This window comes from Microbacterium sp. 18062 (assembly GCF_902706225.1).
Classification (GTDB): domain Bacteria; phylum Actinomycetota; class Actinomycetes; order Actinomycetales; family Microbacteriaceae; genus Microbacterium.
This window is the reverse complement of sequence record NZ_CACSKB010000003.1, coordinates 1-113,581: the sequence shown is the minus strand read 5'-3', so window position 1 is coordinate 113,581 and position 113,581 is coordinate 1. Positions and strand designations below refer to the sequence as shown.

Sequence of the window (113,581 nt, the reverse complement as noted above, 5' to 3'; positions counted from 1 at the left end):
GGCACCGTGCCGAGGCCTTCGTCGACCGGGTACGCGGCGAGCAGGGGGAGTGAGCATGGGTGAGACCGGACGGGTGGTCGTCATCGGCGATGCCCTCATCGATGAGCTGCGGGACGACACCGGGGTGCGCGAGTTCGTCGGCGGGGCGGCGCTGAACGTCGCGGTGGGGCTCGCGAGGCTCGGGTTTCCGACGACCCTGATCGCGATGGTGGGCGACGACGAGGCGGGTGAGCACATCCGCTCCTACCTCGACGACTTCGGGGTGCACCTGGTCGAGACGGAGTCTGCGCTCGGATCGTCGCGCGCGGTGAGCACCCGCGACGCCGGCGGCGAGCCGGTCTACGTGTTCAACGAGGCGGCCAGGGCGCGCCGCATCCGCTTCGGCGCCGAGGAGCGGGAGGCCATCGTCGGCGCGGCGATCACGGTCGTGAGCTGCTTCCCATTCGACGACGAGGCCCAGACGGCGGAGCTCGTCGACGCCCTCGCGGATGCGGCGGGGCTCGTCGCGATCGACCCGAACCCCCGGGAGGGGACGATGCACGACCGAGAGCGGTTCGTGCGCGGGTTCGAACGCCTGGCGTCCCGCGCCGATCTCGTGAAGGTCGGCGAGGACGACGCCGAGCTCTTGTACGGCGGTTCGCTCGACGGGCTCCGCGATCGGCTGCTCGCCGACGGCGCGGCCGCCGTGCTCCACACCCGCGGCGCGGGCGGCGCGGGCATCTCCACCGCGGACGTCGCCCTGACGCGCCCGATCGCGGTGGCGCCCGCACCGATCGTCGACACGATGGGGGCGGGGGATGCGGTGCTGTCGTCGGCGGTGTCGACGTTGCTCGTGGAGCATCCGGCGACGGAGGCGGCCTGGGCGACGCTGCTCGAGCGGGCGATGGAGGTGGCGGCGGCGACCTGCCGGTTCGAGGGCGCGCTGCTGCGGCTGCCGTCCGCGCTGACCGGTCTGAAGGTTGATCCCGCGGGCTCCTGATCCCGCCGCGACCCGTGCGGTGGCACGGATTTCGACGCGCGGCCCGGAGCGGGTAACATCGTAGATCGCGCCCTTGGTCGACTGGAAAAGCCGGGCGGGTGCGCACCTGGCAGGTTACCCAAGCGGCCAAAGGGATCTGACTGTAAATCAGCCGGCTTAGCCTTCGGGGGTTCGAATCCCTCACCTGCCACCGAACGATCGAGGGCCCTCGCGCAGCGGGGGCCCTCGATCGTTCACCGAGCGGAGCGGGATTCGGACAGCGCCGCGTCGTTCGATGGGCCCCGCGGCGTCGGCGGGTGCGCCGCGTCCCTTCGTCGCTTCGCTCCTCGTCCAGGGACCGGAAGCGGGAGGCTTCCGTGTCACGTGAGGTGAATCGCGGCTGAGACGAGGACTCGCCGGGGCCGATCGCCCTCCTCTCGGCCGATTCCCCTCCTCTCGGCGCGACCGGCCTGCGCGGGACGTGCGACCTATCTCCTCTCGGCGCGACATCCCTCTCGGCGCGACCTCGACGAGGGCTTCGGTCTCGTGCTCCTCGCCCCGACCCGAGGTGTCTGCAGGCGTGGGCGTCGGCGCCGTCAGGCGCTCTCCGAGTCGCCCCGATCGATGAGGGGATCGACGCCCTCGAACGAGAGTCCGAGATCGACGAGCACGATGTCGCCGGCGAGCTCGGCGGCGGGAGGGAGCAGCAGCCCTGCTTTGAGCGCGCCGAACGTCACCGTCACGTCTGCCGGCAGCACGGTCGGGTCGGACACGCCGCCGTCGTCGGGCGCGATGCCGCTGGGCAGGTCGACGGCGACCACGAGCGGTCGCGGACGTCGTCCGAGCGCCGGCAGGATTGCGGCGACCACGGATCGCGCGGTGCCGCGCAGCGCCGGGTCGGATGAGGTGCCGGTGCCCAGGATGCCGTCGACGATCACGTCGGCGCGCACTGCCTCCGTGTTCGCGTCGACAGCCGGCACCGGGCGCGCGCCGGCCGCCACAGCGGCCGCCCAACCGGCCTCGTGCCGTCGGCTGCCGACCTGCAGCAGCCGTACGTCCGCGCCGTCGCGTGCGAGCTCCGCTCCGGCGTAGAGCGCGTCGCCGCCGTTGTCGCCGGCACCGATCAGCAGCAGCACACGTGCGGGACGCCCCGCGTCGTCGCTGAGGGATTCGAGACGTCGGCGCAGCTCGGTCGCCAGTGCCGCAGAGGCCTGCCGCATGAGGGGGACGCCTGCATCCAGCAGCGGCTTCTCGGCTGCGCGCACCTGAGCGGCGGAGTAGGCCCGGATGCGGGGTGTCATGGGATCAGTGTCTCAGCCCGTCCACGCAGGTGGAGGGACAAGCCGCGGCGCCGGGATTCTCCCCGCCGTGCGGAGCGCCGTCGAGCCACCGGCGGGAACGCGCGGCCGAGGTTCTTTCGCGCGGCGTGCTCGACACTCGGCCCACGGGCGCTATGCTCACGAAACCAGCGTTCTTTCCTGGATCACCGTGGACATAGGAGTCCTCATGATTCGTTCCCCCCGTGGCGTCGTCGTCGTGGTCGTCCTGTCCGTGGCGGCTCTTCTGCTTGCGGCGAGCGTCGCCTTCGCTCTTCACGCGACCGTCGTGGATCTGCGCCTCGCGCGAGTCGCGCTCTTCGCCAGCGTCACCGCGTTGGCGGTCACCGCCATCGTCGGGCTGGCCCGAACGCTCGCGCGCGGCGAGAATCGTCGACGGATGCGGATGCACTGAGGCCTCCGGGAAGAGCCGTGGGGTGAATCGGCCGACTGAGCAGTCCGTCGTCGCGGCCCTTCTCGAGGTGCCGCTGGAGCCGAGCAGCATCCAGGTGAGACAGGACCACGGCGGCGTTCTGTTCGGCATCTTCGTCACGAGCCCGGACGCCATGCCGTCCGGAGGCTGCATCTGCGGAGCCGTGAGCGAGACGGCCGTGTCGGTCGACCTCGGCGGCATCATCATGGACGGTGGCTGGCGCGTCGCGGAGGGGAACTGAGGCGAAAGGCCCCGAAAGTCCCCGAGGGGGATCCTCAGGTTCTCGCGAAGCCGGCCTGACACTCTCGGCGGCTCACCTGTCGCATCCTGCCGGTCTCGGCGACCGGATGCGACAGGTGAGCCGGACTTCTCCTCGCCCGGAGTGCCTGACGGGGCACGGAGAACATGGCGAAGCCCCCCGAGATCGCCCGCCTTCGGATACCGAGCTTCGCTCCTCGTTCAGGGACCGGAGAGGGAGACTTTCGGGTCAGCTGCATCCGTCGCGTGTCTCACTTGTGCATCCGGATCACGCCGAAGCCCTGCTCAAGTGAGACACCGACCCCCGGAACGGCCCGCGCCCTCGACTCGATGTCTCACTTGTGCAGCGGAAGACCCCGACCGACCTGCACAAGCGAGACACGGATGCGGGGCGGTCGCGGTTGTGAGACCTTCGGGTCAGCGGCCGGAACCCCGTGCAGAGCAGTCCGTCGGGCGGGGCCCCTATGTCGTTCGTCGCGTGCGGCTCGGTGACCCTCAAGCCTGATCGAGCGTCTCGTAGGTCCCGCGGAGCCGGGCGAGGGCGCGGGAGTAGCGGGTTCTTGCTGTTCCCGGGCGGATGCCGAGGGATCGCGCTGCGGCGGCGACGGAGAGCTGTTCCCAGATGACGAGACGGATGAGCTCCTGGTCGCGGGAGGAGAGGAGCTTGAGGGCCTCCGCGGCCGTGAACGCCTCGTCGGGGATCGGCGCGATCGGGATCGCAGCGGCCGCGCGAAGAGCATCGTCGGCGGCAGCACGGCGTGCGCGCCCCCGGCGGTGATTGGCCAGGACTCTGCGCGCGATGCCGTAGGCCCACGCGCGGCGCTCGTCGTCGGAGTGCGGAAGTCGTGATCGGTGGCGCCACAGTGCGAGGAGCGTCTCGGAGGTGCAGTCCGCCGCGTCGTCGCTGGGTGTCACTCTGCGAGCGAAGTAGCGCAGGAGGAGCGGAACGAGGGGAGCGACCGCGGCCTCGAAAGCGCGGTCGGCGTCGCCTTCTGTGTGCGCGTCCCGAGCGGCGGCGATGCTGGCGGCCGGTGCGGAGACGCCGTCGGTGACGGCGTTCCCGAGGCTCACTCCTGTGCTCCCAGAGCCTCGCGGAGGATCTCGGTCGCCAACTCGGATCGGTCGATGCCGTCCCACCCCGGCGCGTTCTCGATCTGCGCGAGGGCTTGGGCGGCGTCGGCGTCTCCCGTGGCGATTCGCCGCGCGAAGGCGCGTATGCCGTCGGCGACGCCACCCCCGTCCGTGTCGACCGTCGCGGGCCAGTCCGCCGCGTCATCGAGGACCGTCGCGGCCGTCGCCTGTCCGGTCGCATCGCCGTTGTCGTGGGCGGTGATCCATGCGCCGATCCAGTCGCGGTAGGCCTCGAGCTCGTAGGTCTTGCGGACGAGGGTCTCCTGAGCGAGTCCATCCGTCTGCGCCATCACGTCGGTGACGCGCGTGGTGAGCGTGTCGCGGGTGACGCCCGGTGCCAGGGGCAGCCATTCGGGGTAGAGCGAGGCGACGACCTCCGGCAGATCGTCGGCGCCGAGATCCAGCCACTCCGTGTCGTCCGACTCGGTGCTGACAGAGCTCCCTCGGTCGTCCCCGGGGTTCGGAGACCCGAACCAGCCTGTGCGGGCGGCGAATCCGGTGGCGACGGCAGCGACCGGCACCCCCACGACGACGACCGCGGTGAGCGCGGTCGCCCAGATCCCCCAACGGCGTCGCGGCAGACGGGACGGGCGGGCGCGTCGGGTCGCCGCGGCCGCGTCGGCGGCGGTCAGCGCGATCGTCCCCGCGGGATCCGCGGTGCGCAGCGCGTCGAGAAGATCGGCATCGGACATGGTCTTCATGGGTGCTCCATCCTGGGCTGAACACCTGGTTCATGTCCAAGGCGCCCCGAAGCGTTACACCTCCGTCCCGGCGATTCAGACCATCCGCACGGGAACCGGGGTGCCGTCGGTGCGCGTGGCGGTCACCGCAGCCGAGGAGGTGTCCGTCGTCACGGTGATGAGCTCGGAGGAGCCGTCCGGCCCGGTCAGGCGGAGGACGTCGTCGCGCACGCGACCCGGATAGACGTGGAGCTCGACCTCGGCCCGGAAGTCGTAGTCCGCCCGGTCGGCGCGCGTGCCCCGCGGGATCACGGCACCGGGCCGCACATAGAGCGGCAGGCTGTCGAACCCGTGCGTCTCGGTGACCCACCGTCCCCCCTGCACCCGCTCGTCGCTGAGCAACGACGTCCAGGTCCCCTCGGGGAGGTAGAAGGTCACTTCTCCCGACTCGGTGAAGACGGGCGCCACCAGGATGTCTTCTCCGAGCATGAACTGACGGTCGAGGTAGGCGACCGCCGGGTCGCCGGGGAAGGCGAGGAACATCGGCCGCATCATCGGCACGCCCCGATCGGACGTCCGGGCGGCGGTCGCATAGAGATAGGGCATGAGCGACAGCTTCAGCTCGGTGAAACGGCGAGTGACGTCGACCGCCTCGTCGTCGAACTCCCAGGGCACTCGGTAGGAGGTCGATCCGTGCAGTCTCGAATGGGACGACAGCAGCCCGAAGGCCACCCACCGCTTGAACACCGCCGGGTCCGGAGTCCCCTCGAAGCCCCCGATGTCGTGACTCCAATAGCCGAAGCCCGACGCTGCGAGCGAGAGGCCGCCGCGCAGGCTCTCGGCCATCGAGCGGAACGAGGCGTAGTTGTCGCCACCCCAGTGCACGGGCATCGCCTGACCGCCGGCGGTCGCCGAGCGCGCGAACAGCACGGCCTCGCCCTCCCCGCGCTCCTCACGAAGCACCTCGAACACCGCCTCGTTGTAGAGCTGGGCGTAGAGGTTGTGCATCGTCTCGGGCGCGGAGCCGTCGTGCCACACCACGTCGAGGGGGATGCGCTCGCCGAAGTCCGTCTTGATAGCGTCGACGCCCTGCCGCAGCAGGCGACGGACGAGGTCTTGAAACCAGCGTCGTGCGTCCGGGTTCGTGAAGTCGACCAGCGCCATGCCTGCCTGCCACCAGTCCCACTGCCACACCGATCCGTCGGCGCGCGCGACCAGGAAGCCCTGCCTCCTTGCCTCGTCGAACAGCGCCCCGCGCTGGGCGATGTACGGGTTCAGCCAGACGGAGACGCGAAGGCCCTTGTCGTGCAGACGCGCGAGCATCTGCTCGGGCTGGGGAAAGACCCGGTCATCCCAGATGCCGTCGGTCCAATTGAACTCGCGCATCCAGAAGCAGTCGAAATGGAACACCGAGAGCGGGATGCCGCGCTCGGCCATGCCGTCAACGAACGTCGTGAGGGTGGCCTCGTCATAGTCGGTGGTGAACGACGTCGACAGCCACAGGCCGAACGACCACGCCGGCACCCTGGGTGGGCGCCCGGTCAGCGCCGTGTAGCGCTCGAGCACGTCCTGCGGCGTCGGCCCGTCGATCACGAAGTACTCGAGCGCCTCGCCGGCGGTCGAGAACTGCACGCGCTCGACCGCCTCCGACCCGATCTCGAACGAGACGTGCTCGGGATGGTTGACGAACACCCCGTAGCCACGGCTCGAGAGGTAGAACGGGATGTTCTTGTACGACAGCTCGGAGCTCGTCCCGCCATCCGCGTTCCAGATGTCGACGGACTGCCCGTTCTTCACGAGTGGGCCGAAGCGCTCGCCCAGGCCGTAGATCGTCTCTCCCACCTCGAGGTCGAGCTGTTCGTGCACGTAGTGCGTCGCGGGGGCGAGTCCTGTGCCCGTATAGCCGGCGACACCGGCGGGCTCTGCGCTGACCGACGCGCCGCCGGCCAGCGTGATGTAGCCCACGGACTTGTGGCCGGAGCCGGTGAGGCGGCGGCCATCGTGTTCGAAGTCGAGACGCCACGGCGCGCCGGCGACGATACGGGCGGTGAGGGACCCGGTGGTGAGGGTAGCGCCGCCGGGCGTCGCGGCGGCGTCGGCGAAGGCGATCGTGCCCACGCCGTCGCGAGCACCGGGGAGGCGGAACCCGGACGACGGACGGCCGCCGGTGTGGTGCTCGATCCGCACCCGGACCACGCCTTCGAGCGGAGAGCCGAGCGTCACGGTGAGCAGCGGCTGGTTGAGCGTGTCGCCGCGGCCCCGGATCCGGGCGGTGGGCGCCGTGATGACGAGCGCGTCGCCGCGCTGATCGATGTCGTAGGCCTCTTGCGCGTAGCCGGCCACGACGCCCGGCCGCATGACCCAGAATCCGTCGGTGAACTTCACACCCATCCCCTTCGGCGCGGACCGTACGTCGAAGCGCTTCGATTGATGGTAGGGCGCGGATGGTGCGGGGGCAAGTCAGGCCGCCGGACTCAGGCCGGGCGAGGTGCGGCCGTGGTGCCGCGGTCGGTGAGGGCGGGCCCGAGAAGTCGCACCTCCGACGACTTGCCCCCGTCGTCGAGCTGGGCGATCACCATCTCCACCGCGATGCGGCCGATGCGCTCGGCCGGCAGGTCGATGCTGGTGAGCGGTCGAGGGAGCGACAAGGCGACGTTCTCCGGTCCGACCGCAATGACCGAGACGTCGTCGGGGATGCTGCGCCCGGCCGCCGTGAGACCCGCCACGATGTGGGGGAGGGCGATCTCGTTGTGCACCAGAACGCCCGTCACGCCGGCCGCGGGACCGAGCAGCTCGGCCACGGCCGTCTGGGCGCCGGTCACCGAGCTCGGCACCGAGAGCTCTCGATAGCCGACATCCGCGGCCGCGGCCACCTGTGCGAAGGCCGAGTTCATGCGTTCGGCGTAGGAGGTGTGGCGCTCGAGGACCTCGGGGGGAGCTCCCAGCAATGCGATGTCGCGGTGACCGAGATCGATGAGGTGCTGGGCGCCGAGGGTCCCCGCGCGCCCGAAATCGAAGTCGACGCACGAGAGTCCCTCGGTGTCGCCGGGCAGGCCGATGAGCACGACGGGCTGCTTCAGGCGGCGCAGCTGCCTGAGGCGGGGGTCGTCGGCCTCCACGTCCATGACCACCAGCGCATCCACCATGGATCCCGAGGTCACCCGGGCGACATCCGACTCGTCGCCGTGGGTGACGAGGAGCACGTCGTACTCATAGGAGTGGGCCGCGGCGGCGATGCCCGAGACGAACTGCATGACGACGTTGAGATCGACGCCGGTGCGCAGGGGTGCCATGAGTCCGATGGTGCGCGTCTGTGCAGAGGCGAGCGCCCGCGCACCCGCGTGCGGGCGGTAGTCGAGCTCGGCGATGGCGCCCTGGATGCGTCGACGCGTCTCGGGCGAGATCGGTCGCTTGCCCGAGAGTGCGTAGCTCACCGTGGACAGCGAGACGCCCGCGACCCGTGCTACATCGGCGATCGTTGCCACGAGTGCTCCGTTCTTCGCTGCCGTGATGGGGATGGGCGCGGCGACGCCGAGGTCGCCTAGGGGGCAGAGATCAGTGTGCCAGGTGAGGTGGACAATCACGCAGCCCGCATGTACAGTTGCCCACGTTGCGTCGAAGCGCTTCGATGATGCGAGGAAGGATCAAGGATGGTGCGCGATCTCCGCTCGCTCGGTCGGGAGCTCGGCATCGCCTATGGCGGCGACTACAACCCCGAGCAGTGGAGCCCCGACGTCTGGCGGGACGACGTGCGGCTCATGACCGAGGCGGGCGTCTCCCTCGTGACGGTGGGCGTCTTCAGCTGGAGCAGACTCGAACCGCGACCCGGCCGATTCGACTTCGCCTGGCTCGACGAGGTTCTGGGTCTCCTGGCCGATGCCGGCATCGCCGTCGACCTCGCGACGCCGGTCGCGTCGCCGCCACCGTGGCTCGGCCACCGCCATCCTGCGACCCTCCCCGTCACCGCGGAGGGGGTGACGCTCGGATACGGAGCCCGCAGCCACTTCTGCCCCTCCGCGCCGGAGTACCGCGACGCCGCACGAACGATCGCCGAGCGGCTCGCGGAGCGCTATGCGACGCATCCGGCCGTGCGCCTCTGGCACGCGGGCAACGAGTACGGCGAGCGGTGCTACTGCGACCGCTCGGCCGAGGCGTTCCGCGACTGGCTCCGAACCGCCTACGGCTCGCTCGATGCCGTCAACTCGGCCTGGGGCACGGACGTCTGGGGTCAGCGCTACGGCGAGTGGAGCGAGATCCTCCCGCCGCGAGCGATGCCCTACCATCGCAATCCGGCGCACGACCTCGACTTCCGGAGATTCGGCTCCGACGCCCTGCTCGATCTCTACCGCGAGCAGCGGGACGCCATCCGACGGTACGACGCCGTTCGTCCGGTCACCACGAACCTCATGGGCTTCTTCGCGGGCGTCGACTATGCGAGCTGGGTCGACGACCTCGACGTCATCGCCGACGACGCCTACCCCGACCCCGCCGACCCTCACGCGCCGAGCGACGCCGCACTCACCAATCACCTCATGCGCGGCTTGGCGAACGGGGGCTCATGGATGCGGATGGAGCAGGCCACGAGCGCGGTGAGCTGGCGTCCCCACAACGTCACGAAGTCGCCCGCGCGACTTCGCACCGAGGCGCTGCAGGCGGTGGCGCACGGCTGCGACGCCGCCTGCTTCTTCCAGTGGCGCCAGGCGCGCACCGGGCCGGAGCGATTCCACTCGGCGATGCTCCCGGCAGCCGGACCCGACACGGCGGTGCACCGGGGTGTCAAGGCGCTCGGGAGTGAGTTGCGCCGGCTGCGCGAGGTGGCGGGAACGCCCGTCGAGCGTTCAGGGGTGGCCCTGCTGTGGAACTGGACGTCGTGGTGGGCCGGTACCCAGCAGGCCATGCCGACCGACCGGCTCGACCCGTTCGACACCCTGCGGACCTGGCATCGCGCGCTGTGGAGCCTCGGTGTCACGGTCGACCTGATCTTCGATCAACGCGACCTCGAACGCTATCGGGCCGTCGTCGTGCCGAGCGCACACGCGCTCGACGAGAACCAGGCGATCGCGATCGAAGACTTCGTGGCCGCCGGCGGCGCGCTCGTGTGGGGCCCGTTCTGCGGGGTCGTGGACCGGCTCGGCGCACTCTGGCAGGGCCGCGCTCCCGTGCTGCTGCGTCACGTGCTCGGAGTGTCGGCGGAGGAATGGGTGCCGCTGCCGGACGAGGGCGCGCCCGTGCGCTTCGCCGTCGACCTGTGCGCCGCTCCGGACGGCCCGGGCGACGTCGCCTCGCCACGCGCGACGATCGCGCGTGGCACCGTTCTCGGCGAGCGCACGCGCGGCGACGGCGCCGAGACGCTCGCCACCTATGCGTCGGGTCCGCTCGTGGGATGCGTCGCGGTCGCGCGTCACCGGTACGGAGCCGGCCAGGCCTGGTACGTCGGCACCGTGCTCGATGCCGATGCCGGAGCTCGTCTCGACGCCGACGCCTCCGGCGACGCGAATCCGCTCACGGACGTGCTCGCAGCCGCACTGAGGGCGGCCGGGGTGGCGACCACGTCCCTGCCGGCCGGCGTCGAGGTCGTGGCTCGGGGCGACGCCGTCTTCGTGATCAACCACACCGAGGCGGCCGTCGCCGTCGATCTCGCCGCATCCGAGCCTCCTGCGCTGGCCCGGTTGCTCGCCCGACAAGTCGCGGGCGACGATCCGGCTCGTGCCGGCCTCGCGAGAGATCTGCTCACCGGCCGCCCCCTCGTTCTCGACGCCGACCGCGTGCTGCAGCTCGACCCGCTCGCCGCGATGGTGCTCGCACCGGCATCCGGCGGCCCCGCCGAACCCACCGACCTCGCATCAGCTGGAGACCGATGACATCCGCCACCCGATTTCCCTACCAGGACCGCACGATCGCGATCGACAGACGCGTCGACGACCTGCTCGGCCGGCTCTCGCTCGCCGAGAAGGCCGGCCAGCTCTTCCACCCCATGGGCACCCTCGAGCCGATCGATGTCGGCAACATCGAGTTCGGGCTGCCGCCGCTGCGCAGCACACTGCTCGACCAGCACATCACCCACTACGGGTTGCTCGGCAGCACGGCGACCCCGCGGGAGTTCGTCGAGTGGCACAACGCGGTGCAGCGGGTCGCGCTCGAACGCCCCCTGGGCATCCCGGTCACCTTCTCGACCGACACCCGCCATCCGGTCGCCACCGACCCGCGGAACGCCCTCACCGGCAACCCGGAGAGCGAGTCGCCCGCCGGTTTCTTCTCGCAGTGGCCCGAGACCCTGGGGCTCGCCGCCATCGGCGACGAGGCCCTCGTGGAGCATTTCGCCGACGTCGTCCGTCAGGAGTACCGGGCGGTCGGCCTCACAGTCGCGCTGCACCCGCAGCTCGATCTGGCGACCGAGTACCGATGGCCGCGCATCTTCACCACTTTCGGCGAGGACGTCGACCTCGTCAGCCGATTCGCCCGGGCGTACGTGCGGGGGCTGCAGGGCGACCGTCTCGGTGACGACTCGGTCGCGGCCATGATCAAGCACTTCCCCGGTGGAGGGCCGCAGCTCGACGGACAGGACCCGCACTTCCCGTACGGCCGCGAGCAGGTATACCCGGGCGGCGCCTTCGAGACGCACCTGAAGCCCTTCGTCGCCGCGCTCGAAGCCGGAGCCTCCCAGGTGATGCCCTACTACGGGATGCCCGTCGGCACCGACTACGAGGAGGTCGGCTTCGGCTTCAACCGCTCGGTGATCACCGGCATCCTGCGTGAGCGCCTCGGTTTCGAGGGCATCGTCTGCACCGACTGGAGCCTCATCACCGACCACCTCGCCGTGGGCGACGAGACCTCTGCGCGTGCGTGGGGCGTCGAGCACCTCACCGAGGAGGAGCGGGTGCTCAAGGTGCTGGACGCCGGCGCCGACCAGTTCGGCGGTGAGTACCGCACCGACCTCGTCCTCGATCTGGTCGCGCAGGGACGGGTCAGCGAGGCCCGCATCGACCTGTCGGTGCGTCGCATCCTGCGGGAGAAGTTCGTGCTGGGCCTGTTCGATCGCCCCTACCTCGACCCGGCGCACGCCGACCGCGTGGTGGGCTCGCCGGAGTTCGTCGAGGCCGGGCTCGACGCCCAGCGCCGCTCGCTCACCCTGCTGAAGAACGAGGCCCCGGATGCGCGTGCCGACACGCACGCATCGGCCAGGACGCACGCTCCGGGCCCGGGCGTCCCGGTGCTGCCGCTCGCATCGGGCATCGCCGTCTACGCGGAGGGGCTCCCCGCGGAGGCCCTCGACGGTTGCGCCACCGTGGTCGCCTCGCCCGAGGACGCCGATGTCGCCGTGCTGCGTCTGCAGACCCCCTTCGACGTTCGCGACGGTCTCGCCGCCGGATTCCACACCGGTTCGCTGGAGTTCCCGACCGACACCGTCGAGAGGGTGCGGGCGCTCGCCGACCGCCTTCCGGTCGTGCTGGTGGTCTACATGGATCGTCCGCCCGTGCTCGGCCCGCTCGCCGAGGTCGCATCCGCCGTTCTCGCCGACTTCGGCGTCTCCCACGCGGCGCTCGTGCCGGTGCTGTTCGGCGAGGCGGCCCCCGAAGGCCGGCTGCCCTTCGACCTGCCGGGCTCGATGGCCGCGATCGTCGAGAGCCGCACCGATGTGCCGTTCGACACGGTCTCGCCGCTCTTCCGGTGCGGATACGGGCTGCGCTATGCCGGAGCCGGCGCTGCCGCACCGGAGACCCCGGGCCTCCCCTGACCGATCCCCCGTGACCCCGACCCACCGATGAAAGAGGAACCCATGAAGACACCCGGGAAGCGCCGCACCGTCGCGGTGCGCCGAAGGACGCTCGTCGCCGCCGCGAGCCTTGCCGCATCCGCCCTGCTGGTGAGCGGATGCTCGGCAGACGGATCCGACTCCTCCGGTTCCGGCCCGGTGAGCCTGAGCTACTGGACCTGGATGACGAACATCGAGGCGGTGGTCGACGTCTGGAACGAGGAGAACCCCGACATCCAGGTCACCGTCGACCGGCTCGCGGAGGGCGACGACCTCGTCACACGCATCGTCACCGCAGCCAAGGCGGACAACCTGCCCGACATGATGCAGGTGGAGTACCAATCACTGCCCATCCTCATCTCCAACGAGATCGTGGCCGACATCAGCGACGCCACGGCACCGCTCGTCGACGATATGGCCGAGAGCGCGTGGGACCAGGTGAGCTTCGGCGGCAGCGCCTACGCCATCCCCGGCGACATCGGGCCGCTGATGATGTATGTCCGCGCCGACCGTTTCGAAGAGCTCGGCCTCGACGTGCCCGCCACCTGGGAGCAGTTCGCCGTCGCCGCTGAGCAGATCCACGACGCCGACGCCTCCAGCTACGTCTCGTCGTTCGATGCGACCTACCCCGGCTGGTTCGCCGGTCTGTCGCAGCAGGCCGGCGCCGAGTGGTGGACGACCGAGAACGACTCCTGGGTCGTCGGCATTGACGACGCCCCGACCGAGAAGGTCGCCGGATACTGGGGAGATCTGCTCTCCGAGGGACTCCTCAGCACCTCGCCCACCTACTCCGCCGAGTGGAACTCGGCGATGGCGGCCGGTGACATCCTCGCCTGGATCGCACCGGTGTGGGGTGCCGGCGTCATCGAGGGCATCGCCCCCGACACGGCGGGCGACTGGCGCGCCGTGCCGCTTCCCCAGTGGGACGAGGGCGACGAGGTCACGGGATACTGGGGCGGTTCGTCATCGGCGGTCGCCGCATCCTCGACCCACAGCGCCGAGGCCGAGCAGTTCCTCACCTGGCTCTACACCGATCCCGAGGGGCTGAAGGCGCTCGTCGACGTCGCGGGCCTCTACCCCGCGGCCACCGCCGGCCAGGAGTACGCCGCCACCACCACCTCGCCGGCCATCCTCGAGGGCCAGACCGACTTCTGGCAGCTGGCGGGAGAGGCGGCCGCCAACGCCCGGGGCTTCCAATGGTCGCCGAATGTGAACTTCACGTTCTCGACCATGCAGGACGCCTTCTCCGCCGCGATCGAACAGGGCACGAGTCTCGCCGACACCCTCCCCGGTATCCAGGACTCCAGCCGTCGTGATCTCGAGGGACAGGGCTACCCGGTCGCCGGATGATGTCCACACGGATGAAGGGGAATCGGGGCGGGCGCACGGCGTATGTGCTGCTCGCCCCGGCCCTGGTGCTGCTCGCAGCCTTCATGCTTATTCCGATCGGCTACTCCGTCTGGCTCAGCTTCCGGGCCAACACGGCTTCGGGCGGAGGACTCCTCGGGGCCCGCATGGAACGGTTCGTCGGCGTCGACAACTACGTCACCGCGCTCACCGATCCGGTGTTCTGGGAGGGCATGGGCCGCATGCTCCTCTACGGCGTCGTCGTCGTGGGCGTGATGTTCGTGCTCGCCGTGCTCTTCGCACTGCTGCTCGACTATGCCAAGACCCGTCTGCGCTCGGTCTGGCGCGTCCTGATCTTCCTGCCCTACGCGGTGCCGGGCATCATCGCCTCGCTGATGTGGGGGTTCATCTACCTGCCCGACGTGAGCCCCATCCATCAGGCGTTCGAGGCCCTCGGACTGCCGGGGCCCGACTTCCTCGGGTCGGGCGCGGTGCTGTTCTCGACGGCGAACATCGCCGTCTGGGGCGGCACCGGCTTCAACATGATCATCTTGTACACCGCGTTGCGCTCCATCCCCACCGAGATCTATGAGGCCGCACGCATCGACGGGGCGTCGGAGCTTCGGATCGCCCTCCGCATCAAGCTCCCGTTGATCTCCCCGGCCCTCGTGCTGACGATGATCTTCGCGCTCATCGCGACGATCCAGGTCTACAACGAGCCCACGGCGCTCAGCTCGATCTCCCACGCGATCACCAACTCCTGGATGCCCATGATGAAGATCTACACCGACGCCTTCGTGCTCAACAACACCTATCTGGCGGCCGCCGAATCGGTGCTCATCGCACTGCTGACCTTCGGGGTGTCGATGGGTGTGATGCGCGTCACGCGCCGCTTGCAGGGCGGGGAGGAATGATGGCTCTGCTCACCCGCACCCTCCCGCCTGCCGGAGAGCCGCCGCGGACCAAGCGCTCACGGTTCGGGGGCCGGGCGGGAATCGTTCCGACCATCGTGCTGGTGCTCGGTGCGCTCTACTGCGTGCTGCCGGTGTCGTGGATCGCCATCGCGTCCACGAAGACGCCGGGCGAGCTGTTCAGCACCTTCTCGTTCAGCCCCAGTTTCAGCGGCGGTCTCGTGGGCAACCTCGAGGCGCTGTTCGCCTACAACGACGGGGTGTTCGCGCGCTGGGTGCTCAACACCGTCCTGTTCGCCGGGGTGGGTGCGCTGGTGTCGGTGTTCGTCTCGGCGGCGGCCGGCTATGCCCTGGCGAAGTATCGCTTTCGGGGTCGGGAGAGCATCTTCAAGGTCATCCTCGCCGGTGTGCTCATCCCGCAGATCGCGCTGGCCATCCCGCAGTACCTGCTGCTGTCGAACCTGAACATGACCGGCACCTACTGGTCGGTCCTGCTGCCCTCGCTCATCAACCCGTTCTCCATCTACCTGTGCCGCATCTTCGCTGCCGGGTCGGTGCCGGACGAGATACTCGAGGCCGGGCGCATCGACGGCGCGGGCGAGTACCGGCTGTTCTGGAGCGTGGGGCTGAGGCTGATGCTGCCCGGGCTCATCACGGTGTTCCTGCTGCAGTTCGTCGCGATCTGGAACAACTTCATGCTGCCCTACATCATGCTCTCGAACGAGGGGATGTTCCCGCTGACGGTGGGCCTGTTCTCCTTGCTGAACCGCGGGGCGGGCGCAGCGTCGCTCTACACGCTCGTGATCACCGGTTCACTCGTGTCGATCGTGCCGCTCATCGTCCTCTTCCTCATCCTGCAGCGCTACTGGCGGCTCGACGTGCTGAGCGGCGGCCTGAAGGGCTGAGTCCCTGCCGGGCGCGATCCCGCCGTTGTGCGTCACCGTTCCGGACGGAGAGCGGCCCGAAGGCCCTCGAAGCGGTGGCGAGGAGCGCCGCGGTCCGGGCGCGACCGGGGTGGAGTCGATGGTCCGACGTCGCTTTCGAGGTGTCTCATGCTGTCGGCGGATGACGGCGCGCAACTCCTCCGATCCGGCGGCGGAGGGGCCCGGTGGCCCGATCTTGTGTCGTACCGGGAGGATATCCGCCTCCGGGCGCCGCAGGGTGGCACCGCTGATCGCGATCGCCTCGCCCGAAACGTACACGCTCCTCTCGGCAACCGGATGCAGCCGTTCCTGCCAGCGCTTCCCGCCCGGAGGCCGCGGGGCGGAGCACGGCGGCGACGCCTGCCGCGCAGAGGGCGAAGCCCAGGGCGGTGCCGATCCCGAAGGGCTCGCCGAAGAGCAGGGCGCCGCCGAGGGCGGTGACCGGCGCGACGAGGAAGAGCAGGGCGCCCAGCGCCGTGATCCCTATCCGGGCCAGCAGCGACCAGTACAGGAGGTAGGCGGCGAGGGTGGGTGCGGCGGCGAGGAAGAGCGCCGCCGCCCAGAAGCCTGCGGATGCCGGCGGCGCGGCCGTGTCGGTGGCGAGAGCGAGTGCCCCGAAGGCGACCGCGGCGACGGAGACGTGCACGGTGAGGGCGAGCAGGGGCGGCATCGGTGCGCGACCTCGCTGCTGCAGGAAGGTGCCCGCCACGAGGCTCGCCATCGCGACGGCCGGGAGAGCGTAGGCCCAGGCGGGAGCCGTGGCCGACACCGCCTGGGAGCCGACGACGAGCGCGACTCCCGCCGAGCCGGCCAGCAGGCCCGCCCACTGGGCCCCGCGGACGCGCTGACCCAGGAGCGGGCCGACGAGCGCGGCCATCACGAGCGGCTGCACGGCGTCGATGAGCGCGGTGGTGCCTGAGGCGATGCCGAGGTCGATGGCGGCATAGATCGGCAGGATGTACCCGACCTGGGAGAACACGCCGATCGCGGCCTGCCGGGAGAGGGCGCGGATGCCGGGTCCACGGCTGGTGCTGTCGTCGCGCCGGCGCTCACGGGCGGCGAGGACGACCACGAGAAGCACCAGGGCGACCGCGAGGGGCAGGAAGCGCCACAGCAGCACGGTGGGGACGGCGGCGTCCACGGTGACCGCTTTCGCGGCGAGGAAGCCCGAGCTCCAGCTCAGCACGAACGCGGCCGCGGTGAGCAGCAGACCCAGGCGCGAAAGTAAACCGATCGGTATAGTCATTGCCCCGAGTATACAGATCGGTATAATCAAGTCATGTCCTCCGCTTCTCGCGATGCATCCGCCCCGGCCGTCGCTCCGCTCACACCGGGCGCGCGCCGGGTGCTCGCCGCGGCGGGGGAGCTCTTCTACGACCGGGGCATCCACGCAGTCGGCGTCGACGCCATCGCGGAGGCCGCCGGTGTCACGAAGAAGACGCTCTACGACCGCTTCGGCTCCAAGGACGCCCTCGTCCTGGCCTACCTGCAGGACCGGGACACCCGCTGGCGCGCGCATCTGGAGACGACGCTCGCGGGCGTGCCCGAGCGGGGCCCCGAGCGGATCCTCGCGGTGTTCGACGCGGCGATCTCCTGGTCCGATGCGAACAGTCCCAAGGGATGCAGCGCCATCAACGCGCGTGCCGAGAGCCCTCGTGTCGACGGGGACGTGCTCGCGGAGACGACCCGTCAGAAGCGCTGGCTGCTCGACGTGTTCGTGACGCTCTGCCGGGAGGCCGGCGTCGACCTCCCGGAGCAGACGGCCCGCTCGATGATGCTCCTCTACGAGGGCGCGATCGTGACCGTCGGCATGGAGACCTTCCCACAGCCGTTCCAGGTCGCGCGTGGGCTGGCGCGGACCATCCTCTCGGCCGGCCACGACCCCCGCGACCGGGCAGCACCCGGGTCAGGCCCCCGGTGAGATCCGGCTGCATGTGAGGCGACGGGGCGCCGCACCCGTCGCCTCGCCCCGGTGTCGCCGCATCCGCCGCGCGGCGCTCACTCCCGCTCGAGCACGGTGAGGCAGGTGATCGCCGCGGCCGCAGACCACGCCTGGGGGCGGCACGCGGCGGGGTACGGCACAGGCGTGGCCGTCTCGGAGCGGGGATCGCCCGAGTGCAGCTCCGGCATGCGGCCGCCGAACCCCTCCGCGGCCGCGAGCAGGCCCTCCGCGACGCGCGTGGCCTGTTCCCCGAGCCCCGCGCGCGCCATGCCGCGTGCGACGATCGCGGTGTCGTGCGCCCAGACGCTCCCGCCGTGGTAGGCGAGCGGCCAGTAGCCGGCGGCATCCGTCGACATGGTGCGGATGCCGTATCCGCTCGACATGGACGGGCCCAGCAGCAGCTCCGCGATGCGCGACTCGTCGTCCGCGTCGAGGATGCCCGTGCCGATCAGATGCCCGATGTTGCTCGTGAGCGTGTCGACCGGCCGCTTGTCGCGATCGAGCGCGATGGCGGGATAGCGGCCCTCGGGCGTCTCGATCCAGTACGCGTCGGCGAACCGGGTCCTGAGCGCGCGGGCCCACGACCGCAGCCGCGAGGGAGCGTCGGCGTCGCCGAGATGCTCGAGCAGATCCGCCGCGCCCGTCGTCGCCTCGTACGCGTAGCCCTGTACCTCGCACAGGGCGATGGGGCCGGTGGCGAGCGTGCCGTCGCGCCACTGGACCGAGTCCCCGGAGTCCTTCCACCCCTGGTTCGCGAGGCCCGTCCCGGTGCGGTCGATGTAGTCGATGAACCCGTCGCCGTCCGCGTCGCCCTCCTCCACGAGCCACGACAGCGCCTTTCGCAGCGCCGGCACGAGCGCCCGCACCTCCGGCTCCGGCATGCCGCCGCGCCAGGCGTCCACGAGCAGGCACACCCACAGTGCGGTGGAGTCGACGCTGCCGAAGTAGAGAGGCGGAAGCGTGACCCCCTCGCTCGGCAGCTGGAGGGCCGACGCCCGCAATTCGTGCAGGATCTTGCCGGGCTGCTGCGCCGTCGCGTCGTCGTCGACGGTGCCCTGCAGCCTCGCCAGCACGCGCAGGGTGGATGCGGCGAGGCCCGCGTCGAGGGGCAGCGCGAGCCTCGCCGCCCAGAGCGAGTCGCGACCGAACAGCGTGAAGAACCACGGCGCCCCGGCCGCGTAGAACTCGTCGGCGGGCTGCTGCGGCAGGGCGAGGCGGAGCGCATCGAGGTCGCCGAGCGCCCGGTCCAGCCACCGCCCGAGCGCCGGGGCGACGGATGCTCCGCGCCGGGCGGTCGCGGAGCGGTCCCAGGGCGCGGCCTGCCGCGCGCCCGTGACCACGAGGGTCTCGTCGGCGAGCTCCAGGGTCCACTCCACCTGTGCGCGTCCGTGCGGAGGCACATGCAGCGTCCACACCGCACGCACGACGTCGCGCCCGGATGAGCTCTCGGCCCCGGATGCGGCGTCTCCGGATGCGCCGTCGGGCCCGAGCGCGTCGACCGCGCCGCCCGGGGCGGTGAGCACGAGCGCGCGTGGACCGGATGCGGCTGTCGCCTGCTCTCCCGAGACGCGGAGGGTGAACGGTCGGGCCCGGGCGGTTCCCGCCTTGACGTCGTGCAGTGAGGCGAACTCCGGCACGACCGAGAGGGAGAGGGTGGTGTCGATCTCGTGGTCGACGCGCGAGATCAGCGTCCACCGCTCCCGCACGATGCCGTCGCCGACGATGCGCTCCCGCACGAGCCGCACGCGTGGGTCGGGGCCGTGCGTGTCGAGTCCGCGCAGCAGCCCGCCGAAGGTGACGCGCGAGGCCTCGTCCGACGAGACCGAGATCCACTCCACCTCGGATCCTCCGCACTGGAGCGTGAGCGCGCCCACGTGGCGGGTGTCGCCGTGATAGACGCCGTCGATCGCCGCCTCGCCGATGTCGCCCGCCCGCCCTGACCAGACCTGGGTGGGGGCGTGCAGGGCGATCACCGCGTCGTTGAGCAGTGGTTGGCGGGCGGGTGGCGTGTGCGGGGTCATTCCTTGACGGCTCCTTCGCTGGCGTTCATGATGTGGCGCTGGAAGATGAAGAACACCACGGCGACGGGGATCGTCATGATCGCTGCCGCCGCGAGCTTGAGGGGGTACTGCGTGCCCTGGCTGAGCTGCCCGCTGGCGAGCGAGGCGACACCCTTCGTCAGGGTCGTCAGCGCCGGATCCTGGGTCGAGACGATGAAGTGGCTCAGCTCATTCCACGATCCCTGGAAGGACAGGATGACGATGGTGATGAGTGCGGGCCGGGCCATGGGCAGCGCGATCGACCAGAAGATCCGGAATGTGCCGGCTCCGTCGATGCGTGCCTGTTCCTCGACGGACGCGGGCAGCGACTCGAAGAAGTTCTTCATGATGAACACGCCCGCCGCGTCGACGAGCAGGGGCAGGATCATGCCCGCGTACGAGTCGTAGATGCCGAGCTGGTTGATCACGAGGAACTTCGGGATCAGCAGGACGACCTGCGGCACGGCCATGACCGCGACGAGCCCGGCGAAGATGATCGAGCGGCCGCGAAAACGCAGGCGTGCGAGCGCGTAGCCGGCGAGCGACGCGAAGAACACGCGGCCGAGCGTCACGAACACCGTGACGACGGCGGAGTTGGCGAACCAGGTCGGGAAGTCCGAGCGCAGGAACAGGCGTTCGTAGGCGGCGAGGGTCCAGGGCACCGGCACGAGCGAGATCGGGTCGGCGGCCGCGTTCGCATCGGTCTTGAACGAGGCGCTCACCTGCACCAGGAACGGGTAGATGTAGATCAGCGCGAGCACGATCAGCGCCCCGTACAGCGCGAGCTGCCAGGCGACGGTGCGGGGTGGGAGGTGTCGCTTCGCCGGGGAGAGGTCGGTCGCGGTCATCGCGCATCCTCCTTCGGCGCGGCGTCCGCCGTCGGGGACGGCAGCGCGTACTGCCGCGCTCGGCGCCGCGAGACGGGGCGGTCGCGCAGCACCCACCGCTGCAGGATCGTGAAGAAGACGATGATCGCGAAGAGGATGAAGGCGATCGCGGCTCCTCGTCCCCACTCCTGTGAGATGAACGCCGACTGATAGCTGAGATAGGCCGGGGTCATGGTCGTCTTGCCCGGAGCGCCCTGGGTGCCGGTGTAGATCTGGTCGAAGACCTGCCAGCATCCGATCAGTCCGAGCGTGAGCACGGTGAACAGCGTCGGCTTCAGCTGCGGCAGGGTCACGCGCCAGAAGCGCTGCCAGGGGCCTGCGCCGTCCATGACGGCGGCCTCCAGCGTCTCGCCGCCGATGTTCTGCAGGCCCGCGAGGAAAAGCAGCATGAAGGTGCCGGATGTCGTGAACACGGCCATCAGCACGAAGGCGCTCATCGCGACCGACGGGCCGGCGAGCCAGTCCCACCAGCTCAGCCCGAGAAAGCCGCTCTGCGTGAGGGCGGCGGGTCCGGCCTCGATGCCGACGGCCCCGAGCAGGTCGTGCACGACGCCGTTCGGGTCGTTGAACCAGTTCGGCCCGTCGATCCCGAGCCACGACAGGGCCTCGTTGATGACCCCCGACGTCGAGAACAGGAACAGCCAGAGCACCGTGATGGCGACCGAGCTCGTGACCGAGGGAAAGTAGAAGGCCGTGCGGAACAGACCGCGGCCGCGGAGGACGGCGCGGTTGACCAGGAGTGCGAGCGTGAGGGCGAGCGCCGTCTGCAGGGGCACGACGAGCAGCACGTACCAGGCGTTGTTGCGCAGTGCGATGCCGAAGTCGCGCTCGGCGAGCCCGCCGTCGGTGGAGACGGCGGCGTAGTTGTCGAGCCCGACGAATCCCACGTTCGGCGACAGCGGGCTGCCGCGTCCGCTCCAGTCCGAGAAGCTCACCCACAGGGCCATGAGCACGGGTGCGAGCAGGAACAGGCCGAGGACGATGAGCGCGGGTGAGACGAAGACCCAGCCCGCGAGGCCCTCGCCCCGGCGGATGCGACGCGTGGGAGAGCCGTTGCGCCTCATCCGCCCGGGTGCGGTCGTGGAGGTGGACACGACGTCAGCCGAGGATCGCCTCGAGGTTGGACTGCACCGTCTCGAGCATCGTCGCGGGGTCGCTCGTCGCGAGCGACTCGAGCTGGGCGTTGAAGTCCGCGATCACGTCGACGGCGCCCGCCTGGTTGGGCGGGAACTGTGCGTACTCGGCCCCGTCGAGGAACGCGCCGAGGTCGGGGTTCGCGTCGGTCCACGCGTCGGCCGCGGAGACGATCGAGGGCATCGGGCCGAATGCTGTGGAGAACGCGAGCTGCTGCTCGGTGCTCGTGAGGTGCTCGACGAGATCGAGCGCGCCCTGCTGGTTGGGGCTGTCGGCGGCCATTCCCCAGCAGTTCGTGAACTGCAGCGTTCCGGGACCGCCGGGTCCCGCGGGCAGCTCGGCCACGGTGTACGACACGTCGGGGTAGTCGGCCGACAGCGCACCGGTGATCCAGTTGCCCTCGATCACCATGGCGGCGAGACCGCTGCCGAGCGCTTCGCCGCCCCAGCCGGCGCCGATGTCGGCCGCGTAGCCGAAGGTGCCGTCGACGAGGTGCGACTGCACGTACTCGAGCGCCTCGACGTTCTCCGCGCTGTCCGCCTGCGCCACGCCGTCGACGACGAGACCGCCGCCGGCCTGGGCGATGAAGGCGCCCACACGCGCGTACTCCGCGCCGAATGCGAGACCGACGTGCTCGTCGGTCGTGAGGGTCGCGGTGACCTCGCTCAGCTCGTCCCAGGTCGTCGGCATGTCAGCGTCGGTGAGTCCCGCGGCCTCCCACAGGTCGGTGTTGACCACGAGCGCGAGCGTCGAGAAGTCCTTGGGCGCGCAGTAGAACTCGTCGTCGATCGTGAAGTTCTCGATGAGCGACGGGTAGAAGTCGTCCTTGTTGGTCAGCAGGTCGCCGTACGGCTGGAGGGCGCCGTTGCCGGCGTATCCCGCGATCGCGTCGGTGGACAGATAGAACAGGTCGGGTGGCGAGCCGGCCGCGAATCCCTGTGAGAGCTGCTGGGCGAGGTCGTTCGCGACCTCGACCGTGGCGTCCACCCCCGACTGGTCGGACCAGGCAGCGACGGCCGACTGCACGGCCTCCGTCTCCGCGTCGCCGGATGATCCGATGAGGACGGTGAGCGCGTCGTCCGACGAGGTCAGCTCGCCCGAGGGTGCCGACGTGTCGTCGTCGAAGCCGGATCCGCATCCCGTGAGAGCGAGGGCCGCGGTGGTCAGCAGGGCGGCGGCGGTGAGCGTCGTGCGCAGGGTGTGCGTGGTCATGGTCTCTTCCCCTTCGATGAGCCAGGGCGATGGTGCGACTTTGAACGATCAAATTTTCACGTGAGTTCACGATACGTTCGCTGTGGGAGCCGTGTCAACGGAGTCTCGCGGGATATCCGCGTGATGCGCCGACGTGACCGGACCGTGTTGCGCATAGGGTGCAAAGGCACGTACTCCGACTCGGGTGGGAAGGGAACGATCGTGGCGAAGCCGCCGACCGTCGACGATGTCGCACGGCTGGCCGGCGTCTCGCGGCAGACGGTGTCGAACGCCCTCAACACGCCGGACATCGTGCGGCCGGCCACGCGCGAGCGCGTCGAACGGGCGATCGCAGAGCTCGGGTACCGCCCCCACGCCGCCGCGCGCCAGTTGCGCACGCGGCGCAGCTCGACGATCGGCATCCGTCTCGATCCGTACGCGGGCGGCATCTCGGGCGTCGTGCTCGACCGGTTCGTGCACGCGCTGACCGAGAGCGCGGGGGAGCGGAGGATGCGCGTGCTCCTGTACGCGGCGCGGTCCGCCGACGAGGAGATCGAGCGGATGCGGGAGCTCGTCGACAGCGGCGAGATCGATGCGCTCGTCATCACGGGCACCTACCACGGCGACCCGCGCACGCGGTGGCTGCTGTCGCGAGAGGTGCCGTTCGTCGCGTTCGGACGGCCGTGGGGCCTGGACGACATCGATGCGCCCGCGCATCTGTGGGTCGACGTCGACGGTGCGGCGGGCACGCGCGCCGCGGCGCGGCATGCGCGGGACGTCGCGGGAGAGCACGTGGCGTTCCTCGGCTGGCCCTCGGGCTCGGGGACCGGCGACGAGCGCGAACGCGGCTGGCGGGAGGAGACGGGGGGTGCGGGGCCGCGCCTCGTGTCGACGGATGACGTGGCGGGCGCGCGCGCGATCGTAGAGAGCGCGCTCGACGGCTCCGACCCGATCGACGCGATCGTGTGCGCGAGCGATTCGCTGGCGATCGGCGCTCACCTGGCATGCACGAGCCACGGGCGCTCCGAGGTGCTCGTGATCGGCTTCGACAACACGCCCACGGCCGAGGCGCTGGGCCTGAGCAGCATCGAGCAGCTCCCCGAGCGCGTCGCCGCCGGGGCGCTCGAGCTGCTGATGGGCGAGACCGGCGACGTGATCGCGCCCCGCCGTGCCGAGTCGGGTGTCGCGCACGTGCTCGTGGAGCCCCGGCTCATCGTGCGGTGAACGAAAGCCCCCGCTCCTCGGCACGCTCGTTACCCGCCCGAAACGCTTCCTTCACGGCTCCGCAATTCAGATATCAGATCCTATAAGCGGGGCGCTCCTCGATCCGACGCCGCGCCCGTCCCGCAGGAGGGCGAGCAGCGGATGCGCATGATCGACGACGAGCGTGACCCGTTCCGGTCGGGTCCCCTCCGCCGGCGCTCGTCCGGGCGCGCTCCCTCTCGCGTACCGGCGCACCCCGCCGCAGCGGCGCCCGCGCCGCGCATCCACGCCACCGGCCCGGGTGCCCCGAGACCCCCGCAGGAAACCTATCGAAAGGCAGCGCAGATGACCCGCACCGTTCTCAAGGGGGGCGCCGTCCTCACGATGGATCCCGCCCTCCCCTTCCTCGCCGACGGCAGCGTCGTCGTCGAGCACGACCGCATCGCCTGGGTCGGCGAGACGAAGGACCTCGTCACGCGCGACGGCGACGAGATCGTGGACGCGTCGCGCCACATCGTGACCCCCGGCCTCGTCAACGCCCACTATCACGTCGACCTCGGCAAGGGCGCGGGCGAGTCCTCCAACGAGACCAAGCCCATGTGGGACCTGCTCTTCGACGACTGGTACCCCTTTCTCGGGCAGCTGACGGACGAGGAGGCCTACTGGGCGACGATGGCGAGCTACGCCGAGTCGCTGCGCAACGGCACGACCACCGTCAACGACATGTATGTCCGCACCGCCGCCCGCGCCCGTGCGGCGAACGACATCGGCCTGAGGGCCGTCCTCTCGAACGAGATCGCCACGCCCGAGACCGGCATCGACACGGTCGCGTCCAACATCGAGGCCTTCCACGCCGCGAACGGTGACGGGCTGGCCCGCGTGTGGCTCGGCGTGGAGTGGCTGCCCTGCGCGACCCCCGAGCTGCTGCGGGAGGTGCGCGAGGCCGCGACCGAGCTGGGCACCGGCATCCACATCCACCTGAACGAGTCGATGTCGGAGGTGGAGGACGCACTGTCACGGTTCGGCAAGCGCCCCACGGAGCTCGCCTACGAGCTGGGATTCCTGGGCCCCGACGTGCTCGCGGCGCACTGCGTGCACCTCTCGGACGACGAGATCCGGATGATGGCGGAGACCGGCACGCACATCTCGCACAACCCCGGATCGAACGCCTACCTGGGCAACGGCATCGCACGGATGAACGACTTCCGCGCCGCCGGCATCAACGTCGGCCTCGGCACCGACGCGGGCTTCTGCTCCGATCTGTTCGAGATCATGCGCTGGGCCACCTACCTGCACCGCGCGACGACGCGGGACGTCTCGGCGCGCAAGAGCTCGGAAGCGTTGCGGATGGCGACGGCGGCCGGCTCCGCGGCCCTCGGGCAGGACTCGGGCGTGCTCGCCGAGGGCCGTCTCGCCGACCTCATCCTCATCGACGTCGACAACGTGAAGTTCGGGATGCTGGACCGCACGGACCCGGGGCTGGTGGAGGAGTTCGTCGTCAACCACGCGAACGGATCGGATGTCGCCACGACGATCGTGAACGGCGAGATCGTCATGCGCGACCGGGTGCTCACCAGAGTGGACGAGGCCGAGATCACCGAGGGCGTCGCCCGGGCGATCCACGACGCGAACAAGCGCTACTTCGGCGGTCACTGAGGCACACGACGGAGGGGCCGGACCGGGCGGTCCGGCCCCTCCGTCGTCCGGTCAGCGCCGGGGCGCCACCACGAGCTCGTTCGTCGGCGCGAGCACGCGCTCCACGGCCTCGGCGAAGGCCAGCACCGTGTCGTCGGCCGAGAACGCGCCGACCACCTGCAGCCCCACGGGCAGCCGGCCATCGCCGAGGTCGAAGGGCACCGTCAGGGCGGGCTGCCCGCTGACGTTGAAGGGGTACGTGTACGGCGTCCAGGTGATCCAGGGCAGTTTCGCCTCAGCCTCGCCGCCGCGCGGCACCTCCTGGTCGGCCTCGAAGGCCACGAGCGGCATCGTGGGCATGAGCAGCAGGTCGACCCGGTCGAACACGGCGAACAGCTCGGAGTTGAAGGCGCGCCGCGCTTGCACGACGCGGAGGAAGTCGGGCAGCGCGTACTCCTCGGCCAGTGGCAGCAGCCGCACGAGCCCCGGGTCCATGGCGTCCCCCTGCGCGCGGATGAGGTCGGCGAAGCCGTGGCCGCGACCGGTCACCCACAGCCCTTCGAAGATGTCGCGCGGGATGGCCGTGTCCAGATCGAGCTCCTCGAACCGCGCGATCCCGCTCCTCTCCAGCAGCGCGAGCGCGACGTCGGTGCGTGCGGCCACCTCGTCGGAGGGGGTGATGCCGAACGGACGACGCACGACGCCGACGCGGAGGGGACGGCCGGTCACGGCGGGATCCGCCCGCACGAACGCCGACTGCGGGTCACGCGCATCCGGCCCCCGGGCGATGTCGAGCACCGCGCGGCAGTCGGCCACGGTGCGGGTGAGCGGACCGGCGTGCGACAGGTTCTCGTTCACGGTCCCGGGCCACACCGGGATGGCGCTCAGAGTCGGCTTCAGCCCCACCGTGCCGCAGAACGCCGCGGGGATCCGCACGGACCCGCCGGCGTCCGAGCCGGTCGCGATCGGGACGGCGCCCGAGCCCACCGTCGCGCCGGAGCCCGCGCTGGAGCCGCCGCTGTTGCGCGTGGGGTCCCACGGGTTGCGGGTCACGCCCGTCAGCGGCGAGATTCCCGTGCCCTTCCAGCCGAACTCGGGCGTCGTGGTGCGGCCGATGACGACGGTCCCCGCGTCGACGAGGCGCTGCACGAAGGGCGAGGAGACCCGGGCGGGGGCCTCGTCGGTCGTGCGCGAGCCCTTCCGCGCGGGCTCGCCGGCGAGATACATGTTGTCCTTCGAGGCGATCGGCACCCCGTGCAGCGGGCTGCGCAGCCGACCGTCGCGTGCCTCCTTCTCGAGGACGGCGGCCTCGGCGAGCGCGGCCTCCTCGCGGAGGCCGACGTAGGCGTTGACGGTCGGCTCGGCCTCTCTGGCGAGGGTCAACGCGAGCTCGGCGAGCTGCCGGGGGGAGTAGGCGCCGCGCGCGACGCCGCGCGCGAGCTCCACACCGCTCATCGTGCGATAGGCGTCGGCGTCGAGCTCGATGTAGCGCGAGAGATCGCTCATGCCGGCACCCCCGTCCTCTCCGCGAGGGAGGCCCAGGACGCGGCGAACCGCTCGACCCACTCCGGCGGGACGGAGGTCGACACCTTCACGAACCGCTCGCCGAAGCCGGGCGACTGGTAGGTGCCCGGCCGGATGAAGATGTCGTCGGCCAGCAGGGCGTCGCAAACCGCCTCGGAGTGCAGCCCGGTCGCCGCGATGTCGACGGCGAGGAAGTTGCCGTGCGAGGGGGAGACGACCACGTCGCCGAAGCCCGTCTCGGCGACGACCCGCTCGACGCGCTCGATGTTGGCGCGGTTCACGCCGCGCAACTGCTCCAGCCAGGGCCCGCGCACCCGGAGCCCCGCGATCGCCGCGCGCTGCCCGACGATCCCCGCCCCCAGCGGATTGGCGGGCACGACGGTGAGCGCTTCGAGCACCTCGGGCTTCGCGATCACGGCGCCCAGCCGCAGGCCCGCCAGTCCCAGCCACTTCGAGAAGCTGTAGGTCGTGAACGTGCCCTCCGGGTACAGCTCTGCGACGAGGCTGTGCCCGGTGGCGAAGTGCCGGTAGGTGCAGTCGTGCACGATGAGCGAGCCCGTCTCCCTCGCCAGCTTCACGATCGCCTCGAGCTCGGCGCGCGTGTAGCGGCTGCCGAGCGGGTTGAGCGGGTCGATGAGGTAGAGCAGCGACCCCGGCTCGATGACGCTCGCGACCTGCGCGGCGGTGAGCGTGCGAGACGGGTTCTCGTACACGCCCGGCGCGTGCACGGGGATGCCCGTGCGTCCGAGGAAGCGGCCCGGCCAGGGCCAGCCCGGATCGGTCGTGATGACGCGCGAGATGCGGGGGGCGAGCGTCATGCACAGGTGGTACAGGCCCGCGACGGCGCCATCCGTCATCCAGACCTCCGACCCCGGCAGCCCGATGTCGTCGGCGACGAGACGGCGCAGCTCCTCGAAGCCGGCCGGCGGGGCGTAGACCTGGAACTCGCGATCCCGCACGGAGCGCTCGATCGCCTCGACCACCTCCTGAGGCGGGTCGAGGTGCGTCGTGTTCTGGCCCATCCAGGCCAGGCCCTCGCGGGCGAGCAGCTCTTCGAACGAGGCGGCCATGATTCCCTCCGGTGTCTCAGTCCCCGTAGACCGTGCCCTCGACGATGCGGGGCACGCCGTCGAGGTAGACCGTCGCGTCGCGCATGACGCAGTCCAGGTGCGCCACGGCGTCCACCGTGCCGCCGTAGGCGATCGAGTTGCCGAAGGCCACGTGCGCGCTGCCGAGCGTCGACTCGGTCTCCATCGGCACGCCGCACACCGAGCCCTGCGGGTTGAGCCCGACCGAGACCTCGGCGAGGTTGGTCATGCGCGGGTCCGCGCAGCGGGCGATCATCTCCGTCAGCCGCTCGGCCTCCTGGCCGTCCGTCGAGACGAGCAGGCCGTCGCGGATGTGGAGGGCGGCGGCGCTGCGCACCGGCCCGGGGCCCATGAAGAGGAAGTCGGCGTCGATGACGATCGTGCCGTTGGTCGTGCCCTCCACGGGCGCGGTCCCCGACTCGATGTCCGGCGGCGCCATGTAGTCGCCGCGCTCGCGCGCGACGCCCGTGAGCGCGCGTCCCCTGCGGCCGGCCACCGAGCCCGAGACGTCGGTGCCGGCGGGGGTGACGATGCGGTAGACGGATGCCTTCTCCCAGGCGCGCGCGAGGACCTGCGTGGTGCGCGCGAGGGCGTCGAAGTCCACGTCGAACGGGCCCCCGAGCCGGAACGTGTCGGCCGTGACCGCGGGCATGCAGAGGTACCGGGTGCCGCTCCGCGACGCGTTCTGCCGGGCGCGGCTGGAGCCGATGAAGGTGCTCGTCAGCTCGATGCCGCAGTCGGCGGCCGCGAGCTCCTCGGCGACGTCGGGCGGCGGCTCGCTGCCCGGGAGGGCATAGGTCGGCAGCTGCCGCACGACCGGCTCCGCGCGGCGCTCCTGGATGCCGAGCACGAGCCCGGCCACGACGGCCGGATCGGTGAGCGCGTCGGTGAGCAGGACCACCCTCTCGCCGGCGCGCAGCCCCAGACAGGTGTCCAGCGCACGCGAGACCGTGCGGCCCGGGAGCCGGGGCGCGTTCATCGCGTGGGCGCCGGCTGCGCGTCGGCGAAGCAGGAGGCGAACCGCTCGATCGTCGTCATTCGGTAGTCCGCGTCGCCGCCGAGCGGGAACACGGTGAAGCTGTCGATGCCGAGCGCCTCGATGTTCGCGATGTGCGCCGTCACGGTCGCGCGGTCGCCCGAGAGCGACATGCGGTGCACGAAGTCGTCGGGCAGCAGCTCGGCGGCCTTGGCGGCCTCCTGGAACTCGCCGCCCTGGTACATCCCGCGGACCTTCTCGATGAGCGCCGGGTCGAGGCCGGCCAGCTCGCAGTACATGGGCGCGGTCTGCGGGAACCAGGCCGCGATCGTGCGTGCCGCGGCCATCGCGCGGTCCCGGTCGTCGTCGACGGCGCCGTATCCGAACACCGAGATCTTCGGGCGTTGCTCGCGCCCTGCCTGCGCCGCGCCGCGATCGATGTGCTCGAGCGCGTACCGGAGGCCGTCGGGGTGCAGGCCCGCGAGCAGGATCACGCCGTCGGCGATCCGCCCCGCCAGCTCGAGTGTCTTCGGCCCGGATGCGGAGATGTACACCGGGATCCGCGTGGGGACGTCGAACCGCATGTGCGCGTCGTCGAGCGAGAAGCCGCGGTACTCGCGGGTCACGGTGTCGCCCGTCCAGAGCTCGCGCGCTGCGGCGATCGCGTCCTCGAGGAGGGCGAGCCGGGCGGGCTTCAGCCCGAGAGCGAGCAGCGGCCGGTCGCCCGCGCCGATGCCGTAGATCGCGCGCCCGCCGGAGATCTCGTCGAGCGTCGCGGCCGCCACGGCGCCGAGCGCGGGATGGCGCGTGACGGGGTTCGTCACGGCGTTGCCGAGCGTCATGCGTTCGGAGCGGACCGCGGCCAGCGCGAGGTACATGGGGCTGTACCGGGAGTGGAGCGAGGAGTCCGTGAGCCAGAGCTCGTCGAAGCCCAGCCGTTCGATCCTCTCCACCATGTCGCCGAACAGCGCCGACGGGTACACGGGCTGCAGAGCCACGCCTGTCTTCATCTTCTCGTTCCTTCTCGGATCGCTCGCGCGCGGGCTCAGGCCTCGACGCCGTCCATGAGCGCCATGGCGCAGAACATCGCGTACACGCGGGTCGCCTCGACGATGTCGTCGACCGAGAGGTGCTCGTCGGGGCAGTACACCGGCTCGCCCCCCGGGCCGAAGATGATCGTCGGGACGTCCTGGCCGAAGCTCGCGGTGTCGCCGAGCCAGCCGGCGACCTCGAAGACGGGCTGCTCGCCGCGCACCGCCGCGACGGAGCGGCGCATCAGCTCGCTCACCGAGTCCTCGGGCGAGGCCATGTAGCCGCTCTTGACGTCGGCCAGCACGACCTCCGCCTCGAACCGGGGCTCGGCCTGCTTGGCGCGGGCGAGGCAGGCGTCGATCTCGGCGCGCACCTCCTCGATCGTGACGCCGGGCTGGGGGCGGCAGTCGACGCGGATCACGCACTCGTCGGGGATCATCGACGGCCCTCCCGGCGGCAGGCCGCCGTAGACGCGCCCGGGGGCCATGAACGTCTCGGGTCCGAAGAGGTCGACGACCCAGTCCTCGAGCTTCGGGGTGAGCGCCGAGCGGTCGAGCTCGATGATCGCGTGCGCCGCGAGCATGTTGGCGTTGACCGCGAGCGGCTTGTGGCAGGTGTGGGCGGAGACACCGCGCACATGGATGTCGAAGTAGTAGCGACCGCGATGGCCGAGGAAGATCTCGTTGTCCGAGAGCTCGCCGAGCACGCAGTAGTCGGCGGTGTGCTCCTTGAAGTACTCGATCGAGCCGAGCTGATCGCCCATGTGGTCCGAGACCGCCGCCATCGCGACCCGCCCGTTGACCGGCAGGCCCGAGGCGCGGAGGGCCTCGATCGCGACGATCTGGCAGACGAGCGCCGCCTTCATGTCCATGATGCCGTGACCGTAGATCGCGCCGTCGATGAGGTCGCCCGAGAACGGCTCGCTCACCGTCCAGCCGTGCGACACCGGCTTCGTGTCGAGGTGGCCCGTCAGCACGACCGTCCTGCCCTCCGCGGCCGCGTCGCCGAAGTCGACGTGGCCGATCGCGTTGGGCCTCTCCGGCAGCACGGGCTGCAGCTCGACGCCGGCGAAGCCCGACTCCGCCATGGTGCTCGCCAGGTACTCGGCCAGGGGCCCTTCCTCTCCCAGGATGCTGGGGATCCGGCTCACCTCCTGGACCAGGCGGACGAGCCGCTCCTCGTCGATGTGTGCCGACACCTTCTCATAGACCGAGGTGTCAGTCAGTACGCTCATCGTGCCCTCCGTTGCCATTCTCAGATATCAGATCTTATATTGCGAACCTGTCGGTGAACGCCTCGGGGCGCCGTCCCCGGTAAACAACTCGTTACAAGAAGCGGCGGTGAGGCAGCGGTGACGCGTCCGCGGCGCGGCGGCCCCACGGCTCGTGCGGATCAGTCCCCGCCCGGTGCGAGAGCGGCGACCTGGACCTCGCACACCTCCCGCAGGTGTCCGCGCAGCGCCTCCTGTGCGGCGGGGACGTCGCCTGCGCGCAGTGCCGACAGGATGGCGCGGTGCTGGCCCAGCGAGTCGGCGAACCTCATCTGCCCGGCGCCCAGCTTGCCGAGTCTGCGCAGGTGCAGCGAGAGCCGCTCGATGACCCCCTCGAGCAGCGCGTTGTCCAGGAGGTCGAAGAAGATGTCGTCGAAGGCGTCGAGCAGTGCCGCCGCCTCGTCGAGGTCCCCTGCATCCAGCGCCGACGCCGTCGCGTCGAGGTTCGTCTCGATCCGGTCGAGCACGTCGGCGTGCCCGGCGGCGAGCCGCACGCACTCGCACTGGAGCAGCTCGCGCGCCTCGTGGAGCTCACGGGCGTCGGCCGCGGAGTACACCCGGGCGCGCGCTCCGCGGTACGGCGCGATCTCGACGAGCCCGTCGTGCTCGAGCCGCACGAGCGCCTCTCTGATCGGAGTCTTGCTGACGCCGAGGCGCATCGAGAGCGCTGCCTCCCGCATCGACTCGCCCGGCACGAACTCGTGCGCGATCAGTGCGTCCCGCAGCTTCCGGTAGACGAGGTCCTTGACCTGTACCGGTGCGACGGCATCCTCGGTCGCTGACACGCGGCAGCCCCCTCCCGACGTGGTCCGCCCCTTCGCAGGGGACGTATTTGAGACGTGAAATATGATATCTAACTCTGCACCCCATCGAGGCCGCGCGCCCTCCGCGCCGGTTACGAGGTGTAAATTCCGTGTAACGACTCACCCGCGCGCAGGTGCGACGCAGGGTTCGGCTCTAGATTTAGATCGCATATCAGATCTCATTTGTCGCCGGTCCGTCGCCGGCGCTCTGGACGGAGTCCTCATGTCGAGAACAGCCACGGCGTCACTGCTCCCCGAGGTCGAGGCCTTCCTCGATCGGGAGCACGGGCTCATCGTCGGCGCAGGCCGCCCCGCGGCGTCCGACGGCGGTCTCATCGACGTGCACAACCCCGCCACCGGCCGGCGCATCTCGCGTGTCGCGGCGGGCACCGCGGCGGATGTGGACGCCGCGGTGGCGGCCGCCCGCGGCGCGCTGCCGGTGTGGAACGGGCTCGCCCCGGCTGAGCGCGCGAACCTGCTGTGGCGTCTCGGCGAGGAGATCGAGCGGCGCGCCGTCGAGCTCGGACAGCTGGACACGCTCGACAACGGCAAGCCGACGAGCGAGTCCGCGACGCTCGACGTGCCGCTGTGCGCATCTCTTTTCAAGTACTACGCAGGCTGGGCCACCAAGATCGAGGGCGAGACCATCACCCCTTCCGGCGGCGGCGCGTTCCACGTGTACACCCGGCGTGAGCCCGTGGGCGTCGTGGGGGCGATCATCCCCTGGAACTTCCCGCTGCTCATGGTCGGCTACAAGCTCGGTCCCGCCCTCGCCGCCGGCAACACCGTGGTCCTGAAACCGGCGGAGCAGACCCCGCTCTCGGCACTCCGACTCGTCGAGCTGGCGCTCGAGATCGGTTTCCCGCCGGGTGTGGTGAACGTCGTCACCGGCGACGGCGAGGGGGCCGGCGCCCCGCTGTCGGGGCACCTGGACGTCGACAAGATCACCTTCACCGGTGAGAACGCCACCGGCCAGAAGATCCTCGAGGCCTCCAAGGGGAACATGAAGCGCCTCTCGCTCGAGCTCGGCGGCAAGTCGCCGAGCCTCGTCTTCGAGGATGCGGACCTGCAGGCCGCCATAGACGGCACCTTCGGCGCCGTCTACTTCAACCAGGGCCAGTGCTGCATCGCCGGCGCGCGCGTGTTCGTCCATCGGTCGGTCTACGAGCCCTTCCTCGCGGGCCTGGCCGAGAAGGTGCGGGGCATCCGGCTCGGAGACGGGCTCGACCCCCGCACGACGATGGGCCCGCTCGTGAGCCGTGAGCAGCAGGAGCGCGTGAGCGGGATGATCGCCGCCGGCGTCGGGGAGGGCGCGACCGCCGTGGTCGGCGGCGGCACCGTGCAGCTGCCCGGGCTCGCGGACGGATACTTCGTGCAGCCGACGCTCTTCACGGATGTCGAGCGCGACATGACGATCATGCGGCGCGAGATCTTCGGCCCCGTCGGCATGGTCGGAGCCTTCGACACCGAGGAGGAGGCGGTCACGCTCGCGAACGACACGCAGTTCGGCCTCGCCTCCGGGATCTGGACGCGGGACGTGAAGCGCACCCACCGCGTCGCCGCGCAGATCAAGGCGGGCGTGGTGTGGTCCAACACCTACGGGATGTTCGACGTCGCCGTGCCCTACGGCGGGTTCAAGGCCAGCGGCTACGGCAAGGAGCTGGGCCGCGAGGCACTGGATCCCTACCTGCAGACGAAGACGGTGTGGATCGACCTCTCCTGACGCCCGAGCGGAGGGGGCGCCGCATCCCGTCGTCTCGGAGCTGTGCTCCTCGCTCAGGGGGCGAGGGCGGGTCTTCGGGTCCCTGCGTTTCCGCTCGTCCACGATTCGCGGCCTCGTGGCGGGGCGCGCGTGGCACCATGGATCGAGCAACGGCACCATTCCACCGGGACCGAGGGGACCATACCGTGACGGCAACGGGCGAGAAGCAGCTCAACCCGCTTCAGATCAAGGATCTGGTGTACGAGAAGCTCCGCCAGGCCATCATCGACCAGACCTTCGAAGCCGGCGCGCCGCTGCGGGAGGCGGCGCTCACCGAGAGGTTCGGAGTCAGCAAGACCCCGATCCGCGAGGCGCTGGTCCGCCTCGAGCAGGACGGCCTCGTGGAGATCGCCCCGTACCGGGGAGCGCGAGCCAAGCGCTACACGCGCGCGGACCTCCACGAGATCTACGCCGCGCGCGAGATCCTCGAGGCGGAGTGCGTGCGCCGCGCGGCCTCGGCACGCGACCGCGAGCTCGTCGAGAGCCTGCGCAAGAACATCGCCAAGACCGAGAAGGCCATCGCGAGAGGCCGTCTCTCGACGGCGGCCGAGGCGCTCGACGAGTTCGACGAGATCCTCTTCTCCCAGCTGCACAACTCGTTGCTCGACGACATCCGCGTCCGGCTCTCCGCGCACCTGCAGCGACTCGGTCAGGTCGGACGCAGCCGCGAGCGCTTCCAGGCGTCGGTCGAGCAGCACACGCTCGTCGTGGACGCGATCGCCGACGGCGACCCCGTCAGGGCGGACTCCCTGCTGCGGGCGCATCTCCACAACGTGCTGGAGTCCCAGCTGCCGCTGCTCGACGACGAGCGGTGACGCGCGGCGCGGGCTCAGCCCAGCGCCTTCTGCGCCTCGAACGCCTTGCGCGACTCCTCGTGCAGAACCTCGATGAGCATCTCCTCGATGTGCGCGAACTCCGCCGAGGTGGTCATCGCGAGCTCGCGCGGACGGGGGAGGGCGACCTCGACGTTCAGGCGCACGGACGCCGGGCGTGCGCTGAGCACGATCACGCGGTCGGAGAGATACACGGCCTCGCGGATGTCGTGCGTGATGAGCACCGCGGTCCAGGAGTGCTCGGCCCACACCTCCTGCAGCCAGTTCTGCATCTCGATGCGGGTGAGGGAGTCGAGGGCGCCGAAGGGCTCGTCGAGCAGGAGGATCTCACGCCCCTGCACGACCGTGCGGAGCAGGGCGGCGCGCTGACGCATGCCGCCGGAGAGCTCGAACGGATAGGAGTCCTCGAACCCCTTGAGGCCGAACTGCGCGAACAGCTCACGGGCGGTCGCCCTCGCCTTCTTCTTCACCATCCCCTGCACCTCCAGGCCCAGCGCGGCGTTCTGCACGATGGTGCGCCAGGGGAAGAGCAGGTCCTTCTGCGGCATGTACGCGGTGTGGTGGCGCTCGCCGATGGCGTTCGTGCCGTCGATCGCGACCTCTCCGGAGGTCGGCGTCTCGAGCCCCGCGATGATGTTGAACATCGTGCTCTTGCCGCATCCCGAGGGGCCGATGACCGAGACGAACTCGCCCGGCCGCACCGAGAACGAGATGTCGTCGACCACGCGGCGGACCTCGCCGCCGCCGAGGGCGAACTCCTTGTGCAGGTTCGTCAGCTGGATGCGCGGGGGGACCGCGCCGGCGTCACCGGGCATTGCGCACCTTCCTCTCCTTGAAGCTCCACGGGATGACCACGCGCTCGATGGCGAAGGTCACGAGGTACAGGCTGATGCTGAGCACGGCGGTGACGAGCACGGCCGCCAGCACGAGGTCGGTGCGGAAGGCGTTCTTCTGCACGCTCATGTAGATGCCGAGCCCCATCTGGGCGCCGACGTACTCGGCGAAGATCGCGCCGGTCACCGCGTAGGTGATGGCGATCCGCAGCGACGTGAAGAACGAGGGGAGGGCGGAGGGCAGCCGCACGAAGAGGAACTCCTTGATGCGGCCGCCGCCCATGCTGCGCAGCAGGTTGGTGACCTCCCGGTCGGTCTTGTTGAAGCCCTCGATGAGCCCGACGACGACGGGGAAGAACGTCACGAGCGCGACGACGAGCATCTTGGGCAGGAGGCCGAAGCCGAACCAGATGATCATGAGGGGTGCGATCGCGATGATGGGGATCGTCTGCGACGCGACGAGCAACGGCATGATGCCGCGACGCAGCACGGGTGAGAAGTCGATCACGATCGCGATGGTCCAGGCCACGGCGAGCGACACCGCGAAGCCGGTGAGGGTGACCTGCAGGGTGGCCGACGCGTGGTCGAGGATCGTGATGCGCTGGGCCCATCCCTGCTCGAGCACGCGGGAGGGGGCGGGCAGCACCTGAGGGCGCGTCTCGAGGACGCGCACGGCGATCTCCCACGCGGCGACGAGGATCGCCATGATCGCCACCGACGGCAGGACGTTCTCCCAGAAGCCCCTCGCCCGCCTCATCCTGCGGCGCCTGGGCTGGATCGCCTGCGCGATCGGGTCGGTCGGCGGCGCCTCGGACGCCACCGGCGCCGGTTGCACATCGGTCATGCTGTCTTTCCGTCCCGTCGTCAGCTCTGGGGCCGTTGGTTCCAGAACGCCCGCTCGAGGTCGAGCGCACGTTCGGTCAGCTCGATCGCACGCTCCGGTGCGAGGTCGAGGTCGTCGAGGAGGGAGAGATGCCGCGCCATCGCCTCCTCGTACTCGGGTCCGCTGTAGATCCGCAGCCAGCGGGCGTACTCGCCGTCGCCGGTCGCCCGCTCCCGCAGCTGTGAGAGCGCGATCCCGTAGCCGTAGATGCACGGTGTCATCCCCACGAGCGTCTCGGCGGCGTCGCCCGCGATCTCGTCGAAGAAGGCGAGGTACTCCACGAGCTCGGGCGACGGCGTGGTCGCCTCGAAGTCGCAGCCGAAGGGGGCGGCCGCCCGGCGATGGTGGTCGAGCTCGGTCGAGAAGATCGCGTGCGCGAGCCGAACGAAGTGCTCGATCAGCTCGTCGCTGTCGGAGACGGCGGCCAGACGTACGTAGATCCGCGCGTAGTACGCGATGTAGAGGTAGTCCTGCTCGAGATAGTGGCGAAAGATCGCGGGGTCGAGCGTGCCGTCGGCGATTCCCCGGAGGACCGGGAGCTCGATCCAGGCGGGTGCGACCTCCTCGATGCGTGCGCGGACCAGGCCGGCGGCGGCGCCGTGTGCGGCGGGGTCCCGGCGAGCGGTGGCGGTGTCGGTCATGGTGCGTTCCTCGGCTCGGGACCGGGGGCGGCGCCTGGCGGGCCGCCCCCGGTCGCAGGTCTGTCAGCCTTCGAGATACTCGTTGCTGAAGTACTCCGACCAGTCCGGCTCCTCGGCGAGCGGGTCACCGTCGGCGTCGACCAGCAGGCCGGCGTCGAACAGGAAGGTTCCCAGCTCGCTCCACTGCTCCTCGGTCTGATAGCCGAACTCGCCGTTCTCATCGAGCATGTAGTTCTCCGAGAGCATCTCCTGGCTCTCGATGAGGAAGTCGAGGTCGGTGAGGACGTCGGCGTTCTCCTCCTGCAGGATCGCCGCCGTGCCGGCGGGATCCTCGATGGCGTCCTCGTAGCCGCGCGCGAGCGCCTGCACGAACGCCGTCGTGATCTCCGGGTTGTCCGCCATCCACGTGCCGTTGCCGACGACGATGACCTGATAGTTGTCGGGGAAGCCGTAGTCGGTGTAGGAGAAGTTCTTCAGCTCGACGCCGCGATGCTCGGCCTCGATGCCCTCCCACGCCACGAACGGGACGGTGAAGTCGACGTCGCCCGAGTACAGCGCCTCGTATGCGGTGGTGCCGAGGATGACGCTCTCGAACTCGCCCGTTCCGCCGGCTCCCTGGATGACGGCGCCGACCGTCGCCTCTTCGGATGGCGTGCCGAATCCGCCGTAGACGAGGCCGTCGAGGTCGGCGGGGCTCTGGATGTCGTCGCGGTCGGCGAGGACGCTGATCGCCGTGGTCCAGCTCTGCTCGACGGCGAGCACCGACTGCACGTCGGCTCCGGCGGCCATCACGACCGAGCTGGCGTTCTGGAAGCCGATGCCGAACTCGGCCTGGCCCGCGTCGATCAGCACCTCGGGGCTGCTGTTGTTGTACGGCAGCACCTCGACCTCGATGCCCGCATCCTCGAAGTAGCCCTTGTTGATGGCGACGTAGAGACCCGTGTGGTTCGTGTTCGGCGTCCAGTCCAGGGCGAAGCGGACGGTGGTCAGGTCGTCCGACGAGGCGCTCTCGTCGGACGACGCGTCACCGCCGGAACAGGCCGCGAGGGCGCCAACGAGCGCGAGCGCCGTCGCGGCCCCGGCCGCGGTGCGAAGCTTCTTCATGTCAGTTCTCTTTCGGGTTGGGTGAAGGGGGCAGGTGGAGCGGGGCGGCCGACGCGATACTCCCGGCCCGGCGCCGGATCAGTGTTCCCGGCGCACGACGTCCATGCGTGCGACGGTGCGGCGGAAGGCCGCGTTCGTCTCGCGCACGATGAGGTCCTCATCGACCGTCCGCAGCTGACGGCCGCGCATGAGCACCTTCCCGTCGACGATCGTGGTGTCGACGGCGGAGCCGTTGGCGGCGAAGACCAGGTGACTCGAGAGGTGCACGGGGGTATCGCGCAGCAGCGGTGTGAACTCGACCGAGTTGGTCTCGACGAGGATCACATCGGCCTTGGCTCCGACGACCAGCCGGCCGGTCTCGTGGCCGAGGGCGTCGGCGCCGTTGCGGGTGGCCATCCGCAGCACGAGGTCCGCGGGCATCAGGGCGGAGTCCTGGCGCTGGGCGCGATGCATCAGCGAGGCGAACTTCATGACCTCGAACATGTCGGCGCTGTTGTTGCACTCGACCGCGTCGTGTCCGATGCCGACGTTGATGCCGGCGGCGAGCATCTCGGGCACGCGGGCGATGCCGTTGCCGAGCTTGGCGTTGGAGCTGGGGTTGTGCGAGATCGAGGTGCCCGTCTCGGCCATCATGCGGATCTCGTCGTCCGACAGATGCACGCAGTGGGCGGCGACGACGTCGGGGCCGAGGAACCCGACCTCGTAGGCGAGCTCGGTCGGCCGCCGCCCGAAGCGCTGAAGGCTGTTCTCGACCTCCGACATCGACTCGTTGAGATGGATGTGGATGCCGATGCCCAGGTCTGTGGCCGCCCGGCGGACGTCGCGCAGCAGCTCGGGCGAGGCCAGCGGGAGCCATTCGATGCCCATCCGCACCTGGATGCGGCCGTTCGCGGCGCCGTGGCTGCGATGGAACGCGTCGACGTTGTCCTGCAGGGTGTCGAGGTCGTGCTCCTCGAGCGCGATGTCGTTGGACAGAACGGCGCGGATGCCGACCTCCTCGGCCGCGACGGCGAGCGCGTCGAGGCGGCGGTACATGTCGTTGACCGTCGTGACGCCGGCCTTGATCGACTCCGTGTAGCTGGCCATCGCCGCCCAGTAGGCCGCGTCGTGGTCGAGCGCGCGGATGAGCGGGTACCAGCACTCGTCGAGGTACTCCCACAACGGCAGGTGGTCGTTGTAGCCCTTTCCGAGGGCGGTGTGGAAGTGCAGGTCGACCAGGCCCGGCATGACGATCTTGTCGGTGGCGTCGATGATCTCGGCGTCGCCGGCCGTCGGCGGCTCGTCCTCGGCGGCGCCGATCCAGGAGATGCGGTCGCCGTCGACGACCACCGTGCCGCGTTCGAGATAGGTGCCGGCGTCGTCGAGCGTGAGCACCATACCGCCGCGGAGGACGAGTTGCGACATGTGTTCCCCTTCCGTCCCTGCCGTCCGAGATCCTGCTCTCACATATGAGATCTTAGATTTCATCTGCCACGGTAACCGGCGGGGCGTGAGCATCCCAGCAGATTCGAACGATGTTTACGACACGTAATTGCGCCGAAACAGAGCGCCCGGCGCACGCGGAGACGATGCCGGCGCGGGCTCGGGCTCAGAGGCCCAGGTCCTCGAGGACGATGCCGCCCGCCTTCCAGCCGATGGCCATCGTCACGAGGTTGGGGCCGCCGTCGGGGATCTTCGGCATGATCGAGGCGTCGACGATCTTGAGGCTCGTCGTGCCGCGCACGTCGAGGCGGCGGTCGACGGTGCGGTCGATGCCGCAGGAGGCGACGGGGTGGTTGTAGGTCGCCACGTGCCGGCGCAGGCCGTGTCGGAGATCACCGGTCTTCCACCAGGCGTCGGACGGAATGCGCACGATGCCGCGCGCCGCCATGTCGTCGATGATCGACGCCGTCTTCTCCACGGCGACGGCCATCCTCTCCAGGTCGGACTCCTCGGCGAGATGGCCGAGACGGATCCGCGCCCGATCGTCGTCGCCGCGCGTGATGCTCCCGCGACTGATCGGCTGCATGAGCGCGACCGACACGCTGTAGCCGTCGCGCGGCGCGTCCCGGTCGTACAGCCACTCCGAGAACGGGAACACCTGGAACTCGTCGGCGGGATCGTCGTGCACGGGCGCACGCAGGAGGGAGCCCGAGACGGGACGGGCGAAGATGTCGGCCTCGTGTCGGGCCTGGACGTTCATCATGACCCACGGATGGTCCTGCAGCCCGACGCCGATCTCGGGGGCCTCGACCCCCGACCGCCACAGCAGCTCCGGCGTCCCGTACGTGCCCGCCGAGACGACGATGAGGTCGCCCCGGAGCGTCTCGAGCCCGCCCGGGCCCTGCACCTCCACGCCCGTGGCGCGGTCGCCGTGCATGACGATGCGGCGTGCGAAGGTCTGCGGCCGTAGGCCGATGCGATGACGCACGAGCGGGGCCACCGCGGCGAGCGCGCCCCAGCGGCCGCCGTCCACCCGGTTGGTGGGCCAGGGGCCGTAGCCTCGCGTGCCGGGGGCGTTGTGGTCTTCGCAGTGCGCGTGGCCTCCCGAGGCGCAGGCCTCGAAGAAGGCCTCATCGAGCGGTCCCGGGGACAGGCGCGTCACGCGGATGGGGCCGGAGTCGCCGTGGAAGGGACGATCGCCGAACTGCTCGTCCGTCTCGATGGCGCGCATCGCCGGCAGGAGGTCGTCCCACTGCCAGCCCGGACCCCATCCCTCGAAGCCGCTGGGCTGACCGCGCGAGCCCGCCGCCGCGTTGACGGTGGAGCCGCCGCCGAGCACCCGACCGCGCACCAGGTGCGATCCGCTGTCGAGGTTCGTGTAGTCCCAGTCGTGGTCGGGGTAGGCGTGCTCGTGCAGGAACCGCGCGGGCACCGGGTCGCCCGGGTCGATGCCGGCCTCCAGAAGGGTGACGTCGGCGTGATCGGCGATGCGGTGCGCGGTGAGCAGACCGCCGTTGCCGCCGCCGACAATGATCACTCGGGGCCTCATCGGTCCCCCTCCTCGACTCCGACGACGGCGGCGAAGTTGTCGCCCATGATGCCGTCGAGCTTGGCCTGCGGGATCGGCGGCATCCCCAGCCTCTCCGCCTCCTCGTTCACCGTGAGCAGCTTCTCGCGCAGGGCGACGGGGTCGTAGAGGAAGCCGGGGAAGTCGGTTCCGAACATGATCTTCTCGAGCGGCACGAACATCTGCTCGGCGCGCGAGAGGTACAGGAACAGATCACGACGCGACACCGTGGCGATGTGGTAGCTGATCTCCGTGTAGAAGTGGGGATGCTTGGTGAGCATGAACATCGCCTCGTCCACCCACGGGGTGCCGCAGTGGGCGATGATCACCCGCAGATCGCGGAACTCGCGGCCGATGTCGTCGAGCAGTGCAGGGCGGGCGTACTCCATCTTCGCGTCGATGCGCGTGGACCCGGCCTGATGGATCATCACGGGGATGCCGAGGTCTTGGGCCGCCGCATAGATCGGGAAGGCGAGCTCCCGGTCGGCCGGTGACCAGTGCTGGTACATCGGGTACAGCTTCACACCCGTCAGGGCGTCCTCCTCCACCATACGGCCGAGCTCCGCGACGGCGGCCTTCACGCCCCGGTAGCGCGGGTTCACCGAGCCGAAGCCGATGATCCGGTCGGGCCGACGGCGCACGCAGCCGGCGATGTACTCGTTGCAGCGCTCCGGATGCGGGTCTCCGGTGACGTCGGTCTGTCCGAACACGTCGACCGTGCCGATGAGGCGGCCGTCCAGCCACTGCGGGCTCACGGCGAGGGCCACCATCCGGTCGAAGCCGGGATGCGCGGCCACGGTCTCGTCGGGACCGACGACCCCGAAGCCGTCCTTGCCGTCCTCGGCCTCGACGGTCTCCCACTCGTGCTCGGTGGGGCAGCGGTGCGAGGGCAGGCGCCCTTCTGAGCGGTAGATGCAGAGCGAGCCTTCGCGGCCGTACTGCCGGGTGAAGTCGGCGTCGCTCGCGAGCGACAGGATGTGGGTGTGCGCGTCGATCTGCACGATGCTCCTTCAACCGGGGGATCTTCGGAATGCATGCCCCGGCGCGTCGGTGGTGGTCCGGCTCAGCTCCGTTGGTCGGGCCAGAGGGTGGCGTTCAGGCCTTGGTCCCAGAACTGCCGTTCGAGCCGGCAGCCGGTCACGAAGATCTCCGTGAGGCGGGCCCGCTCTCGCTCGGAGAGCTCGGCGAGCTCCCGGTCGAACGCGGTTCGCAGCCCGTTCACGACGGCGGCGTACTCGTCGGAGGCGAAGAACGCGATCCAGTCCGTGTAGACGGGGTGCTCGGCCACGTCGGGGAGAAGGCGGAGCGCGATGTCGCCGTAGCTCCAGGCGCAGGGAAGCAGCGCGGCCGAGATGTCGGCGGTGTTGCCCGAGCCTGCGATCGCGAGGAGCCACGACGTGTACGCCACCGTGGCGGGCGCCTTCGTCGTGTCGGCTTCGGGCACGGGGCCGGCGAGGGCGACGATGGCCTCGCGCAGCCGCTCGTTCTGCGGGATCTCGACGTCGACGATGTTCACGACCGCGCGGGTGAACTCGGCCAGCGTCTGGTCGTCGTGCGTGCGTGCGGCGCCGGCGGCCAGCATCCGTGCGTAGTCGGGCAGGTAGAGCAGGTTCTGCGTGACGTAGAAGCGGAATCGCTCGGGCGGCAGCACGCCGGAGGCCAGCTGACGCGGGAACTCGTGATGCACGAGCGCGTCGTAGAGGGGCCGCGCGTGCTCGCGCAGTTCCGCTGTGGTGCGAGGGGCGGTCATGCGACGAGCTCCGGGGCCGTGGTCTGGGCGAAGTGGCCGCGCAGCGTGCTCGCCGTGTACTCGGTGCGGTAGAGCCCGCGGTCCTGCAGCTCGGGCACGACCCGGTCGACGAACTCGTCGATGCCCTCGGGCAGCAGCGAGGCGTTCACGTTGAAGCCGTCGGCCGCGCGGCCCTCGAACCAGGTCGCCATCTCGTCGGCGATCATGCTCGGCGTCCCGATGCTGGTGAGGTGTCCGCCGCCCGCCGAGATGCGCGAGAGCATCTCGCCCACCGTGACGAGCCGGCCGTGGTCGTCGTGCGAGAGCGTCTGCATCATGACGTAACGGCCCTTGGGCCCGGCGAACTCCTGCAGAGGCGGGAGCTCGGGCATGGGGTCGTCGAGCTCCCAGCCCGAGCAGTCCATGCCGATGTAGCCGCTCAGCGTGTCGAGCTGCCTGGGCACGGACTTCAGGGAGTCCAGCCAGCGCTTCTTCTCCTGCGCCTCCTCGAGCGTGTCGCCGATGATCGTGACGATGCCGGGCAGCACGGTGATGGCGCTCTCGGGTCGGCCGAACCCGATCGCGCGGCGCTTGATGTCCTCGTAGTAGGCCCGGCCGTCCTCGATCGTCGAGCCGATGCCGTAGATGGCCTCGGCGTATCGGGCGGCGAGGTCGCGCCCCTGTGCGGAGGCGCCCGCCTGCACCAGGACGGGCCGCCCGGCGGCCGTCTGCGGGATGTTGAGGCCGCCGCGGATGCGGAACTCCGCGCCGTCGTGATCGAGGCGGGTCAGGCGTGAGGCGTCGAGGAACACCTCGTCGGCCTTGTCCATGAGCACGGCGTCGGCGGGGTAGGAGTCCCACAGGGCGAAGAGGAGCTCGGCGAACTCCTGGGCGCGGGAGTAGCGTCTGCCGTGCTCGGGCAGCGCGTCCATGCCGTGCAGACGCGCCTCGTCGTCGCTCTGAGACGTGACGAGGTTCACTCCCGCCCGCCCGCCGCTGATCAGATGCAGCGAGGCGATGGAGCGCGCGGCGTTGACGGGGTGGTGGAGCGTGCTCGACACGGTGGCGATGAGCCCGATCCGCTCGGTCCTGGCCGCGATGTACGACAGCAGCGTGAGCGGTTCGAACATCGAGGCCGTGCTCACGTCCTCGCGCTGATAGACCGCCTGCTGGCTGTCGGCGAGGAAGACGGCGTCGAAGAGGCCGCGCTCGCACGTCTGGGCGAGGCCCGCGAACCAGTCGGGCGCGAAGGCGTCTGTGCGCGACGCGGCGTCGCGCTGCCACGCGGACGGGTGGTGCCCGTACAGTCGCATGAACAGGTTGAGATGGATCAGGCGACCGCCGTCGGATCGACTCCGCTCTTCGTCAGACACTGTCGCCCTCCTCCGCGCCGCCTCGACTCCGCGATGCAGTTTTAGGATCTAATATCTGAGTGTCCTGACGATGTCGGGGTCATTTCGGTCTGGTTTCGCTCGGTGATGTCGGCTGCTTCCGAACCGAGATCGGAGGATCATGCCGAGCCCGGCCAGCGCCGCACGCCTACAGCGCGATGGATTCCTCGAGGTGGGGCTCCAGCAGGATCGTGTGTCTCTCCTGCGGGAGTCCGCCGGAGTCGATGAGGGTGCGCGCGGCGACCTCGCCGATGCGCCGCGGGTCCTGGTTGACGGTCGACACCGGTACGGCGCGGGTCCATTCCTGGCTGTTGAGGTCGTAGCCGACCACGTAGACGTCTTCGGGCACACGCAACGCGCGCAGGTCGATCTCGCGCAGCGCGCCGATCGTCATGAGGTTGTTCGTGACGAAGACGGCCTCGAGATCGGGATGGGTGTCGAGCAGCCTCCCCATGGCAGTGCCGCCGCCGCCGACGCGGTTGTCCCCGCGCTCGGTCGCGACGATCGATTCCGGGGAGATGCTCGACTGCAGCCCCTCCAGTCGCGTGTTCCATTCGGGGCTGTGTTGTGGGCCGGCGATGACGCCGATGCGTTCGTAGCCGCGGTCGCGCAGATGCTGTCCGGCCATCCGCCCGCCCTCGTAGTGGTCGGTCATCACGGTCGTCAGAGAACGGCTGGTCAGGGTCTGATCGACGGTGACGATCGGTATCTGGGAGGCGAGCACGTCGGACACGTCGTCGGTCGGCGAGGAGGGTGCCAGGATGATGCCGGCGACCTGCTCTGCCAGCGCCGTCGAAAGGTACCTCTTCAGTCGGTCGGGGTCGTAGTCGGTGTTGCCGATGAAGACGGTGATGTCGTACTCGTTCGCGACCTCCTCGACTCCGCGGGCGACCGAGGTGAAGAAGCGGTTCTCGACGTCGGGGACGATCAGTGCCCACATCTCACGCCCCGGCCGTCGAAGACGTCGCGCGACCCGGTTGGGGCGGTAGTCGAGGTCGGTCACCGCTTTCCACACCCGCTCGGTGAGTGCCTCCGACACGTTGTCGACACCGCTCAGCACCCGTGAGACGGTGGCGGTCGAGACACCGGCCTGCGCGGCGACGTCCTGGATGCGTGCAGTCACTCCGTGTCCGATCATCGCTGGCCCTCGGCGGGGGAGGGGCACCTGTCCGGGCTCATGTTAGCGCCCAGGCAGGTGCCCCTCGTCTCAGCTAGATCTCACGCGCCGCCCACTTCACCATGCGCTCCCACATCAGCCCGTAGTCGGGCCATTCGTGCAGGTTGCCGCAGAGGTGGTAGACCGGATCGGTCGCGTAGGCGATCGATCGCCCCTTGCCGGCTTCGCCGACGACGAGGAACGGGTCCTCCCGACTGGTCGCGAGCGTCTGTGACTCGGCTCGGGGGTGCAACAGGTTGTACCCGAGGATGATGCGGTCGTCGGGGATGGCGATGCCGTCGAGGATCGGATGACTCGGGTCCGTGATCCGGATCGTCGCGCCGTCGGGGTGGTCGATGACGTCGTCGATGCCGCGCTCGATCGTCACGGGCAGCACCTCTTCGATCGGCGATCCGCCCCACATCCCCTTGCCGTTGAGCCCGGAGAAGGTGAGCCATCCACCCGCCATGATGAGTCCGCCTCCATCGAGCACCCACTGCTTGAACGGTGTGACGAGGTTCGGGCCCATGGGCACGAGCCGGTCGCGGTTGCCGTGGGGGAGCTTGAAGTTCTGGTAGCCGACGTCGGAGAGGATGATGACGTCGTATTCCGACAGTGCGGTGAGCGAGTTGGGGAACCGAGTGCGGATGTCGGACGCCGGCAGGTGCGTGAGCTCGATTCCGGGGCGGGGGCCGAGAGCATCGCGCAGCACCTTCGCGGAGTCGCGATAGTACGTGTGCGTGAACGTGTCGATGCCTTTCGCGGCGATGAGGGTCTCCACTTGTGTGTCGCCGACATAGAGGACGCGAGCCATGGGTGGCTTCCTTTCTTGTTTCATGGGTGCGCCCGCCGGCGGGAGGCCGCCGGCGGGCGCGGGGGGAGCTCAGGAGGGCTGGTTGAAGCGGAGGCCGTCGTTGACGGTGATCTCGTCGATCATGTTGGAGGTGAGGCCCCACTCGAGGTGGATGTCCTGGTAGACGCCGTCCTCCTGGAGCGCGATGAGGGCCTGCTGCACGAGATCGCGCAGCTCGGAGCTGTCCTTGTTGAAGGCGATCGCGTTGTAGCCCTTGCCGTACTCTTCGCTGTCGACGACCTCGAGGCCCGCCGATGCCTCATCGGTCTTGATGAGGTAGAGGGCGACGCCGGTCTGGTACATCGTGGCGTCGGCTCGACCGGTCTGCACCTGTAGGAGGGCATTGGCGTTGTCCTGGAAGATCGTGATGTTCATCTTCTCGGCGCACGACTCGTTCTGCTCCTCGAGCAGCCCCAGGTAGACGGAGCCTTCGACGGATGACACGTTGAGCCCGCACAGCGTCTCGATGCCGTCGATCTCGTGCGGGTTGCCCGACGTGGTGACGATCGAGTTCGAGTCGGTGGAGTAGTCGACGAAGTCGACGATCTCCTGTCGGGTGGGCGTGTCGCCCATGCCGGCTATCGAGAAGTCGTAGCGTCCTGCCTCGATGGCGGGGAGGATGCCGGCGAACTCCATGGACGTGAAGTTCGCGTCGAGTCCGAGCTTTGCGGCGATCGCGTATCCGAGGTCGATATCGGATCCGCGCAGGGTGCCCGTGCCGTCCTCGAAGAACTCGTAGGGCGGTGCGGCCGCCTTCGTCGCGATCTCGAGCGCGCCGTCGGGGATGAGCTCGGCCGCGGTCGCGGCGAGCTCTTCGTCGACGGTGACCTCGAACACCGTGGATCCGTCAGGGCCGCCGGCCACGTTCGTGACGCCCGCGGTGGAGGACGCCGTCGCGCTGCCGTCCGATGCTGAGTCGGGGGAGCAGGCCGACAGGAGGAGGGCGCCGGCCGCCATGAGGCCGATCGTCGGCAGAAGGCGGTGCTTTCGGGTGATCATGCTGTGCCTTTCGTGGGTTTCGTCATTCGGTGGAGGTGCTGCGGATGGTGGTGGAACGTCGGAAGGGCAGTTCGGTGCCGGCCAGCTCGCCGGGAGCGAGTCCGGCGTGCGCGGCGACGAGGTCGGTGAGCAGCTGGCCGACGGAGGGCGAGTACTTGAAGCCATGGCCGGCGAAGCCGACCGCGCCGAGGACGCGATCGGTCCCGTCGGCGTAATCGATTACAGGAAGATCAGTCTCCGCGAATCCGTCGAGGAAGACGCCTGTTCGGGCGGGGCGGTCGATCAGGCCGTGCAACAGCTCTCGCGCGACGCGTCGCGTGTAGGCGATGTCTCGAGGGCGGATGTCGCGGTCCGTCGTCTCGGCCACCGTCTCGGTGTCGGGGAACACCGGGGGCATCACCTTCACGCTCCATCCGTCAACCGACGGGAATCCCGAGTAGTCGAGATCGCCGGCCGAGCGGAGGCACACCGGAAAGCGCGCCGGCGAGAAGCTCGCCGGATCGGCTGCCGGATACCACGTGCCCGGCAGGCGGCGAGCGGTGATGCCGAACCCGAGGTCGCGCTGAAAGGCCGACGTCCAGGCGCCGCTCGTGATCACCGCGTAGTCGTGCCGGTCGCGAGTGCCGTCCTCGAGCACGATCTCCACGGCGCCGCCCAGGGGGACGACATCGCGAACCGGCGAGTAGTCGCGCAGCACGGCGCCGGCTTTGACCGCCTGCTGCGCGGCGGCGAGCACGGCCTGCTCGGGGCGGAGCGTGCCGCCCAGCAGATCGAGGATCGCGCGCTCACCGCCGTAGAGGCGGTGCTGCGGGTACCGTGCCGCGAGATCGGCGTCGGTCAGCTCGACGATGGGGATGTCATGGGCCTGCGCCGAGGCGATGGTCTCGTCGAGCCAGGGCCGTTGCATGTCGCTGATGTAGAGGCATCCGTTCTGGATGAACAGCGAACGGTCGGCGAGACCGTTGAGCTCGTGCCAGAGGCGATAGGAGTGCTTGAGCAGCGGGATGTACACCTCGCCCTCGCGGTACGCCATCCGGTAGATGCGGGTCTCGGCGCCGTGCGCGCCGCGATCGTGGGGCACGCCGAACTGTTCATAGCCGGTGACGGCGAAGCCTGCCTCGGCGAGTCGCCACATCGTCATCGCGCCCATGGCGCCGACGCCGACGACGGCCACGGACGGCAGGCAGGGGGTGTTCACGGTCATGGTCATCGCACTTTCGCTAGGAAGGCCTGGGTTCGGGGGTTCGCGGGACTGTCGAGCACGGCGCGGGCGTCGCCCTCCTCGACGATCGCGCCGTCGTCCATGAACAGCACGCGCGATGCGACGTGGCGGGCGAAGCCGATCTCGTGCGTGACGACCACCATGGTCATGCCTTCCCGCGCCAGGTCGGCCATGACGTCGAGCACCTCGTGGACCAGCTCGGGATCGAGCGCCGAGGTGGGTTCGTCGAACAGGATCGCCTCGGGTTCCATCGCGATGGCGCGTGCGATCGCGACGCGTTGCTGTTGCCCGCCCGACAGCTGCGGCGGGCGCTTCTGCGCGTGCTCGGCGAGACCGACCCGAGTGAGGATGGCCTCGCCGCGCTGCCGGGCATCGCTCGGGGACATGCCGCGCACGATCCGCAGGGGCGCCGTGACGTTGTCGAGGGCGCTCATGTGCCCGAACAGGTTGAACCGCTGAAAGACCATTCCCATGCGGGCGCGCTGCGCGGCCAGCTGGACCGGCGTCGACTCGTAGAGCGTTCCCTGTTTCTCGAGCACGCCGATGCGTTCGTCGCCCAGGGTCACCGAGCCGGAGTCGGGCGTCTCGAGGAAGTTCAGGCAGCGCAGCAGCGTGCTTTTGCCCGAGCCTGAGGGCCCGAGCACGGCGACCACTTCGCCACGCTCGACGGCGAGGTCGACGCCCTTGAGCACGACGTGGTCGCCGAAGCTCTTCCAGATCCTGCTCGCCTGCAGCATCGCGGTCATGAGAGGTCCTTGCCGAACGGGATCGTCGGCAGCTCGACGCGCGAGCGTCGCCAACGCCGCGTGCCTACGGCGGCCCGCTGCCCGCTTGTGAAGCTGCGCTCGAGCCGGGACTGCCCGATCGTGGCGATCGTCGTGAGCAGCAGGTACCAGATGCACGCCACGATCAGCAGGTCGATGATCTGGTAGTTGGTGGCGTAGATGCGCTGCACGCTCGTGAGAAGGTCCTGCGCTGCGATGACCGAGACGAGCGAGGTGGTCTTCAGCATCCCGATCGCCTGGTTGCCGGTCGGGGGCGTGATGACCATGAGCGCCTGGGGTAGCACGATCCTTCGCATCACCTGGGCCGGCGTCATTCCGCTCGCCAGGCCCGCCTCGGTCTGTCCGCGGTCGACCGAGTCGATGCCGGCGCGGAAGATCTCGCTCATATAGGCGCCCTCGTTGATGCCGAGTCCGAGGAGCGCGGCGATGAAGGGGGTGATCAGGGCGTTCGTCGAGATCGCGCCGTCGCCCCATCCGATTGTCGGCAGGATGAGCGACAGGTTGAACCAGAAGATCAGCTGCACAAGCACGGGGGTGCCGCGGAAGAACCAGATGTAGGCTCGCGCGAGCCAGGCCACGGCGGGTGTGCGCGAGCGCAGCATGAGCGCCGAGGCGATGCCGAGTGCCACGCCGAGCACCATCGCGAGGACGGTCAGCTGGATCGTCACCCACAGGCCCGAGAGCACCGGGGGCGCGAACAGGTAGCGCCACACGGTCGGCCAGCTGATGGCCCCGGAGAAGAGCACGCCCCCGACGGCGACGGTGACGACCACGACGATGGCCACGGAGAGTGCCGCGCGCCGTATGCCTCCCTGCTGCTTGAGAACGAGTCGGGGCGGCACGGCCGTGGTGCGCGGCTCCGTGATAGCGTCTGGCATGGGACTCCTTGTAAACGATTACAGACAGTATGAGAGATCCCCCGTGGTCGTGTGTTACAGATGTGTAAAGGTTGGCGAACGTTGAGCAGCGCGGTTCGGAAGGCGCCTACGGCGCTGCTCGGGGTGATCGCCGGAGTGACGCCGTTCACCGTCGACAGCTACCTGCCGGCCATGCCGGTGCTGGCCGCTCACCTCGGGGTCGGCGACGACGCCGTTCAGCTGACGCTCGCCGCGACCATGGCTGGATTCGCCGTCGGGTATCTGTGCGTCGGGCCGCTGAGCGACCGGCTCGGGCGCCGGCTGCCGTTGTTGGCGGGCATGGCGCTTCTGTTCGCCGCGTCGGTCGCGTGTGCTCTGGCGGCCGACATCTCGGTGTTCTTCGTCGCGCGGTTCGTGCAGGGCGTGGGCGCGTCGGCGGCTACGGTGACCGCGCTGGCGATCGCTCGGGATGTGCATGAGGGGCGGGCACTGGTGCGCATGCTCGGCCTGATCGCCCTGATGTCGAGCGTCGCCCCGTTGATCGCGCCGGTGGTCGGTGCGGCGTTGTTGGCGATGTGGGGATGGCAGTCGATCTTCGTCGTGCTCGGCATCGTCGCGCTCGTCCTGTTCGGAGCATGCGCATCGTCGATCCCGGAGACCCGTCAGCCGGATGGGGCCGACGACTCGACCTGGACGCGATACGCACGTCTTCTGTCGGACGGCGTGTTCTTGAGACTGCTCGTGCTCGCGGGCCTGAGGTTCACCGCTCTGTACACGTTCCTGCAGTGGGCACCGTACATCTTCCAGGTGCGGTTGGGGGTGTCGGTGCCGCAGTTCGGCGTGATGTTCGCGGTCATGACGCTCGGCATGATGGTCGGTTTGCAGGCGTCGCCACGCCTGGCGGTGCGCGGGGTGAGACCGGTCCTGCTGTTGTGGCTGTCACTCGCGATCATGTGTACCGCCGCGTGCGGTCTCGCGGCGGTCACTCTTGCCGGTCTCGGTGCGTGGTGGACGGTGTCGTGCCTGCTCGTGTTCATGATCGGATGCGGCGTGAGCCTGCCGATGATCCAGACGCTGGCGCTCATCGCCCATGCGCGTGAGGCCGGAACGGCCGCGGGTCTGATCGGCGCGACCGGGTTCGGCTCGGCGGCACTGCTCGCGCCTCTCGGGCAGTTTCTGCCGGCATCCGGAGTCTCAGAGCCGTATGCGCTCGCGATCGTGATCGCGGTCACCGCCGCGCTCGGCGGCGCGATCGTGTGGGGTCTGCGGGCGCGTCTCGCGGCGCCGCTTGCACGGTGATCGGGCGGCCTCCGTCACGGGCGCGCACATCAGGGTCGATCGCGCTCGAATCAGCCGTCGTTCGGCCGATCGCCCGTCGCCGGCCCACCTGCCAGTCGAGCACGATCTCCGCCGCTGTGCACGCCATTCGGAAGTCAGCTGGCCGATGGTGGGACCCCTCGCGGATGCGATTGCAAGCCCGTCGGCCCGAGGACGGCGCGGCGTATGCTGATCTGCACCTCGAGGCGAAGAGATGAGGCGGCGCATGTCCGACGACCCCACCGTGCCGCCGGACGCCGACCCCACGACGTCGACCGCATCCGCACCCGAGACGATCGCACAGAGTCGTCGGAGGTTCCTCAAGGTCGCGGGTCTCGGGGCCGCAGGCGTCGCGGCGGCGGCGGGAGCGGCATTCGGGATAGGCCGTGTGCTCCAGCCGGGCAACGACCCCACTCCCGAGTCCACCGCCGCCCCGACGCCGACCACGAGCGTCCCCCCGCGCGCCGCCGGGCCCGGCTTCGACCATCTCGTCGTGCTCATGTTCGAGAACCGTTCCCTCGACAACCTCCTCGGCTGGCTCTACGCCGACAGCCCGCCATCCGGTGGTCAGACGTTCGACGGGCTCACCGCGAGCAGGTCCAACACGACGCGCGACGGCCACGAGGTGGCGGCGCACCGCTACTCGGGGCCCACCGACGAGGTCATGTCGAGCCCGCGTCCCGATCCGGGCGAGGAGTACCCGCACGTCAACACCCAGCTGTTCGGCACCGTCTCGCCGGAGTCGAACCGCTTCCGCAGGATCGACGGGATGGAGGCGCCGTTCAACGCGCCGGCGGATGGTGCGACGCCCGCCATGTCGGGATTCCTGCAGGACTACATCGACACATACACCGCGGATCACGACGACACCGAGCCCACCGCCGACGAGTACTCGGTGATCATGGGCGGCTTCGACCCGCAGATGCTGCCGGTCGTCTCGACGCTCGCTCGCAACTTCGCCGTCTACGACTCCTGGCACTGCGCGGTGCCGTCGCAGACGTTCTGCAACAGATCGTTCTTCCACGCCTCGACGTCGCACGGGTACGTCACCAACGGGTACGACGGCGGCTACGGGAAATGGCTCCGCAAGGAGAACGCCGCCCCGACGATCTTCGATCGGCTCAGCGACGCGGACCTCGACTGGGTCGTCTACTTCGACGACGTCACGCTCGTCTCCCTCACCGGTCTGATCCACGCCCCGGTGCTCGAGAAGTACTTCCGCACCGATCACTTCCGCACGATGTCCCGGTTCTGGGAGGATGTCGCCGCGGGCCATCTGCCGGTGTACTCGTTCATCGAGCCGCGGCTGCTCTATGACCACAACGACATGCACCCGCCGGTGGGTCCGCTCACCGAGACCGACTCGGACGGCAACATCATCTCCGGCGCGGCGATCTCGGATGTGCGCGCGGGTGAGGCGCTGCTGCACAAGGTGTACTCGGCCGTCCGGTCGAGCTCGGCGGCCGACGGCTCCAACGCCATGAACACGATGCTGCTCGTCACGTTCGACGAGCACGGCGGCACGTACGACCACGTGCCGCCTCCCGCGGCGACGGTGCCCGAGGGGCTTCCCGCCAGGACCGAGATGGACTTCGCGTTCGATCGGCTCGGCGTGCGCGTTCCGGCGATCGCGATCTCGGCGTACACGGCACAGGGGCAGGTCATCAACGATCCCATGCACCACGGATCGGTCATCAGCACCCTCACGCACAAGTACGACCTCCCGCCGCTCACCGCCCGGGACGCGGATGCGCCGACCATCGACAACGCGATCACGCTCTCCACGCCGCGCGACCCGCGGGACTGGCCGACGACACAGCCGGCGTATGTGCCGCCGAACCCGGAGAGCACCCTCCCGTTCGACGCCGGTGCCGACGAGCGTCCCCTCAGCCCTCCCGGGGTCGGCCTCGCCGGACTTCTCGTCGCCAAGTACGGGCACGCGGACGACAAGGTGCCGAAGACCTACCGCGAGGCGTACGAGCTGTTCGAGAGACGCGGGAAGGGCCTGTTCGGCGCGCCGCGCACGGCATCCCCCTCGCCGTCCCGCTCTTCGTCGTCCTAGACCCGGGCGAGTCGTTACACGCCGGAAACGGGGACCACACCTCGGGGACACACCGACGCGCTGTAATCTCTTTACTTAGTAAATGAATGGAGCGTGGCGCGTGTTCGATGTCTTCGTGCAGCAGCTCACGTGGGAATCCGACGACGTGCTCGGCGTCGTCCTCGAACGGGTGGACGGGATGCCGCTGCCCGCCTGGGCCCCCGGCGCCCACATCGGGATCCACCTTCCCGTCGGCGTCCGGCACTACTCGCTGTGCGGCGACCCCGCGGACTCCCGACGGTATCGGGTGCTCATCCTCCGGGAGGAGGACGGCCGGGGCGGATCGAGCTTCGTGCACGGCGACCTCCGCCCGGGGCACGTGCTGCAGATCACCGAGCCGGCCAATCATTTCCCGCTCGAGCCGGCCGACGGCTACCGCTTCGTCGCCGGCGGCATCGGCATCACCCCGATCTCGGCGATGATGACGGCGGTGCGGGCGACGGGCTCGTCGAGGGCATCGCTGCTCTACGTCGGCAGGAGCCGCTTCACCATGGCGATGCTCGACGAGATCGCCGACGACGCCGGCGTCACCGTCGTCCCGCGAGACGAGCTGGCACGGCCCGACCTCGCCGCGTACCTCGCCGACCCGACCCGGGCCGAGCGGGTCTACGTCTGCGGGCCGCCGGCGATGGTCGACGCGACGCGTTCCGCCGCGATCGCCGCCGGCTGGGACGAGACGGCCATACACGCCGAGCGGTTCGTGCCGGTCGAGCTCGACCGCGACGGCGAGGTGCCGTTCGGCATCGAGCTGGCCCGGACGGGCATCACCGCGAGCGTGGCGCGTGGCCGCTCGGTCGTCGAGGTGCTCGAGGACGCCGGGATCGAGCTCGACAGCGCATGCCGGGAGGGCATCTGCGGCACCTGCCGCGTGCCGGTGCTCAGCGGCGAGATCGTGCATCGTGACGCCATCTTGAGCGACGCGGAACGCGCGTGCGGCGACGCCATGATGGCGTGCGTCTCGCGCGGCCGCGGCATCGTCGTGCTCGATCTCTGAGTCGACGTCACACAGCCAGAGGAACGGACCAGCCCCATGAGCACCACAGCCAACGACGCACCCCGCACGGGCGCCAGCGAGGACTTCGCCGGACAGGACTGGGGCTCGTGGCCCACCTACGAGGCCGCGACCCTCGGCTTCCGCGACTTCTGGTACCCGATCGCCTGGGCGCACCAGATCACCTCCAAGCCGAAGCCTCTGACGGTCGCGGGGGAGGAGGTCGTGCTCATCCGCGACGGCGACGAGATCCGCGCGCTGCACGACCGCTGCCCCCACCGCGGCGTGCCCCTCTCGCTCGGGCGGCACGAGTTTCCCGGCACGATCAGCTGCCCGTATCACGGCTGGACCTACGACCTGACCGACGGCAAGCTCGTCGCGGTCGTCACCGACGGGCCGGACTCGCCGATCTGCGGCAAGCTGAGCGTGCGCACCTACCCCGTCGAGGTGCGACTGGGCCTCGTGTGGGTCTACGTCGGCGACACCGACGACGGCGTCCCGCCGGTGGAGCGCGAGATCCCGCGCGAGCTGCTCGAGAACGACTTCTCCATGGGCGGCCGCAGCGACATCCGCGAGGGCAACTGGCGCTTCGCGGCCGAGAACGGCTTCGACGAGGGGCATGCGAAGTACCTCCACAACACCGCGCTGTGGCGCATGTTCAAGGTCATGCCCGCGTGGAACAAGACCCGTCTCGTCGAGCGCGACGAATGGCTCATCCGCGTGCAGGACGAAGTGCACTGGGAGACGAAGGTCCCCGGTCTCGGAACGTGGACGAACAAGCGCTGGTGGCGCAAGATGCCGCTCCCGGACGCCCCCGGCAAGGCCGCCGACGTCAACCCGGTCATCAAGGGCCTCGACCTTCCCGGCTTCGTGTCGATCCGTCTGCCCGGTCTTCTCCGGGTCGCGTACCCGCACTTCATCCACTACGAGTGGTACGTGCCGGTCGACGCCGAGAACGTGCGTTACGTGCAGATCATGGTGCGCTTCGAGACCGGCCGGAAGGCGGCCGCGTTCGCGTTCACGTATCTGTCCGCCATCCGCTGGCTCTTCCACGGTCAGTTCACGGCGCAGGACGCCTGGATGGTCGACGTGATGGATGCGCCGCCCGAGCGCCTGTACCGACCCGACATCTCCATCACGGGCTGGCGACGCATGTGCGAGGCGAGGGGGCTGGTCGTGCAGAAGATGGCGACGCGCCCGGACGGCAATCCCGGGATGGCCGTCTCCAACACGCCGGCGATCCGTCCGCCCGTGCTCACCACGGTGCGACGCACGGGCAAGGGCTTCCGGGCCGACCGGACGGAAGGCGCCGACGGTGCCGTCTGACCTCCATGTCGCACGCAGCGGCGACGGCCCGCCCATCGTCCTTCTCCACGGCGGCGGACCGGGGTGCTCCTGCGAGACGGACTTCGCCGAGGTCGTCCCCGTGCTCGCCGTGTTCGGCACGGTCGTCGGGATAGATCTGGACAACTTCGGGGCCTCGGGGGACGTCGTCATCGACGGCCCGGCCGTGCGCCATCATGCCGACCGGGTCGCCGGGGCGCTCGACGAGGCCGGCGTACGTCACGCGGTGTTCGTGTGCCAGTCCCTGGGCGGGACGGTCGCGCTGGCCCTCGCCGCCGAGCGACCGGATCTCGTCGCGCGCCTCGTGCTCACCGGCAGCCAGCCGGTGCCGGCGGACATCGCCGACAGCGACGAAGGGCTCGGGTCGCGTCTGCGGCAGGACCTGTTCGCCGGCGGTCCTGACGAGACCGGGATGCGACGCCTCATGGCGGCGGCCGAGTGGCACGATGCGTCCCGCATCCCGGATCGGCTGGTGCGCGCGCGCCTCTCGAACGCCGCGGCCCATCACGCCGTCATCCCGGGCGATCACCCGACCGGACGCGGCGCGCCGACGGTCCTCACGGACGTCCTCGGCACGGTCGCCCAGCACGTGCTCCTCGTCTGGGGCGAGCACGACCCGTTCGCTTCCCCGGACTACGCGCGCGAGGTCGCCCGCCGCCTGCCCCGCGCGGATCTGCGCGTCATCGCCGCCGCAGCCCATCACCCGCAGAGCGAGCGGCCGGAGGAATACCTTCGTGCCGTGCTGCCGTTCGTCGTCGACGCGCGCGTCGACGACCTTCCCGCCGAGGAGACCATCGATGCCTAAGCCCCTGCTCATCGCCGTCGTCACGATGTCGGCCGCCGTCGCGGTGCGGTTCGGGCCGGCGCTGCTTCGCCGCATCCATGCGCTGAGCGCCACGACCTTCCTCGTCGTGCGCGCCCGATGACCGTCGACCTGCGTGCCCCCGCCGCCGACCTGATCCCGCGGCCGGACGCCGAGCAGCGGGCGTGGATCGACCGCGCCCGGCGCGGGGTGGACGCGGAGCTGATCCGCACCCTCGTCGTCGACATGGTGTCGACGCCGTCGCCGACGGGGGACGAGCGGGCGCTGGCCGAGGTGCTCGCGTCCCGTCTCGACGCCATCGGCCTGGACGGACGGGTGCAGCCCATCGACGACCGTCAGGCGAACGCCACCGGCCGGCTCCGCGGGCGGGGCGACGGCGAGGATCTGCTGCTGTACGCGCCGATCGACACCCTCACCACGGGCGACCCGGCGGAGGATCTCGAGCTTCTCGGCGGAAGCGGCCTCCGCCACGATCTGCGCGCCGAGGCGACCGTCGCGGGGGACGTCGTGATGGGGCTCGGCGCGAGCAACCCGAAGGGCCACGCGGCGGCGATCGTCGCGGCCGTCGACGCGGTCCGCCGGGCGGGGATCCCGCTGCGCGGCGACGTGCTGATCGGGCTCTGCGCCGGCGGGATGCCGACCGAGAACCGTCCCCTCTCCGGCTCGTCCCGGCGCAACGCGGGTCAGGGCGCCGGCTGCGCGTTCTTCCTCGACCGCGGCGGCATCGCCGACCACGCCATCATCTGCAAGCCGGGCTGGGCCGTGCACTGGGAGGAGGTCGGGCTGGCCTGGTTCGAGTGGCGGGTGGAGGGCACCTACCACTATGTCGGCAGCCGCCACCGGATGCCGTACCGCAACCCCATCGTGATCGGCGCCGAGGTCATCCGCGAGCTGGAGTCGTGGTTCGTTGCGTACAGCGAGCGCTGGACCGACGGCCTCGTCGCCCCACAGGGGAACATCGGCGCGTTCGCCGCCGGCTGGCCGCACCTGCTCGCCGTCTCCCCGGGCGTGGCCACGTTGCGGTTCGACCTGCGCACCAGCCCCCGCGCGACGCTCGCCGGGATCCGCCGCGACGTCGCGCGTGCCGCGGCCGAGATCGGGATGCGTCACGATGTGCGGATCTCCTCCGAGATGGTGCTATCCGTTCCGGGCTCGTGGACCGATCCGGACGAATGGATCGTGCGCGCCGCCGTCTCGGCGTGGGAGGATGCGGAGGGCCGCGCGCACGAGCCCATCCTCGGCAACAGCGGCGCCACCGACGCCAACATCCTCCGTCGTCACGGCGTGCCGACGGCCCGGATCGGCATGACGCGGGTCGGCGACTACGCTCCGCTCCCGCCGGACTTCTCGCGGGGCATGAACGCCGTCGACCTGCGCGACGTCGCGGCTCTTGCCCGCACCCTCATCCAATCGATCGTGCTCACCTGCACCCGAGCCCCCGGGAGCCCTCGCCCATGACCCTCCGACACGCGTTCGCCGACACCCGTCACGGCCAGATCCACTACGTGGCCGGGGGCGAGGCCCATGCGCCGCGCGTCGTCCTCCTGCACCAGTCCCCGCGCTCGTGGGACGAGTACCGCGACGTGCTGCCGCTGCTCGCCCCCGCCCATCACGCCGTGGCCGTCGACTCGCTCGGCTTCGGCGGCTCCGTCCGCCGTGACGAGCACCTCACGATCGAGGCGATGGCCGAGGCCATCATCGACGTGCTCGATCAGCTCGGTGGGCCGGCTCACGTGGTGGGGCACCACACCGGCGGCGTGGTCGGGATCGAGGTCGCGGCATCCCGTCCCGACCTCGTCCGGTCGCTCGTGCTGTCAGGGGTGCCGTACGTCGACGCCGCCCGTCGCGCGAGCGTCGCCGCGGACCGTCCGCCCATCGACGGCGTCGAGCCGACGGACGACGGCAGCTTCCTCCTCGAGATGTGGCGCCGTCGCGCGTCGTACTACCCGGCCGACCGCCCCGACCTGCTGCGCCGGCTCGTGACGGACGCACTGCGTGTCTTCCCCCGCATGGAGGAGGGGCATGTCGCCGTCAACTCGTACCGGATGGAGGACCGACTGCCGCTGGTGTCGGCCCCGGTCCTCGCGGTGTGCGGCGAGCACGACTCGTTCTCGCTCCCGGACGTCCCGCGTCTGCTCGAGGCGGCCCCGAAACCCATGGGCTTCGTGCAGCTGGACGGCGTCGGCGTCCCCTCGGTCGACCACGACCCGGCGCAGTTCGCCGAGACGGTCGCCGCCTTCGTCGCACGGATCGAAGCCGGGAGCCCGCGGGACAGCGCCCGCACGGATGCCTGATCGTCGCCGCTCGGCCGCCCGAGTGGTGACGGCTGCGACGCTCACCATGCTCGTGGCCGCGTGGCCGCCCTTCCTCGTCGCCGTGCTGGCGCCGTCGATGTCGGCCATCGGCGTCGACGTGGCGCTCGTCGCCGGGGGAGTCGCGGTGTTCTTCGCCCTCGCCGCGGTGCTCTCGCCCCTCGGCGGACGGATGGTCGGTCGGGTGGGGCCGCAGTGCGCGCTGCGGCTCGTCGCCGGCGGGTCGGCCGCGATCTGCGGGTGCCTCGCGTTCGCGGGGGACGGGACCGCCGTCCTCGTCGCGCTGGGCGCCGTCGGAGCGCTGAACTGCATCGTGCAGCCGGCGACCAACGCGCTGATCCGCGCCGGTGTGCCCGTGCGATCGCAGGGACTCGGATTCGGAATCGTGCAGGCCGCGATCCCGTTCACCGTCGTGGCGGCCGGGGCGCTGGTTCCGCTCGTGCGATCGACCGGAACGTGGCGGGCGGCGTTCGTCGTGGCCGCCGGCGTGGGCGTGGTCGCGCTCATCGCCGTCCCCCGCTCCGCCGGGAGCGCGTCCCGTCCCCGGGACGCCGTTCGACGCGTCGCGACGCGCAGCTGGGGGTCGCCGCAGCTGGCCGTGCTCGCACTCGCGGCCGCGTGCGCGGCGGCGTCGGCGACGGCGCTCGCCGCCCTCGCCGCGTCGGGCGGGGCGGGCATGGGCCTCCCGGCGGACGCCATCGCGGTCGCCATCGCGGCCATGGGGCTCGCGTGCGCCGCGCTGCGTGCGCTCGCCGGGCGGCTGGCGGGCTGGCGGCCCGACTCGAAGGCGCCGACCGGTCTGCTCGTCATGATCGTGCTGTTCCTCATCGGCGCCGGCGGCTTCGCGCTCCTGGCCACGGGGGACCGTGACCTCTTCTCGGTGGGCGTCATCCTCGCCTACGGCTTCGGGTGGGCCTGGACGGGCGTGCTCAACCTCGTCGTCAGCTCGCGCAGCGACGACGTCGCCCGCGCGACCGGGCGCACCCAGATGGGCGTCTTCGCCGGTGCGGCGCTGGGGCCCGCCGTCTTCGCGTTCCTCGCCGGCGGCGATCCCGCGCTGCGGTTCAGCTGGACGGTCGGCGTGGCGCTCCTGCTGGTCGCCGTCGTCTGCGTCGCCGCGGTGTGGTTCCGGGACCAGCGTGGATCCGTGACCGGTGCGGATCCGTGATCAGGTGAGCCTTCGTTAAGCTGAGGCCGTGCCCGCCGCCGCCAAACCGTCTCGAGGCCGTCGATCCTCTCTCGACGTGGCGGTCATCGTGGCGACCGCGACGGCCATCGCCGACCGCGAGGAGCTCTCGGCGTTGACGATGCGGCGTCTCAGCCAGGAGCTGGGCGTGTCGACGATGACTGTCTACGGCTACTTCGCCAACAAGGACGCCATCCTCGACGCCGTCATGGACTCCATCATGGGGGACTTCGTGGTGCCTCGGCTCCAGGCGCAGTCCACCCCTCGAAGCATCTTCATCGACACGGCGCACTCGGTGTACGCGCTTCTGCATGAGCACCCGAGCGTCGCCCGGCTGCTCACCATGCGCGTCAACCGAAGCCGCAGTGCGGTCCACGCCGCCTTCGAGAACGTGCTCGCGCGATTCGTCGAGGCCGGGATGACCGAGACCGCCGCGGTGCAGGCGTACGGCGCGATGATGCAGTACACGATCGGCTTCGTGCTGTACCAGATCCCCCGGGGGCACGGACGGTTCGCCGCAGAGACCGGTCGCGACGTGGTGGGCAGCGAGTACTACCAGGCGCTCGGCGCGGACGAGTTCCCCGTGATGACGGCGATGGCCGACATCCTCCCGTCGCTTCCGGAGCGCGCCCTCTACGACGCGGTGATCACCGCGCTCGCAGACGGCCTCGGTCTCGGCTTCGCCGCCGATGCGGCCCAGCGCGCATCCTGAGTCCTCGCCCCGCCCGCACCCACGACGCTTCGCTTCGCTTTGCATCGCCTCTCCGCCATCGACCGCACCCGCGACGCTTCGCTTCGCTTTGCATCGCTTCGCATAGCGAACGCACGTCGCAATCTTCACTGGTGCGAAACGCGCTCGAAACGCTGCCCTCAGAAGATAAACGTACAAAGTACGAAATCGCGAATGAGGTGTCATGGCAACGACGGTCGCCACTCCGGGCGCGGCTCCGCCGGGAGTCGCAGCGCTGCGCCGATTCAAGATCCCGCCGGCGGTCGCGTACATCCTGCTGCGCGTCCTGCGCGGGGTCGGCGTGCTGGTCGTGCTCTCGGTCCTGGCCTTCGCGATGGTCCGCTCCCTCCCCGGTGATCCCGTCGAGAACCTCGCGGGCCCGTACAGCACCGCTGAGCAGCGCGCGCTCCTCGCCGAGTCGCTCGGGCTGAACCAGTCCGTCTTCACGCAGTACTTCCTGTGGGTCGGCCGCGTCTTCACGGGCGACTGGGGAACGTCTCTGTACACCGGGCTTCCCGCGACGCAGCTCATCGCGGAGCGCCTGCCCAACACCGTGGAGCTGGCCGTGCTCGCCACCGTCATCTCGATCGCGTGGGGTGTTCCCGCCGGGGCCCTCGCGGCCCGGTATCAGGGGCGGCTCGTCGACGGGATTGTGCGGACCCTGACCTTCCTCGGCATGGCGGTGCCGGTCTTCGCCTTCGGCGTGATGGTCGTGCTGCTGTTCACGACCTTCTTCCGCGACTGGCCCACGCTCGCGTTCGTGCCGTTCGCGCAGGACCCGTTGCGCAATCTCATGACGATCCTGCTTCCAGCGCTCACGCTGGGCCTGCCGATGGGCTCGACCCTCTGCCGCTTCACGCGGGCGTCGATGATCGACATCTACGAGCAGGACTACATCCGCACCGCTCTCGCGGGCGGGTCGAGCCTCATGGGCGCGACGATCCGGCACGGGCTGCGGAACGCGTCGGCGCCGGTGGCGACGATCGCCGGCCTGCAGCTGGCGGGCCTCATCGGCAACTCGATCCTGATCGAGAACGTCTTCGCCATCCCGGGGCTCGGTCAGCTCACCGTGACGGCGATCACGCAGCGGGACTACGCCGTGGCGCAGGCGACCATCATCCTGCTCGGCGCCGTCTACATCGCGATGAACCTCGTCATCGATCTGCTCTACCCGATCCTCGACCCGCGCATCGGAGGCAAGCGATGACCGCCGCAGCGACGACCATGCAGGCGCGGCCCCTCGGCGCGACGGCCCGCACGTGGGTCTCGGCGGCGCTGCGCCGACCCGCCCTGCTCGGCGGCGCAGGGCTGCTGCTCGCGCTGGTGGTCTTCTGCTTCATCGGGCCGCTCCTGCGACCCTTCGGCCCCAACGAGATCTCCGGGCTCCCCCTCGCCGCGCCGGATGCCGTGCACTGGCTGGGGACGGACGACCTCGGACGCGACGTGTTCGTGCGGCTCGCCGTCGGAGGGCACTCGTCGCTGGCGATCTCGTTCTTCGCCGCCACGCTCGCGGCTCTCGTGGGCACGGCGATCGGGCTTGCCGCGGGACTCTGGGGCCGGTGGCTCGACGCGGGGCTCATGGTGTGCGTCGAGCTGGTGCTCGCGGTGCCGGCCATCCTGCTCGCGCTGTGCGCCGTCACCATCTTCGGCGGCTCGATCCCCGCGGTCATCGGCGTCCTCGCCATCGCCGCCGTCCCCGAGTTCGCGCGACTCGTGCGAGCCAAGTGCCTCGAGCTGCGCGAGCTCGACTTCGTCCTGTCGGCGAGGGTGTCCGGGGTCGGCGCCTCGCGGATCGCGCTGCGCCACCTGCTTCCGAACACGTTCTCGGTCATCGTCGTGCAGTTCGCCAACACCGCGGCGATCAGCATCCTTCTCGAGGCGTCGCTGAGCTACCTGGGCCTCAGCGTCCAGCCGCCCACTCCCAGCTGGGGGCGCATGATCTTCGACGCCCAGACCTACATGACCATCGCTCCGTGGCTGGCCGTCGCGCCGCTTCTGGCGATCCTTGCCCTCTCGAGCGGATGGGGCCTGGTGGGCGAGAGCCTCGCCAACCGCCGCCGAAGGGTCGACTGAACCCGCTCGCACCACCCGACCCGTCTCTTTCGCACCACCCGAACCCTCACGAGGAGCATCCGATGAAGATCTTCCGCACCACCGTGGCCCTTGCCGCCGTGGCGGCCCTGACGGCGACGCTGGGCGCGTGCAGCGCCGGCGACGCCGCCCCCGCCGCCACCGATGCGGCGGCCGGCGAGCCGGTCGCCGGGGGAACGCTGATCGTCGCCGACAACGCCCAGCCGACGAGCGGGTTCGACCCCGTCCTGGCGCAGGCGTTCAACGCGAAGCGATTGGCGTCCCAGTTCTACGAGAGCCTGCTGAGCCTCAGCGCGGACGGCACGGAGGTGGGACCCGGGCTCGCGACCGAGTGGGAAGAGGTGTCGCCCACCGAGTACCTGTTCACCCTGCGCGAAGGCGTCACCTTCCATGACGGCAGCCCGCTGACGGTCGACGACGTCGTCTTCAGCCTGGAGCGGATCATCGACCCCGACACGTTCTCGCCGTACGCGTCGCTGTACAGCATCGCGGACGTCGAGGCGGTCGGCGACGAGCAGGTGCGCGTCACGCTGGCGCAGCCGCAGGCGTCGTTCATCCGTCTCATGGCGCAGCCCTGGAGCGGCGGGATCGTGAACGAGGCGTGGGTGGAGTCGCGCACCGCCGACGAGATCAAGACGCAGGAGAACGGGACCGGTCCGTTCACCCTCGCCTCCTTCCAGGAGGGCGCCGTCATCGAGACGGTCGCGTTCGAGGACTACTGGGACGAGGGACTGCCGTATCTCGACGGGGTGAACTACCGTCTGATCGCCGACGAGACGACGATCGTCCAGGCGCTCACCTCCGGCCAGGTCCAGATGGGTCAGGTTCAGATCCCGACGAACCGCAGCGCCGTCGAGGCCGCCGGTCTCTCCATCGGCGACTCGCCGTCCACGGGCACGCAGTGGATGGCGATGAACACGCTCGACGGTCCGTTGGCCGACATCGACGTGCGCCGCGCGTTCAGCCTCGCTCTCGATCGCGAGCAGATCATCGAGACCGTGACCTTCGGGACCGGCTCGCTCGCGTCCGTCGTGCCGCCGGGCGACCCGCTCGGGTGCGTCATGACCGACGAGTCGCCCTACTACGAGCGCGACGTCGAGGCCGCCAAGGATCTGCTCGCGCAGGCCGGGTCGCCGACGCCGACCGTGACGATCCAGCTCGGCGACAGCGCCAAGACCGGCATCCAGGCCGCACAGCTGATGAAGGAGCAGGTCGCCGAGGCCGGCATCGATCTCGAGATCAAGACGGTTCCCTTCAACGAGCAGGTGTCGAGCGTGCTGTCGGCGGACTGGGGCAGCGACATGGTCCACCTGACATCCGTGCTCAACGCCGACCCGAGCCAGTACGTGTCGCTTTGGTTCGAGCAGGGCTCGCCGACCACTCACGTCGACGATGCCGAGCTGTGGTCGATGATGGATGCGGCCAAGGCCGACATCGACGGGATCGAGGCGCGGGCCGCCGACTACCAGGAGATCTGCGACTACATCGCAGACAACGTCTACATGGTCGTGCCGTACGCGGCGCCGGTCGCGTGGGACGTCTGGAGCAGCGACCTGCACGGCTTCACCGCCGACGTGACCAACACCCGTCTGTACCTCAAGGAGGCCTGGCTGTCATGATCGACCGGAACCGGGTCGTCCTCGACATCGAGAAGCTCACGATCGCCTACGGCGACAACACCGTCGTGCGCGACGTCGACCTGACCGTCCGCGCCGGGGAGATCTACGGTCTCATCGGCGAGAGCGGGAGCGGGAAGAGCTCGATCGCGATGGCATGCCTGCGACTGCTGGACTCGTCCGCCGCCGTGTCGGCGGAGCGTCTGGCGGTCGACGGCGACGACGTGCGCTCCTTCGGCGCGCGGGAGATGACCCGGCTCCGGGGCAGACGGATGGCCATGGTGTTCCAGGACGCCATGGGGGCGCTCGATCCGACGATGCGTGTCGGGCGCCAGATCGAGGAGGTCGTGCGCCGCCACCGCGGACTCTCGCGACGAGACTCCCGGCAGGAGGCGATCGCGCTGCTCGGCCGCGTCGGCGTGCCGAACGCGCCGGAACGCGTGGACCAGTTCCCGCACCAGCTCTCGGGCGGGCTCCGGCAGCGCGCCGCGATCGCGCTGGCTCTCGCGGGCGAGCCCGACCTGATCTTCGCGGACGAGCCGACGACCGCGCTCGACGTGACGGTGCAGGCGGGCATCCTGGAGCTCTTCCGGAGGATCCGAGACGAGCTCGGCGTGGCGATCGTCCTCATCTCGCACGACATGGGCGTCATCGCTCAGACGGCGGATCGGGTCGGGGTGATGCTGCGCGGCGAGCTCGTCGAGCACGGCTCTGCGGCCGAGGTGCTCCTGCGTCCGCAGCACGAGTACACGCGGCGGCTGCTGGCGGCGGCGCCGACGGTCGACGGCGACGTCGTGCCCACGACGACCGACTCGCCGGTGAAGCTGCGCGTCCGCGATGTGTCCCGGGTCTACAAGTCCGGGGGCCGCCCGGTCACGGCGCTCAGGGGAGTCAGCCTCGACGTGCACGAGGGAGAGGTCCTGGGGATCGTCGGGGAGTCGGGGTCGGGCAAGAGCACGCTCGCCAAGCTGCTGGTGCAGCTCGAGTCCCCGACGACCGGGACGATCGCGCTCGACGGCGAGGACTACTCCCGCATGCGCGGTGCCGCGCTGCGGCGTTTCCGGCGGCGGGTCCAGATGGTGTTCCAGCATCCGGCGGGCTCGTTGAATCCGCGCCTGCGGGTCGGACGCGCCGTGGCGGAGCCGCTCGCGGTCGCGGATGTGCCCGCCGACCGGCTGCGCGAGCGCGTCGCCGCCGCGTTCCGCGAGGTCGGCATGGCCGGCTTCGAGAGACGGTTGCCGTTCGAGCTGTCGGGCGGGCAGAAGCAGCGGGTCGGAGTGGCTCGGTCGATCGCGGGCTCGCCCGAGATCATCCTCCTCGATGAGCCGACCTCTGCTCTCGACCTCTCGGTGCAGGCCCAGATCCTGTCGCTGCTGACCCAGCTGCGCGCCGCCCACGGTCTGACGATGATCATGATCTCGCACAACCTCGCCGTGGTGCGGGCGATGAGCGACCGGGTGGCGGTGATGCGTGCGGGAGAGGTCGTCGAGATCGGCACGGCGCACCAGATCTTCACGCACCCGCAGCATCCCTACACGCGGGAGCTGCTCGACGCCGTGCCGTCGCCCAACCCGGCGGTCCGCTCGTCTCGCGAGGTCATGGAGCACGCGGCATGACGGACGAGGGCGTGCTGGGCCTCGACGGTGTGGCCCAGGCCGCGCTCGTGCGCGGGGGAGAGGTGTCGCCGACCGAGCTCGCCGACCTCGCGATCGCGCGCATCGAGAGGATCGATCCGGTCGTCGGGGCCGTCGTCCATCGTCGTTACGACGCAGCGCGCCGCGAGGCGGCACAGGTCGACTCCGAGGCGCCGCTCGCCGGCGTGCCCACTCTGATCAAGTGCACGACCGCCATCGCCGGCGAGCCCCACGACCTCGGGTCGTGGGCGCTGTCGAGACGAGGGCGGCGGGCCGCGGCGGACGCCCCCATGGTGGCCGCCTACCGTGAGGCGGGTCTCGTGCTGCTCGGCCAGTCCGCGGCGCCCGAGTTCGCGCTCGTCTCGACGTCGGAATCGCGTGCCCACGGCGTCACCCGCAACCCGTGGGCGCTCTCCCGCACGTCCGGAGGGTCGTCCGGAGGCGCCTCGGCGGCGGTCGCCGCGGGGTACGTGCCGATCGCGATGGGGGGAGACGGCGGAGGCTCCACGCGAATGCCCGCGTCGTTCTGCCACCTCGTGGGGCTGAAGCCCAGCCGGCGTCTGATCGGCACGGCTCCGGGCGGTGACCGGTGGGGCCACAGCGTGCCGGGAGTGCTGACCCGCTCCGTCCGTGACACCGCGGTGATGATGGACATCCTCCGAGACGCCATGCCGGGAGACCTCGGACGCCGATTCGACCGAGGAGCCTTCACGAAGGCGCTGGACAGCGATCCTGCGCGGCTGCGCATCGGGGTCGTCACCAACGCGTCGTCGTCGGCGGCGCCGGTCGATCCGGAGGTGGATGCGGCCGTCGTGCGGGCCGCGGCGGTCTTCGCCGACCTCGGGCATCACGTCGAAGAGGCCTATCCTGCCGCGCTCATGTCGGAGGAGAACACCAGGTACTTCTTCGACGCGCTGAGCGTGACCGCGACCGCTTCGATCGATGCCCTCGGCGAGGAGCTCGGCGCGCCCATCCCGGAGGAGGAGCTCGATCCCGTCGTGCTGCACTGGCACCGGCGCGGCATGTCGATCTCGGGAATCGAGCTCGCGCGGGCGTTCGTCGGCATCGAGAAGCTGACGGCCGACCTCGCGCAGTGGTGGGACTCCGGCTTCGACCTGCTCCTCGCTCCGGTGTTCCCGGAGCCGCCCCGCCTGCTGGGCTGGCCGTGGGCGGATCCGAACGGCATCCAGGACTCCGTGGACGTGCTTCGTTTCACGGCGCCGTTCAACTCCTCGGGGCAGCCGGCGCTGGCGCTGCCGGTCGGGTTCGCGTCGTCGGGGGCGCCGGTGGGCGTGCAGATCGTCGGGGCGGTGGGCAGCGACGATCTGCTCCTCGCCGTCGGGCGCCAGTTCGAACGCGCGCGTCTCTGGGAGAACGAGCGGCCCGTGCTCGACGACGCCGTGCTCGCCCCGTACCGCGGTCCCGAACAAGTCGTGCGGCCGCGCGCAAGCTGAGCGCGACAACAGGCTGAGCGCGCCAGAAGGCGGTGCGTGAGAAGGCGGTGCGTTAGAAGGGCGGCGGATCGCCGCCGGGATCGGCGCTCGGGTCTGGCGGTGGGTCGCCGGGATCGGGGCCGTCGTGGGGCACGAAGTGCACGGTGGGGACCGGCGGCTCATCGATGTAGACGTGCCCGAGGGGTGACGTCCATTCGAGAACGCCGCCGCCCCGTTGTCGGACGGCCCAGGGCGTGAACTGCTTCATCGAGTGATGCCGTTGGCAGAGGCACTCGAGGTTGTGGATGCACGTGGGTCCGCCCTCGCAGTGGTCGATCGTGTGGTCGGCTTCGCATCTGATGGCGGGAACGCGGCAGCCGGGCCAACGGCAGTGACGATCGCGGGCGCGAAGGAACAGGCGTTGGGCAGGGGTGGCCAACCGCGTGTCTGCGTGCAGCACGGTGCCTGCGATCGGGGCGGTGACGACTCTGACCCAGTGGCGTCCCGCGGCGCCGGTCGCGTCGGCGAGCTTCCGGGTGGTGTCGGCGTCGATGGGGGAGCGTCCGACCAGGTCGGCGGGACGTTCATCGGCGCCCAGCAGTGTGAGCGCGGGGACCACGACCTGCACCGTGGCGCGGATCGCGCCCAACGTGCCCGGCCCGTCGTCGGAGCGGGTGGGATCGGCGCCGGGCTGGGCGGTCAGCAGCATGTCGGTGATGATGTCGGCGCGCACCTGATCGATCGTGCGGTCGTCGGACGCGACGAGTGCATCCTGGTCGTGATCTTCCGCTCGCCGGAACGCCGTGCCCGCGGCGCCCGCACCGGTGGCGTGGCCGGCGGTCGCCGCATCCGCCGCGGCCCGGGCCCTGAGGCGCTCCTTCGCCTGCGTTCGGGCGTCGATGATGGTGCGGCCCTGCTGGGTGACCCGATCGTGGATGCCTTCGATCAGCAGGGTCGGTCCGGTGAGGATGAGCCCGGACATGCCGTCGCCGACGGCGAAGGTGCGGACGCCGCGTTGCTCGCGGGCCTCTTGGTGCCGTTCGGTGAGAGTGCGGGGGTGCACGCTCTCGGCGAGGATGGCGAGCTCGTCGCGTAGCCGGCCCGCGCTCTTGTCGGGAGGGAGCGGTGTGCCCAGCTCGGTGATGAGGTGGACGTGGGCCTTGGTGATGTCGCCGGACTCGTATGCGGCGAGCGTCGCCGGGTAGTCCCGCACACGCGTCGCGGCGTCGCCGATCTGCCGTTGCAGGGAGCGGTCGGATGCCTTCGTCGCGGCGGCGATCTCGGCGGCGAGCCCGCGGAGCGCCATGTCGCGGCCCTTGCTGCTCGAGGCCTGCTTCTGCGCGAGATCGAAGGCCCGGGTGAGCGTGCGCCACCGCTGGGCGTCGACCGCCGCCGCTTGGCGGTTCAGCGATGCGACCTCGTGCACGATCTCGGACAGCGCCGCGGCATCGGCGTCGCTGAGCCCCTGGAACGTCTTGTCGTGCATCGTGCCCTCGATCTGTCGTAGGCAGCACGGCTGTGCTGCCTGACGCCGGGGCACTCGGCGGTTCGGCGGCCGGCGCGATTCCCGGAGAAGCTCGTTTCCGACCTGAGACGACTCTCTCACGGACCTCCGACATCGGACCGGCGTCGGCCGGTCTCATACGCCGAACGCGCGTTCGGGTGGAGCTGGCGTCTTCCGGATGCTGCCGTGCCGGCGCGGGACGGCAGCTCCTGAGCTCGCGCCTGTGACGCGGCGTCCGAGGCACGGTTCCCTCCTCTGGAACGAGGCCGAGACGCGTCCGGACGAGGGCGCCGTCGACGACGAAGATCGTGTGGACGTGCTCGCCCGGTCGCATGGCGTCGGCGGGGTCTTCGAGGCGGGCGCCGACGTCGACGGGACTGAAGCCGACACGCAGACGGCTCCGTGCGTCACCGGTCGGTCACCAGCACCCTCACGCTCTGCGACGCCGGCTCGAAGAGGAGCCGGAACGCCATCGGCGAGACATATGGCACAGCAGCAACCTGCGGTCGGCTGGTATCCGGCGCCGCACGCGCGACGGCGATCCTCACCTGGACGAGTTCGCGTTCGACGCCGCTGATGCGGGCGCCGAGCTCGGCCTCGGCCTGATCACACGCGTCGCGTCGGCCGAGCGACGCTTTGATGGCGACCTCCCAGATGCTGGCCGCGCTGAACATGAGCGTGAGCCGGGACGAGCCGATCGATCACCCGCAGCGGTTCGTCACGACACGCTCGCGGCGGTCCTCCCGAGGATCGTGTCGAGCACGCCGGCGTGGCCCGGAGCGTCGCCGATCCAGGCGACGTGCGCATCGGGGCGGAGGATCAGTGCGGCGCCCCGTGAGGGGCGCCCGAGCAGACCGTCGATCGTCTCGGTCTCGAGGGCGACCAGGCTCGTCGCCACTCCGGCTGAGCTCCCGGCGTCGACGAACCAGGCGGGATCGTGCTGGGGCCCGTGCAGCAGCGCGAGCCCGCCGCCCGGAGCGTCGACGAGTGCGCGTCCGTCGGGCAGGGACCGGTGCGGCACCTGCTTGCCGATCTCGGCGAACGGTGACGTGGAGAACCTCTCGGCCGCACCCGTGGCAGGCAGCACGGGGGAGTCCCGGTAGACGTAGCCGTGGGCGGCGATGCCGAGCGAGAGACGGGCGAGGTCGCGGCGGGAGATGTCCTCGAGGATGGCCGCGTCGCGGTCCGCGCCCTCGTAGCGCGCATACTCGGCCAGGCGGTGGGGGCCGCGCACGTCGACCTCTTCGACCAGCGCTCGGCTGATGCTCCAGCGCTCGGCCTCGAACGAGTCGAGCAGCGCCTCGCCGCCCCACCCCTGCAGGCGTGCCGCGAGCTTCCACCCGAGGTCGGCGCCGTCGGCGATGCCCTGCTGAAGACCCAGCGCGCCCGGGGGCGTCGCGTGGGCGGCGTCGCCCGCGAGGAACACGCGGCCCTCGCGCTGGCGTTCGGCGTAGAAGGCGTTGGCGCGCCACCGGCGCACGCCGGCCCACTCGATCTGCACGTCGCCGCGCACCGCGAGCCGCACCAGGGCGGCGGCATCGGTCAGGAGCGGCTCGACGTGAGGCGCCGCCTCCTCTATCTGGAGTGTCCAGCGACGCCCCGCATCCTGATGCAGCACATAGCCGAGGAGATCCTCGTTGATGACCCAGTACTGGTTGTGGTCGCCGAGGCCGTGCAGCTCGCCGAGCCCCGGCGCGATGAACTCCACGGTGTGGCGGGTCGCGAAGTGGCGATGCCCCTCGATGCCTATCCCGACGGCGGTGCGGGTGGGACTGTTCGCCCCCTCCGCGCCGACGGCGTACTGCGCGTGGACGGTCGAGGGGATGCCGGCCCCGTCGCGGACGACGACGCTCACGCCGCCCGCATCCTGGATCAGCTCGCCGTCGAAGGAGCACCCGTACAGGGTGGTGACGCTCGGCTCCTCGGCGATGGCCTCCCGCAGCACCGTCTCGAGCACGGAGGACGGCACGTTCTGCATGGTCGCCGGCGCCTGTGCCGCGTCGTCGCCACGGCCGCGCGGCCCGCGCACGTCGAGCACGCGATCGCACAGTCCGGTCGTGATCACGCTGGTGCGCGGCCATCCGGGCGGGACCGGCGCGCGGTCGCGGATCTCCTGCTCCACCCCGAGCGTTCGCATGATCGTCATGACGAGCGACGATGCTCCGCCGGCGCGCACGCCCGGGAGCGGCTCGTGGCCCTTGTCCACGAGCACGGTACGGATGCCGCGCCGTCCCAGAGCGAGCGCGAGGGTGGCGCCGGTGGGGCCGCCGCCGAGGATGACGACGTCGGTGTGCAGAGCGTCACTCACCGTAGATCTCCTCCAGGATCGAGGTGTCGAACAGCGACTCGTCTGCGGCGATGCCGCGCTTGTCGAGCGTCGCGAGAGTACGTTGGATGCCGTCCTCGGAGAGCCAGAAGATCCCCGGCGCGTCGCCGTCGGTCTCGAAGAGGGACACCTGCGCGGTGGCCTGCGCGAGCTGCTGATCCGGATCCAGCCCGTTGTCCTTTCCGTAGACGTTCACGGCGAGGCCGGCGGCCGCCTCGGGGTCGGCCAGCGCGTCGTTCCATCCCGCGATCTCCGCGCGCATGAACCGCACGATCGCGGCGCGCCTGACCGGGTCGGCGAGGGCGCTCTCGGTGACGATGTAGGTGAGGTCGAGCTCGTCGAAGTTGTTGTCGGCCATCGAGATCAGCACCGGCTCGATGCCCTGCGCCTCGAGCACGAGCGGCTGGCTGGTGGCGATGGTCATCATCGCGTCGACCTGCCCCGACAGCAGCGGCGCGGCATCCCCCTGGATCGAGACCAGTTCGACGGCATCGGGGTCGACGTCGTTCGCCTCCAGGAAGGCCTGCGCGACGGCGAAGTTGCTCGAGATGGCGCCGAGCTTCCTGCCCTCGAGATCTGCGACCGTCTCGATCGGATCGTCGGGAAGCGACATGATGACGGATGCGGAGTGCTGATAGCCGGCACCGATGATCTTCAGCTCGGCCCCTTCGGCGCGCGCCATGGCGTCGTTCGACGCGGACGAGATGCCGATGTCGGCGGTGCCCTGCGCCACGAGCGGGTCGATGGCGATGCCGACGCCGCCGGGGGTCATCGTGACGGTGAGGTTCTCGTCCTCGTAGTAGCCGTTCTCCTGCGCCATGTAGCTGCCGGCGAACTGCGCGTTCGCGATGAAACGCAGTTGCAGGCCGAGGTCGGCGTGGGCGGCGGAGGTCTCGGCGGCGGGCTCGGACGGCGTCGAGACGCAGGCGGTCAGGGCGAGCGCGGCGGCGATCGAGACCGCGGCGGTGCGGATCGCGCGCGAGGCGTTGCGGGGCATGGGTTCTCCTTGGATGGGGACGGGGATGCGGATGCGGGCAGGCGGATGGGGCCGGGGCCCTGGCGTCGCGGTGCGGCGAGGGCGGCCGGATGAGGCGGGCGGGTGTCAGAGGATGCGGCGTCGCGCGGCGGACTCGAGGGCGACGACGAGCGAGTAGATGCCCATCGAGACGATCGTGACGACGACCACTGCCGACCAGAGCGCGACGTACTTCGACTGGGAGGCTGACATGAGCACGAAGTAGCCGATCCCGCCGGGGCTGGCGAGCCACTCGGCGACCACGGCGCCCAGCAGCGCGCCGGTCGCGGTGATCCTCAGCGACTGGAACACGGCCGGCACGGCGTACACGGCCTTGATGCGGAGGGTGACGTCGGCGCGGCTGGCGTTGTAGGCCCGCGCGAGATCGGAGAGGTCGCGCGGTATCGCGTCGAGCGCGTTCATGACCGTCACCAGCGTCGGGAAGAACGAGAGCAGGGCGGTGAGGGCGACGACGGTCAGCAGCCCCGACCCGAAGGCCAGTGCGATCGCGGGGATCATGGCGAGCAGGGGGATGCTGCGTGCCAGCAGCACGGTCGGCATCGCCGCCTCGCGCAGGGCCGGCAGGGCGGAGAAGGCCGCCGCGGCGATCACGGCCGCGACGGTGCCGGCGCCCAGCCCCAGGGCGGCGTTTCCCAGCGTGGTCCAGAGGTATCCGAGCAGCTCGGCGGTGTGCGCGGCGGCGTCCGGCCCGAGCACCAGATAGTCGAGGACATCGAGCGGCGTCTTGCCGAGGTACGCGGAGATCCCGAAGACCCGCAGGCTTCCCCACCACAGTGCGCAGGCGACCACGAGGAACGCGAGCGAGCCGACGACCGCATCCCGCGCCGCGTGGGTCGACGACGTACGCGGCCCCTGCGCCGCGTACGAGACGGATGCCTCGGTCTGCCAGGGCAGCACGGCGCGCTGCAGCGCGGCCACGAGCGCGAACACGACCGCGGAGACGAGCGCGCAGGTGAGGCACAGAGCCCAGACCCGCGCGGCGTCGAGCTGTTCCTGCGCGGCGGTGATCGCGCCGCCCATGCCGCGGCCGACCATGAGGTACTCGCTCATCAGAGCGCCCACCATCGCGGCGGGGACGCCGAGGAGCAGGCCCGAGAACATCCCCGGCAGCCCGTAGGGGAGCTTCACGGCGAGCAGCTCGGTCAGTCGGCGCCCGCCGAACGCGTGATGCGCCTCGGTGACGCGGCCGTCGGGGTAGCGCATGCCGGTGAGCATGCCCACGAGAGTGGCGAAGAACACCCCGAGCGCGGCGAGGATCACGCCGGACAGGCTGCCCGGCGCGATGACGAGCAGGATCGGTGCGAGCGCGATCGTCGGGATGCAGTGCGCGACGACGGCCAGCCTCGAGACGAGGTCCTCCGCCGGGCGCCAGAGGCCCGCGCCGATGGCGAGCGCGATCGCGACGGCGTTTCCGGCGACGTAGCCGAGGGCCGCGGTCTGCAGCGTGATCGGCAGGTTGACCGCGATGACGCCGACGGCGTCGAGCCAGGCGGCGACGATCTGCGAGGGCGTGGGCAGCACGTAGGACGGAACGAGGCCGGCGGCGCCGGCCAGCTGCCACACGCCCAGCACGGCAGCGGTGCCGACCGCGCCCCAGACCGCGCGGCGGTCGACGCGGGCCTTCGCCGGCGGCCGGATGAGCGGCTGCGCGAGCGAGACGCTCATGCCACGCCCTCGAGGGCCGCGCGCTGGCTCGTGAAGAGCGTGCGCGAGACGCGGTCGACGATGTGGTGGAAGTCGTCGGTGGTCATCATCTCGGTGGTTCGGGGGCGAGGCAGGTCGACATCGATGATCTCGGCGACCCGCCCGGGCCGTGCGGACATGACGACGACCTGGTCGGCGAGGAAGACGGCCTCGGTGATCGAGTGGGTGACCAGCAGCGTGGTCACCCGCCGGGCGGCCCAGATGCGCTGCAGCTCCAGGTTCATCTTCTGCCTGGTGAACTCGTCGAGGGCGCCGAACGGCTCGTCGAGCAGCAGCACGTCCGGATGCACCGACAGCGCGCGGGCGATGGCGACGCGCTGGCGCATCCCACCGGACAGCTGGCCGGGCCGCGATCGCTCGAAGCCGGTCAGGCCGACGAGGTCGATGAGCGCGGTGAGGTCGCCGCGGTCGATGCTCGTGCGACCGCCGAGCTCGGACGGGAAGCGGATGTTGCCGAGCACCGAGCGCCACGGAAGCAGCGCCGGTTCCTGGAACGCGATGCCGAGCCGGCTGCTGGTGCGGATCTGCGACGGTGTCTGGCCGCCGACCGAGATCTCGCCGGTTGTCGGGGTCTCGATGTCGGCGATCATGCGCAGCACGGTGGACTTGCCGCATCCCGAGGGTCCGATGAGCGACGTGAAGGAGCCGGCCGGGATCGTCAGCGAGAAGTCGGAGACGGCGTCGGTGTAGGCGCCGCGCGCGGCGTCGTAGCGTTTGCCGAGGCCGCTGATCTCGATCTCGAGACCGGCGGGAGCCTCTGTGGATCGGTCGTGCATGGGCGTTCTCCCTCTGTCGTATCTCGACCGTAGGAGAGCGGTGGAATCATTTGCAACATGCTGTCACTTATTTAACCGGGGGGAAACGAGAGCGCAACGGCGGACGTCGTTTCGCGCCGGGTATCGGGTGGATCGGTGCACGTGATCCCGTCGTCGGGCAGCGCGGAATCGCGCTGTCAGCGGTCGAAGCCGCGGATGATGCGATCGAGCTTGGCGTCGAAGTTGCTGCGCGCCTCGGCGACGGTGAACGCGATGAGTGCATCCCGCACCCGGGGGTCGGCGCCGCGCGTGACGTCGTCGAGACGGCCGCGCATCTCCTGCCGCACCTCGTCCTCGCTGAGGGGGGAGCCGTCCTCGGCGCGACGGAAGTCGTACGCCTGGCGCGTGAGCTGCATGACGAGGTCGCTCAGCAGGATGGTCTCGTCGGGGGGGAGCCCGTGGTCGAGCAGCGCCGAGCGGAAGGAGTTGAGCGCTCGCAGGATGCCGTCGGGGCTGCGTCGCAGGCGTCCGGCCTCGGCGGCCATGCCGGGGTTGTCCCGGTAGAGGTCCATGACGGTGGCGGCGTAGTCGCGCACATGCTGTCGCCAGTCGCCGCCGGGCGCCGGCCATTCGGTGGCGTCGAAGACGCGGTCGATCGCGTCCGTGACGATGTCGTCCCGCCCGCCGACGTGTCGGTAAAGGGTCGAGTGCCGTACGCCCAGCGTCTCGGCGAGCGCTGTCATCGTGAGGTTCGACAGTCCCAGCGCGATGGCCGCGTCGACGACGGCGTCGCGGTCGACGAGGCGGGGACGGCCTCGCTCGCGGCGTTCGGTCGGGGCTGTCACTCGTCGTCCTCTCGTGTGCGCTGCGGAAGCGGCGCGCGTCCCAGGCTAACGCGTGCCCGCTCGGCTGCGGTCGGTCCCGCGAACGCGGGCGAGCGGGCCGAGCTGCACGACCTGGGCGTGCCGACCTACCTCACCGAGTTCGACTGCACCTACCACGAGGCCGTGGAAGGCGGGGCGACCTTCGCGATGCTCTTCGATGAGATCGAGGCGATCGTCGAGACCTCCCCGCACAGCGCAGCCCCCGTCGCGACGTATCTCCGCGTCAGCGACTCCGCGGACTCGTAGCGGCGAGCGGCGCCGGTCGGTCATCAGCGTCCTCGGCAGCGCATCGCTCGCGACGCCGAACCGGTGTGCGCTACGCTCTGCGAGACCGGCTCGAAGAGGAGCCGGAACGCCATCGGGGGGACATATGGCACAGCAGCACCCTGCGGCCGGCTGGTATCCGGCACCGCATGCGGGGGACGAGCTTCGTTACTGGGATGGGGAGCGTTGGCTCGACGACTCCCCGCCCGTCTCTGATGCGGCGGCGTCGGCCCCAGCGTCGGCGAAGGGGTCGTTCCTCCGGCGGACGATGTCGCTCAAGACGGCGACGATCATCGCGGCCTCGGCGTTCGTGGTCGGCATGCTGATCAGCGGATGGGGAGGCGCGTCCGGGACCGCCGCCTTGGAGGATCGCATCGACGCGTTGGAGTCGGAGGCGTTGGAGAACGCCGCTCTGGCCGGCGATGTCGAGGAGCTGGGAAAGGAACTGGAAGAGGTCGACGAGGCGAGGGATGCTGCGGCAGCGCGGGTCTCCGAGCTCGAGTCGGAGCTGGCCGCGGTGCGCACCGAGAGCGACGCGCGGCAGGCGCGGATCGTCGAGCTGGAGGCGGCTGCCGTCGTGGTGCCGGTGGTCGAGGAGCCGGCGGCTCCAGAAGCGCCCGCCGCGCCTCCGGCGGCGACGTACTACGAGAACTGCACCGCTGCGCGCGCCGCGGGCGCGGCGCCGGTGCGTCTCGGCGATCCCGGATACGCGCGCCATCTCGACCGTGACGGTGACGGCGTCGGCTGCGAGTAGCCGGGCCGCGCTGCCCGGGGGTCGCGCTGCCGGGGGTCGCGTCGCGTGATCGCACTGCCGGGCCGGATGCGGGGCTGGCCACGGTGCGTCTGCACGGGCCGTTCTTCCGTAGCCTGCTGTCTTCTCGTCGCGGGCCCGACGTCGCGGGGCACGCAGCCCGATGTTGCGCCGCGGCCCAGCTCCGCGGTATGGGCAGCCGAACTGTACGAGATGGGGAATTGTGCCCATCCTGCGGTCGGGTCGGGTCGGGTCGGGTCGGGTCCGCTCCGATGTGGACGATCTCGTGCACAACGGCGGGGATTCTCGGCGACATGCCGTGACCCCGACGGAAATCACGGCGCGTCGGGCAGCATCTCCGCCGTTGTGCACCGCAGGTGGTCGGGCGGAACGGATGTCGCGCCCCTTCGTCTCGTCGCTGTGCTCCTCGCTCAGGGACCGATGCGGGGGTTCCTCGCGCAGGGACCGGCGGGAAGACTCTCGGGTCAGCGTGCGGAGAGCAGATGCCGGGGCGGTCCTTCGATGCGGGCGACGGCGATCTTCACCTCGACGAGTTCGCGTTCGACACCGTCGATGCGGGCGCCGAGCTTGGTCTCAACCTCGCCGATGCGGGCGACGAGCTTGGCTTCGACGGTGTCGATGCGGCCGCCGAGTCTGTCGTGTTGCGCGTCGCTGCGTCGGATCATCCATCCGAACGCGCCGAAGAAGCCGAGCAGCATCGTGGCGGTGCTGATCACGATCGCGATGGTGTCGACGGACATGTACACCCTTCCATTCTGAGTCGGATGCAGCGATGCTGCCAGAGCCTCGGCCGAGGAGATCCCCGAGACCGCGGACGGTGGGCAGGACAGGCCGAGCGGTCTCTGTGGAGGAGCGGGCGCCGGAGGAGGGAGCGTCCGCCCGGGGGAGGAGTCGCCCCCTGGGGAGGAGCATCTGCGAGACATAGCACCGGCGGATCTCCGGGAGAAGTGGTTTCTCTCCCGCGCGATCGCGCCTACAGTGGGACGACCCCGGCGGCGATCCACCAGATGTGCCGGGCGGTGGAGCGGCGAGGAGATGTCGTGGACAACGCCCCGCAGCAGCGCGTCGACCTCCTCCCGCCCGGCGTCGAGCTGACGCTCGGGGCGGAGGAGGAGCTCCACCTCATAGATGTCGAGACGCGTCGGCTGTCGGCGCGGGCACCGGAGATCCTCGCGAAGCTGCCCGCCGATCAGTTCACCGCCGAGATCCAGCGCACGACCGTCGAGTTCATGACCGACCCCGTGTCGACGCTCGGCGGGCTGCGCGCGCAGCTGCTCGACCGTCGGCGCGTCCTGATCGAGGTCGCGGAGGCGGAAGGCCTCGCGCCCGCGGCGGTGGGAACCGCCCCCATGGCGGACGTCGACGACTTCGAGCTCACGTCGACCGGCCGCTACGCGCGGATGCAGGAGAACTACCGCCTCCTCGTCGATCAGCAGCTCATCTGCGGGACGCAGATCCACGTCGGCGTCTCCGACCGGGATCTCGCCGTGCAGATCATGCAGCGCGTCTCGAGGGACCTGCCGGTGCTGTGCGCGATGGCCGCGAGCTCGCCCTATCTCTCCGGCTCGGACACCGGATACTCCAGCATCCGCTCGATCATCTGGCAGCGCTGGCCGAGCGCAGGCTCGACCGGACGCCTCGAGAGCGCGGCCGCCTACGACGAGCTGCTCGCCGACCTCATCCGCAGCGGCGTCATCGCCGACGAGGCGATGGCGTATTTCGACGTGCGCCCCTCCTCGCACGCCCCGACGCTCGAGCTGCGCGTGCTCGACGCGTGCCCGATCGTCGACGACGCGGTGCTCATCGCGGGCCTGTTCCGCGCCGCGGTCCGCGAGGCGGCGCGCGAGATCGCGCAGGGCGTCACCTGGGCGCCTCTGCGCGAGCCCATCCACCGCGCCGCGATGTGGCAGGCCGCGCGGTCGGGTCTCACCGGCGACCTGCTCGATGACAGCGACCGGCCCCATCCCATCCCCGCCGCCGAGGCCGTGCGCGCCCTCGTCGAGCGGTTGACACCGGATCTCAAGGCGCTCGGCGACGTCGAAGAGGTGCGCCACCTCGCCGAATCCCTGCTGACGCGCGGCAACTCGGCCGACCGTCAGCGCGCCGCGTTCGCAGAGCACGGCAGTCTCGAGGACGTCGTCGACCAGGTGATCGCCGACACACGCGGCCCCGCTTCGGGTCCTGTCGTCGACGCGCCCGCGCTCCGTGGCTACGGGGTGCGCGCGGGCGACGAGGCCGTGGGGCCCGCGACGCGGTCGCGGCCTGCGTACGCGAAGCTGTTCGATCATCACCGGTCGCTGCGGGCGGGCGGGCGCGCCGAGCGCCTGGCGGCGGCCGCGAACTGGACGCGTGAGGCCGAGCTGACCTTCCGCCTCGAGGTCGGCGGCGACGTCGACGGAGAAGGCGAGGCGTTCGCCGTCGACCTCATGCCGCGCATCATCGCGCACCACGAGTGGACCGCGATCGAGAGGGGGCTCGTCCAGCGCGCCCGCGCGATCGAGTCCTTCCTCCGCGACGTCTACTCCGGGCAGCGCATCGCCCACAGCGGCATCATCACCCAGGACGCCATCGCGCGGACGGGCGCGTGGCGCGACGAGGCCAGGATGCTGCCGCCCGACGCGGTGCGGGCGCCGATCATGGGGTTCGACCTCGTCCGCGACGAGTTCCGCGGCTGGCGAGTGCTCGAGGACAACGTCCGTTCGCCGAGCGGTATCGCCTATGCGATCGCCGCGCGACGGCTGATGGACGCCGTCATGCCCGACGCCCCGCGACCAGAGGGACTCCTCGATCCCGAGAGCGCGATCGGGATGCTCGGCGACACCCTGCGGCTCGGCGATCCGGACGGACGCGTCGGCCTGCTGTCGGCGGGCGAGTCGAGCGGCGCATGGTTCGAGCATCGCCTGCTCGCTGAGGAGGCGGGCTTCCCGCTTCTCCTTCCCGCGGACGTGCGCGTGGTCGACGGACGCGTGACCGACGCCGCCGGGCTGCCGTTCGACGTGCTGTATCTGCGACTCGACGGTGAGCTCGCGGATCTCGTGACGGACGACGGCGTCGCGATCGGCCGCGAGATCCTCGAGGTCGCCGAGGCCGGCGGCATCCGCATCGCCAACGCGCCGGGCACCGGCGTCGCCGACGACAAGGCGATGTACTGCTACGTGCCGGAGTTCATCGGGTTCTATCTCGACGAGCGTCCCCTGCTCGACGCCGTGCCGACGTACCGGATCGCAGACGCCGCCGAGCGCCGCATCGTGCTCGAGAGGCTCGGCGAGCTCGTCACGAAGCCCGTCTACGGGCAGGGCGGTCGAGGCGTGCTCATCGGCCCGCATGCGACGGCCGCGGAGGTCGCGGAGCGCCGCGCCGCGATCGTGTCCGCGCCGACCGACTGGATCGCGCAGGAGCTGGTGCGCCTCTCGCGGCACCCCACGTGGGCGTCGGCGGGCGGCCTCGAGCCGCGCCGCGTCGACCTGCGCGTGTTCGCGTTCGTGACGGGGACGGGACCCGGCGACGTGCGGCTCGCCCCGCTCGGGCTCACGCGCTTCGCGCGGGCGTCGAGCATGATCGTCAACTCGTCGGCGGGCGGCGGCGCCAAGGACACCTGGATCATCGGCGAGCGGGCCGGCAGGAGAGGATGACGCATGTGCGGACTGGCGGGTGAGGTGCGCCTCGACGGGCGCAGCGCCGACATCGGCGCGGTGGCGGCGATGACGGGGTGCCTCGTGCACCGGGGGCCCGACGGCGACGGGCTGTGGGCGCGCGGCGGGGTCGCGCTCGGCCATCGCCGCCTGTCGATCATCGACCTGTCCGCGGCGGGCGGTCAGCCGCTCGTCGACAGTGCGCTGGGCCTCACGGTCGCGTTCAACGGCTGCATCTACAACTACAAGGAGCTGCGCGCCGAGCTCGCGGCATCCGGCCACGCGTTCTTCTCCACGTCCGACACGGAGGTCATCGGCAAGGCGTATGCCGAGTGGGGGACGGACTTCGTCGACCATCTGCTGGGCATGTTCGCGATCGTCATCGCCGAGCACGCGAGCGGCCGTGTCGTGATGGTGCGAGACCGCCTCGGCATCAAGCCGCTGTACGTGTCCGAGACGCGCGACCGCGTGCGGTTCGCCTCCACGCTCCCCGCACTCGTCGCGGCGGGCGACGTCGACACGTCGATCGACCGGGCGGCGCTCGCGTGCTACATGTCGTTCCACTCGATCGTGCCCGCGCCGCGCACGATCCTGAACGGTGTGAAGAAGCTGCCGCCCGCGACGATGCGCGTCATCGAGCCCGACGGCACGAGCGCCGAGCACGTGTACTGGCGGGCCGACTTCGTGCGCGATCCCGACCGCGCTGGCTGGAGCGGGCGCGACTGGGAGGAGGCGCTGCTCGCGAGCCTGCGCACCGCGGTCGACCGCCGGATGGTCGCCGACGTCCCGGTCGGCGTGCTGTTGTCGGGCGGCATCGACTCGAGCATCGTCGTCGCGCTCCTGGCCGAGGCCGGCCAGCGCGACCTGGCGACCTACAGCATCGGGTTCGAGGCGGCGGGCGGCGAGTCGGGCGACGAGTTCGAGTACTCGACGATCGTCGCCGAGCGGTTCGCGACCGACCACCACCGCATCCCGATCGGCGACGACCGACTGCTTCCCGCGATCGACGGCACGATCCGCGCGATGAGCGAGCCGATGGTCAGTCACGACTGCGTCGCGTTCTATCTCCTGAGCGAAGAGGTCTCGCGCTCGATCAAGGTCGTGCAGTCGGGTCAGGGCGCCGACGAGGTGCTCGGCGGCTACGACTGGTATCCGCCGCTTCGGGACGTGCCGCGCGGCGACGCCGTCGATGCGTATGCGTCGGTGTTCTTCGACCGGCGATGGGACGACATGCCGAACCTGCTCTCGCCGGAATGGATGCCGGATGAGGACGTGCCGACGCGGTTCGTGACCGAGCGGTTCGCGGAGCCGGGGGCGGAGACGACGGTGGATGCGGCGCTGCGCAACGACACGATGGTCAACCTCGTCGACGATCCGGTCAAGCGCGTCGACAACATGACGATGGCGTGGGGGCTCGAGGCACGCGTGCCGTTCCTGGATCACGAGTTCGTGGAGCTCGTCGCGACGATCCCTCCGGCGCTCAAGCTCGCCGACGGAGGCAAGGGCGTGCTCAAGCGGGCCGCGCGCGGTGTCGTGCCGGACGAGGTGATCGACCGGACGAAGGGATACTTCCCGGTGCCGGCGATCCGCCAGCTCGACGGCCCGTACCTCGAGAAGGTGCGGGGCGCCCTGACCGACCCGGCGGCGCGGCGGCGCGGGCTGTTCGTGCCGTCGACGGTCGACAGGCTCCTCGCCGACCCCAACACGACGCGGACGCGGCTCGGCTCGAACGCGCTGTGGCAGCTCGCCCTGCTCGAGCTGTGGCTGCAGGAGCACGGGGTCGGATGAGCACGCGGTACGCGTCCCGCGCGTGTCAGCGCGCTGATCGGCCGAAGGGGGCGATCGGATGAGCACGACCGAGGATCGCACGATCCCCCCGACGCTCGCGGAGCATGCCGACCGCCTCGTCGAGGCATGGAGCAGCTGGGGTCCCACGATGACCCCCGAGGCCGATCGTGTCGCGTTCATCAGCGATCGCGGCGGTCAGCCGTCGGTGTGGGTGCAGGTCGTTCCGGAGGAGGACGAGCTGCCGGAGGCCGTCGAGATCGCCTTCACGGACGACCCGGTGGTCGCCGTGTCGTGGTCCGCGGACTCAGCATGGCTCGCGTGCGCGGTCGCGACCGACGGCGGCGTGCGCCAGCAGGTGTGGGTCGTGCGTCCCGACGGCCGTGACGCGAGGCGGATCGCGGGCTCGGAGCACATCCACGCCGAGCTCGGCCCGTGGACGCGCAGCGGGCACCGCGTCGTCGTGACGATTCCGCCGGTCGAGCCCGGCGACGAGACGTACGCGTATCTCGCCGACCCGCTCACCGGCGAGCTGCACGCGCTCGCGACGGGGCAGCTCATCAGCGTGCTCGACCTGTCGGCCGAGGAGCGTCTCGCGGTCCTCCGCGACGGTCGGCGCGGTCGGCACTTCTGCGTCGGCGTCGACCGGCTGACCGACACCCACCGGCACCTCCTGCCCGCCACGGCGACCGGGACGACCGAGTCGGCGATCATCCGTCCCGCACCGCCCGGCGCGGAGCATCCGCTCACGACCTACCTCGTGACCGACATCGGCCGCGACCGTCGCCAGCTCGTCGCGGCGCCCCTCGGCCATGGGCCGGATGACCACGGCATGGCCGGGGAGGACGCCGCGGCCTACATCGCGGCGCGTCCCGACGCGGAGCTCGACGAGATCGACGCCGACGACGCGGGCGGCCTTCTCGTCCTCGTGTGGAACGTGGCGGGGGCGACCGAGCTGGAGCTCCTCGACCCCGCGACCGGCGAACGCGAGCGGATCGACGGCCTTCCCGGGACGATCGCGACCGACGTCGTCATGAGCCGCGACGGTCGCAGCATCCTCATCGCCGTCGAGAGCGCGCACCGTCCGCGCACACTCTGGAGGTTCGAGGTCGTCCGGCGCCGCTGGTCGCGGGTGACGACGGCGCCGGCGGTCGGGGTGGAGGACCTCGCCACGCCGAGTCTCGAGCGATTCCGGAGCGAGGACGGGCTCGAGATCACGGGCTGGCTGTATCGGGGCCATCCGGATGCGGCTCCGGATGCGGCGGGACGCGCACTCGTGTGGCTGCACGGCGGCCCGGAGGCTCAGGAGCGGCCGGGGTTCTCGGCGCAGCACCAGGCGTTCGTCGCGGCCGGCATCTCGGTGTTCGCGCTCAACGTGCGCGGCTCGTCGGGCTTCGGCCGCGAGTTCGTGCACGCCGACGAGGGCTCGAAGCGCGAGGGCGCCTTCGCGGACGTGCGGGCGGCTGCGGCGCACCTCGTCGCGCTGGGCATCGCGGAGCCGGGCCGGATCGCGGTCGGCGGACGCTCGTACGGCGGATACCTCACCCTCGCGCTGCTCGCCTTCTCCCCGGGGGTCTTCGCCGCCGGGATCGACGTCTGCGGCATGAGCGATCTGCGCACGTTCTACCGCGACACCGAGCCGTGGATCGCGGCGGCCGCGTATCCCAAGTACGGCCATCCGACCGCCGATCGCCGGCTGCTCAAGCGCCTGTCGCCGCTGCGCGAGGCCGACGCGATCGACGTGCCGCTGCTCGTCGTGCACGGCGAGCTCGACACCAACGTGCCGATCGGAGAGGCGCGGCAGATCGTGCGTGCGCTCCGGCGTCGGGGCCGGCCGGTCGAGTACCTGCAGCTGCAGGGAGAAGGCCATGAGTACCGCCGGCTCGAGTCGCGGCGGCGCCTCCTGCGCCGGATGCTCGCGTTCGCCGCATCCGCTCTGCCCGAGTAGCGGCGGGATCCGCCGGGGTCTTCGCCCGCCACGCTGCGCAGCCGTCTTCGCTGGGGCGGTTGATCCGCCTGCATGATCGACTACGTCACTTCGTCGATCTGATCCTGTCCGAACGCCGATGACATCTCTGCGATCTCGGCCTCTGTCACTCCGAGCCGGCGGGCGACATCCGGCCATGACGCGACTGCCGCGCCCACCTCGCAGGCGACGGTCATGGCTTCGCCCGCGGTGAGTTCGAACGCGTCTGCGACGGCGAGGAGATCGGCGATGCGGCGCTGGTCCGGGTCGGCGTCGGGGCTGATGCGCCGGGAACTGATGGTCGTGGCGCGAGACGGGTTGATGTCGAACGCGGGTGAGAGCGACCACTGCCCGTTGACGAGAAGGAACCCGTGGTTGCGCCAGTGGTCGTCGGCATTGCCGACGAGGACCGTAAGCGCGATCCTGCGGTAGAGCTGATGGAGGTTTCCTCTGACGTCGCCCGCGAGATCGGCCGTGGCATCCGCGAAGTCGACGTAGGTGAGGTTCGACCCGGACTTGTGGGTGCCCAGACCCATCGCGGTGTGGGCGGAGATGTACGGTACGCGATGTTCTTCCGTGCGGTCGAACCGCTCGGAGACCAGTACGGCCTTGCGGCCTTCTCCCGCTCCCAGCTGAAAGACCGGGACGTCGACGCCGGCATGTCGCGCGAGCGTCAGTGCGACGGCCTCCCATCGTTCCACGTCGATGTCGCCATCCTTGGAGTGCGGCAGTTTCGCGATCGCGAGGTGCCCGTCGGAGGTGAGGATGTTGGTCTTGGGCCGCGCCCCACCGGGGCTCGTTGCGATCCCGTTCAGGTAGGCGACGTCTTCGTCGGTGGCCTCGTGTCTTTCGTAGCGGCGCGCGGCCTCGAGGATTCGTGGGAGCTCGTGCATGTTGGCGACCGCATCGTCCTCGGAGAGCCAGGCGCCCGACGCCGGGTTCTGCAATCGCAGCGCTCCCATGCGCGTGGCATCCGACACACCGAGCAGGAAATCGAACTCTCCCAGGATGCGGGGACGCTCGCCCAGCCTGCGAGCCTCGCGCGTGTGCGCGGTCTGGACGATCCGTCGACCCCACTCATCGGGGGACACGTCGGCGAACGCCCCGAACATGGTGGCGCTCTCCGGCGTGAATGTACGCCCAGGCCGCAGGGGAAGATCCGGCGACAGCGCGTAGCCGTCCGTCAAGAACTGCGGGTCGTACTCGAATGAGGCACCGGCGAGAGTGCGACCCATGAAGGATGGCCGCAGCGTGCCGGCACGTCGCGGCTCATGCCGGTCGTGGCTGTAGACGTCGATCCGGGGAGGCGTGTTCATAGCTCGCCTCCGCCGTTGATGATGTCGTCGATGCGCGCACGCGCCGCTTCGCTGTTGTACGGGTTCGCGCCGCGAAGGATCGCGTCGGTGATCCCGAGGGCTGCGAGGACGGCGAAGACGCTGTCGAGGCGCGCTGTGCCCGTTCCGTGCTCGATGTTGCGCAGCGTCTCCCGAGTGATCGAGGCCCGCTCGGCGACTTGCGTGGCGCTGAGCCCATTCACTCGCCGCCAGCGTCGCAGATGCTCGCCGAACTCACGGAGGTCACGTTGCCGCTGTCGCGAACTTCGTCGCACCATACGATCCTCCTGATAGCTATACCTGCCATAATTGCATATTTCTGGTAGGTATAGCTATCAGTACTCCGGCGTCAGTGGACGGGCGGCGGATCTGGGCGTACCCGCGTAGTCGCCGCCGTCGCTCGGCTGATCGCCGTCGCCGGGGCGGTCGCGCGCGCCGGTACCGATGCCTCGGCCGTCCGCGTGGGCAGCACGTCGGAGTTCGTCTCAGCGGCCCGAGCCCACGGTGAGCCCGTCGACGAGCGAGCGCTGAGCGAGAATCGTGATCAGCACGACCGGCAGTGCGGCGAGCACCCCCGACGCCATGACGGCGTTCCAGGCATCGGCCTCCGCACCCATGTAGCGGTAGATGCCGATGGTGACGGTGCGCACCGAGGAGCTCGTGGACATCGTGATGGCGAAGATGAGGTCGCTCCACGCGTAGAGGAACGAGAACAGCGCTGCGGTGATGACCGAGTTCTTGCTCAGCGGGAGAACGATCGAGACGAAGGCGCGCCAGGTCCCCGCTCCGTCTAGTCGCACGGCCTCGAAGATCTCCTCCGGGATCCCTCGCATGAACGAGCGCAGGATCAGGATGGCGAACGGCACGGCCAGAGTCGTGTCGGCGAGGATGATCGCGAGGTGGGTGTTGAGGATCCCCAGTCGGGCGAACGCCGAGTACATCCCGGTCGCGAGCACGATCCCGGGGATGATCTGCGCGATGAACACCGTCACGAGCACCGCGTCGACGATGCGGGTGCGCAGTCTGCTCAGCGCGTACGCGCCCGGCAGCGCCACGGCGAGCGTGAACACCGTCGTGCCGACGGCCACGGTGAAACTCGTGACGATGTTCGGCAGCTGCTCGGAGAACGCGCGCGCGTAGCCCTCCAGCGAGAAGTCAAGGGGAAGCCAGGTGACGGTCGCCGAGTTCACGCCATCCTGCAGGGACGCGTTGACCAGCCAGTAGATGGGGAAGAGGAAGACGGCGAGCAGAACTGTGGAGACGACCGTGACGCTCATGCGTACCCGGCGTTCGCGGCCGGGTCGTGCGACGGCGATGCTCATGACGCCTCCTCGGAACGACGGTTGACGAAGGCATAGGCGATCGCGAAGACGAGGGTGAGGAGGATGAGGATGTTGCCGATGGCGGCGCCCTCGCCGAAGTCGAAGTTGGCGAACGACGCCTGGTAGGCGAGCATCGCGAGCGTCTGCGTCGAGTTGGCCGGGCCGCCGCCGGTGAGGATCAGGATGAGATCGAGCACCTTCAGAGTGAGCACGAGCCCGAGCACGGTGACCACCAGCAGCAGACCGCGCAGGCTCGGCAAGGTGATGTGCCAGAACCGGCGCAACGACCCCGCCCCGTCGAGGGCGGCCGCCTCGTGCAGCTCGGGTGGCACGTCTCTGAGCCCAGACGCGAGGATGACGATGTTGAAGGGGAGCCCCGCCCAGATGTTGATGAGGATGATGGCCCAGATCGCCGTTGCCGGGTCGGTGAGCCAGAGGGGATTGGCGATGCCGAAGAGCGCGGCGACGTCGCCGAGCGCGCCACCCTCGGCCAGGATCCACTTCCAGATGGTCGCGGTGATGACGAAGGGGAACAGCCAGGGCAGCAGCACGAGGGCCGACATGACCCGGGAGCCGTAGGGGCGCTTCGCGAGCAGCAACGCGCCGCCCATGCCGAGGATGATCTGGAATGCGACCGAGACGAACGTGAACAGCAGCGTGTTCCAGAGGGCGCGGCTGAAGATCTTGTCCTGGAGGACGGTGATGTAGTTGTCGAGGCCGACGAACGGAGCCTCGCCGGTGATGAAGCTGCGCGAGCCGTACTCGGTGAAGCTCATGTAGACGTTGAGCGCGAGCGGGTAGCCGAAGAAGAGGATCAGGTAGATGAGTGCGGGCAGCAGGAAGACGAGTAGCGCGAGCCGCTCGCCGCTCATGCGGCGGCGAGAGCGCAGCGCGGCGGTGGCCTGTGGTGTGGCGGCCGGACGTGGTGTGGCGAGTGTGGTCATGTTCTGATCCGGGAGGACCGACGGGGAGGCCGGCGCGCGGCCGTCCTCCCCATGCCGGTCCTACTCTCCGAGGCTCGCGACGGCCTCTTCGGGGGTCGCCGAACCGGTGACGACCAGCTGGACGAGGTTGTCCAGCTCGAGGGCGATGTCGGTCCATTCGTTGCCGAGCTCGGCGGTGCGGTTGTAGGCGGCGTCAAGGTCCTCGGCGAAGGCGGCGACCTCGGGCCGTTCGGCGAAGTAGATCTCCTGCGCTTCCGTCGAGGCGGGAGTGCGGTAGGTCGCCTCGGACATGGCGACCTGGTTGTCGACGCTGGTCATGCACTCGACGATGCTTGCTGCCGCCTCCTGGGTGGGCTCGTCTCCGGTCGCCGGCACCGTCCACAGCTCGCCGCCCAGAACGGTGCGCGAGGAGGTGCCCTCGGAAAGCACCGGGATCGGCACGGTGCCCGCGTCGATCCCGGCCTCCTCGATCTGCGGGATGCTGAAGTCCTGGCTGAGCATCATCGCCGCGCCGCCCGCGCTGAAGACGTCGTTCGCGTCCCATCCGAGGGTCACCATGCTCGTGGAAAGCGCTCCGGCGTCGACGAGGTCCTTGTAGAGCTGGAGCGCGTCCACGGTGCTCTGCGTCTGCAGGTCCGCCGGATCCCCGCCGGCGTTGAGGAGGAAGGGCAGGAACATGTACGAGCCGACCCCGGTGATGCCGGCGATGGTGATGCCGTAGCGATCGTCCGTGGTCAGTGCCGTCGCGGCGCTCACGAGCTCGGCGAAGGTCGTCGGCGGCTCGAGTCCGGCGTCGTCGAGCATCTCGGCGTTGTAGTAGAGCACGAGGGAGTTGAAATGCGGGGAGAGGCCGTACGTCGTGCCGTCGACGACGCCCATCGAGGCGACGGTCTCAGCCTGTCCTTGCGCGGTCAGGCCGTAGCCGGACAGGTCGCTGAGGATGCCTGCGGAGGACAGTTCGGGGATGTCCGCGCCATCGACGTAGAGCACGTCGGGAAGGTTGTTGCTCGCGCCCGCCTGGAGCAGCTGCGAGACGATCTCGCCGGCGTCGATGGTCTCCTGAACTATCGTCGCGTCGATCTCAGCGGCGCAGGACTCGAGCTGGGCGAGGGCGGTCGAATGGAAGGGCTCGTAAGGGAGGCTGTCCCAGACAGTGAGGGTGACGGAACCGGCGGAGGCCTCGGAGCCGGCTGGAGCGCAGCCGGCGAGAGCGATGGCTGCGGCGGCAGTGGCGGCGACTGCACCCAGCGGACGGTGGTGTCTCATGGTCACGGACTCCTCGGATCGGGTGGTGGATGCCGATCACGGTAGGGGAGGAGATTGAACAATCTCGACTCGAAGTAGATTTTTTAATCTACTGTTTACAGCGCCTCGGGGTCGGGACCCGTCGTGTGCGCGGGGGGAGGGGCGACGAGCTGCAGGAACGTCTCCAGGTGTGCGGGGATCGACACCGTGCGGTCGTAGAGCCACTGGAGCTGCACCCCGTCGCTCACCGAGACGTAGAGGTGCGCGAGCTTGTCCGGGGCGATGTCGCCTCTGACGGTGCCCTCGCGCTGCCTGGCGGCGAACTCGGCCGTCATCGTCGCGAACAGCTCCTCGTACCGGTCGCGGAAGGTCTCGTGAGCGGGATGCTGCCCGTCGGTGGCGTTGGCCAGCACCACCGAGTAGACCTCGATGACGCCGGGGACCGACTGGTTGTAGGTCGCGAGCCGGGGGAAGCCGTCGATGAGCCCTTTGTCGAGCGCGAGCAATCGCCGGTTGATGTCGTCGCGCCAGCGGACGACCTCGGCGAAGAGGATCTCCTTCGAGGGGAAGTAGTACAGCAGGGTCTGCCGGGAGACGCCGGCGGCGGCGGCGATCTCGGCGAGGGATGCCGAGGCGAACGAGTCGTTGCTGAAGGCGTCGAGGGTGGCCTGCAGCAGCTCTTCGCGTTTGGCGCGCCCCTTCGCGTATCGACCGTCGCTCATACGGCAAGTCTAATCTCGGCTTGCTAAATCTTTACTAACAGTAAATATTGTTACGCATGGTGCATGCGCAAGGAGAGCCGATGTCGGCCGGGCCCCTGTCCTCCCTTCTCGATCCGACCGAGAAGGTCGCGGTGCTCACGGGGGCGTCGGTGTGGCGCACGCTCGGGGTCGAGCGGGTGGGCCTGCGCTCGATGGTGCTCTCCGACGGTCCGAGCGGTGTCCGTGGCGAGCTGTGGGACGAGCGCCTGCCCTCGCTCGCGCTGCCGTCGTCGACTGCGCTTGCGGCGACCTGGGACCTCGGGCTGGCGCGCGAGTACGGCGAGATCATCGGCCGCGAGGCGCTGCGTCACGCCGTCGACGTGGTGCTGGGGCCGACGCTGAACCTCCAGCGCAGCCCACTCGGCGGGCGGCACTTCGAAGCCTTCAGCGAGGACCCGTATCTGACCGGTGCGTTGGCGGTCGCCTACGTGCGCGGGCTGCAGTCGTATGCTGTCGCGGCGTGCCCCAAGCACTTCGTCGGCAACGAGAGCGAGACCGCGCGCTTCACGATGAACTCGGTGATCGACGAGCGCACGCTGCGCGAGCTCTATCTCTCTCCCTTCGAGGCCGCGGTCGGAGACGGCGGCGCGTGGATGGTCATGAGCGCATACAACTCGGTCAACGGGACGACCTGCTCGGAGAGCGATCTTCTGACGGACCCGCTCAAGAGCGAATGGGGCTTCGACGGCGTCGTCGTGAGCGACTGGGGCGGTGTGCGTCACCTCAGAAGCGCGCGCACCGGGCAGGACCTGGTGTTCCCGGGACCGGTGAGCCCGTGGTCGAAGGGGCTGGCCGCCGCGCTCGAGCGCGGCGAGGTGGATGCGGCGCACATCGACGACAAGGTCGACCGTCTCGGACGGCTGGCAGGGCGGGTGGGCGCCCTCGGCGAGGAGCCGGAACGCCTCGACCTCACGGAGCTCGACGAAGACCGGGCGAGCGCCGTCGTGGTGGCGGGCGAGTCGCTCGTGCTGCTCTCCAACGACGGGACGCTGCCGATCGACGGGGCGCGGCTCGGCTCGCTCGCGGTGATCGGCGAGGCCGCGCAGCGTGTCAGGGCGCAGGGCGGGGGGAGCGCGGCGGTCATGACGACGTCCGTGCTCTCCCCGCTCGAGGCGCTGCGCGATGCGTTGCCGGCCACCGACCTGCGCGTCGTGCTCGGAGCGACCTCCGCCAGCGGCATCACACCCCTCGCGCTCGACGCCATTGCGCACCCCCGGGACGGCGAGCCGGGCGCACGGGTCGTCTTCACACGCGGCGACGACGTGGTTCTGGAGGAACATCGGCTGGCGACATCCCTGTTCTGGAGCGGGACCGCTCCGACCGACCGCGCCGACCTCGTCACCGTGGAGACCGTGCTCACCCCGGAGCGGACCGAGCGCGTCGACCTCGGCTTCGCGCTCGACGGGACGGGGCGCCTCTTCGTCGACGGCGAGCTCTTCCTCGAGCGCGAGCTGCGGGCGTTCGACAGCGGCGGGATGGCGATCGGGTTCCTCGCGCCCGAGACGGCCACCGCCGAGATCGATCTCATCGCGGGCAGGCCGGTGCGGCTGCGGCTGGAGTACGAGTTCCTCGAACCGGACGAGCAGTTCGCCGGCTCCATCTCCGTCTTCCTCGGGATGCGGCCGGCGGAGCGGTCGAAGGAGGCGCTCATCGCCGAGGCGGTCGCCGCAGCCCAGGACTCCGACATCGCGCTGGTCGTCGTGGGGACGAACGAGCGTTCCGAGTCGGAGGGCGTCGACCGCGCCGATCTGCGCCTGCCCGGGTGGCAGGACGAGCTCGTCGAGGCGGTCGCCGCGGTGAATCCGCGGACGGTCGTCGTCGTCAACGCGGGCTCGCCCGTGGCGACGCCGTGGCGCGACGAGGTCGCCGCGATCCTCGTGGCCTGGTTCCCCGGCGAGGTCGGCTCCCGCGCGATCGCGGACGCCGTGCTCGGGACGATCGAGCCGGGCGGGCGTCTTCCGACGACCTGGCCGTCCTCGACCGAGCAGGAGCCGGTGCTGCCGGTGACGCCGGTCGAGGGGGCGGTGGTGTACCGGGAGGGCATCCACGTCGGCCATCGGGGCTGGCTCCGGGACGGCGCGACGCCCGCGTACTGGTTCGGGCACGGCCTCGGCTACACCACGTGGGAGTTCGAGCTGGTCGGCATCGAGGTGCCGGGCTCGGACGGCGACGGGGCGGTGCGGGTGCGGGTGCGCAACACCGGGCTGCGGGCAGGAAAGGCGGTGCCGCAGATCTACCTCTCGCGGGAGGACTCGGCCGTCGAGCGGCCCGTCCGGTGGCTCGCGGGTTTCGCTGCGGTGCGTCTGGCCGCCGGCGCGGAAGCGGAGGTGGTCATTCCGATGGCTGTCCGCAGGCTCGCCCACTGGGACGGCGGCTGGCACGTGGAACCGGGCCGGTTCACGGTTCATCTGGGCGAGTCGGTCGTGGTCGAACACGCGAGGGCCGTGCTCGAGGCGCCCTGAGGCCGCAGGGGGCGCGGGGTCGTCACATCCGGCCGACCCCGTGCAACAATGGCGGGGATTCCTGGCGACGCTTCGTGAGCGGGAAGAAGCGGCCGGAGGAAGGCGATCTGCCGGGCGACGGCCGATCCCGCCGGAAGCTGCCGTCGCCCGGGCGGTCACGCGCGCTGGCAGCGGTACCCGGGTCGTTCGCGTGGCGGCGCTGCCCGAGAGATTATCGCGGCATCGTCGCTGCACGTCTGCGGGCGCCCCGTGGGATGGCGGAGGCCGGTCGCGGAGCGAGCGCAACGAGGCGAAACGCGAGGACTGCCGAGTCAGCGTGCGGAGAGTAGATGCCGGGGTGGTCCTTCGATGCGGGCGACGGCGATCTTCACCTCGACGAGCTCGCGTTCGACACCGCCGATGCGGGCGTCGACCTTGTCGATGCGGGCGCCGAGCTTCTCTTCGACGCCGTCGATCCGCGCGCTGAGCTTCTCTTCGACGCCGTCGATGCGCGCGCTGAGCTTCTCTTCGACGCCGTCGATCCGGGCGCCGAGCCTCTGCTCGACCCCGTCAATGCGTCGGATCATCCACCCGAACGCACCGAAGAAACCGAGCAGCAGTGTGGCGGCGCTGATCACGGTCGCGATCGTGTCGACGGACATGTACACCCTCCCATTGTGAGCCGGATGCAGCGATGCTGCCAGATCCTCGGTCCAGGAAGACTCCAGAAACTGTTGCAGGTGGGTATGACAGGCCGGGTTGCTTCTAGGGAGGAGCGGTCGGTCGGAAGAATCGGCTGAGCGGCATCCGCGCCGGGCGACGGCAGAGCCCGTTCGAACCCGCCGTCCCTGGGCGGATCGCCGTCGCCCGGCTCGTCGATCGCCGCCGGGCATCACCGCAGCCGCGTACCGCCTTGAAGATCTCCACCGGAGTCCTCCGCCTCCACGAGCGCAGGGTCAGGATGATGACCGGCACGGTCAGAGCCCCGTCGCCGTGCGAGCACGGTCGATACGCTGACCGGATGCGTCCCCCTGCGTCTGTGCTCCTGATCGTTCCGGTCGCCGTGCTGGTCGGATGCAGCACGCCCGACCCGGAAGCATCCGCGCCCACACCGACGCAGACGATCACCGCGTCGCCCCAGAGCTCGCCGACGCTGTCACCGACTTCTGACCCGGTCGTCGCGCCGACGTGCGAGGAGTTGGCTGATCCCGAGCTGGTGACGAGCCTCGCAGAGTCGGGTTACGTTCCTACGGCATCACCGTTCGAGATCGGTGATGTCACGCTCGACCCGGGAGTGCAATGCACGTGGGTCATCCCCGATTCCGGAACCGACGCGCACGTGCTGCAGGCATGGGGCGTGATCACAGACGCGCAGGCGCAGGTGGCGATCGATGCTCTGGTGGGCGAAGGATGGGTGACCGAGCCCGGCGAAGAGGGCACGTACGTCACATTTCCAGGTGGCGGCGTGCAGTCGGATGCCGAGGGCTACTACACGACCTATCTGTTCGGCGACGGCTGGGTCACACTGTCGGATGTGAAGGCCGGTCTTGCCGAGATCGTGCGCCCGGTCTCCTGAGCGGCCTCGACGACGCCGAGACCGTTGAGTGCAGCTCACCATCGCGTTGTGGACGGCTCTGTCCCCTCCGCACGGATCGGATCGGCTGAGCTGTCCGGGTCGGACCGGCGAGGAATGTGTGCCGTGCTCGGATGCGGAGGCGCGTCGGGATTGTCATGCGGGGTCGTCGCGATGCTCGGCCACCAGGGCACCGCGAACTCGCTGCGATCGGGCCTCGCCCGCGCCTCGGCCGCCGGAAGGCGTCGTGACAGCGCCCTTCATCTGCCGTTCAGCATCTCGACCAACTGGCCGAGTCCGATCACGGTGACGCCGTTGACCTTGTAGGGCTCTTCGTCGCTGTCCGGGTGGACGAGATATGTGTCCGGCTGCCCGAGGTCGTCGCGCGAGCGCAGCAGAGAGGCGCTCGCCTCGGGCGCCGTCGATCGCTTCACCTCGATCGCGAGCGCGGGGCTGCCGCCTCGTCCGAGTACGAGATCGACCTCGTCGCCCCTTGCCGTGCGGTAGTGGTACGGGCGAAAGTCGGGGCCCGCGGCGGAGATGAGGTTCTCGAGCGCGAAGCTCTCGTAGCTGTGACCGGCGACCGGGTGGCTGAGCACGTCGTCGAGGGCCTCGAGGCGTCTTCGTGACGCGTTTGCCGATGTTGACGTGCCACGATGGCAGGCGTCGCACGGGGTGCAGGTCGGCGAGGATCGAGGTAGCGGTCGACGGTCTGGCCGTTGATCGCGAGCGCCTGGGCGAGCGATGACGCGTTCAGCAGGCTGCCGCTGGTGTGCGCGACCATCGTCCACAGGCGTCGTAGCGTCTCGGACGGGATGCGGGGTGCGAACAGCGGGACGTCTCGTTCCAGGTAGGAGCGCACGATGTCCATGCGCCAGGTCAGCGATGCGGCGTCCGTCGCCGTGAGCAGGCTGTCGGGGTAGCCGCCGCGCAACCATAGCTGATCGACGTCGATGCCGGCGGACGCGGCCTCGTCGATGCGCACGCCGGTCAGCTCGAGATGTGAGACCCGCCCGGCGAGGCTTTCGGTCGAGCCGACGAGGTCGAGCGAGGCTGAGCCGAGCAGGAGGAACTGGCCGGAGCGATGGCCGGCGCGGCGGTTGTCGTCGATGACGCCACGCAGTACCTCGAACAGCGCGGGATCTCGTTGTGCCTCATCGATCACCACCAGTCGCGGCGCTTGAGTGCGCAGGTATGCGCCGGGGTCGGCGAGTCGGCGTCGGTGTGCGGGGTTCTCGAGGTCGAGGTAGACGGCGCCGGCCGCCCACTCGTCGGCGATGTCGCGCGCGAGCGTCGTCTTGCCCACCTGACGGGGACCGAGCAGCAGGACAGCCGCGCTGTCCGCGAGCCGCTCGACGATGATCGGTTCAACGGTGCGTTCAATTCGCATGGCGCAAATCCACCAGCAGGATTGAAATTTACACCTCTCTCCGCTCACCCGCGCCCGCTCATCCGCGCCCGTCGCTCGTCGGTGAGGCGCACCGAGAGGATGGCGACCCGTTCCGGCCGCAGGGCATCGACGAGGGTGGCGAGCACATCGAAGGGCATCGTGGCCAGGGCGGCGGCGAACGCGATCCAGGCGACGTCCCAGCCGGCGCTGGTCAGCGAGAGCGAGGGGACCGCGGCGAAGATGGCGACGGCGGCGATCACCAGGCGTGCCAGCGCTCCCGTCAGCGCGCGGACGCGACTCAGCGCCTCGCGCGCCTGTCGGCGGTGAGAAAGCGGATGGTGCCGAACAGCGGCGCTGCGCCGTTGCGTGCCAGCGCGGCGATCCGCGGTGGCACCGACAGCCGCGTACGCTCGGCGGGTCGGCCGGATCCGAGCCATCCGGTGCTGTCCAGCTCGGTGTCGAGCTGCAGCCAGTCGGCATCGTTGGCGTCGGCGATGGCGACGAGATAGGCGGTGTTGCACCAGGCCCGCACCTGCTCGATGCCGGAGTCGTCGGGGTGCGCTCGTCGTGCTCGGTGGGGTGACGTTCGCGGGTGGGAGCGCGGCGCAGGCGGCGGTCTACAGCTGTGGCCCCAGCTGCTACACCGACGACCCCAACTGGAAGCCCGGCCAGAAGCGCTCCCAGTATTGACGCCGAAGGCTTCCGTAGTCCTGGCGGCCACCGATCTACGACGCGCCCCTCCCTGCCCGAAGGTGGGAAGGGGCGCGTCGTGTCGCGAGGTGCGTCTGGCCTAGGGACGCACCCCGGACACACCGGACGATATCGGCGATCACCGACAGACGGATGCGAGACTCGCCGTGCCCACGGATGCTCCTGCCGTGTCGTCCGATCGGCCGTCGGCCGTGACCCCGCTCGCTGTTGTCCTGCTGTTACTGCTGGTCCATCGTGCGTGCGCGGAGGAACGCGACGAGCACGATCCCGGCGAGCAGCAGTGCGACCGCGCCTCCGACGAACGGAGTGATGTCGCTCATACCGGTGGCCGGAAGCGATCCCGAGCCGCCGTCACCGCCGCCGGGGCGCGCCGGAGCGGGAGCGCCCGTGGGGCCCGCTGTCGTTCAGCCTTGCGAAGCCTCGTAGGAGACTTCGACGCGGCGGCCGCCTGTGGGATATCCGAGGCGAGGTCGGCGACTGCCAGGTCATTGCGTGTCGGCAACGCAAGAGACGGGCACCTGGGAGAAGCTCGGCAGACCGTCGCCGAGAATCCGGTGTCTGCCGCGGAACGGACCAGGACGAGACGCTCGGACGCACGCGGTCAGATCCCGGCCCAGCGTGAGACCGGCCAGAACACGAACCGCGCCGCACCGACGACGCCGTCGCGGGTCGCCCACCGCCAGCAGTCCGTGACAGTGCCGTCGCCGCGGCAGAACGAAGCGGAGTCGGAGGAACCGGAGCGGTTGTCGCCGAGCACGAGGTACGCGCCCTGCGGCACGGTGACCTCGTCGAAGCAGCGGAGGGAGCGTGGTGTCGACGTGCAGTCGACCTCGCCGGAGACGAAGGGAAAGTCGTTCTCCACGTACGGCTCGTCCAGCGCGACGCCGTCGACGACAACGCGTCCGCCGGCATCGCAACAGCTCACGACCTGCTCCGCTCCGGCGATCACCCTTTTCACGAGCGTGTGAGGTCCGGAAGGCCCGAAGCCCGTGACCTCGCCGAGCCAGCGGAGAGTGGCGCGGAACGGATCTGCTCCCGACGTGGGCGCGCCGTCCCAGGCCATGTCGGCGTCGAACACGATCACGTCGTGCATCTCCGGATCCTGCAGCAAGTAGGCCAGCCGGTCGACGAGCACGCGGTCGCCCGGTTCGAGCGTGCCCGCCATAGAGCTGCTCGGCACCGCATACGGCTTCGCCACGAAGAGCAGCACGAGCCCGCACACGACGAACGCGGCCACCAGGTGAAGCCAGGTGTTTCGTACGATCCGTCGCCATCGAGACGGCGAGCCGTGCTCGACGCTCGCGATCATCGCGGCACCTGTCCCGGTCGTCGTGTCGTTCGGTGGCTCCTCCTATATCGTCTGGAGAAGGGACTCCTCTTATATATAGAGAAGGGACTCCTCTTATACGGGTTCCAGAAGGAGCGATCGTGAGCGTGGAGCTGATGCGGCAGGACGCGATCGAGCTTCTGCACGCCTGGGTCCAGCGCGTCGCCGACGACGCCGGAGTGCGGGTGATCTTCATCAAGGGTCTGAGCCTCGAGCATCACGGACTTCGACAGGGGCGGATCCCCGCCGACGTGGATGCATGGGTGGATCCGGCGGAGTTCACGCGGTTCTGTGCGCTGCTCGAGGCGCGTGGTTGGCGCAGCCGCACCCACTCGATCGTGTCGGCTCGCCGGCGGGCGCACTCCGCGACCTACATCCACGGGGAGTGGCCGTGCGACATCGACTTGCACTTCCGCTTCCCCGGATTCGTCGAGGACGACGCGAAAGTCTTCGAGGAACTGTGGGGGCGGACCGAGTCGATGCCTGCCGCGCACCATTCGTGCATCGTTCCGGATCTGCTGTCGAGCATGGCGATCGTCGCGCTCCACGCGCTCCGCAACCGGGCGAGCGCAGAGTCTCGCCGGGCCGACCTCGACGCCGTCCGTGCCCAGATGCTCACTCCCGAGCAGAAGACGGCGTTCGCCCTCTTGGCGCAGCGGACGGGGTGCGATCAGACGCTGGCCGCCGTGCTCGAAGAGCTGGAGGTACCGCGATCGCCCGCGGACGTGCGCGGAGACCTGGCACGCCTCGAGCTCGATGAATGGCATCGCGAGACGCAGGCCCGGTCGCTCTTGCTGCACAGGTGGCGACTCACCTTCGCGATGGCACCCGTGAGTCGCTGGCCGCGCCTGGCTCGCGCGGCGCTGTGGCCGTCGCGAGAGCAGCTCGCCGCGATGAATCCGGAGACCACTGACTCCATGAGCGCTCGGGCGGGTGCCCGCATCTCGCGGTGGGGCCGCGGCGTTCGTGCGCTGCTCGGACTCTTGCGCAGACGATAGGCCGTCGTTGCCGAAGCCGCCCGCGACCGTCAGAGGATTCCCGCGTTCACCGGAACGCTGATCACCGTCGACGCCGTGAGGGTCCTCGAGGCGAAAGCGAGGGTCAGTGTGACGGGGAAGGACGCGAGAGCGGACACGGTGATGCCCGAGTTCGTTCCCGAGAGGCCGAACTCGATCGGCACCTGCAATGCGCCGTTGGATGCGATCGAGGTGGCGAGTGTTCCCGTGAAGGTCGTGATCGGGAAGCCGTACTGAATGCCGAACGCGCTCTGATAGGCGACGGTGTTGTTGGCGGCGACGACCGCTCCGTTCAGGCTGTAGACGCCGAATCCGCGGGCTCTGCCGACAGGGAGGTTGATGCCGGTGGGACGTCCGACCACGATCGTCACAGTCGCGGTCTCGTTCACGGCCCCCGCGCCTCCGTTGTTCACGGTGAACTGGGTGGGAACGGTCACCAGCGCGCTCGCGGTGATGAGAGAGCTGTCGCTGAGGACGCGCAGCGACAGGAGATCGGTCTGACTTCCCGTCCATGCGAGCGTGGTGTCGGCGACAGAGGCCATCGCGGCCGGCGTCGCCATCGCCGCGAGTATCACCGGCGCCGACCAGGCGGCGCCCTTGAGAAGGGTACGGCGGTGCACGCCCGACGGCGTGGGAGCGGTTCCCGACGATGCGGGAGCGTCGGAGGCGGTGAGATCCTCGGGCATGGGGCATCCTTCGGGTTGGGGCTCATGCGTAAAGGCCGAGCCGGCTGTTGTCATGGTGCTTGGCGTCGAGCATGATGCCCATTCGCTCGACCGCGATCAGGTTGTCGCGAAACCGTCTCGGCCTGTCGCGAAATGCAGCGCCCTGTGCCCCGCGTCCGTGCGCCCCTCGGCGCTCCCCGGTGTTCCCGCGCGTGGCGGGTGCGCGACGGCTCATGAGCGAGCGAAGGCTGTCGCGAAATCGCCTTTTTCTGTCGCGAAAGTGCAGCTGAGGGTCGGCCAGGAGCAGCCGAACGCGTGCGTCAGCTCCGGCGGTAGCTGAAAGCGCGCCGGAGCGCGCTGGCGTTCGGGAAGCCGGCGAGCACGGCGATCCGGTGCTGCGGCAGTGAGACGGTCTGCGGGTCGTCGGAGAGCGCGCGGGCGCGCTCGACGCGCGACCGTCGCAACGCGGCGTAAGGGGTGTCGTCGTGGTCCGCGAAGGCCCGTTGCAGGTGCCTGACAGACACGAAGAGCTCTGCGGCGAGCTTCTGCACGGAGTAGGCGCTGTCTGACGAGTTCGCCGCGATGAGCGCGTTCGCGCGCTCGAACAGAGACGCGTGCTCGTCGGTCGCATCGGACTCGTGACCCCGTGCGAGCGCACCGACGACCGCGATCGTCGCATGATCGACCGCACACTTCTCGCGGTCATCGACGGGGTGTGACAGCCGGGCCAGAGACAGGACGAAGGCGCGCGAGCTCAGCGCCAGGTGCGAGCTGTCGAGCACCCTCGGGGTGAAGTCCGCTGTGGGCGCAGAGCGCAGAGCGCTGCTGCGCCGTACCCATGCCACGGCGACCGTCGTGGGTGTGGGGTAGGCGAACTCTGCGTCGTCGGACGAGAGAAGAGCACCCACGGGTGAGGTCGCACCGCGGACGATGATGTGACCGGAGATGACGAAGACTGCGGCGACGATGTCGTCGGTCTGGAAGTCGAGATCGCGCCACCGCCACGACGAAGGCGCGAGACGATGCACCGTGATGACGGTGTCCTTCAGGGGGTGCATCCGTACCAGACCGGTGTCGGCGAGCGGCAGGTCAAGGATCTCCGAGAGCCGAGCCTGAGCGGTCATAAGGTTCCCCCCGCAGCGTTCCCATCCGAATGAGCTCCCCGAAGAAGACCTCGGTGTCGTTCATTATGGTGAGCAGGTCGGAGTCGGGCGAGTCGCCGTGAACCTCGAAGACGAGGCTCTCGATCGACGTCGGAAACGTGGCGACGGCACGCCAGAGCGCTGCCGCGGTGCCGCTCAGATGCTGCACGCGAGGCTCGGGATGAACGAGGGGCAGCAGTGCAACGTGGTCGTCGTGGTCGGTCCAGGCCACGTCGGGAGAGACCCTCCAGCGGGTCTCGGTGGCGACCAGGACTCCGGCGCGCACGAGCCGTTCGAGAACTGCTGCGACGGGGCCGCGTCCGTCACCATGCTCAGGTGCCGGTTCGCCGTGCTCGGACACGACGGCTTTCGTGATGGTCGCGGCATCCGCTCGCGATGCGGCACGCCAAGCGGCCGGCGCGATCCCGCCGAGAACGTGCAGATCGGGTGCGTCCGGCCGGGTCCCTCGCTCGAGGAGCACGGCGAGGTGAGCGCCGCCGTCGAGCGCCACTGCGTCGCGATGCGGTGCACGGCCGTAGGTCGCGGCACGGTGCGCGTCCGTGCCCGTGGCAGATCGGGAACCCGCCGGATCCGGGGCGGCGTCCGAGACGCAGCCGAGGTCCGGCGCACCCGTCGCCGTGCCGGTGCGCCCCCCGGCGCTCTCGTCGTGACACGCGAGGAGCTTCTCGATGAGCGAAGGCAGCTCGGTCGCCTCCCGGTAGGTGACCCGGTGCGCGCCCGACGCGCGCCGGAGCAGCGTCGTGATCGTCTCGAGCGGCCGTGGCAGCTCGGACAGGTAGCTCGTCTGCGCGGCGAGCAGCTCGATCGCCTCGGATTCGGCGAGCGCGGTCGCCGAAGGCTCGGTGTCGAGCTCGGCTCGGCGATCCAGGATGACGACGGCCCCGAGTCGCAGCGGTCGATCCGGTCGTGCGACCTGAGCCGGTGGCGCGAGTTGGGCCTTTGGTGCCGACGGGTCGACGATCACCGAGAGAGGTTTGCGGTAGGGGAGGATCTCGCCGTCGGCAGTGATGCCGACTGTCTCGTCGGTGACGTAGTGCATCGAACGGCTGAGCGTCCGCGCTGCCGTGGTCTTGCCGCTTCCGGAGCGGCCGACGAGCATCACGACGCGCCCGTCCGCCGCAGCGAGCCCTGCCGCGTGCACCATCCACAGCCGGCCTCGTCGTGCTTCGATGGCGGTGAGTGTCACGCGCTGCGAAAGCTCTTCGAGAGCCGCCGCCCGCCCGGCGCTCGACGGAGCGACGGCGGCGGCGGGCTCGGATCCCGTGCCGGTTGAGGCCGCCTGCGACCACACGCGACGCACCGCTTCCGAGAGCTTCTCGCCGCCTTCGGACGGTGATGAGTGCGGTGTTTCGGGCAGCACGATGCGAACCGTGGCCCCCAGCGCCTCGATGTCGAGGTCTTCGATCACAGCGGTTATGGTACAGAAAATGACGGCGTGAACATCGAGGGGGCGAGATGGAGCTGCGCGACTATCTGAGGGTGTTCAGCCGGCACTGGGTGGTGATCGTCGTGCTCACCATTGTGGGCGCCGCCGCCGCGTTCGCCTGGAGCGCTTTCCAGCCGAGGGTGTACACCGCCACGACCAGCGGCTACGTGGCCGCGACTCAGACGGCAGACGGAAACAGCGGCATGTCACTCGTCGGCGACCAGCTGGCGCAGGCGAAGGTCACGTCGTACCTCGACATCGGCCGATGGCGGGCCGTCGCCGAGCACGCGATCGCCGAGCTGGGGCTGAACACCTCGCCTGAGGCGCTCGTCGGCTCTGTGAGCGTGACGAACCCGAACAACACCGTCGTGATCCACGTTGCGGCCGACGCGGACTCGCCCGAGGCGGCGCGGGCGCTCGCCGAGGCATGGGTCCGCGGGATGCAGAACCAGATCGACCAGATCGAGGGCAACGGCACGGCGGGCTCCGCGGCGGTCGGGCTCATCCCGGGCGACTCGGCCCAGCTGCCCTCTACGCCGTCGTCGCCGAACACGAGGCTCAACGTGGCGCTCGGCGCGCTCGTCGGGCTCGCCCTCGCGATCGGCTACGCCGTGGTCAGGCATGTGCTCGACCGGTGTGTGCGTGACCGGCGTGACGTCGAACGCGAGACGGGCGTGGCGGTCGTCGGGGTGCTGCCGGTGCAGAAGGAACTGGTGGGAGCGAGACGCATCTACGGCTTCGGCGCAGGGCGCCGGGGTGCCGATGCGGCTCCCCTGATGGAGGCCATGCGCGAGCTGCGCACCAACCTGCAGTTCATGGACGTCGACAACCCGCCCCGGGTGATCGTGGTCACCAGCCCTCTGCCCGGCGACGGCAAGTCGACCACCGCGGCGAACCTGGCGGCCAGTCTCGCCGCGAGCGGACAGCCGACGTTGCTCATCGATGCCGATCTGCGCCGGCCGGTGGTCGCCGAGATCCTGGGCGTCCTCGAGGGCGCCGGCCTCAGCGACGTGCTCTCGGGGCGTGTGGCGTTCGACGACGTGTTGCAGCGGACGGGCCCGGACGGTGCCCTGCACGTGCTCGCGGCGGGACGGACTCCGCCCAATCCGAGTGAGATCCTGGGGTCGCAGCGGATGCGGGATCTGCTCAAGACGCTGCGGGAGACATATGTCGTCATCGTGGACTCGCCACCCGCGATCCCGGTGACCGACGCGGCGGTTCTCGCCGCCGCCGCAGACGGTGCGCTGATCGTGGCGTCCGCGGGCAAGACGACGTTCGAGCAGGCACAGCGGGCGGTCGAGATCCTGAGCAAAGCGAACGGCCGGGCGCTGGGGATCGTGCTGAACAGGATGCCTCAGCGTCGTGGGTACTACGGCTACTCCGCCTACGGCGGATATCACAACCGCGCGGAGAGGCGATCGCGGAGCGCGCGGATGCGCGATCGGATGACGCGGCACAGCCCGCGCCGCGAGGCGAAGCGTGCGGGTGCTCTCTCTCGGGCTGCGTCCGAGGTGCCGGCCGAAGAATCGGTGAACGTCGAGTCGGCGGATGCGGTCGTGCGGGTCGCTGCGGACTCGACGGCACGCGCCGCGCAGGGCTCCGCAGGGCCGGACAGGGCTGCGGAGCCTGAGTCCGCGTCGGGCGTGGGCGCGGTCCGCTGAGCGCGACGATGGGTCATCGTCGTCCGCGCCCCCGGGGGCTGCTCGTCGTCGGCAGTTTGCTGCTTCTGCTCGTTGTGCTCGCCGCGGTGTGGGTGGGTGTGCGCGGGGCGCTCGCCGCCCGCGAGCTCATGGCGGCGGAGAGTCTCGCGCAGGAGCTTCCCGCCGTGTTGTCGGACACGGACACGGACATGGCCACGGCGAGCGAGCTCGCATCGACGCTGTCGGGGCACACGTCCGCGGCACGCTCGTTGACGGGCGACCCGATCTGGTCGATCGCGCAGGAGCTGCCGTGGCTTGGGCCGCAGTTGGCGGCGATCTCGCAGCTGGCGGTGTCTGCCGACGAGCTCGTCACGGGCGCGCTCGAGCCGGTGCTGACGGTGACCGCACGGCGCAGCGCGGACTCGGCCGGTCCGGGTGCGAACGGGTTCGACCTCTCGGCCGCGTCGGCGCTGGCGCCCACGGTCAGAGTCGCCGCCGACCGTGTGGAGGGCGCGAGGGCCGGTCTTGCCCGGGTGGACAGGATCGCTCTCGTCGTGCCGCTTCGTGAGCTGGTCGACAGCGCTGCGGCGTTGCTGGAGGAGTTCGGCAGCGCCACCAGCACGCTGGCCGATGCGCTGGAGCTGCTGCCGCCGATGCTCGGCGAGGATTCGCCGCGCACCTACCTCGTGCTGATCCAGAACAACGCGGAGCTGCGGTCGCTCGGCGGGATCGTCGGTCAGGTGGCGTTCGTGACGGTCGACCGAGGCGTGGTCACGCTGGAGGGGATCGAGAGTGGTTCGAGCTTCGGCTACTTCGACGTTCCGGCCGTGACGTTGAGCGCGCAGGAGCAGGCGCTGTTCTCGACGCGCCCAGCGCGTTACATGCTCAACACGACGCAGATGACCGACTTCTCGCAGGCTGCGACGATCGCGCGGGAGATGTGGGCGCGCACGCACGAAGGGCAGGAGGTCGACGGTGTCGTCGCGGTGGATCCCGTCGTGCTTGCGCATCTGCTCGATGAGACCGGAGAGATCGTGGTTCCCGGCTACGGCACCGTCTCCGGCGACACCGTCGTGGCCGACCTGCTGAGCGATGCGTATGCGCGCTATGCGGATCCGGCGGATCAGGACGAGTACTTCGCCGCAGTGGCACGCGCCGTGTTCGACGCGTTGCCGACTGCCGCGGTGTCGGATGACGGAGTGCTGCGGGCCCTCGCGAGTTCTGCGCTCGAGAGACGTGTCCTCGTGTGGAGTGCACACGAGGAGGAGCAGCGCACGCTGGCGACGACGAGCCTGGCCGGCGGTCTGCCCCACTCGACCGCCGACCAGGCCACGTTCGGGGTCTATCTCAACGACGGCACCGGCTCGAAGATGGACTACCACCTCGACGTCGAGGTCGCTCTCGACTGGACCGGATGCGTGCAGCCCGACGATCCGACGGCGTCGTTGACTCTGACTCTCACGAACACGGCGCCCGACGATGCGGCGCAGTCGCTGCCCGCGTACGTGACCGGCGGGGGAGCCTCCGGGGTGCCGGCGGGGACGAGCCGCACCGTGGCGTACGTGTACCTGCCCGAGGGGTTCGACCTCGTAGACGCGATCACCTCCGATGGAAGCGGCACCGGAGGAGGCGAGCACGAGGGGCTGCGGGCGCTCACCGTGAGCGTCGATCTCGAGCCGGGGGCGACATTCGCGGCGACGTTCGCGGTGCGGTCGACGCACGTGTGGCCGTCGCGGCTCGTGGCGCAGTCGACGCCCACTTATGCGACAGACAACGCGACATCCCTCGAACTGTCGTGCGGCGCTCAATAAAGTGACCGGCAAGCCGCGTCGCGGTTATCGACAGTCACGTGGGATGCAGGTCGGCATGACGATCTGCGGATGAGGGGGGCTCATGCTCAACAGGCGTTTCGCGGGTGCGGCGATCGCGGCGGCTGCCGTGTCGGCAGTGGTGGTTCTGGCGCCGGGTGTCGCGACGGCCAGCACGTACCCCGTCACCGGCGGGTGCGCGGCGACCCCGACGGTGACGACGCCGGGCAGCGTGGTCGATTTCTCGTGCACGGAGGACACGTTCCTGGGCGATGAGGACGTGACCGTCACGATCACCGGCGAGGAGGCGAGCGGGAGCACCTTCGCGGTGATCAAGACGGCGGTCTCGTCGGCATCCACGCTGACACGTGCGCAGTCCGACGGCTCGACCAGCGTGATCCGCATCACTCTCGGCAACCAGACGACGGGGTCTTACGAGATCTCGGCGGTCGGCGAGACGAGCGGCCGTATCGGCACGGCTCCGGTGCGAGTGGTCACGAGCTCGACGGGGGGCGCGTCGTCGGGACTGCCTGTGACGGGCGGATCAGCCGATTCGGCGCTCGCGCCAATGTTGGTCGGTGTGGGCGCCATCGTCGTCGGCGGTGTCGTGCTGACGGCAGGGGCGATCGCTCGACGATCCCGGTCTGGTGCGGGCCGCGCCTGAACGACGTGCGTTGACAATAGCGGGCGGGCTCACTCGGCGGCGGTTTCACGACGCGCAGCGCCGGCGTCTGAAGAAGGCCGACTGGCGTGAGGGCGGGCGTAGCGTGCTGCGCTGGCGCACGCGCATGCTCGGGCTTGCGCTCTTGTGTCTCGGCGCGGCGGTTCTGGTCAAGCCGTTCATAGACGAGTCGGCGGGGGCGGGTCCCGCTGCAGCGATGCTGGCGACGCAGGGGCTGCTGGTCGCAGCGGTGATCGTCGCTTTCGCTCAGTCGGTGCCGGCACGTCTTCTCCGAGTGGATGCCGCCGACGTCGTGTGGGGTGTTCTGATCGGATGTTCGCTCGTGCTCGTCTTGGGGTGGCTGGTCGCGATGACCGGCGACACCGGGTTTCCTGCCCTCGCCGATGCGGCGGTGGGCTGGTCGCCCGTCACCCTCGTGTCGGTGGCGGGCGGGGCGGTCGTGTCGCCGCTCGCGGAGGAGTTCTTCTTCCGCGGGGTCGTGTTGGTGGCGCTCTACCGGGTTCTTCACCGATGGGATCGGCGCGATCCCGCGCTGTTGTCGGTCGCCGTCACGTCTTTGCTCTACGCCGCTTTCGTGTGGACCGCGTCGCCGCCTCTTGTCATGGGTGTCACTCAGGCGCTGTTGGGTGTCGTGTGCTCATCGCTGGTCATGGCGACGGGGAGGATCTGGGGCGCGGTGACCGTTCATCTGTGCTTCGGCGCGTTGTACGCCGCTCTGCAGATCGTCGGCGCGGTGTGGGGGTAGCGCTAGCTCAGTTGTCTCCACACGGAGCCGATACACGCGAGCCGCATCGACCCGCCCGCGGGGATGGTCATTGTCGACGCGGAGAGCGAGGTGCCGTACTCGCCGCCGCTGTTGAGAGTGACCGTTGCGACGGTCGTGACGATGGTGAGTAGCTGCCCGTAGAAGCGGCCGGGGGCGAGCTTCGCGACCGTTCCCGCGATCGTGTTGCTGCACAGCGCGAGGAGGTTGGGCTCCGGTGATGCGAGAAGCTCGCGCCATAGATTCTCCGCTGCGATCTGCGCAGAAGTCACGAACGTACGGTAGCCGGACCGAGTAACGGGGCCTGGCGGAGCGATGTAGGAGTACCCCGCGAGGGAACCGTCGAATCCGGCGGTGCTGGGGAACGGATGGGCCGGCAGCGCGGTCCCGTCGATGATCAGCGACGTGGACGATGGGAACCAGCACTTTCCTTGAGCGTTGAGCTGGATCGCGGGGACGGTGAACCCCCCGAGGTACACGCTCGATCCGCGCAGCACGATACTGCCCGTGTTGACGATGCGGGAGACACCGGGGGCGACCGTGCTGTCCGTGGAGATCAGCCGGTAGCCGCTGGCTGAAGCCGGCTCGGTGACGCCTGATCCGTCGATGGTGATCGTGCCATCGATATCGAGATCGGAATTCGTCAGGCTGATCTGAGGGCCGCTCGGCGACGATGACAGTCGCACATCGAGATCAGCCATGCGTGCACGTGAGTTCACGAGCGTCGTGATCCGGTCGACGTCTCGCGCGTGGACGCCAGAGACGTCGATGGTGCGGAGGTCGTCCTTGACTCCAAGGTTCGGATGCGTGCCGGTGCGGATGGTCGTCGCGAACAGCGCGATCACATTGGCCACGCTCCCGCCGCGGATCACGACCTCTCGGGACTCCCCGTTGATATACGTGGGCGTTGTTTCTGTGCCCACCGAGAACGCGACCCTCGCGCCGTTGACCACTGCATTGGACACGACGGCACCTAGGCCCCGGAAACCGAACGCGGTCACCCCATCCGAACTCTTGGTTCCCAAGAACGTGCACCCGTCGAAATGGGGATAGTACGACTCCTGATGGGTCGTGAACCCCGTGAACGACGGGTGCACGATATTCATCGTGACGTGCGAGAACATCGTGGAGCCGTACGAGGACGTGGTGGTGCTGCCTTCGGCGGTGTCCGGGGTTTTCTCGTCGTACCCGTGGCGAGTCCAGGCCGCCGAGCCCGTCACCCGGGAGAAGTTGCCGCCGTTCTCATGCACCCCATACCCGAGCACGGCGCTGTTGTCGTTCATCGCCCAGTTGACGTCTGTGTGGACTCGCGCATGTAGGTTCGAGCGAAGCTGCACCGCGGGTCCCACAGCCCGCTCCACCACGACATCGTCGATGCGGGACGAGATGAGGCTTTCCATGCGCACGACGTACGTTGACCGGTTCGCGGCCGTGAGCATCGCGTCCGTCACATCGAACGTACCGCCGCGGAGGTTCGCAGACCCCTTACGGCATTTCGCCGATCGAACGTTCGTCGCATACGATGCGACCCGCACCGGCACCCCGTGCAGAGTGGCGGCTAGACCATCCACCGAGTACACGCGCATGAACTGCCCCATCCGGGGGCGCATCGTCGTGCTCGTCCACCGGCCCCCCGGGATCGGATCATCCGAGATCAGTTTGATCACATCCCCCGCTGCCAGGCCGTGAGGCGCCGTATACGTCAGCACCGTCACCGGCGTGGCCACGGAGTCGATCACCGTCGAGGTGACAGTTACCGACGTGACCAGAACCTGCGGCGCGAACCCGCCCCGGAGGGTCACCAGATTCACGCCCGGCGCGGTGCGGATCAGCGTCACGCCGGTCAGATTGAGCGTCACATTCCGCGGAGCGAACGTCACCGGGTCGTGCCCGTACGCGACGATCCCTTCACTACAGTGGTATACACCCGGCACCACTCTCACCGTCGTGTGATTCCCCGCCATCGCCAGCGCCGCATTGATCGCCGCCGCCGGGTTGGTGAGCAACTGCGGGAACCCGTCAGCGTCGACATTCAACGTTTCCGCACTTGTGGCCGCGACGAAAGTGGCATCTAGTGCCGCCTCGGACAGTCGGCCGGCGCTCGTCAGCGTATCAAGATCTTCGACCTCCGCATTTACCACGTCGATAGCTGCGCGAAGCTTTGCCTCTCGAGGGGACTCGCCATCTGAGGGGAGATCGAGCTCAGCCACTTGTGATGCCCTTCATCGGTATCCTCCAGCCACCGTGATGGCGTTCTTATCTACACATGGGAATGAGCATTGCTGATGTCGATGAGACGATTCTGTTCGCACGATGACACACGATCATTCAGTACTGGGAGGGGTAGAGCACAGGTGCGAAGGGCGAGGCAGCGAGCTGATCGCTCAGTCGCTCGGCCCCTCAGATCCGCCCCGCAAGCTCCTTCACCCAAGCCCCCAGCTCCGGCCCGAGATCTTCCCGGTCCAGAGCGAGCAGCACATTCGACTTGAGGTAGTCCAATCGGTCGCCGGTGTCGTAGCGGCGGCCGCGGAAGATGACGCCGAGCACGGGGCCGGCGATGGTCTCGTTGTCGGCGAGGACTTCGAGGGCGTCGGTGAGCTGGATCTCACCGCCCTTGCCGGGTGTGGTCTTCTCCAGCACGTCGAAGATCTCGGGCTTGAGCACGTATCGGCCGATGATGGCGAGGTTGCTGGGTGCTTCTTCGGCGGTGGGCTTCTCGACGAGGTACTTCACCTTGACCACGTCGTCGTCATCGGTCGTCTCGACCGCGGCGCATCCGTAGAGGTGGATCTGCGAGGGCTCCACCTCCATGAGCGCCACGACCGTCGCCGACTGTGCGTGGGACACCTCGATCATGCGCGAGAGCAGCACGTCGCGGGCGTCGATCAGGTCGTCGCCGAGCAGCACCGCGAACGTCTCCTTGCCCACGTGCTTGCGTGCCCGCAGCACGGCGTGCCCGAGACCGAGCGGGTCGCCCTGGCGCACGAAGTGGATGTCGGCGAGCCGGCTGGCCTGCATGACCTTCTCGAGCTTGGACGCGTCGCCCTTGCGCTCGAGGGTGTGCTCGAGCTCCGTGACGCGGTCGAAGTGGTTCGCGAGCGCGTTCTTGTTGCGCCCCACGACCACCAGCACATCGTCGCTTCCCGCCGCGACCGCTTCTTCCACGACGTACTGGATCGCGGGCTTGTCGACGACCGGAAGCATCTCCTTCGGCATCGCCTTGGTGGCGGGCAGGAAGCGCGTACCGAGCCCCGCGGCAGGGATGACGGCCTTGATCGAAGTGTGAGTCATATGTTGAACGCTATGGGTTTCGGATGAACCGAACGTTTCGGAGGAGTGTCGGTTGCCTCGTGTTACAGGGCGCAGTGGGCGCCTTTTTCTCTCGGATGGCGTCTGCGGGCGGATCAGCGGGGGAGGTGTCCCTCCTCTTCCGAAGACGAGGAGGGACACCTCGTGCCACCGAGAGCGTCTGGCCTAGGGACTCCCCCGGGACACGAGGGACACTAGCGGTGATCAACGGGGGCCGCACGAGAGGCTCGCCGGGAACCGGCGCGACACGCTAGTGCTGATGCAGCAACAGGGAACCGAGTCCGTCGCCCGGTTGAGGCTTGGCATCCATTCGAAGATCTGCCATGTGACCTGGGGTTACGGGCGTCCCATTCCCAGATATGTCCATCCTGCGTTGCGCCATGCGGCGGCGTCGAGGCAGTTGCGTCCGTCGACGATGATCTGTCCGTTGACGAGGGACGCGGCGTGCTCCGGGGGGAGTTCGCGGCGGTATTCGTCCCATTCGGTGACGACGATGACGGCGTCGGCGCCGCGGAGGGCTTCGTCGCGGTCTTCGACGTAGTTCAGCTGCGGGTGCACGCGGCGGGCGTTGTCGATCGCGGCGGGGTCGGTGACGGTGACCCAGGCGCCGAGGCCGTGGAGACGGACGGCGACGTCCAACGCAGGGGAGTCGCGGATGTCGTCGGAGTGGGGCTTGAACGCGGCGCCGAGGACGGTGACGTTCTTCTTGAACACGGATCCGCCGAGGCCTTCGACGACGAGTTGCACGGCGCGTTCGCGGCGGCGGAGGTTGATCTCGTCGATCTCTCGGAGGAACGCGACGGATTCGCCGCGGCCGAGTTCTTCGGCGCGGGCGGAGAACGCGCGGATGTCTTTGGGGAGGCAGCCGCCGCCGAAGCCGATGCCGGCGCCGAGGAACTTCCGGCCGATGCGGTCGTCGTATCCGATCGCGTCGGCGAGTTGGGTCACATCGGCGCCGGTGACTTCGGCGATCTCTGCCATCGCGTTGATGAAGCTGATCTTCGTGGCCAGGAACGCGTTCGCCGACACCTTCACGAGTTCCGCGGTGGCGCGGTCCATGACGAGGAAGGGCGTGCCCTTGTCCACGCTCGGGTGGTACACCTCTCGGAGAACGTCCGCAGCACGTTCGCCTTCGGGGCCCGCGGGCACGCCGGCGACGAGCCGATCAGGGTCGATGGTGTCTTGCACCGCCCACCCCTCGCGGAGGAACTCCGGGTTCCACACCAGTGTCGCCCCGGTCGGGGTGACACGCTCCGCGAGCGCTGCGGCGGTGCCGACCGGGACGGTCGACTTCCCCGCGACCACGTCCCCTTCGGAGAGGTAGGGGAGGAGGCCGTCGACGGCGGCGTTCACATAGGTCAGGTCGGCGGCGTATCCGTCTTTGACCTGCGGGGTGCCGACCCCGATGAAATGCACCTTCGCGCCCGCCGCCTCGGCCATATCGGTGGTGAACCGCAGGCGTCCCGACGCGATCCCCTCCGTCAGGATCTCGGGCAGCCCGGGCTCGAAGAACGGCGCCTCACCCCTCGACAGCGACTCGATCTTCCGCGCGTCAACGTCGATCCCGACCACCTCATGACCGATCGACGCCATCGCCGCCGCATGCACAGCACCCAAGTAGCCACAACCGATGACAGACAGACGCATGGGTCTCCTCGTGGTTCAGTCGACGAATCGACGATTTAGCTAGCTAATCGTTCTTAGCAGACCTTTGTTGCCGCCATGTGATCGAAGGTGACGATGCCTGCACGCGAGGCTGTGATGGGTCGAACGTGACTTCGGCGCGTTCTGGCGGCAAATCGATCGGCCAGCTTCGGGGAAGCTGGATCGCGAGGAGTCGTGATGGAGCCGGCCGGTTCAGCAGCGCTTTCGTAGTCGTCATCCTCGCAACAACGGTGGTACTGAACGTGCGTGCCTTCCCCTATACGAGGGCGACGCGGCGGGAGCGGGGCGATCGCATGGGTCGACGCCGCAGTTACGTTTCTGATGTTGGTCCTGTTGCTGATGCTTCCACTTGCAGACGGGGCGCGCGCTCCTTCTTCTCGCTGCAGCAATCCGCGGTGGCGCCGGCGTATGCATTCTCGTCTGGCTTGGCGAGATACGGAGCGCCGCGCCAAAGGAAGCCGGAGCGGTCAGGCAGTCGTGATCGTGATGAAGAAGTGGTGGAAGGCTCGACGTTCATTGATCGGCATGGTCGTGAGGCGTCCTGCAACGGTCGATAGCCGGCGCCGTTGGGCGGCTGGCACTCCGTGGCGGGTGGGCGATGCGTCCTCAGCGCGGCAGCCGTGTCTGTCGCGTATCTCGGGCTGTTCATCGCATTCGTTCCACATAGCGCAAGGGCATCGCGGATGCCGTGTTGCAATGGGCGTTCCAGTACGGCGTTGTCCTGCTTGCGGCGGTCAGTGCGCCGCTGCTTGTGGTGTGGATCGATCGTGCTGTGGACAGGGCAACCTCGACCGCGAGAGAGCCTGGACACGATCGCACGCGGTGTGGGAATCGGCGCTGCAGCCGGGACCGTCGCCGTCGCCGTCGTGATGAGATTCGTCGTCGTCGTCGTCGCGGCCATGCCGTTCGACGGGACCGGATTGCTGCAGGCTGGTGCTCTCGTTACCGACGCGGTGCTCGGTGTTGCAATCTTGTTGGGAAACTCCGGATTCGTCGTCGGTTTGATGCTGGCGGTCGTTCGCGAGGCGTGACGGGTTTGTCTGAACGGCGCGGTCAACGCCTGGCTTGGATGGGGCGCAGCGGCCGCGCTCCTGCTTGTGTGCCTGGTGGGCCTATCTCGCAGCTGCCCGCTCAGCATTGCCGCCTTCGTCGCATCGCTGGTATCCGAGCCGCCGCCGCTGCCAAGCGATCCGAGCGTCGTGCAAGTGCAAGTGCAAGTGCAAGTGCAAGTGCAAGTGCAAGCGCAAGTGCAAGTGCAAGCGCAAGTGGAGGGTAGTTGGCGATTCCTGTTGGTGGGGTCGCCTTTCGTCGCAGCCCTCCCTGACTCGACGATGGTCGCCGCCGTGGCTGCAACGCCCAGACGAGGTTCTCTAGCCGGCTAAATCGCTCCGATTGATGCCGCGATCCTACTCAGTAGATGCATGTTCCAACGATGCGCTTCTCGGGTCGCCTGAGCTGGCTACTCGGAGGAAGTACGAGGGAGGCGGTACGGGTACTCATGACGGTCTACTTGCCCGGGGCAGGGTGCCGTCGCCTCGTGCTGTATGGATGCATGACTTGCCGCGCTGTAACCCAGCACGCTAACCTCGGCGGGTCAAGTCCTTTGAGGTGGTGTACGGATCGGTCTCGTGATTCTTCGTGGGGTTACGCGGTGAGGGCTCGGTAGTCGGGTTCGGGGACCTCCTCTGGGTTGGGTTCTGGTTCGCCGACGCGGCGGGC

General features: G+C 69.9%; 98 protein-coding genes, 1 tRNA gene and 2 pseudogenes (1 of these 101 cut by a window edge). 43 read left to right on the top strand and 58 right to left on the bottom strand.

From position 1 onward, the window contains the following. The 3 genes from GVL03_RS02335 to GVL03_RS02325 all read left to right on the top strand — a co-directional run. A protein-coding gene (locus GVL03_RS02335) for an FBP domain-containing protein (protein ID WP_159499104.1) crosses the window boundary here: on the top strand, positions 1-53 show its end. Its footprint begins 442 nt before the window's first position; 53 of the gene's 495 nt are visible here — the last part of the coding sequence; its start codon lies beyond the left edge, outside the window; it ends in the stop codon at positions 51-53. Between the two features lie 2 nt (positions 54-55). After that, positions 56-979, top strand: a complete 924-nt coding sequence (locus GVL03_RS02330; protein ID WP_159499102.1) for a PfkB family carbohydrate kinase — start codon at positions 56-58, stop codon at positions 977-979. A 108-nt stretch (positions 980-1,087) separates the two neighbouring features. Beyond that, positions 1,088-1,169: transfer RNA gene (locus tag GVL03_RS02325), tRNA-Tyr, on the top strand. A gap of 385 nt (positions 1,170-1,554) precedes the next feature. Here the strand turns inward: GVL03_RS02325 and GVL03_RS02320 are convergent. Next, positions 1,555-2,259 carry an NAD(P)H-hydrate epimerase gene (locus GVL03_RS02320; RefSeq protein ID WP_159499100.1) on the bottom strand — a complete coding sequence of 235 codons (705 nt, stop codon included), beginning with the start codon at positions 2,257-2,259 and terminating at the stop codon, positions 1,555-1,557. Between the two features lie 205 nt (positions 2,260-2,464). Here GVL03_RS02320 and GVL03_RS02315 point away from each other — a divergent pair, with 205 nt between their 5' ends. Then, positions 2,465-2,689 carry a hypothetical protein gene (locus tag GVL03_RS02315; protein WP_159499098.1) on the top strand — a complete coding sequence of 75 codons (225 nt, stop codon included), beginning with the start codon at positions 2,465-2,467 and terminating at the stop codon, positions 2,687-2,689. Between the two features lie 22 nt (positions 2,690-2,711). Next, entirely contained in the window at positions 2,712-2,948 is a 237-nt protein-coding gene (locus GVL03_RS02310; RefSeq protein ID WP_159499096.1) for a hypothetical protein, read from the top strand. 512 nt (positions 2,949-3,460) lie between these two features. Here GVL03_RS02310 and GVL03_RS02305 read toward each other — a convergent pair. The 4 genes from GVL03_RS02305 to GVL03_RS02290 form a co-directional block, all read right to left on the bottom strand. Then, positions 3,461-4,036 (bottom strand): RNA polymerase sigma factor, encoded by a 576-nt coding sequence (locus tag GVL03_RS02305; protein WP_159499094.1) that lies wholly within the window; start codon positions 4,034-4,036, stop codon positions 3,461-3,463. Further along, positions 4,033-4,797: a hypothetical protein gene (locus tag GVL03_RS02300; protein WP_159499092.1), complete on the bottom strand. Its 765-nt coding sequence runs from the start codon at positions 4,795-4,797 to the stop codon at positions 4,033-4,035. The genes GVL03_RS02305 and GVL03_RS02300 overlap by 4 nt, the downstream gene beginning before the upstream one ends. A 75-nt stretch (positions 4,798-4,872) precedes the next feature. Next, a complete protein-coding gene (yicI, locus tag GVL03_RS02295) occupies positions 4,873-7,161 on the bottom strand; it encodes an alpha-xylosidase (protein WP_159499090.1) in 2,289 nt (762 codons plus the stop codon). Positions 7,162-7,250: 89 nt separating this feature from the next. Next, entirely contained in the window at positions 7,251-8,261 is a 1,011-nt protein-coding gene (locus tag GVL03_RS02290) for a LacI family DNA-binding transcriptional regulator (RefSeq protein ID WP_159499088.1), read from the bottom strand. Positions 8,262-8,426: 165 nt separating this feature from the next. On the opposite strand from GVL03_RS02290, the gene GVL03_RS02285 reads away from it, so the two are divergent. The 5 genes from GVL03_RS02285 to GVL03_RS02265 are packed head-to-tail and all read left to right on the top strand — an operon-like array spanning position 8,427 to position 15,692. Then, a complete protein-coding gene (locus GVL03_RS02285) occupies positions 8,427-10,637 on the top strand; it encodes a beta-galactosidase (RefSeq protein ID WP_159499086.1) in 2,211 nt (736 codons plus the stop codon). After that, complete coding sequence (locus GVL03_RS02280) at positions 10,634-12,511, top strand: glycoside hydrolase family 3 protein (protein ID WP_159499084.1); 1,878 nt, start codon at positions 10,634-10,636, stop codon at positions 12,509-12,511. The genes GVL03_RS02285 and GVL03_RS02280 overlap by 4 nt, the downstream gene beginning before the upstream one ends. 42 nt (positions 12,512-12,553) lie before the next feature. Beyond that, on the top strand, positions 12,554-13,879 hold the full coding sequence (locus tag GVL03_RS02275; RefSeq protein ID WP_159499082.1) for an ABC transporter substrate-binding protein: 1,326 nt from the start codon (positions 12,554-12,556) through the stop codon (positions 13,877-13,879). An 11-nt stretch (positions 13,880-13,890) separates the two neighbouring features. After that, positions 13,891-14,790 (top strand): carbohydrate ABC transporter permease, encoded by a 900-nt coding sequence (locus tag GVL03_RS02270; protein WP_200847026.1) that lies wholly within the window; start codon positions 13,891-13,893, stop codon positions 14,788-14,790. Continuing rightward, complete coding sequence (locus GVL03_RS02265) at positions 14,790-15,692, top strand: carbohydrate ABC transporter permease (protein WP_235037982.1); 903 nt, start codon at positions 14,790-14,792, stop codon at positions 15,690-15,692. Before GVL03_RS02270 ends, GVL03_RS02265 begins: the two co-directional genes overlap by 1 nt. Before the next feature lie 145 nt (positions 15,693-15,837). On the opposite strand, the gene GVL03_RS02260 is transcribed toward GVL03_RS02265, so the two are convergent. After that, the gene (locus GVL03_RS02260) at positions 15,838-16,956 is read right to left on the bottom strand and encodes a DMT family transporter (RefSeq protein WP_159499076.1); all 1,119 of its coding nucleotides are present in this window, start codon (positions 16,954-16,956) and stop codon (positions 15,838-15,840) included. A gap of 33 nt (positions 16,957-16,989) precedes the next feature. Here GVL03_RS02260 and GVL03_RS02255 point away from each other — a divergent pair, with 33 nt between their 5' ends. Beyond that, entirely contained in the window at positions 16,990-17,631 is a 642-nt protein-coding gene (locus GVL03_RS02255; protein ID WP_159499074.1) for a TetR/AcrR family transcriptional regulator, read from the top strand. Positions 17,632-17,708: 77 nt separating this feature from the next. Here the strand turns inward: GVL03_RS02255 and GVL03_RS02250 are convergent, their stop codons facing one another. The 4 genes from GVL03_RS02250 to GVL03_RS02235 are packed head-to-tail and all read right to left on the bottom strand — an operon-like array spanning position 17,709 to position 22,924. Beyond that, a complete protein-coding gene (locus GVL03_RS02250) occupies positions 17,709-19,673 on the bottom strand; it encodes a glycogen debranching N-terminal domain-containing protein (RefSeq protein WP_159499072.1) in 1,965 nt (654 codons plus the stop codon). Beyond that, positions 19,670-20,539 (bottom strand): carbohydrate ABC transporter permease, encoded by an 870-nt coding sequence (locus GVL03_RS02245; protein ID WP_159499070.1) that lies wholly within the window; start codon positions 20,537-20,539, stop codon positions 19,670-19,672. Before GVL03_RS02245 ends, GVL03_RS02250 begins: the two co-directional genes overlap by 4 nt. Further along, positions 20,536-21,642 carry a carbohydrate ABC transporter permease gene (locus GVL03_RS02240; RefSeq protein WP_159499142.1) on the bottom strand — a complete coding sequence of 369 codons (1,107 nt, stop codon included), beginning with the start codon at positions 21,640-21,642 and terminating at the stop codon, positions 20,536-20,538. The genes GVL03_RS02245 and GVL03_RS02240 overlap by 4 nt, the downstream gene beginning before the upstream one ends. A gap of 34 nt (positions 21,643-21,676) precedes the next feature. Further along, positions 21,677-22,924: an extracellular solute-binding protein gene (locus GVL03_RS02235; protein ID WP_159499068.1), complete on the bottom strand. Its 1,248-nt coding sequence runs from the start codon at positions 22,922-22,924 to the stop codon at positions 21,677-21,679. 201 nt (positions 22,925-23,125) lie between these two features. Here GVL03_RS02235 and GVL03_RS02230 point away from each other — a divergent pair, with 201 nt between their 5' ends. Both GVL03_RS02230 and GVL03_RS02225 read left to right on the top strand, forming a co-directional pair. Next, on the top strand, positions 23,126-24,127 hold the full coding sequence (locus GVL03_RS02230) for a LacI family DNA-binding transcriptional regulator (protein WP_235037981.1): 1,002 nt from the start codon (positions 23,126-23,128) through the stop codon (positions 24,125-24,127). 324 nt (positions 24,128-24,451) lie between these two features. Next, complete coding sequence (locus tag GVL03_RS02225) at positions 24,452-25,762, top strand: amidohydrolase family protein (protein ID WP_159499066.1); 1,311 nt, start codon at positions 24,452-24,454, stop codon at positions 25,760-25,762. A gap of 51 nt (positions 25,763-25,813) precedes the next feature. Here the strand turns inward: GVL03_RS02225 and GVL03_RS02220 are convergent, their stop codons facing one another. The 6 genes from GVL03_RS02220 to GVL03_RS02195 form a co-directional block, all read right to left on the bottom strand. Continuing rightward, the gene (locus tag GVL03_RS02220; RefSeq protein WP_159499064.1) at positions 25,814-27,247 is read right to left on the bottom strand and encodes an amidase; all 1,434 of its coding nucleotides are present in this window, start codon (positions 27,245-27,247) and stop codon (positions 25,814-25,816) included. Further along, complete coding sequence (locus GVL03_RS02215; protein WP_159499062.1) at positions 27,244-28,335, bottom strand: pyridoxal phosphate-dependent aminotransferase; 1,092 nt, start codon at positions 28,333-28,335, stop codon at positions 27,244-27,246. Before GVL03_RS02215 ends, GVL03_RS02220 begins: the two co-directional genes overlap by 4 nt. A 16-nt stretch (positions 28,336-28,351) precedes the next feature. Next, a complete protein-coding gene (locus tag GVL03_RS02210; RefSeq protein WP_159499060.1) occupies positions 28,352-29,332 on the bottom strand; it encodes an aminopeptidase in 981 nt (326 codons plus the stop codon). After that, positions 29,329-30,339: an LLM class flavin-dependent oxidoreductase gene (locus GVL03_RS02205; RefSeq protein ID WP_159499058.1), complete on the bottom strand. Its 1,011-nt coding sequence runs from the start codon at positions 30,337-30,339 to the stop codon at positions 29,329-29,331. Before GVL03_RS02205 ends, GVL03_RS02210 begins: the two co-directional genes overlap by 4 nt. A 35-nt stretch (positions 30,340-30,374) precedes the next feature. Then, a complete protein-coding gene (locus GVL03_RS02200; RefSeq protein ID WP_159499056.1) occupies positions 30,375-31,595 on the bottom strand; it encodes a M20 family metallopeptidase in 1,221 nt (406 codons plus the stop codon). Positions 31,596-31,753: 158 nt separating this feature from the next. Beyond that, positions 31,754-32,416: a GntR family transcriptional regulator gene (locus GVL03_RS02195; protein ID WP_159499054.1), complete on the bottom strand. Its 663-nt coding sequence runs from the start codon at positions 32,414-32,416 to the stop codon at positions 31,754-31,756. 241 nt (positions 32,417-32,657) lie between these two features. Here GVL03_RS02195 and GVL03_RS02190 point away from each other — a divergent pair, with 241 nt between their 5' ends. Both GVL03_RS02190 and GVL03_RS02185 read left to right on the top strand, forming a co-directional pair. Then, complete coding sequence (locus tag GVL03_RS02190; RefSeq protein WP_159499052.1) at positions 32,658-34,157, top strand: aldehyde dehydrogenase; 1,500 nt, start codon at positions 32,658-32,660, stop codon at positions 34,155-34,157. A 185-nt stretch (positions 34,158-34,342) separates the two neighbouring features. Next, positions 34,343-35,011 (top strand): GntR family transcriptional regulator, encoded by a 669-nt coding sequence (locus GVL03_RS02185; RefSeq protein WP_159499050.1) that lies wholly within the window; start codon positions 34,343-34,345, stop codon positions 35,009-35,011. 14 nt (positions 35,012-35,025) lie between these two features. On the opposite strand, the gene GVL03_RS02180 is transcribed toward GVL03_RS02185, so the two are convergent. The 15 genes from GVL03_RS02180 to GVL03_RS02110 form a co-directional block, all read right to left on the bottom strand. Beyond that, positions 35,026-35,844: an ABC transporter ATP-binding protein gene (locus tag GVL03_RS02180; protein ID WP_159499048.1), complete on the bottom strand. Its 819-nt coding sequence runs from the start codon at positions 35,842-35,844 to the stop codon at positions 35,026-35,028. After that, complete coding sequence (locus GVL03_RS02175) at positions 35,834-36,706, bottom strand: ABC transporter permease (RefSeq protein WP_235037980.1); 873 nt, start codon at positions 36,704-36,706, stop codon at positions 35,834-35,836. The genes GVL03_RS02180 and GVL03_RS02175 overlap by 11 nt, the downstream gene beginning before the upstream one ends. Before the next feature lie 20 nt (positions 36,707-36,726). Then, on the bottom strand, positions 36,727-37,386 hold the full coding sequence (locus GVL03_RS02170) for a hypothetical protein (protein ID WP_159499046.1): 660 nt from the start codon (positions 37,384-37,386) through the stop codon (positions 36,727-36,729). 63 nt (positions 37,387-37,449) lie between these two features. Next, the gene (locus GVL03_RS02165) at positions 37,450-38,490 is read right to left on the bottom strand and encodes an ABC transporter substrate-binding protein (RefSeq protein ID WP_159499044.1); all 1,041 of its coding nucleotides are present in this window, start codon (positions 38,488-38,490) and stop codon (positions 37,450-37,452) included. 78 nt (positions 38,491-38,568) lie between these two features. After that, positions 38,569-39,894: an amidohydrolase family protein gene (locus GVL03_RS02160; RefSeq protein WP_159499042.1), complete on the bottom strand. Its 1,326-nt coding sequence runs from the start codon at positions 39,892-39,894 to the stop codon at positions 38,569-38,571. A 184-nt stretch (positions 39,895-40,078) separates the two neighbouring features. Beyond that, the gene (locus tag GVL03_RS02155) at positions 40,079-41,449 is read right to left on the bottom strand and encodes a GMC family oxidoreductase (protein ID WP_159499040.1); all 1,371 of its coding nucleotides are present in this window, start codon (positions 41,447-41,449) and stop codon (positions 40,079-40,081) included. Between the two features lie 8 nt (positions 41,450-41,457). Beyond that, a complete protein-coding gene (locus GVL03_RS02150; protein ID WP_159499038.1) occupies positions 41,458-42,480 on the bottom strand; it encodes an amidohydrolase family protein in 1,023 nt (340 codons plus the stop codon). A gap of 62 nt (positions 42,481-42,542) precedes the next feature. Then, positions 42,543-43,229 carry a thiaminase II gene (gene tenA / locus GVL03_RS02145; RefSeq protein ID WP_159499036.1) on the bottom strand — a complete coding sequence of 229 codons (687 nt, stop codon included), beginning with the start codon at positions 43,227-43,229 and terminating at the stop codon, positions 42,543-42,545. After that, positions 43,226-44,581 carry an NtaA/DmoA family FMN-dependent monooxygenase gene (locus tag GVL03_RS02140; RefSeq protein ID WP_200847025.1) on the bottom strand — a complete coding sequence of 452 codons (1,356 nt, stop codon included), beginning with the start codon at positions 44,579-44,581 and terminating at the stop codon, positions 43,226-43,228. Before GVL03_RS02140 ends, tenA begins: the two co-directional genes overlap by 4 nt. A gap of 166 nt (positions 44,582-44,747) precedes the next feature. Further along, positions 44,748-45,737: a LacI family DNA-binding transcriptional regulator gene (locus GVL03_RS02135; protein WP_159499034.1), complete on the bottom strand. Its 990-nt coding sequence runs from the start codon at positions 45,735-45,737 to the stop codon at positions 44,748-44,750. Between the two features lie 73 nt (positions 45,738-45,810). Then, entirely contained in the window at positions 45,811-46,569 is a 759-nt protein-coding gene (locus tag GVL03_RS02130) for a glutamine amidotransferase (RefSeq protein WP_159499032.1), read from the bottom strand. Positions 46,570-46,638: 69 nt separating this feature from the next. Beyond that, on the bottom strand, positions 46,639-47,607 hold the full coding sequence (locus tag GVL03_RS02125; RefSeq protein WP_159499030.1) for an ABC transporter substrate-binding protein: 969 nt from the start codon (positions 47,605-47,607) through the stop codon (positions 46,639-46,641). Between the two features lie 22 nt (positions 47,608-47,629). Further along, entirely contained in the window at positions 47,630-48,817 is a 1,188-nt protein-coding gene (locus GVL03_RS02120) for an FAD-dependent oxidoreductase (RefSeq protein WP_159499028.1), read from the bottom strand. Next, a complete protein-coding gene (locus GVL03_RS02115) occupies positions 48,814-49,575 on the bottom strand; it encodes an amino acid ABC transporter ATP-binding protein (RefSeq protein ID WP_306770304.1) in 762 nt (253 codons plus the stop codon). Before GVL03_RS02115 ends, GVL03_RS02120 begins: the two co-directional genes overlap by 4 nt. Continuing rightward, on the bottom strand, positions 49,572-50,492 hold the full coding sequence (locus GVL03_RS02110) for an amino acid ABC transporter permease (protein ID WP_159499026.1): 921 nt from the start codon (positions 50,490-50,492) through the stop codon (positions 49,572-49,574). Before GVL03_RS02110 ends, GVL03_RS02115 begins: the two co-directional genes overlap by 4 nt. A gap of 81 nt (positions 50,493-50,573) precedes the next feature. Between GVL03_RS02110 and GVL03_RS02105 the strand changes: the two genes are divergently transcribed. The 15 genes from GVL03_RS02105 to GVL03_RS02040 all read left to right on the top strand — a co-directional run bounded on the left by GVL03_RS02105 (position 50,574) and on the right by GVL03_RS02040 (position 68,070). Beyond that, positions 50,574-51,770: a multidrug effflux MFS transporter gene (locus GVL03_RS02105; RefSeq protein WP_159499024.1), complete on the top strand. Its 1,197-nt coding sequence runs from the start codon at positions 50,574-50,576 to the stop codon at positions 51,768-51,770. 244 nt (positions 51,771-52,014) lie between these two features. Continuing rightward, entirely contained in the window at positions 52,015-53,850 is a 1,836-nt protein-coding gene (locus GVL03_RS02100) for an alkaline phosphatase family protein (RefSeq protein WP_159499022.1), read from the top strand. Between the two features lie 82 nt (positions 53,851-53,932). After that, positions 53,933-54,883 (top strand): PDR/VanB family oxidoreductase, encoded by a 951-nt coding sequence (locus GVL03_RS02095; protein WP_159499020.1) that lies wholly within the window; start codon positions 53,933-53,935, stop codon positions 54,881-54,883. 36 nt (positions 54,884-54,919) lie between these two features. Next, positions 54,920-56,206 carry a Rieske 2Fe-2S domain-containing protein gene (locus GVL03_RS02090; protein WP_159499018.1) on the top strand — a complete coding sequence of 429 codons (1,287 nt, stop codon included), beginning with the start codon at positions 54,920-54,922 and terminating at the stop codon, positions 56,204-56,206. Continuing rightward, on the top strand, positions 56,196-57,029 hold the full coding sequence (locus GVL03_RS02085; protein WP_159499016.1) for an alpha/beta fold hydrolase: 834 nt from the start codon (positions 56,196-56,198) through the stop codon (positions 57,027-57,029). The genes GVL03_RS02090 and GVL03_RS02085 overlap by 11 nt, the downstream gene beginning before the upstream one ends. Further along, the gene (locus GVL03_RS22565; RefSeq protein ID WP_306770303.1) at positions 57,022-57,150 is read left to right on the top strand and encodes a hypothetical protein; all 129 of its coding nucleotides are present in this window, start codon (positions 57,022-57,024) and stop codon (positions 57,148-57,150) included. Before GVL03_RS02085 ends, GVL03_RS22565 begins: the two co-directional genes overlap by 8 nt. Beyond that, entirely contained in the window at positions 57,147-58,505 is a 1,359-nt protein-coding gene (locus tag GVL03_RS02080) for a deacylase (RefSeq protein WP_159499014.1), read from the top strand. Before GVL03_RS22565 ends, GVL03_RS02080 begins: the two co-directional genes overlap by 4 nt. Next, positions 58,502-59,341, top strand: coding sequence for an alpha/beta fold hydrolase (locus GVL03_RS02075; RefSeq protein ID WP_159499012.1), 840 nt, complete (start codon positions 58,502-58,504; stop codon positions 59,339-59,341). The genes GVL03_RS02080 and GVL03_RS02075 overlap by 4 nt, the downstream gene beginning before the upstream one ends. Beyond that, the gene (locus GVL03_RS02070) at positions 59,334-60,527 is read left to right on the top strand and encodes an MFS transporter (protein ID WP_159499010.1); all 1,194 of its coding nucleotides are present in this window, start codon (positions 59,334-59,336) and stop codon (positions 60,525-60,527) included. Before GVL03_RS02075 ends, GVL03_RS02070 begins: the two co-directional genes overlap by 8 nt. A 76-nt stretch (positions 60,528-60,603) precedes the next feature. After that, positions 60,604-61,257 carry a TetR/AcrR family transcriptional regulator gene (locus GVL03_RS02065; RefSeq protein WP_159499008.1) on the top strand — a complete coding sequence of 218 codons (654 nt, stop codon included), beginning with the start codon at positions 60,604-60,606 and terminating at the stop codon, positions 61,255-61,257. Positions 61,258-61,459: 202 nt separating this feature from the next. After that, complete coding sequence (locus GVL03_RS02060; RefSeq protein WP_159499006.1) at positions 61,460-62,482, top strand: ABC transporter permease; 1,023 nt, start codon at positions 61,460-61,462, stop codon at positions 62,480-62,482. Then, positions 62,479-63,348, top strand: a complete 870-nt coding sequence (locus GVL03_RS02055; RefSeq protein WP_159499004.1) for an ABC transporter permease — start codon at positions 62,479-62,481, stop codon at positions 63,346-63,348. The genes GVL03_RS02060 and GVL03_RS02055 overlap by 4 nt, the downstream gene beginning before the upstream one ends. A 62-nt stretch (positions 63,349-63,410) precedes the next feature. Further along, the gene (locus GVL03_RS02050; RefSeq protein WP_159499002.1) at positions 63,411-64,985 is read left to right on the top strand and encodes an ABC transporter substrate-binding protein; all 1,575 of its coding nucleotides are present in this window, start codon (positions 63,411-63,413) and stop codon (positions 64,983-64,985) included. Next, the gene (locus GVL03_RS02045) at positions 64,982-66,598 is read left to right on the top strand and encodes an ABC transporter ATP-binding protein (protein WP_159499000.1); all 1,617 of its coding nucleotides are present in this window, start codon (positions 64,982-64,984) and stop codon (positions 66,596-66,598) included. The genes GVL03_RS02050 and GVL03_RS02045 overlap by 4 nt, the downstream gene beginning before the upstream one ends. Continuing rightward, entirely contained in the window at positions 66,595-68,070 is a 1,476-nt protein-coding gene (locus GVL03_RS02040; RefSeq protein ID WP_159498998.1) for an amidase, read from the top strand. Before GVL03_RS02045 ends, GVL03_RS02040 begins: the two co-directional genes overlap by 4 nt. A 52-nt stretch (positions 68,071-68,122) precedes the next feature. On the opposite strand, the gene GVL03_RS02035 is transcribed toward GVL03_RS02040, so the two are convergent. The 7 genes from GVL03_RS02035 to GVL03_RS02005 form a co-directional block, all read right to left on the bottom strand. Continuing rightward, complete coding sequence (locus GVL03_RS02035) at positions 68,123-69,535, bottom strand: HNH endonuclease signature motif containing protein (protein ID WP_159498996.1); 1,413 nt, start codon at positions 69,533-69,535, stop codon at positions 68,123-68,125. A gap of 425 nt (positions 69,536-69,960) precedes the next feature. Then, entirely contained in the window at positions 69,961-70,227 is a 267-nt protein-coding gene (locus tag GVL03_RS02030) for a hypothetical protein (protein WP_159498994.1), read from the bottom strand. 44 nt (positions 70,228-70,271) lie between these two features. After that, a complete protein-coding gene (locus GVL03_RS02025) occupies positions 70,272-71,861 on the bottom strand; it encodes an FAD-dependent monooxygenase (RefSeq protein WP_159498992.1) in 1,590 nt (529 codons plus the stop codon). Beyond that, entirely contained in the window at positions 71,854-72,876 is a 1,023-nt protein-coding gene (locus GVL03_RS02020; protein WP_159498990.1) for an ABC transporter substrate-binding protein, read from the bottom strand. The genes GVL03_RS02025 and GVL03_RS02020 overlap by 8 nt, the downstream gene beginning before the upstream one ends. Before the next feature lie 105 nt (positions 72,877-72,981). Then, positions 72,982-74,580 (bottom strand): ABC transporter permease, encoded by a 1,599-nt coding sequence (locus GVL03_RS02015; RefSeq protein ID WP_159498988.1) that lies wholly within the window; start codon positions 74,578-74,580, stop codon positions 72,982-72,984. Beyond that, on the bottom strand, positions 74,577-75,395 hold the full coding sequence (locus GVL03_RS02010; RefSeq protein ID WP_159498986.1) for an ABC transporter ATP-binding protein: 819 nt from the start codon (positions 75,393-75,395) through the stop codon (positions 74,577-74,579). The genes GVL03_RS02015 and GVL03_RS02010 overlap by 4 nt, the downstream gene beginning before the upstream one ends. 176 nt (positions 75,396-75,571) lie before the next feature. Beyond that, entirely contained in the window at positions 75,572-76,219 is a 648-nt protein-coding gene (locus GVL03_RS02005) for a TetR/AcrR family transcriptional regulator (RefSeq protein ID WP_159498984.1), read from the bottom strand. 117 nt (positions 76,220-76,336) lie between these two features. Between GVL03_RS02005 and GVL03_RS21970 the strand changes: the two genes are divergently transcribed. Next, on the top strand, positions 76,337-76,504 hold the full coding sequence (locus GVL03_RS21970) for a hypothetical protein (RefSeq protein WP_200847024.1): 168 nt from the start codon (positions 76,337-76,339) through the stop codon (positions 76,502-76,504). Between the two features lie 124 nt (positions 76,505-76,628). Beyond that, positions 76,629-77,276: an excalibur calcium-binding domain-containing protein gene (locus GVL03_RS22560; RefSeq protein ID WP_159498982.1), complete on the top strand. Its 648-nt coding sequence runs from the start codon at positions 76,629-76,631 to the stop codon at positions 77,274-77,276. 482 nt (positions 77,277-77,758) lie between these two features. On the opposite strand, the gene GVL03_RS01990 is transcribed toward GVL03_RS22560, so the two are convergent. After that, positions 77,759-78,034 carry a hypothetical protein gene (locus tag GVL03_RS01990; RefSeq protein ID WP_159498980.1) on the bottom strand — a complete coding sequence of 92 codons (276 nt, stop codon included), beginning with the start codon at positions 78,032-78,034 and terminating at the stop codon, positions 77,759-77,761. Positions 78,035-78,334: 300 nt separating this feature from the next. Here GVL03_RS01990 and GVL03_RS01985 point away from each other — a divergent pair, with 300 nt between their 5' ends. From GVL03_RS01985 to GVL03_RS01975, 3 genes are read left to right on the top strand one after another with little or no spacing between them, the layout of a single operon-like run. Beyond that, a complete protein-coding gene (locus tag GVL03_RS01985) occupies positions 78,335-80,926 on the top strand; it encodes a carboxylate--amine ligase/circularly permuted type 2 ATP-grasp protein (protein WP_235037979.1) in 2,592 nt (863 codons plus the stop codon). A gap of 3 nt (positions 80,927-80,929) precedes the next feature. After that, positions 80,930-82,714 (top strand): N-acetylglutaminylglutamine amidotransferase, encoded by a 1,785-nt coding sequence (locus GVL03_RS01980; RefSeq protein WP_159498978.1) that lies wholly within the window; start codon positions 80,930-80,932, stop codon positions 82,712-82,714. 58 nt (positions 82,715-82,772) lie between these two features. Continuing rightward, the gene (locus tag GVL03_RS01975; protein WP_159498976.1) at positions 82,773-84,659 is read left to right on the top strand and encodes a prolyl oligopeptidase family serine peptidase; all 1,887 of its coding nucleotides are present in this window, start codon (positions 82,773-82,775) and stop codon (positions 84,657-84,659) included. 80 nt (positions 84,660-84,739) lie between these two features. Here the strand turns inward: GVL03_RS01975 and GVL03_RS01970 are convergent, their stop codons facing one another. The 6 genes from GVL03_RS01970 to GVL03_RS01945 form a co-directional block, all read right to left on the bottom strand. Continuing rightward, the gene (locus GVL03_RS01970; protein ID WP_159498974.1) at positions 84,740-85,993 is read right to left on the bottom strand and encodes a type II toxin-antitoxin system HipA family toxin; all 1,254 of its coding nucleotides are present in this window, start codon (positions 85,991-85,993) and stop codon (positions 84,740-84,742) included. Then, entirely contained in the window at positions 85,990-86,289 is a 300-nt protein-coding gene (locus tag GVL03_RS01965; protein ID WP_159498972.1) for a helix-turn-helix domain-containing protein, read from the bottom strand. The genes GVL03_RS01970 and GVL03_RS01965 overlap by 4 nt, the downstream gene beginning before the upstream one ends. 207 nt (positions 86,290-86,496) lie before the next feature. Then, positions 86,497-87,333 carry a carbohydrate ABC transporter permease gene (locus tag GVL03_RS01960; protein WP_200847023.1) on the bottom strand — a complete coding sequence of 279 codons (837 nt, stop codon included), beginning with the start codon at positions 87,331-87,333 and terminating at the stop codon, positions 86,497-86,499. Then, positions 87,330-88,277, bottom strand: coding sequence for a carbohydrate ABC transporter permease (locus GVL03_RS01955; protein ID WP_159498970.1), 948 nt, complete (start codon positions 88,275-88,277; stop codon positions 87,330-87,332). The genes GVL03_RS01960 and GVL03_RS01955 overlap by 4 nt, the downstream gene beginning before the upstream one ends. Positions 88,278-88,337: 60 nt before the next feature. Next, positions 88,338-89,543, bottom strand: coding sequence for a sugar ABC transporter substrate-binding protein (locus tag GVL03_RS01950; protein WP_159498968.1), 1,206 nt, complete (start codon positions 89,541-89,543; stop codon positions 88,338-88,340). Positions 89,544-89,638: 95 nt separating this feature from the next. Then, positions 89,639-90,244, bottom strand: coding sequence for a TetR/AcrR family transcriptional regulator (locus GVL03_RS01945; RefSeq protein ID WP_159498966.1), 606 nt, complete (start codon positions 90,242-90,244; stop codon positions 89,639-89,641). 80 nt (positions 90,245-90,324) lie between these two features. Between GVL03_RS01945 and GVL03_RS01940 the strand changes: the two genes are divergently transcribed. After that, the gene (locus GVL03_RS01940) at positions 90,325-92,745 is read left to right on the top strand and encodes a glycoside hydrolase family 3 C-terminal domain-containing protein (protein WP_159498964.1); all 2,421 of its coding nucleotides are present in this window, start codon (positions 90,325-90,327) and stop codon (positions 92,743-92,745) included. A gap of 311 nt (positions 92,746-93,056) precedes the next feature. Here the strand turns inward: GVL03_RS01940 and GVL03_RS01935 are convergent, their stop codons facing one another. Continuing rightward, the gene (locus tag GVL03_RS01935; RefSeq protein WP_159498962.1) at positions 93,057-93,386 is read right to left on the bottom strand and encodes a hypothetical protein; all 330 of its coding nucleotides are present in this window, start codon (positions 93,384-93,386) and stop codon (positions 93,057-93,059) included. 359 nt (positions 93,387-93,745) lie between these two features. Here GVL03_RS01935 and GVL03_RS01930 point away from each other — a divergent pair, with 359 nt between their 5' ends. After that, positions 93,746-94,300, top strand: a complete 555-nt coding sequence (locus GVL03_RS01930) for a hypothetical protein (protein WP_159498960.1) — start codon at positions 93,746-93,748, stop codon at positions 94,298-94,300. 257 nt (positions 94,301-94,557) lie between these two features. Here GVL03_RS01930 and GVL03_RS21955 read toward each other — a convergent pair whose 3' ends face one another. The 6 genes and pseudogenes from GVL03_RS21955 to lepB all read right to left on the bottom strand — a co-directional run bounded on the left by GVL03_RS21955 (position 94,558) and on the right by lepB (position 97,707). Beyond that, positions 94,558-94,731, bottom strand: coding sequence for a hypothetical protein (locus GVL03_RS21955; protein WP_200847033.1), 174 nt, complete (start codon positions 94,729-94,731; stop codon positions 94,558-94,560). 48 nt (positions 94,732-94,779) lie between these two features. Beyond that, positions 94,780-94,896, bottom strand: a pseudogene (locus tag GVL03_RS22700) (ATPase); the annotation flags it as partial. A 104-nt stretch (positions 94,897-95,000) separates the two neighbouring features. After that, positions 95,001-95,687, bottom strand: a pseudogene (locus tag GVL03_RS01925) (ATP-binding protein); the annotation flags it as partial. A 44-nt stretch (positions 95,688-95,731) separates the two neighbouring features. Beyond that, the gene (locus GVL03_RS01920; RefSeq protein ID WP_159498958.1) at positions 95,732-95,947 is read right to left on the bottom strand and encodes a hypothetical protein; all 216 of its coding nucleotides are present in this window, start codon (positions 95,945-95,947) and stop codon (positions 95,732-95,734) included. Between the two features lie 38 nt (positions 95,948-95,985). Further along, positions 95,986-96,219: a hypothetical protein gene (locus GVL03_RS01915; protein WP_159498956.1), complete on the bottom strand. Its 234-nt coding sequence runs from the start codon at positions 96,217-96,219 to the stop codon at positions 95,986-95,988. 780 nt (positions 96,220-96,999) lie between these two features. After that, on the bottom strand, positions 97,000-97,707 hold the full coding sequence (gene lepB, locus GVL03_RS01910) for a signal peptidase I (protein ID WP_159498954.1): 708 nt from the start codon (positions 97,705-97,707) through the stop codon (positions 97,000-97,002). A 119-nt stretch (positions 97,708-97,826) separates the two neighbouring features. Between lepB and GVL03_RS01905 the strand changes: the two genes are divergently transcribed. After that, on the top strand, positions 97,827-98,723 hold the full coding sequence (locus tag GVL03_RS01905; protein WP_159498952.1) for a nucleotidyltransferase family protein: 897 nt from the start codon (positions 97,827-97,829) through the stop codon (positions 98,721-98,723). A 29-nt stretch (positions 98,724-98,752) separates the two neighbouring features. On the opposite strand, the gene GVL03_RS01900 is transcribed toward GVL03_RS01905, so the two are convergent. The 3 genes from GVL03_RS01900 to GVL03_RS01890 all read right to left on the bottom strand — a co-directional run bounded on the left by GVL03_RS01900 (position 98,753) and on the right by GVL03_RS01890 (position 101,977). After that, positions 98,753-99,427 carry a hypothetical protein gene (locus tag GVL03_RS01900; RefSeq protein WP_159498950.1) on the bottom strand — a complete coding sequence of 225 codons (675 nt, stop codon included), beginning with the start codon at positions 99,425-99,427 and terminating at the stop codon, positions 98,753-98,755. Positions 99,428-99,726: 299 nt separating this feature from the next. Then, positions 99,727-100,530 carry an AraC family transcriptional regulator gene (locus GVL03_RS01895; protein ID WP_159498948.1) on the bottom strand — a complete coding sequence of 268 codons (804 nt, stop codon included), beginning with the start codon at positions 100,528-100,530 and terminating at the stop codon, positions 99,727-99,729. After that, a complete protein-coding gene (locus GVL03_RS01890) occupies positions 100,496-101,977 on the bottom strand; it encodes an ATP-binding protein (protein ID WP_159498946.1) in 1,482 nt (493 codons plus the stop codon). Before GVL03_RS01890 ends, GVL03_RS01895 begins: the two co-directional genes overlap by 35 nt. A gap of 47 nt (positions 101,978-102,024) precedes the next feature. On the opposite strand from GVL03_RS01890, the gene GVL03_RS01885 reads away from it, so the two are divergent. From GVL03_RS01885 to GVL03_RS01870, 4 genes are all read left to right on the top strand, one after another. Beyond that, positions 102,025-103,656: a polysaccharide biosynthesis tyrosine autokinase gene (locus tag GVL03_RS01885; RefSeq protein ID WP_159498944.1), complete on the top strand. Its 1,632-nt coding sequence runs from the start codon at positions 102,025-102,027 to the stop codon at positions 103,654-103,656. An 8-nt stretch (positions 103,657-103,664) separates the two neighbouring features. Further along, positions 103,665-105,446, top strand: coding sequence for a DUF4012 domain-containing protein (locus tag GVL03_RS01880; protein WP_159498942.1), 1,782 nt, complete (start codon positions 103,665-103,667; stop codon positions 105,444-105,446). A gap of 82 nt (positions 105,447-105,528) precedes the next feature. Beyond that, entirely contained in the window at positions 105,529-106,107 is a 579-nt protein-coding gene (locus GVL03_RS01875; RefSeq protein WP_159498940.1) for a hypothetical protein, read from the top strand. 10 nt (positions 106,108-106,117) lie between these two features. Further along, positions 106,118-106,870 carry a CPBP family intramembrane glutamic endopeptidase gene (locus GVL03_RS01870; protein WP_159498938.1) on the top strand — a complete coding sequence of 251 codons (753 nt, stop codon included), beginning with the start codon at positions 106,118-106,120 and terminating at the stop codon, positions 106,868-106,870. Between the two features lie 2 nt (positions 106,871-106,872). On the opposite strand, the gene GVL03_RS01865 is transcribed toward GVL03_RS01870, so the two are convergent. The 3 genes from GVL03_RS01865 to GVL03_RS01855 all read right to left on the bottom strand — a co-directional run bounded on the left by GVL03_RS01865 (position 106,873) and on the right by GVL03_RS01855 (position 111,844). Next, positions 106,873-109,098, bottom strand: coding sequence for a hypothetical protein (locus GVL03_RS01865; RefSeq protein ID WP_159498936.1), 2,226 nt, complete (start codon positions 109,096-109,098; stop codon positions 106,873-106,875). Between the two features lie 190 nt (positions 109,099-109,288). Beyond that, positions 109,289-110,179, bottom strand: a complete 891-nt coding sequence (gene galU, locus GVL03_RS01860; RefSeq protein WP_159498934.1) for a UTP--glucose-1-phosphate uridylyltransferase GalU — start codon at positions 110,177-110,179, stop codon at positions 109,289-109,291. Positions 110,180-110,533: 354 nt separating this feature from the next. After that, positions 110,534-111,844, bottom strand: coding sequence for a UDP-glucose/GDP-mannose dehydrogenase family protein (locus GVL03_RS01855; protein ID WP_159498932.1), 1,311 nt, complete (start codon positions 111,842-111,844; stop codon positions 110,534-110,536). 842 nt (positions 111,845-112,686) lie between these two features. Between GVL03_RS01855 and GVL03_RS01850 the strand changes: the two genes are divergently transcribed. Continuing rightward, a complete protein-coding gene (locus tag GVL03_RS01850; RefSeq protein ID WP_159498929.1) occupies positions 112,687-112,893 on the top strand; it encodes a hypothetical protein in 207 nt (68 codons plus the stop codon). Positions 112,894-113,581 lie beyond the last annotated feature (688 nt).

What these genes read in the sequence shown, in the direction of transcription:
- GVL03_RS02330 (WP_159499102.1), top strand. Translation starts at nt 56, where the DNA reads ATGGGTGAGACCGGACGGGTGGTCGTCATCGGCGATGCCCTCATCGAT.
- GVL03_RS02320 (WP_159499100.1), bottom strand. Translation starts at nt 2,259, where the DNA reads ATGACACCCCGCATCCGGGCCTACTCCGCCGCTCAGGTGCGCGCAGCC.
- GVL03_RS02315 (WP_159499098.1), top strand. Translation starts at nt 2,465, where the DNA reads ATGATTCGTTCCCCCCGTGGCGTCGTCGTCGTGGTCGTCCTGTCCGTG.
- GVL03_RS02300 (WP_159499092.1), bottom strand. Translation starts at nt 4,797, where the DNA reads ATGAAGACCATGTCCGATGCCGATCTTCTCGACGCGCTGCGCACCGCG.
- GVL03_RS02285 (WP_159499086.1), top strand. Translation starts at nt 8,427, where the DNA reads ATGGTGCGCGATCTCCGCTCGCTCGGTCGGGAGCTCGGCATCGCCTAT.
- GVL03_RS02280 (WP_159499084.1), top strand. Translation starts at nt 10,634, where the DNA reads ATGACATCCGCCACCCGATTTCCCTACCAGGACCGCACGATCGCGATC.
- GVL03_RS02275 (WP_159499082.1), top strand. Translation starts at nt 12,554, where the DNA reads ATGAAGACACCCGGGAAGCGCCGCACCGTCGCGGTGCGCCGAAGGACG.
- GVL03_RS02270 (WP_200847026.1), top strand. Translation starts at nt 13,891, where the DNA reads ATGAAGGGGAATCGGGGCGGGCGCACGGCGTATGTGCTGCTCGCCCCG.
- GVL03_RS02265 (WP_235037982.1), top strand. Translation starts at nt 14,790, where the DNA reads ATGGCTCTGCTCACCCGCACCCTCCCGCCTGCCGGAGAGCCGCCGCGG.
- GVL03_RS02260 (WP_159499076.1), bottom strand. Translation starts at nt 16,956, where the DNA reads ATGACTATACCGATCGGTTTACTTTCGCGCCTGGGTCTGCTGCTCACC.
- GVL03_RS02255 (WP_159499074.1), top strand. Translation starts at nt 16,990, where the DNA reads ATGTCCTCCGCTTCTCGCGATGCATCCGCCCCGGCCGTCGCTCCGCTC.
- GVL03_RS02250 (WP_159499072.1), bottom strand. Translation starts at nt 19,673, where the DNA reads ATGACCCCGCACACGCCACCCGCCCGCCAACCACTGCTCAACGACGCG.
- GVL03_RS02245 (WP_159499070.1), bottom strand. Translation starts at nt 20,539, where the DNA reads ATGACCGCGACCGACCTCTCCCCGGCGAAGCGACACCTCCCACCCCGC.
- GVL03_RS02240 (WP_159499142.1), bottom strand. Translation starts at nt 21,642, where the DNA reads ATGAGGCGCAACGGCTCTCCCACGCGTCGCATCCGCCGGGGCGAGGGC.
- GVL03_RS02235 (WP_159499068.1), bottom strand. Translation starts at nt 22,924, where the DNA reads ATGACCACGCACACCCTGCGCACGACGCTCACCGCCGCCGCCCTGCTG.
- GVL03_RS02225 (WP_159499066.1), top strand. Translation starts at nt 24,452, where the DNA reads ATGACCCGCACCGTTCTCAAGGGGGGCGCCGTCCTCACGATGGATCCC.
- GVL03_RS02220 (WP_159499064.1), bottom strand. Translation starts at nt 27,247, where the DNA reads ATGAGCGATCTCTCGCGCTACATCGAGCTCGACGCCGACGCCTATCGC.
- GVL03_RS02215 (WP_159499062.1), bottom strand. Translation starts at nt 28,335, where the DNA reads ATGGCCGCCTCGTTCGAAGAGCTGCTCGCCCGCGAGGGCCTGGCCTGG.
- GVL03_RS02210 (WP_159499060.1), bottom strand. Translation starts at nt 29,332, where the DNA reads ATGAACGCGCCCCGGCTCCCGGGCCGCACGGTCTCGCGTGCGCTGGAC.
- GVL03_RS02205 (WP_159499058.1), bottom strand. Translation starts at nt 30,339, where the DNA reads ATGAAGACAGGCGTGGCTCTGCAGCCCGTGTACCCGTCGGCGCTGTTC.
- GVL03_RS02200 (WP_159499056.1), bottom strand. Translation starts at nt 31,595, where the DNA reads ATGAGCGTACTGACTGACACCTCGGTCTATGAGAAGGTGTCGGCACAC.
- GVL03_RS02190 (WP_159499052.1), top strand. Translation starts at nt 32,658, where the DNA reads ATGTCGAGAACAGCCACGGCGTCACTGCTCCCCGAGGTCGAGGCCTTC.
- GVL03_RS02180 (WP_159499048.1), bottom strand. Translation starts at nt 35,844, where the DNA reads ATGCCCGGTGACGCCGGCGCGGTCCCCCCGCGCATCCAGCTGACGAAC.
- GVL03_RS02175 (WP_235037980.1), bottom strand. Translation starts at nt 36,706, where the DNA reads ATGACCGATGTGCAACCGGCGCCGGTGGCGTCCGAGGCGCCGCCGACC.
- GVL03_RS02170 (WP_159499046.1), bottom strand. Translation starts at nt 37,386, where the DNA reads ATGACCGACACCGCCACCGCTCGCCGGGACCCCGCCGCACACGGCGCC.
- GVL03_RS02165 (WP_159499044.1), bottom strand. Translation starts at nt 38,490, where the DNA reads ATGAAGAAGCTTCGCACCGCGGCCGGGGCCGCGACGGCGCTCGCGCTC.
- GVL03_RS02160 (WP_159499042.1), bottom strand. Translation starts at nt 39,894, where the DNA reads ATGTCGCAACTCGTCCTCCGCGGCGGTATGGTGCTCACGCTCGACGAC.
- tenA (WP_159499036.1), bottom strand. Translation starts at nt 43,229, where the DNA reads ATGACCGCCCCTCGCACCACAGCGGAACTGCGCGAGCACGCGCGGCCC.
- GVL03_RS02135 (WP_159499034.1), bottom strand. Translation starts at nt 45,737, where the DNA reads ATGATCGGACACGGAGTGACTGCACGCATCCAGGACGTCGCCGCGCAG.
- GVL03_RS02130 (WP_159499032.1), bottom strand. Translation starts at nt 46,569, where the DNA reads ATGGCTCGCGTCCTCTATGTCGGCGACACACAAGTGGAGACCCTCATC.
- GVL03_RS02125 (WP_159499030.1), bottom strand. Translation starts at nt 47,607, where the DNA reads ATGATCACCCGAAAGCACCGCCTTCTGCCGACGATCGGCCTCATGGCG.
- GVL03_RS02120 (WP_159499028.1), bottom strand. Translation starts at nt 48,817, where the DNA reads ATGACCATGACCGTGAACACCCCCTGCCTGCCGTCCGTGGCCGTCGTC.
- GVL03_RS02115 (WP_306770304.1), bottom strand. Translation starts at nt 49,575, where the DNA reads ATGACCGCGATGCTGCAGGCGAGCAGGATCTGGAAGAGCTTCGGCGAC.
- GVL03_RS02110 (WP_159499026.1), bottom strand. Translation starts at nt 50,492, where the DNA reads ATGCCAGACGCTATCACGGAGCCGCGCACCACGGCCGTGCCGCCCCGA.
- GVL03_RS02100 (WP_159499022.1), top strand. Translation starts at nt 52,015, where the DNA reads ATGTCCGACGACCCCACCGTGCCGCCGGACGCCGACCCCACGACGTCG.
- GVL03_RS02095 (WP_159499020.1), top strand. Translation starts at nt 53,933, where the DNA reads ATGAATGGAGCGTGGCGCGTGTTCGATGTCTTCGTGCAGCAGCTCACG.
- GVL03_RS02090 (WP_159499018.1), top strand. Translation starts at nt 54,920, where the DNA reads ATGAGCACCACAGCCAACGACGCACCCCGCACGGGCGCCAGCGAGGAC.
- GVL03_RS22565 (WP_306770303.1), top strand. Translation starts at nt 57,022, where the DNA reads ATGCCTAAGCCCCTGCTCATCGCCGTCGTCACGATGTCGGCCGCCGTC.
- GVL03_RS02080 (WP_159499014.1), top strand. Translation starts at nt 57,147, where the DNA reads ATGACCGTCGACCTGCGTGCCCCCGCCGCCGACCTGATCCCGCGGCCG.
- GVL03_RS02075 (WP_159499012.1), top strand. Translation starts at nt 58,502, where the DNA reads ATGACCCTCCGACACGCGTTCGCCGACACCCGTCACGGCCAGATCCAC.
- GVL03_RS02070 (WP_159499010.1), top strand. Translation starts at nt 59,334, where the DNA reads ATGCCTGATCGTCGCCGCTCGGCCGCCCGAGTGGTGACGGCTGCGACG.
- GVL03_RS02060 (WP_159499006.1), top strand. Translation starts at nt 61,460, where the DNA reads ATGGCAACGACGGTCGCCACTCCGGGCGCGGCTCCGCCGGGAGTCGCA.
- GVL03_RS02055 (WP_159499004.1), top strand. Translation starts at nt 62,479, where the DNA reads ATGACCGCCGCAGCGACGACCATGCAGGCGCGGCCCCTCGGCGCGACG.
- GVL03_RS02050 (WP_159499002.1), top strand. Translation starts at nt 63,411, where the DNA reads ATGAAGATCTTCCGCACCACCGTGGCCCTTGCCGCCGTGGCGGCCCTG.
- GVL03_RS02045 (WP_159499000.1), top strand. Translation starts at nt 64,982, where the DNA reads ATGATCGACCGGAACCGGGTCGTCCTCGACATCGAGAAGCTCACGATC.
- GVL03_RS02040 (WP_159498998.1), top strand. Translation starts at nt 66,595, where the DNA reads ATGACGGACGAGGGCGTGCTGGGCCTCGACGGTGTGGCCCAGGCCGCG.
- GVL03_RS02035 (WP_159498996.1), bottom strand. Translation starts at nt 69,535, where the DNA reads ATGCACGACAAGACGTTCCAGGGGCTCAGCGACGCCGATGCCGCGGCG.
- GVL03_RS02030 (WP_159498994.1), bottom strand. Translation starts at nt 70,227, where the DNA reads ATGTTCAGCGCGGCCAGCATCTGGGAGGTCGCCATCAAAGCGTCGCTC.
- GVL03_RS02020 (WP_159498990.1), bottom strand. Translation starts at nt 72,876, where the DNA reads ATGCCCCGCAACGCCTCGCGCGCGATCCGCACCGCCGCGGTCTCGATC.
- GVL03_RS02015 (WP_159498988.1), bottom strand. Translation starts at nt 74,580, where the DNA reads ATGAGCGTCTCGCTCGCGCAGCCGCTCATCCGGCCGCCGGCGAAGGCC.
- GVL03_RS02010 (WP_159498986.1), bottom strand. Translation starts at nt 75,395, where the DNA reads ATGCACGACCGATCCACAGAGGCTCCCGCCGGTCTCGAGATCGAGATC.
- GVL03_RS22560 (WP_159498982.1), top strand. Translation starts at nt 76,629, where the DNA reads ATGGCACAGCAGCACCCTGCGGCCGGCTGGTATCCGGCACCGCATGCG.
- GVL03_RS01990 (WP_159498980.1), bottom strand. Translation starts at nt 78,034, where the DNA reads ATGTCCGTCGACACCATCGCGATCGTGATCAGCACCGCCACGATGCTG.
- GVL03_RS01980 (WP_159498978.1), top strand. Translation starts at nt 80,930, where the DNA reads ATGTGCGGACTGGCGGGTGAGGTGCGCCTCGACGGGCGCAGCGCCGAC.
- GVL03_RS01975 (WP_159498976.1), top strand. Translation starts at nt 82,773, where the DNA reads ATGAGCACGACCGAGGATCGCACGATCCCCCCGACGCTCGCGGAGCAT.
- GVL03_RS01970 (WP_159498974.1), bottom strand. Translation starts at nt 85,993, where the DNA reads ATGAACACGCCTCCCCGGATCGACGTCTACAGCCACGACCGGCATGAG.
- GVL03_RS01965 (WP_159498972.1), bottom strand. Translation starts at nt 86,289, where the DNA reads ATGGTGCGACGAAGTTCGCGACAGCGGCAACGTGACCTCCGTGAGTTC.
- GVL03_RS01960 (WP_200847023.1), bottom strand. Translation starts at nt 87,333, where the DNA reads ATGAGCATCGCCGTCGCACGACCCGGCCGCGAACGCCGGGTACGCATG.
- GVL03_RS01955 (WP_159498970.1), bottom strand. Translation starts at nt 88,277, where the DNA reads ATGACCACACTCGCCACACCACGTCCGGCCGCCACACCACAGGCCACC.
- GVL03_RS01950 (WP_159498968.1), bottom strand. Translation starts at nt 89,543, where the DNA reads ATGAGACACCACCGTCCGCTGGGTGCAGTCGCCGCCACTGCCGCCGCA.
- GVL03_RS01945 (WP_159498966.1), bottom strand. Translation starts at nt 90,244, where the DNA reads ATGAGCGACGGTCGATACGCGAAGGGGCGCGCCAAACGCGAAGAGCTG.
- GVL03_RS01940 (WP_159498964.1), top strand. Translation starts at nt 90,325, where the DNA reads ATGTCGGCCGGGCCCCTGTCCTCCCTTCTCGATCCGACCGAGAAGGTC.
- GVL03_RS01935 (WP_159498962.1), bottom strand. Translation starts at nt 93,386, where the DNA reads ATGTCCGTCGACACGATCGCGACCGTGATCAGCGCCGCCACACTGCTG.
- GVL03_RS01930 (WP_159498960.1), top strand. Translation starts at nt 93,746, where the DNA reads ATGCGTCCCCCTGCGTCTGTGCTCCTGATCGTTCCGGTCGCCGTGCTG.
- lepB (WP_159498954.1), bottom strand. Translation starts at nt 97,707, where the DNA reads ATGATCGCGAGCGTCGAGCACGGCTCGCCGTCTCGATGGCGACGGATC.
- GVL03_RS01900 (WP_159498950.1), bottom strand. Translation starts at nt 99,427, where the DNA reads ATGCCCGAGGATCTCACCGCCTCCGACGCTCCCGCATCGTCGGGAACC.
- GVL03_RS01895 (WP_159498948.1), bottom strand. Translation starts at nt 100,530, where the DNA reads ATGACCGCTCAGGCTCGGCTCTCGGAGATCCTTGACCTGCCGCTCGCC.
- GVL03_RS01885 (WP_159498944.1), top strand. Translation starts at nt 102,025, where the DNA reads ATGGAGCTGCGCGACTATCTGAGGGTGTTCAGCCGGCACTGGGTGGTG.
- GVL03_RS01880 (WP_159498942.1), top strand. Translation starts at nt 103,665, where the DNA reads ATGGGTCATCGTCGTCCGCGCCCCCGGGGGCTGCTCGTCGTCGGCAGT.
- GVL03_RS01875 (WP_159498940.1), top strand. Translation starts at nt 105,529, where the DNA reads ATGCTCAACAGGCGTTTCGCGGGTGCGGCGATCGCGGCGGCTGCCGTG.
- galU (WP_159498934.1), bottom strand. Translation starts at nt 110,179, where the DNA reads ATGACTCACACTTCGATCAAGGCCGTCATCCCTGCCGCGGGGCTCGGT.
- GVL03_RS01855 (WP_159498932.1), bottom strand. Translation starts at nt 111,844, where the DNA reads ATGCGTCTGTCTGTCATCGGTTGTGGCTACTTGGGTGCTGTGCATGCG.